97 protein-coding genes, 1 tRNA gene and 2 pseudogenes (1 of these 100 running past the window's edge) are annotated in these 115,343 nt (G+C 59.7%); 55 read left to right on the top strand and 45 right to left on the bottom strand.

All coding sequences use genetic code 11. The features are described 5' to 3' along the window. Positions 1-349 carry the 3' portion of an endonuclease III gene (nth, locus tag ACO54Z_RS01350; RefSeq protein WP_298079964.1) on the top strand. Its footprint begins 284 nt before the window's first position, so only the last 349 of its 633 coding nucleotides appear in the window; its start codon lies beyond the left edge, outside the window; its stop codon occupies positions 347-349. A gap of 33 nt (positions 350-382) precedes the next feature. Here nth and ACO54Z_RS01345 read toward each other — a convergent pair whose 3' ends face one another. The 3 genes from ACO54Z_RS01345 to ACO54Z_RS01335 all read right to left on the bottom strand — a co-directional run bounded on the left by ACO54Z_RS01345 (position 383) and on the right by ACO54Z_RS01335 (position 3,734). Further along, complete coding sequence (locus ACO54Z_RS01345; protein ID WP_298079963.1) at positions 383-916, bottom strand: TIGR00645 family protein; 534 nt, start codon at positions 914-916, stop codon at positions 383-385. A 97-nt stretch (positions 917-1,013) separates the two neighbouring features. Then, complete coding sequence (locus ACO54Z_RS01340) at positions 1,014-3,284, bottom strand: heavy metal translocating P-type ATPase (RefSeq protein ID WP_485995393.1); 2,271 nt, start codon at positions 3,282-3,284, stop codon at positions 1,014-1,016. Positions 3,285-3,524: 240 nt separating this feature from the next. Further along, positions 3,525-3,734: a heavy-metal-associated domain-containing protein gene (locus ACO54Z_RS01335; protein WP_298081228.1), complete on the bottom strand. Its 210-nt coding sequence runs from the start codon at positions 3,732-3,734 to the stop codon at positions 3,525-3,527. Between the two features lie 92 nt (positions 3,735-3,826). Here ACO54Z_RS01335 and cueR point away from each other — a divergent pair, with 92 nt between their 5' ends. From cueR to ACO54Z_RS01320, 3 genes are read left to right on the top strand one after another with little or no spacing between them, the layout of a single operon-like run. Beyond that, on the top strand, positions 3,827-4,213 hold the full coding sequence (gene cueR / locus ACO54Z_RS01330; protein WP_485995392.1) for a Cu(I)-responsive transcriptional regulator: 387 nt from the start codon (positions 3,827-3,829) through the stop codon (positions 4,211-4,213). Positions 4,214-4,215: 2 nt separating this feature from the next. Then, on the top strand, positions 4,216-4,722 hold the full coding sequence (locus ACO54Z_RS01325) for a hypothetical protein (RefSeq protein ID WP_485995391.1): 507 nt from the start codon (positions 4,216-4,218) through the stop codon (positions 4,720-4,722). A gap of 31 nt (positions 4,723-4,753) precedes the next feature. Then, the gene (locus ACO54Z_RS01320; RefSeq protein WP_485995390.1) at positions 4,754-5,500 is read left to right on the top strand and encodes a tetratricopeptide repeat protein; all 747 of its coding nucleotides are present in this window, start codon (positions 4,754-4,756) and stop codon (positions 5,498-5,500) included. A 48-nt stretch (positions 5,501-5,548) separates the two neighbouring features. On the opposite strand, the gene ACO54Z_RS01315 is transcribed toward ACO54Z_RS01320, so the two are convergent. The 5 genes from ACO54Z_RS01315 to oppB are packed head-to-tail and all read right to left on the bottom strand — an operon-like array spanning position 5,549 to position 10,061. Then, a complete protein-coding gene (locus ACO54Z_RS01315) occupies positions 5,549-6,352 on the bottom strand; it encodes an ABC transporter permease (RefSeq protein ID WP_485995389.1) in 804 nt (267 codons plus the stop codon). Next, positions 6,349-6,579: an exodeoxyribonuclease VII small subunit gene (locus ACO54Z_RS01310; RefSeq protein WP_298080503.1), complete on the bottom strand. Its 231-nt coding sequence runs from the start codon at positions 6,577-6,579 to the stop codon at positions 6,349-6,351. Before ACO54Z_RS01310 ends, ACO54Z_RS01315 begins: the two co-directional genes overlap by 4 nt. 16 nt (positions 6,580-6,595) lie before the next feature. Next, positions 6,596-8,209: an ABC transporter ATP-binding protein gene (locus ACO54Z_RS01305; protein ID WP_485995388.1), complete on the bottom strand. Its 1,614-nt coding sequence runs from the start codon at positions 8,207-8,209 to the stop codon at positions 6,596-6,598. 5 nt (positions 8,210-8,214) lie between these two features. Next, the gene (locus tag ACO54Z_RS01300; protein WP_298080500.1) at positions 8,215-9,102 is read right to left on the bottom strand and encodes an ABC transporter permease subunit; all 888 of its coding nucleotides are present in this window, start codon (positions 9,100-9,102) and stop codon (positions 8,215-8,217) included. Continuing rightward, entirely contained in the window at positions 9,099-10,061 is a 963-nt protein-coding gene (gene oppB, locus ACO54Z_RS01295; RefSeq protein ID WP_485995387.1) for an oligopeptide ABC transporter permease OppB, read from the bottom strand. The genes ACO54Z_RS01300 and oppB overlap by 4 nt, the downstream gene beginning before the upstream one ends. Positions 10,062-10,207: 146 nt before the next feature. Between oppB and ACO54Z_RS01290 the strand changes: the two genes are divergently transcribed. Both ACO54Z_RS01290 and dhaM read left to right on the top strand, forming a co-directional pair. Beyond that, a complete protein-coding gene (locus ACO54Z_RS01290) occupies positions 10,208-11,803 on the top strand; it encodes a peptide ABC transporter substrate-binding protein (protein WP_485995386.1) in 1,596 nt (531 codons plus the stop codon). Positions 11,804-11,939: 136 nt separating this feature from the next. Further along, on the top strand, positions 11,940-13,556 hold the full coding sequence (gene dhaM / locus ACO54Z_RS01285; protein WP_485995385.1) for a dihydroxyacetone kinase phosphoryl donor subunit DhaM: 1,617 nt from the start codon (positions 11,940-11,942) through the stop codon (positions 13,554-13,556). Positions 13,557-13,696: 140 nt separating this feature from the next. Here the strand turns inward: dhaM and ACO54Z_RS01280 are convergent, their stop codons facing one another. From ACO54Z_RS01280 to rlmE, 4 genes are read right to left on the bottom strand one after another with little or no spacing between them, the layout of a single operon-like run. Next, complete coding sequence (locus ACO54Z_RS01280) at positions 13,697-18,115, bottom strand: tetratricopeptide repeat protein (protein ID WP_485995384.1); 4,419 nt, start codon at positions 18,113-18,115, stop codon at positions 13,697-13,699. A gap of 21 nt (positions 18,116-18,136) precedes the next feature. Next, a complete protein-coding gene (gene folP, locus ACO54Z_RS01275) occupies positions 18,137-18,961 on the bottom strand; it encodes a dihydropteroate synthase (RefSeq protein WP_485995383.1) in 825 nt (274 codons plus the stop codon). Next, a complete protein-coding gene (gene ftsH / locus ACO54Z_RS01270; protein WP_485995382.1) occupies positions 18,961-20,874 on the bottom strand; it encodes an ATP-dependent zinc metalloprotease FtsH in 1,914 nt (637 codons plus the stop codon). Before ftsH ends, folP begins: the two co-directional genes overlap by 1 nt. Before the next feature lie 26 nt (positions 20,875-20,900). Then, a complete protein-coding gene (rlmE, locus tag ACO54Z_RS01265; RefSeq protein ID WP_298081425.1) occupies positions 20,901-21,527 on the bottom strand; it encodes a 23S rRNA (uridine(2552)-2'-O)-methyltransferase RlmE in 627 nt (208 codons plus the stop codon). A gap of 37 nt (positions 21,528-21,564) precedes the next feature. Between rlmE and yhbY the strand changes: the two genes are divergently transcribed. Beyond that, the gene (yhbY, locus tag ACO54Z_RS01260; RefSeq protein WP_485995381.1) at positions 21,565-21,861 is read left to right on the top strand and encodes a ribosome assembly RNA-binding protein YhbY; all 297 of its coding nucleotides are present in this window, start codon (positions 21,565-21,567) and stop codon (positions 21,859-21,861) included. A 61-nt stretch (positions 21,862-21,922) separates the two neighbouring features. On the opposite strand, the gene ACO54Z_RS01255 is transcribed toward yhbY, so the two are convergent. From ACO54Z_RS01255 to ACO54Z_RS01215, 9 genes are all read right to left on the bottom strand, one after another. Beyond that, entirely contained in the window at positions 21,923-23,116 is a 1,194-nt protein-coding gene (locus ACO54Z_RS01255; protein ID WP_485995380.1) for a transferrin-binding protein-like solute binding protein, read from the bottom strand. A 135-nt stretch (positions 23,117-23,251) separates the two neighbouring features. Next, a complete protein-coding gene (locus tag ACO54Z_RS01250; protein WP_485995379.1) occupies positions 23,252-24,139 on the bottom strand; it encodes a DUF808 domain-containing protein in 888 nt (295 codons plus the stop codon). Positions 24,140-24,141: 2 nt separating this feature from the next. Continuing rightward, positions 24,142-24,627: an rRNA maturation RNase YbeY gene (ybeY, locus tag ACO54Z_RS01245; protein WP_485995378.1), complete on the bottom strand. Its 486-nt coding sequence runs from the start codon at positions 24,625-24,627 to the stop codon at positions 24,142-24,144. Further along, entirely contained in the window at positions 24,624-25,610 is a 987-nt protein-coding gene (locus tag ACO54Z_RS01240) for a PhoH family protein (protein ID WP_485995377.1), read from the bottom strand. Before ACO54Z_RS01240 ends, ybeY begins: the two co-directional genes overlap by 4 nt. Before the next feature lie 4 nt (positions 25,611-25,614). Further along, the gene (gene miaB / locus ACO54Z_RS01235; protein WP_485995376.1) at positions 25,615-26,985 is read right to left on the bottom strand and encodes a tRNA (N6-isopentenyl adenosine(37)-C2)-methylthiotransferase MiaB; all 1,371 of its coding nucleotides are present in this window, start codon (positions 26,983-26,985) and stop codon (positions 25,615-25,617) included. Positions 26,986-27,015: 30 nt separating this feature from the next. After that, positions 27,016-27,849: a Cof-type HAD-IIB family hydrolase gene (locus ACO54Z_RS01230; protein ID WP_485995375.1), complete on the bottom strand. Its 834-nt coding sequence runs from the start codon at positions 27,847-27,849 to the stop codon at positions 27,016-27,018. 469 nt (positions 27,850-28,318) lie between these two features. Beyond that, on the bottom strand, positions 28,319-29,302 hold the full coding sequence (locus tag ACO54Z_RS01225) for a hypothetical protein (protein ID WP_485995374.1): 984 nt from the start codon (positions 29,300-29,302) through the stop codon (positions 28,319-28,321). 24 nt (positions 29,303-29,326) lie between these two features. Continuing rightward, complete coding sequence (locus ACO54Z_RS01220; protein ID WP_485995373.1) at positions 29,327-32,365, bottom strand: efflux RND transporter permease subunit; 3,039 nt, start codon at positions 32,363-32,365, stop codon at positions 29,327-29,329. A gap of 425 nt (positions 32,366-32,790) precedes the next feature. After that, positions 32,791-33,852 (bottom strand): efflux RND transporter periplasmic adaptor subunit, encoded by a 1,062-nt coding sequence (locus ACO54Z_RS01215; RefSeq protein WP_485995372.1) that lies wholly within the window; start codon positions 33,850-33,852, stop codon positions 32,791-32,793. A gap of 138 nt (positions 33,853-33,990) precedes the next feature. On the opposite strand from ACO54Z_RS01215, the gene ACO54Z_RS01210 reads away from it, so the two are divergent. The 7 genes from ACO54Z_RS01210 to ACO54Z_RS01180 all read left to right on the top strand — a co-directional run bounded on the left by ACO54Z_RS01210 (position 33,991) and on the right by ACO54Z_RS01180 (position 45,267). Further along, positions 33,991-34,878: a siderophore ABC transporter substrate-binding protein gene (locus ACO54Z_RS01210; RefSeq protein WP_485995371.1), complete on the top strand. Its 888-nt coding sequence runs from the start codon at positions 33,991-33,993 to the stop codon at positions 34,876-34,878. Between the two features lie 213 nt (positions 34,879-35,091). Further along, positions 35,092-35,313, top strand: a complete 222-nt coding sequence (locus ACO54Z_RS01205) for a hypothetical protein (RefSeq protein WP_485995370.1) — start codon at positions 35,092-35,094, stop codon at positions 35,311-35,313. Positions 35,314-35,474: 161 nt separating this feature from the next. Continuing rightward, the gene (locus ACO54Z_RS01200) at positions 35,475-35,678 is read left to right on the top strand and encodes a hypothetical protein (RefSeq protein ID WP_485995369.1); all 204 of its coding nucleotides are present in this window, start codon (positions 35,475-35,477) and stop codon (positions 35,676-35,678) included. Positions 35,679-35,809: 131 nt separating this feature from the next. Beyond that, positions 35,810-41,029, top strand: coding sequence for an alpha-2-macroglobulin family protein (locus ACO54Z_RS01195; protein WP_485995368.1), 5,220 nt, complete (start codon positions 35,810-35,812; stop codon positions 41,027-41,029). Between the two features lie 1,604 nt (positions 41,030-42,633). Next, positions 42,634-43,581, top strand: a complete 948-nt coding sequence (locus tag ACO54Z_RS01190) for an ABC transporter permease (protein ID WP_485995367.1) — start codon at positions 42,634-42,636, stop codon at positions 43,579-43,581. Continuing rightward, positions 43,571-44,515, top strand: a complete 945-nt coding sequence (locus ACO54Z_RS01185; protein ID WP_485995366.1) for an iron chelate uptake ABC transporter family permease subunit — start codon at positions 43,571-43,573, stop codon at positions 44,513-44,515. Before ACO54Z_RS01190 ends, ACO54Z_RS01185 begins: the two co-directional genes overlap by 11 nt. Next, positions 44,512-45,267 carry an iron ABC transporter ATP-binding protein gene (locus ACO54Z_RS01180; RefSeq protein ID WP_485995365.1) on the top strand — a complete coding sequence of 252 codons (756 nt, stop codon included), beginning with the start codon at positions 44,512-44,514 and terminating at the stop codon, positions 45,265-45,267. The genes ACO54Z_RS01185 and ACO54Z_RS01180 overlap by 4 nt, the downstream gene beginning before the upstream one ends. Positions 45,268-45,678: 411 nt before the next feature. On the opposite strand, the gene ACO54Z_RS01175 is transcribed toward ACO54Z_RS01180, so the two are convergent. The 4 genes from ACO54Z_RS01175 to ACO54Z_RS01160 all read right to left on the bottom strand — a co-directional run bounded on the left by ACO54Z_RS01175 (position 45,679) and on the right by ACO54Z_RS01160 (position 49,409). Continuing rightward, the gene (locus tag ACO54Z_RS01175; protein ID WP_485995364.1) at positions 45,679-47,010 is read right to left on the bottom strand and encodes an AIPR family protein; all 1,332 of its coding nucleotides are present in this window, start codon (positions 47,008-47,010) and stop codon (positions 45,679-45,681) included. 54 nt (positions 47,011-47,064) lie between these two features. After that, a complete protein-coding gene (locus tag ACO54Z_RS01170) occupies positions 47,065-48,489 on the bottom strand; it encodes a surface lipoprotein assembly modifier (RefSeq protein ID WP_485995363.1) in 1,425 nt (474 codons plus the stop codon). Positions 48,490-48,591: 102 nt separating this feature from the next. Then, positions 48,592-49,173, bottom strand: coding sequence for a GNAT family N-acetyltransferase (locus tag ACO54Z_RS01165; RefSeq protein ID WP_485995362.1), 582 nt, complete (start codon positions 49,171-49,173; stop codon positions 48,592-48,594). Positions 49,174-49,175: 2 nt separating this feature from the next. Beyond that, complete coding sequence (locus tag ACO54Z_RS01160; protein WP_485995361.1) at positions 49,176-49,409, bottom strand: DUF896 domain-containing protein; 234 nt, start codon at positions 49,407-49,409, stop codon at positions 49,176-49,178. 258 nt (positions 49,410-49,667) lie between these two features. Between ACO54Z_RS01160 and ACO54Z_RS01155 the strand changes: the two genes are divergently transcribed. The 9 genes from ACO54Z_RS01155 to ACO54Z_RS01115 all read left to right on the top strand — a co-directional run bounded on the left by ACO54Z_RS01155 (position 49,668) and on the right by ACO54Z_RS01115 (position 54,918). Beyond that, a complete protein-coding gene (locus tag ACO54Z_RS01155) occupies positions 49,668-50,648 on the top strand; it encodes a hypothetical protein (protein ID WP_485995360.1) in 981 nt (326 codons plus the stop codon). After that, positions 50,645-51,235 (top strand): 16S rRNA (guanine(966)-N(2))-methyltransferase RsmD, encoded by a 591-nt coding sequence (rsmD, locus tag ACO54Z_RS01150; RefSeq protein ID WP_485995359.1) that lies wholly within the window; start codon positions 50,645-50,647, stop codon positions 51,233-51,235. The genes ACO54Z_RS01155 and rsmD overlap by 4 nt, the downstream gene beginning before the upstream one ends. After that, on the top strand, positions 51,232-51,729 hold the full coding sequence (gene coaD, locus ACO54Z_RS01145; RefSeq protein WP_485995358.1) for a pantetheine-phosphate adenylyltransferase: 498 nt from the start codon (positions 51,232-51,234) through the stop codon (positions 51,727-51,729). The genes rsmD and coaD overlap by 4 nt, the downstream gene beginning before the upstream one ends. Positions 51,730-51,784: 55 nt before the next feature. Further along, positions 51,785-52,015 carry a hypothetical protein gene (locus tag ACO54Z_RS01140; protein WP_298078942.1) on the top strand — a complete coding sequence of 77 codons (231 nt, stop codon included), beginning with the start codon at positions 51,785-51,787 and terminating at the stop codon, positions 52,013-52,015. Between the two features lie 148 nt (positions 52,016-52,163). Beyond that, positions 52,164-52,412, top strand: coding sequence for a 30S ribosomal protein S16 (gene rpsP, locus ACO54Z_RS01135; RefSeq protein ID WP_298078941.1), 249 nt, complete (start codon positions 52,164-52,166; stop codon positions 52,410-52,412). Positions 52,413-52,416: 4 nt separating this feature from the next. Further along, positions 52,417-52,965, top strand: coding sequence for a ribosome maturation factor RimM (rimM, locus tag ACO54Z_RS01130; protein WP_485995357.1), 549 nt, complete (start codon positions 52,417-52,419; stop codon positions 52,963-52,965). 3 nt (positions 52,966-52,968) lie between these two features. Then, positions 52,969-53,724, top strand: a complete 756-nt coding sequence (gene trmD / locus ACO54Z_RS01125; protein ID WP_298078937.1) for a tRNA (guanosine(37)-N1)-methyltransferase TrmD — start codon at positions 52,969-52,971, stop codon at positions 53,722-53,724. Then, a complete protein-coding gene (rplS, locus tag ACO54Z_RS01120; RefSeq protein WP_004139248.1) occupies positions 53,721-54,083 on the top strand; it encodes a 50S ribosomal protein L19 in 363 nt (120 codons plus the stop codon). The genes trmD and rplS overlap by 4 nt, the downstream gene beginning before the upstream one ends. Further along, entirely contained in the window at positions 54,076-54,918 is an 843-nt protein-coding gene (locus ACO54Z_RS01115; protein ID WP_485995356.1) for a 3'(2'),5'-bisphosphate nucleotidase CysQ family protein, read from the top strand. The genes rplS and ACO54Z_RS01115 overlap by 8 nt, the downstream gene beginning before the upstream one ends. 34 nt (positions 54,919-54,952) lie before the next feature. Here the strand turns inward: ACO54Z_RS01115 and ACO54Z_RS01110 are convergent, their stop codons facing one another. After that, positions 54,953-56,416 carry an Rne/Rng family ribonuclease gene (locus ACO54Z_RS01110; RefSeq protein ID WP_485995355.1) on the bottom strand — a complete coding sequence of 488 codons (1,464 nt, stop codon included), beginning with the start codon at positions 56,414-56,416 and terminating at the stop codon, positions 54,953-54,955. A gap of 2 nt (positions 56,417-56,418) precedes the next feature. After that, positions 56,419-57,006, bottom strand: coding sequence for a Maf family protein (locus ACO54Z_RS01105; RefSeq protein WP_485995354.1), 588 nt, complete (start codon positions 57,004-57,006; stop codon positions 56,419-56,421). 277 nt (positions 57,007-57,283) lie between these two features. Here ACO54Z_RS01105 and ACO54Z_RS01100 point away from each other — a divergent pair, with 277 nt between their 5' ends. Beyond that, positions 57,284-57,580, top strand: coding sequence for a lipoprotein (locus tag ACO54Z_RS01100; RefSeq protein ID WP_298079371.1), 297 nt, complete (start codon positions 57,284-57,286; stop codon positions 57,578-57,580). Between the two features lie 93 nt (positions 57,581-57,673). Here ACO54Z_RS01100 and ACO54Z_RS01095 read toward each other — a convergent pair whose 3' ends face one another. Both ACO54Z_RS01095 and ACO54Z_RS01090 read right to left on the bottom strand, forming a co-directional pair. After that, complete coding sequence (locus ACO54Z_RS01095) at positions 57,674-58,015, bottom strand: winged helix-turn-helix transcriptional regulator (protein ID WP_298079372.1); 342 nt, start codon at positions 58,013-58,015, stop codon at positions 57,674-57,676. Between the two features lie 29 nt (positions 58,016-58,044). Further along, positions 58,045-58,497 (bottom strand): methyltransferase family protein, encoded by a 453-nt coding sequence (locus ACO54Z_RS01090; RefSeq protein WP_485995353.1) that lies wholly within the window; start codon positions 58,495-58,497, stop codon positions 58,045-58,047. Positions 58,498-58,675: 178 nt separating this feature from the next. Between ACO54Z_RS01090 and ACO54Z_RS01085 the strand changes: the two genes are divergently transcribed. After that, positions 58,676-59,689 carry a zinc-binding alcohol dehydrogenase family protein gene (locus tag ACO54Z_RS01085; protein ID WP_485995352.1) on the top strand — a complete coding sequence of 338 codons (1,014 nt, stop codon included), beginning with the start codon at positions 58,676-58,678 and terminating at the stop codon, positions 59,687-59,689. Positions 59,690-59,807: 118 nt separating this feature from the next. On the opposite strand, the gene ACO54Z_RS01080 is transcribed toward ACO54Z_RS01085, so the two are convergent. Further along, a complete protein-coding gene (locus ACO54Z_RS01080; RefSeq protein ID WP_485995351.1) occupies positions 59,808-60,338 on the bottom strand; it encodes an ABC transporter substrate-binding protein in 531 nt (176 codons plus the stop codon). 357 nt (positions 60,339-60,695) lie between these two features. On the opposite strand from ACO54Z_RS01080, the gene ACO54Z_RS01075 reads away from it, so the two are divergent. Beyond that, positions 60,696-61,247, top strand: a complete 552-nt coding sequence (locus tag ACO54Z_RS01075) for a hypothetical protein (RefSeq protein WP_485995350.1) — start codon at positions 60,696-60,698, stop codon at positions 61,245-61,247. Positions 61,248-61,658: 411 nt separating this feature from the next. Here the strand turns inward: ACO54Z_RS01075 and ACO54Z_RS01070 are convergent, their stop codons facing one another. After that, on the bottom strand, positions 61,659-63,134 hold the full coding sequence (locus tag ACO54Z_RS01070; RefSeq protein WP_485995349.1) for a UbiD family decarboxylase: 1,476 nt from the start codon (positions 63,132-63,134) through the stop codon (positions 61,659-61,661). A gap of 124 nt (positions 63,135-63,258) precedes the next feature. On the opposite strand from ACO54Z_RS01070, the gene ubiU reads away from it, so the two are divergent. From ubiU to lipA, 10 genes and pseudogenes are all read left to right on the top strand, one after another. Next, entirely contained in the window at positions 63,259-64,263 is a 1,005-nt protein-coding gene (gene ubiU / locus ACO54Z_RS01065; protein ID WP_485995348.1) for a ubiquinone anaerobic biosynthesis protein UbiU, read from the top strand. A gap of 131 nt (positions 64,264-64,394) precedes the next feature. Continuing rightward, positions 64,395-65,309, top strand: a pseudogene (locus tag ACO54Z_RS01060) (U32 family peptidase); the annotation flags it as partial. 174 nt (positions 65,310-65,483) lie between these two features. Beyond that, positions 65,484-66,071 (top strand): ubiquinone anaerobic biosynthesis accessory factor UbiT, encoded by a 588-nt coding sequence (gene ubiT, locus ACO54Z_RS01055; RefSeq protein ID WP_485995421.1) that lies wholly within the window; start codon positions 65,484-65,486, stop codon positions 66,069-66,071. 595 nt (positions 66,072-66,666) lie between these two features. Continuing rightward, positions 66,667-67,839: pseudogene (locus ACO54Z_RS01050) on the top strand (multidrug effflux MFS transporter). A gap of 78 nt (positions 67,840-67,917) precedes the next feature. Continuing rightward, positions 67,918-68,700: a 4,5-DOPA-extradiol-dioxygenase gene (ygiD, locus tag ACO54Z_RS01045; RefSeq protein ID WP_485995347.1), complete on the top strand. Its 783-nt coding sequence runs from the start codon at positions 67,918-67,920 to the stop codon at positions 68,698-68,700. Between the two features lie 162 nt (positions 68,701-68,862). Then, positions 68,863-69,135: a PTS sugar transporter subunit IIB gene (locus ACO54Z_RS01040; protein WP_485995346.1), complete on the top strand. Its 273-nt coding sequence runs from the start codon at positions 68,863-68,865 to the stop codon at positions 69,133-69,135. A gap of 9 nt (positions 69,136-69,144) precedes the next feature. Then, the gene (gene ulaA / locus ACO54Z_RS01035; protein WP_485995345.1) at positions 69,145-70,530 is read left to right on the top strand and encodes a PTS ascorbate transporter subunit IIC; all 1,386 of its coding nucleotides are present in this window, start codon (positions 69,145-69,147) and stop codon (positions 70,528-70,530) included. Positions 70,531-70,948: 418 nt separating this feature from the next. Beyond that, on the top strand, positions 70,949-71,470 hold the full coding sequence (scpB, locus tag ACO54Z_RS01030) for an SMC-Scp complex subunit ScpB (RefSeq protein WP_298081366.1): 522 nt from the start codon (positions 70,949-70,951) through the stop codon (positions 71,468-71,470). Beyond that, positions 71,463-72,248, top strand: coding sequence for a pseudouridine synthase (locus ACO54Z_RS01025; protein ID WP_298081365.1), 786 nt, complete (start codon positions 71,463-71,465; stop codon positions 72,246-72,248). Before scpB ends, ACO54Z_RS01025 begins: the two co-directional genes overlap by 8 nt. Positions 72,249-72,277: 29 nt before the next feature. Then, positions 72,278-73,261: a lipoyl synthase gene (gene lipA / locus ACO54Z_RS01020; RefSeq protein WP_485995344.1), complete on the top strand. Its 984-nt coding sequence runs from the start codon at positions 72,278-72,280 to the stop codon at positions 73,259-73,261. Positions 73,262-73,352: 91 nt separating this feature from the next. On the opposite strand, the gene ACO54Z_RS01015 is transcribed toward lipA, so the two are convergent. The 4 genes from ACO54Z_RS01015 to ACO54Z_RS01000 form a co-directional block, all read right to left on the bottom strand. Next, positions 73,353-77,855 (bottom strand): calcium-binding protein, encoded by a 4,503-nt coding sequence (locus tag ACO54Z_RS01015; RefSeq protein ID WP_485995343.1) that lies wholly within the window; start codon positions 77,853-77,855, stop codon positions 73,353-73,355. Between the two features lie 1,366 nt (positions 77,856-79,221). Continuing rightward, positions 79,222-80,178 carry a hypothetical protein gene (locus ACO54Z_RS01010; RefSeq protein ID WP_485995342.1) on the bottom strand — a complete coding sequence of 319 codons (957 nt, stop codon included), beginning with the start codon at positions 80,176-80,178 and terminating at the stop codon, positions 79,222-79,224. Then, positions 80,075-81,811 (bottom strand): hypothetical protein, encoded by a 1,737-nt coding sequence (locus ACO54Z_RS01005; RefSeq protein ID WP_485995341.1) that lies wholly within the window; start codon positions 81,809-81,811, stop codon positions 80,075-80,077. Before ACO54Z_RS01005 ends, ACO54Z_RS01010 begins: the two co-directional genes overlap by 104 nt. Before the next feature lie 56 nt (positions 81,812-81,867). Beyond that, positions 81,868-82,488, bottom strand: a complete 621-nt coding sequence (locus ACO54Z_RS01000) for a hypothetical protein (RefSeq protein ID WP_485995340.1) — start codon at positions 82,486-82,488, stop codon at positions 81,868-81,870. Between the two features lie 545 nt (positions 82,489-83,033). On the opposite strand from ACO54Z_RS01000, the gene ACO54Z_RS00995 reads away from it, so the two are divergent. The 17 genes from ACO54Z_RS00995 (at position 83,034) to ACO54Z_RS00915 (ending at position 99,735) form a co-directional block, all read left to right on the top strand. Next, positions 83,034-85,184, top strand: a complete 2,151-nt coding sequence (locus ACO54Z_RS00995) for a type I secretion system permease/ATPase (RefSeq protein ID WP_485995339.1) — start codon at positions 83,034-83,036, stop codon at positions 85,182-85,184. Between the two features lie 62 nt (positions 85,185-85,246). Then, positions 85,247-86,680 carry an HlyD family type I secretion periplasmic adaptor subunit gene (locus ACO54Z_RS00990; protein WP_485995338.1) on the top strand — a complete coding sequence of 478 codons (1,434 nt, stop codon included), beginning with the start codon at positions 85,247-85,249 and terminating at the stop codon, positions 86,678-86,680. A gap of 2 nt (positions 86,681-86,682) precedes the next feature. Further along, positions 86,683-88,041, top strand: a complete 1,359-nt coding sequence (locus tag ACO54Z_RS00985) for a TolC family outer membrane protein (protein ID WP_485995337.1) — start codon at positions 86,683-86,685, stop codon at positions 88,039-88,041. Positions 88,042-88,112: 71 nt separating this feature from the next. Beyond that, on the top strand, positions 88,113-88,823 hold the full coding sequence (locus ACO54Z_RS00980) for a methyltransferase domain-containing protein (RefSeq protein ID WP_485995336.1): 711 nt from the start codon (positions 88,113-88,115) through the stop codon (positions 88,821-88,823). 93 nt (positions 88,824-88,916) lie between these two features. Beyond that, positions 88,917-89,873: a tRNA 5-methoxyuridine(34)/uridine 5-oxyacetic acid(34) synthase CmoB gene (gene cmoB, locus ACO54Z_RS00975; RefSeq protein ID WP_485995335.1), complete on the top strand. Its 957-nt coding sequence runs from the start codon at positions 88,917-88,919 to the stop codon at positions 89,871-89,873. 102 nt (positions 89,874-89,975) lie between these two features. Further along, a complete protein-coding gene (locus ACO54Z_RS00970; RefSeq protein ID WP_298079447.1) occupies positions 89,976-90,377 on the top strand; it encodes a DUF350 domain-containing protein in 402 nt (133 codons plus the stop codon). 12 nt (positions 90,378-90,389) lie between these two features. Beyond that, positions 90,390-91,388: an SPFH domain-containing protein gene (locus ACO54Z_RS00965; protein WP_485995334.1), complete on the top strand. Its 999-nt coding sequence runs from the start codon at positions 90,390-90,392 to the stop codon at positions 91,386-91,388. Between the two features lie 58 nt (positions 91,389-91,446). After that, positions 91,447-92,868 carry a DUF4178 domain-containing protein gene (locus tag ACO54Z_RS00960; RefSeq protein ID WP_485995333.1) on the top strand — a complete coding sequence of 474 codons (1,422 nt, stop codon included), beginning with the start codon at positions 91,447-91,449 and terminating at the stop codon, positions 92,866-92,868. A 12-nt stretch (positions 92,869-92,880) separates the two neighbouring features. After that, positions 92,881-93,048 carry a hypothetical protein gene (locus ACO54Z_RS00955; RefSeq protein WP_485995332.1) on the top strand — a complete coding sequence of 56 codons (168 nt, stop codon included), beginning with the start codon at positions 92,881-92,883 and terminating at the stop codon, positions 93,046-93,048. A gap of 64 nt (positions 93,049-93,112) precedes the next feature. Beyond that, positions 93,113-93,472: an adenosylmethionine decarboxylase gene (gene speD / locus ACO54Z_RS00950; protein ID WP_485995331.1), complete on the top strand. Its 360-nt coding sequence runs from the start codon at positions 93,113-93,115 to the stop codon at positions 93,470-93,472. A gap of 121 nt (positions 93,473-93,593) precedes the next feature. After that, a complete protein-coding gene (locus tag ACO54Z_RS00945) occupies positions 93,594-94,475 on the top strand; it encodes a metal ABC transporter substrate-binding protein (protein ID WP_485995330.1) in 882 nt (293 codons plus the stop codon). Beyond that, positions 94,459-95,292: a metal ABC transporter ATP-binding protein gene (locus ACO54Z_RS00940; RefSeq protein WP_485995329.1), complete on the top strand. Its 834-nt coding sequence runs from the start codon at positions 94,459-94,461 to the stop codon at positions 95,290-95,292. The genes ACO54Z_RS00945 and ACO54Z_RS00940 overlap by 17 nt, the downstream gene beginning before the upstream one ends. Beyond that, on the top strand, positions 95,289-96,128 hold the full coding sequence (locus tag ACO54Z_RS00935; protein ID WP_485995328.1) for a metal ABC transporter permease: 840 nt from the start codon (positions 95,289-95,291) through the stop codon (positions 96,126-96,128). The genes ACO54Z_RS00940 and ACO54Z_RS00935 overlap by 4 nt, the downstream gene beginning before the upstream one ends. Next, positions 96,112-96,927: a metal ABC transporter permease gene (locus ACO54Z_RS00930; protein ID WP_485995327.1), complete on the top strand. Its 816-nt coding sequence runs from the start codon at positions 96,112-96,114 to the stop codon at positions 96,925-96,927. The genes ACO54Z_RS00935 and ACO54Z_RS00930 overlap by 17 nt, the downstream gene beginning before the upstream one ends. Before the next feature lie 88 nt (positions 96,928-97,015). Further along, positions 97,016-97,759 carry a transferrin-binding protein-like solute binding protein gene (locus tag ACO54Z_RS00925; protein WP_298081457.1) on the top strand — a complete coding sequence of 248 codons (744 nt, stop codon included), beginning with the start codon at positions 97,016-97,018 and terminating at the stop codon, positions 97,757-97,759. A gap of 161 nt (positions 97,760-97,920) precedes the next feature. After that, positions 97,921-98,814: a Slam-dependent surface lipoprotein gene (locus ACO54Z_RS00920; protein ID WP_485995326.1), complete on the top strand. Its 894-nt coding sequence runs from the start codon at positions 97,921-97,923 to the stop codon at positions 98,812-98,814. 147 nt (positions 98,815-98,961) lie between these two features. Further along, positions 98,962-99,735 carry a transferrin-binding protein-like solute binding protein gene (locus ACO54Z_RS00915; RefSeq protein ID WP_298081460.1) on the top strand — a complete coding sequence of 258 codons (774 nt, stop codon included), beginning with the start codon at positions 98,962-98,964 and terminating at the stop codon, positions 99,733-99,735. Positions 99,736-99,831: 96 nt separating this feature from the next. On the opposite strand, the gene ACO54Z_RS00910 is transcribed toward ACO54Z_RS00915, so the two are convergent. From ACO54Z_RS00910 to uvrD, 9 genes are all read right to left on the bottom strand, one after another. After that, a complete protein-coding gene (locus ACO54Z_RS00910; RefSeq protein ID WP_485995325.1) occupies positions 99,832-100,446 on the bottom strand; it encodes a superoxide dismutase in 615 nt (204 codons plus the stop codon). 105 nt (positions 100,447-100,551) lie between these two features. Next, positions 100,552-101,088 carry an oligoribonuclease gene (orn, locus tag ACO54Z_RS00905; RefSeq protein WP_485995324.1) on the bottom strand — a complete coding sequence of 179 codons (537 nt, stop codon included), beginning with the start codon at positions 101,086-101,088 and terminating at the stop codon, positions 100,552-100,554. 712 nt (positions 101,089-101,800) lie between these two features. Next, positions 101,801-101,995, bottom strand: a complete 195-nt coding sequence (locus tag ACO54Z_RS00900) for a type II toxin-antitoxin system Phd/YefM family antitoxin (RefSeq protein ID WP_485995323.1) — start codon at positions 101,993-101,995, stop codon at positions 101,801-101,803. A gap of 218 nt (positions 101,996-102,213) precedes the next feature. After that, complete coding sequence (locus ACO54Z_RS00895; protein ID WP_485995322.1) at positions 102,214-102,594, bottom strand: hypothetical protein; 381 nt, start codon at positions 102,592-102,594, stop codon at positions 102,214-102,216. 170 nt (positions 102,595-102,764) lie between these two features. Beyond that, entirely contained in the window at positions 102,765-105,359 is a 2,595-nt protein-coding gene (mutS, locus tag ACO54Z_RS00890; protein ID WP_485995321.1) for a DNA mismatch repair protein MutS, read from the bottom strand. 51 nt (positions 105,360-105,410) lie between these two features. Beyond that, a complete protein-coding gene (locus tag ACO54Z_RS00885) occupies positions 105,411-105,869 on the bottom strand; it encodes a chorismate--pyruvate lyase family protein (RefSeq protein ID WP_485995320.1) in 459 nt (152 codons plus the stop codon). Continuing rightward, positions 105,866-106,693 carry a DNA ligase gene (locus tag ACO54Z_RS00880; RefSeq protein WP_485995319.1) on the bottom strand — a complete coding sequence of 276 codons (828 nt, stop codon included), beginning with the start codon at positions 106,691-106,693 and terminating at the stop codon, positions 105,866-105,868. The genes ACO54Z_RS00885 and ACO54Z_RS00880 overlap by 4 nt, the downstream gene beginning before the upstream one ends. After that, entirely contained in the window at positions 106,690-111,945 is a 5,256-nt protein-coding gene (locus ACO54Z_RS00875; protein WP_485995318.1) for a RecQ family ATP-dependent DNA helicase, read from the bottom strand. The genes ACO54Z_RS00880 and ACO54Z_RS00875 overlap by 4 nt, the downstream gene beginning before the upstream one ends. 3 nt (positions 111,946-111,948) lie before the next feature. Next, positions 111,949-114,117, bottom strand: coding sequence for a DNA helicase II (gene uvrD / locus ACO54Z_RS00870; RefSeq protein ID WP_485995317.1), 2,169 nt, complete (start codon positions 114,115-114,117; stop codon positions 111,949-111,951). A 186-nt stretch (positions 114,118-114,303) separates the two neighbouring features. On the opposite strand from uvrD, the gene ACO54Z_RS00865 reads away from it, so the two are divergent. Both ACO54Z_RS00865 and ACO54Z_RS00860 read left to right on the top strand, forming a co-directional pair. Continuing rightward, positions 114,304-114,380, top strand: a tRNA-Met gene (locus ACO54Z_RS00865). Between the two features lie 113 nt (positions 114,381-114,493). Beyond that, positions 114,494-115,117, top strand: a complete 624-nt coding sequence (locus ACO54Z_RS00860; protein WP_298080658.1) for a YcbK family protein — start codon at positions 114,494-114,496, stop codon at positions 115,115-115,117. On the opposite strand, the gene ACO54Z_RS00855 is transcribed toward ACO54Z_RS00860, so the two are convergent. Beyond that, positions 115,111-115,343, bottom strand: a 233-nt coding sequence (locus ACO54Z_RS00855; RefSeq protein WP_485995316.1) for a hypothetical protein, incomplete at its 5' end; no start/stop codon positions are given. The two genes, ACO54Z_RS00860 and ACO54Z_RS00855, sit on opposite strands and share 7 nt — an antisense overlap.

Below are 115,343 nucleotides of genomic sequence, written 5' to 3'. Positions count from 1 at the left end.
CCTCATTGACGAACACGGCGGCGACGTTCCCGCCGACCGCGCCGCACTGGAGCGCCTCCCCGGCGTGGGGCGCAAAACCGCCAACGTTATCTTGAATACCGCCTTTCACCAGCCGGTGATGGCGGTTGATACCCACATCTTCCGCGTCGCCAACCGCACCGGCATCGCGCCGGGCAAAACCGTGCTTGCCGTCGAAAAAGGCCTGATGGCACGGGTGCCGCCCGAATACCTGCTCGACGCGCACCACTGGCTCATCCTGCACGGGCGCTACACCTGCATCGCACGCAAACCGCGCTGCGGTTCCTGCCTCATCTCCGACCTCTGCGACAACCCGCAGTTTGACGAATAGCGACCGCTTCGCCGCAACGACGGCGCAGTTGCGTCAATGCTCTTGGTGCGAGGTGCTGTAAAGGATGCGGTCGGTCAGCGCCATTGCCAGCGCGGAGGCGAGGAAGCCGAGATGCAGCAGCAGTTGCCACATCATCACCTTTTCCGGCAGTTGCGCGGCGTTGATGAAGGTTTGCAGCATATGGATGGAGGAGATGCTGATAATCGCCATTGACAGTTTGACTTTCAGCACCGAGGCATTGACGTGGTTCAGCCATTCCGGCTGGTCGGGGTGGTCTTCGGTGTTGAGCTTGGAGACGAAGGTTTCGTAACCGCCGATGATGACCATCAGCAGCAGGTTGGCAATCATCACCACGTCAATCAGGTTCAGCACGGCGAGCATGATGGCGCTGTCGGCGAGGGTGTCCATTTCGGTGAGCAGGTGCCACAGCCCTTTCATGAATTTGTAGGCGTAGATGAGCTGGACGACGATGAGGCCGAGGTAAATCGGCAGTTGCAGCCAGCGGCTGGCAAAGATGATGTTGGCAATGGCGTTGCGCGGGCGGGAATAGGGCGGGGGATTGGTCATGGGTTTGATATTCCGGGGAAAAAAGGGCGCGTAAGTTAGCGGTTTTCGCGGGCGGGCGCAATGAGGCAATGCAGGTCGGGCGTATGCCCGACATTTGTTATTCAATCTTCGCCCGTTTCAGCCGTAGCGCGTTGCCGAGAACGGAGATGGAGCTCATCGCCATTGCCGCGCCTGCGATTATCGGGTTGAGGTAGCCTGCGGCTGCGAGCGGGATGCCCAATATGTTGTAGATGAAGGCGAAGAAGAGATTTTGCCGGATGTTTTTCAGGGTGGCGCGGCTGATGAGCAGCGCATCGACCAGTTGGCTGACGCTGTGCTGCATCAGGGTGGCGGAGGCGGTGTGTTCGGCGACGTCCGCGCCGTCTTTCATGGCAAAGCTGACGTTGGCGGCGGCGAGTGCGGGCGCGTCGTTGATGCCGTCGCCGACCATCGCCACCACTTTGCCCGCCGCTTTAAGCGCGTCTATGGCGGCGGCCTTGTCGCGCGGGCTCATGTTGCCGCGTGCGTCGTCAATGCCCAGTTGTTGCGCAATCCAGGCGACGGTGCCGGGGTGGTCGCCGCTCATGATGTGTGCGCTGATGCCACGGGCGTGCAGGCGCTCAATGGCGGCGCGGCTGTCCGGCTTCAAAGCGTCGGCGAGGGCGAAGGCGCCGAGCGGGCGGTCGTCCACGGCGACGGCGACGATGCTGGCTATGTTCCAGACGTCGCCGAGGTTTTCCGGGAGCGCGAGGCCGCAGTAGTCGGGTTTGCCGACTTTGACGGTGCCGACGCCTGCGATGTCCGCACGGATGCCGGCGCCGCTGTCGGTTTTGGCGTTGGCGGTTTCCGGCAGGGCGATGCCACGAGCCAGGGCGGCTGCGACAATGGCGCGGGCGAGCGGGTGGGTGGCGTTTTGTTCGACGGCGGCGGCGAGGCGGTAGAGTTCGTCGGTTTTTTCTGAATTATCAGTGTTGTTTTGGCTGGTAGTGTCATCAATGAGGGAAGCATTTACTGCGGTAGCTTGCGACGTGCGCTCACCCCCACCCCGCCCCTCCCCCGCTGCGGGCTGCGCCCTGCGGGGGAGGGAGTCATTTTCCACCAGCCACACCGCCGCGATTTCCGGGCGGCCTTCAGTCAGCGTGCCGGTTTTGTCGAGGACGACGGTATCCACCCGCGCCGCTTCTTCCATCGCTGCCGCGTCCTTGTACCAGATGCCGTGCTGTACCGCCTTGCCCATACCGACCATGATGGCGGCGGGGGTGGCCAGTCCCAGCGCGCAGGGGCAGGCGATGACCAGCACGGCGACGGCGTGCATCAGCGCGGTGGTCCAGTCGCCTTTGACCGCCCAGGTGAGGGCGAAGGTGGCGGCGGCAATGGCGACCACCGTCGGCACGAAGATGGCGGCGGCGTGGTCGGCGATGCGCGCAATCGGCGCTTTGCTGCCTTGTGCTTCGGAGAGCGCCGCCATCATGTCGCCGAGCAGGGTTTCTTTGCCGAGCTGTTCGGCGCGATAGACGAGGCTGCCGTCGCTGACCAGCGCGCCCGCGAGCACGCGACTGCCGGGTTCTTTCGCCTCTGGCCGTGATTCACCGGTCAGGTGGCTTTCGTCCGCCCAGCCGCTGCCGCTCTCAACGATGCCGTCGGCGGCGATGCGTTCGCCGGGATTGGCGCGCAGCAGGTCGCCGATTTGTACTTGATCCAGCGGCACGGTTTGCCAAGCGCCGTCGCGCTGCACACTCACCTGGCGCGGCGTCAGTTTGAGCAAGAGGCCGAGGCTGTTCAGGCTGGTTTTTTTGCTGCGGTGCTCAAGGTATTTGCCGAGCGAGACGAAGCCGATGACCATTACCCCCGCTTCAAAGTAGATGTGGCCGTGGCCGTGCGGCGCGCTCATCATGTAGAGCGAGTAGAGGTAGATGGCGCTGGTGCCGAGGGCAACGAGCACGTCCATGTTGGCCAGCCCGCCCTTGATGCTCGCCCAGGCGCTTTGGTAGAAGGGGATGGCGAGCCAGAGCTGGACGATGCTGGCGAGCGCGAGTTGCGCCAGCGGTGGCAGCATCCAGTCGTGGCGACCAATCATCATGCCGACCATGCCGACGAGAAACGGCAGGTTGATGGCGAGCAGCAGCCACAGCCGCCAGCCGGGATGCGCCGGTTCGTCGGCGGGCGTGGTGTCGGCGGGCAGGCTGGCGCTGTAACCGGTTTTGGCGATGAGGGCAACGAGCGCCGCCGGGTCGGTCTGGCTGTCGTCGTAGGTGATTTGTGCCTCTTCGCTGGCGAAATTGACGCTGGCGGCGGCGATGAAGGGTTTTTTGTTGAGGACTTTTTCGATGCGGCTGGCGCAGGCCTGGCAGGTCATGCCGTCGATGTGGTAGCGGATTTTTTGCTGCATGGGGATTTGGGTAGTGCTGGAAATACCCCTCCCCCGGTGGGGGAGGGGGAAGGCATCCATGAAAAAGCAAGGCTTTTTTTATGGATGCCGGGGATGGGGTTACTGGCGGTGCGCTCCGTGTTTGGCTGGTGCTTTGTTACATATATGCCAATGGGTAGGTGCGATTTCCGCACGAACATCGAGGAATGCGGACAAACCCCACCCCCATCCCCTCCCCCACAGGGGGAGGGGTGTTTTCAATTACAACGACGCCTCATAGCCGCCGTCTTCTACCGCCTCAACCAGCGCGGCCGGGCTGGTCTTCGCCGGGTCAAACGACACCGTCGCGTTTTTGTTTTCCAGGCTAACCTCGGCGCTGGCGACACCATCAACGCCCTGCAAGATGCCGGTCACGCTCTTGACGCAGCCGCCGCAGTTCATACCTTCCACATTCAAAACAACCGTTTGCATAACATTCTCCCAAAGGGTGGAAACACGCAGCATTGCGAAACGCTGCACCGGGACGCACTATAAGCCTTCACCCACGGTCAAGGTCAAGCACGATGAACATCAGCGAAGCGGCGCGGCAGAGCGGCCTCACCGCCAAACAAATCCGCGATTATGAAAAGCAGGGGCTGCTTGCGCCCGCCGCGCGCTCGGAGGCGGGCTACCGCCGCTACGGCGCGGGCGATTTGGCGCGGCTGCACTTTATCCGCCACGCGCGCGAGGTTGGCTTTTCCCTGAAGCAAATCGCCACCCTGCTGCAATTGCAGGAAGACCCGGCGCGGCACGCGGGCGAGGTCAAGCGGCTGACCGCGCAGCACATCGCCGCGCTCAACGCGCAAACGGCGCGCCTGCAAAAGATGGTTGCCGAATTGCAACGCTGGCACGACGCCTGCCACGGCGAGCATCAGCCCGATTGCGCCATTTTGGACGGCTTGCAGGAATAATCATGGCGGACAACATCCATCTGTATCATGCGCCACAGTTGGGCAGTGGCTACGACGGTATAACGTTTGAGATGTCTATTGAAGCCGTGGCAAAGCGGCTGGATATTTGGCCATTTGCGCGCGTGCCAGCTGCCAAGCCACGAGCACTGGGCGAATGCTCTTACCATCAATACCATTTGGGCAAAGACGGCATTTTTGAAGATTTGGCGTGGCGGGGTGAGACGGTCGTGATGACTTTCAAGAATGGCGGATTGCGGCGGATTCTTTTGGGCGCAGGCTGGCAGGGAGAAATCTTCGGGCGGCGCATCGGCGGCTGGATTAGGGAACAGTGGGGCGGGATGAAAATCTGCTTTGATGAGGCGGAAGACGTGCTTTATCTGCAAGACTGCAATGGTGAAGACATTTTTGGGCTGGAGATATGGGCAAGCGGTTTGCCGTTTACCGAAGATGCCGTTCAGCAAATCCGCAATCTCTGTCTTTATGGCAGGGAGCGATATTTTTGCCAATAATTCCGCCTGCTACAACTACCGGAGTCCCCCCGTGAAAACCCGTTCTGCCCTCATCCTCCTCATCCTCGCGGCGGCCGCCCGCGCGGAAATCCGCTGGCAATCGCCGCAGGAAGCCTATCAATCCGGCTATTTCAACGATGCCTTCGACGAATACGGCGGGAAACTGTTCAGCGAAGCGCAAGCGGCGCCGAGACTGGTGGAATTGCTCGCCATTTTCGCCAGCGAAGCGGCAGCGCATCGCGCCCACTGGCAGGGTTGGGACGCGGCAGAGGCGCTTTACCGCGACGGCAAATACGCGGAGGCGCTGGCGGCGTTTCAGCGGCTGGCAGAAAACGGGAACCGCCTTGCCGCGTTGCGCGTTGCCGAGCAGTACCGCCAGGGCAAGGGCGTGGCGGAAAGTAACGAACAGTACCGCGTCTGGTTTGAACAGGCCGTTCCCGGTCTGCCGTATGGCGACTATCCGCGCTATGACCTCGCTGCGCGTCGTGAAGATGCCGAGACCCGCTACGCGGCCGCGCAGATGTATATTTATGGCGCGGGCGTGCGTGAGGATTACTTCACGGCCGCCCGCCTGTTGCAGCCGCTGGCAGAGGCAGGCGACGCGCGGGCAATGAGCGAACTGGGCGGTTTGTATCTGGAAGGCCTGGGCGTGGACGAAGACCGGGCGGCCGGTAAACGCTGGCTGGAAAAAGCGGCGCAGGCGGGCGATGCGGACGCGGCGGAAATATTGCAGATACTGGAACAGGCGGGAAAGCGCCCCGACGGCTTGCAGGAATAATGTGAAAAACCCCGGCGATGACCGGGGTTTTTGGCGGTATGGCGGGCGTTATTGTCGCCTCGTCACGTCAAACAGGCGGCGCAGCGGCTCCAGCAGGCCGTATTCGATGCCCATGATGATGCTGACGATGAGGACGACGTAGGCCATCACGTCCACGGTGTCGAGCATGGCGCGCGCACTCGCTATCGCGCTGCCGATGCCGTTGTCGCTGCCGAGCAGCTCCGCCATCACGGTGATTTTCAGCCCGGTGCCGACGGCGACGATGAGCGCGGGCAGGATTTGTCGCAGGATGTGCGGCAGGTAAAACGCCTTGAGGCGGCGGGCGAGCGGCACGCGGTAGCTGGAGAGCATCTCGGAAAGCGGCGTCGGCAGGGTGGCGACGCTCATTTGTGCGGCGGCGAAGACCAGCGGCAGGGTGGTGATGACCACGGTGAAGATGACGCTGGTGCTGCCCATGTTGTACCAAAAGATGGCGAGCACAATCCAGATGATGGGCGGCGTGCCGAGCAGGGTGGTGACGACAGGGCGGGCGAGCAGGGCGAGGGTGCGGCTGCTGCCGGCGATGAGGCCGGTGCCGATGCCGAGGGTGAGGGCGAGGCCGATGCCGATGGCGGCGCGCTGGAGCGTGAGCAGGACGTTTTGCCGTTCGGCGGCGTTGGCGAGGATGTCTGCGGCGCGGGCGAGGACGGTTTCCGGCGCCGGGATGAGCATCGCCCCCAGTCGCGCATGGCCGTATTGCCACAGCGCGATGGCGGTGAAGAGCGAGGCGAGCGCGGGGAAGATGCCCCAAAGGTAGTCGCTGATGCGCCAGGGAAGCGGGCGGCGCAGCGGTTTGCCGTCTTCGAGAATCATGGCAGGTCGTCGCCGGGGTCGGTGAAGGGGACGAGCGTTTCTTCGCCGTCGGCGTCGTGGCTGAGCATCTGGATGCGCTGTTCGGCGTGCTCCAGTTGTTGCTGGCAGGCGCGGACGAGGCCGATGCCCTGTTCGTAGGCGGCCAGCGTCTGGTCAAGGCTGAGGTCGCCGTTTTCCAGTTGTTTGATCAGCGCTTCGAGTTGTTGCAGTTGTTGTTCGTAGGTCATGGGATGCTCGCGCCGGTTACAGGTCAAACGCCGCCTTGATCAGCCGCTGCGTGTATGCGGTCTGCGGGTCGTTAAAGATTTGCATGGCGCTGCCGCGTTCGACGACTTCGCCCTGTTTCATCACCAGCACTTCGTCGCTCATCGCGCGCACCACCGAGAGGTCGTGGCTGATGAAGATGTAGGAGAGGCGGTATTTTTTTTGCAGCTCGCGCAGGAGTTCGACGACTTTCACCTGGATGGAGCGGTCGAGCGCCGAGGTGGGTTCGTCCAGCAGCACGAATTTGGGTTCGAGGATGACGGCGCGGGCAATGGCGATGCGCTGCCGTTGTCCGCCGGAAAATTCGTGCGGGTAGCGGTTGATCATCGCGGGCGACAGCGACACTTCTTCGAGCATCGCCGCCACTTTGTCGGTGCGTTGTTGGCGCGTCAGTTGCGGCTGGTGGACGAGCAACCCTTCGCCGATGATTTCGCCGATGGTCAGGCGTGGCGAGAGCGAGCCGTAGGGATCCTGAAAGACGATTTGCATGTCGGCTTTGAGTTTTTGCCGCGTTTTTTCGTTGATTTTGGCAAGATCCTGGCCTTCGAAGCGGATGTCGCCGCGATAAGGCAGCATGTGCATCAGCGCTTTGCCGAAGGTGGATTTGCCGGAGCCGGATTCGCCGACGACGCCGATGGTCTGCCCCTGATGCAGGGTGAGGTCTATTCCCTTGACGGCGTGGAAGTTTTTGCGCGGTTTGCCGAAGAAGCTGCGCTCCACGACAAATTCGACGTGGATGTTTTTCGCCTCCAGCAGCACGGCGGCGCCTTCAGGTGGCGGCGCTTTCAGCCCTTTGGGCGTGGCGTTGATAAGTTCGACGGTGTATTCGTGCTGCGGGTCGGCAAAGACTTGTTTGATGCCGCCTTTTTCGACGATTTGGCCGTGGCGCATGACGCAGACGTTTTCGGCGTAGTGTTTGGCGAGCGCCAAATCGTGGGTGATGAAGATAATCGCCATGCCCATGTTGCGCTGGAGTTCGTGCAGCAAATCAAGGATTTCCGCCTGGATGGTGACGTCCAGCGCGGTGGTCGGCTCGTCGGCAATGAGCAGGTCAGGCTCGTTGATGAGCGCCATCGCGATCATGATGCGCTGGAGCTGGCCGCCGGAGAATTCGTGCGGGTATTGTTTCAGGCGGCGCTCGGTTTCGTTGATGCCGACGCGCTCCAGCAGGGTTTTGCAGCGTGCGCGGATTTGTTCGGCAGGCGTTTTCGGGTGGTGCGCGCTGATGGCTTCGCCGAGTTGTTCGCCGATGCGCATGAAGGGGTTGAGCGAGGTCATCGGCTCCTGGAAGATCATGCCGATGCGGTTGCCGCGCAGTTGGCGCAGGGTTTCCGGCGGCGCGTCCAGCATGGAGACGCCTTCAAAGGCGATTTTGGAGTTTGCGCCGTATTCGGTCATGTTGTCCGGGTGCAGGCGGACGATGCTCATCGCGGTCACGGATTTGCCGGAGCCGGATTCGCCGACGAGCGCGAGGGTTTCGCCCTTGTTCAGGCTGAAGCTGACGCCGCGCACGGCGTGCACGGTTTCGCGGTCGAGACGGAATTTGACGTCGAGGTTGTCGATGGTGAGGAGAGGGGTATTGTTCGTGGTCATCGTGCTTACCGGTCTTTGGGGTCAAGGGCGTCGCGCAGGCCGTCGCCGACGAAGTTGAAGCAAAAGAGGATGGTGGCGAGGATAAAGGCCGGGAAGATGAGCATCCACGGCGCGGTTTCCATGCGGTCGGCGCCTTCGGAGATGAGGACGCCGAGGCTGGTCATCGGCTCTTGTACGCCGAGGCCGAGGAAGCTCAGGAAGCTTTCGGTAAGGATGACGGCGGGGATGGTCAGCGTCACATACACGATGACGGTGCCGAGGGTGTTCGGCACGATGTGGCGTTTGACGATGCTGCCGGTGGAGACGCCCAGCACTTCGGCGGCGGCGACAAATTCCTTGTGGCGCAGGCTCATCGCCTGGCCACGCACGATGCGCGCCATCGTCAGCCATTCAATCGCGCCAATGGCGGCAAACATCAGATAAATGTTCTTGCCGAAGAAGGTCATCAGCAAAATGACGAAGAACATGAACGGCATGGCATAAAGCACATCCACCACGCGCATCATGATGCTGTCGGTGCGACCGCCCATGTAGCCGGCAATCGCGCCATAGGCGACGCCGATTATCAGACTGACCGTGGTCGCGCACAGGCCGACCAGAAGCGAGATTCGGATGCCGAACATGGTGCGCACGAAAAGGTCGCGCCCGTTGCTGTCGGTGCCAAACCAGTGGCCGTTTTCAATACTCGGCGGCGAGGGAAAATCAATGTCCCAAAAGACCTCGTCCAGGGCAAAGGGGCGCAGGTGCGGGGTAATCAGCGCCGCGCCCGCCATCAGCAGCAGGATGACGATGGAGACCATCGCCGCCTTGTTTTTAACCAGACGGCGCCAGGCTTGTTGCCACAGGCTTTGCCCCTTTTGGGCGGTGGCGGGGGTGGTGACGGAATTGCTCATGAACGTAATCTCACTTTCGGGTCAAGGAAGGCATAGGCGAGGTCAACCAGCAGGTTGAACAACAAAATCAGCGCGCCGTAGAAGACAACCACGCCAAGCACCAGCGTGTAATCGCGGTTGAGCGCGCCATTGACGAAAAAGCGGCCGATGCCGGGAATATCAAAAATCTTCTCGATGATGACCGAACCCGTCATCACCGCCGCGCAGGCCGGACCGAGATAACTCACCACCGGCATCAGCGCCGGTTTCAGACAGTGGCGGAGAATCACCTTCCATTCCGGCAAGCCCTTGGCGCGGGCGGTGCGCACATGGTTGGTGTGCAGCACCTCAATCATCGAGCCGCGCATCATCCGCGAAATATAGGCAATCTGCGGCAGGGCGAGACACGCCACCGGCAGAATCGCCTGCGACAGCCCGTACTCGCCCCAACCGGCGGTACGCGGCAGCCAGTCGGCGTTCCAGCCATGCTCCTGCAACCACAGGCGCAACGACACCGCAATGCCCAATTTCAACAGCGCCGCCATGACAAAACTGGGGATGGTAATACCCACCATCGCAACCGCCATCACCGAATAATCCACGCGCGTGTTTTGCCGTATTGCCGCACAAATGCCCAAAAGCGAACCAATCACCACGGCAATAAAAATGGCGGTAATGCCCAGCTCCGCCGAAACCAAAAAACCGTCAGCGATCATCTCGTTGACGGTGCGGTCAGCGTACTGGAAAGACGGGCCAAAATCGCCCTGCGCCACATTGCCCATATAGCGGAAATACTGCTGATAAAGCGGCTCATCCAGATGATAAACGCGGTTCAGGTTCGCCTCAATTTCCGGCGGGATCTTGCGCTCCTGGTCGAACGGCCCGCCCGGTGCGGCGCGCACCATAAAAAACGCCAACGTAATGATGACAAACAACGTCGGAATCGCAACCAGCAGGCGGCGGAAAAGATACTGGAACATAAGCAACCCCTTTAACACATTAAAAATCATGATGATAAAAAAAAACTTGCGCCAAGGCGCATATGGATAATAACCCATGAATAGTTAATATGGTAGGCTGAAAAGCCCACCCACCCACAAAAATCCACAACACCGGAGAAAACGCCATGAAAAACCAAAAAAAACCGCTCATCCTCCTGCTCACCGCCGCCATTGCCACCCTCGCCCAGGCGGCGAATGCCGAAAGCGTGCTGCGCCGGGGCAACGGCAGCGAGCCGCACAGCATTGACCCGCAGACCGCAGAAGGCGTGCCGGAATCGAACATCCTGCGCGACCTCTTTGAAGGCCTCATCGGCGAAGACGCGAGCGGCAACCTCGTCCCCGGCGTCGCCGAAAAATGGGAAATCTCCGCAGACGGCAAAACCTACACCTTCCACCTGCGCCACAACGCCAAATGGAGCGACGGCACCCCGCTCACCGCACACGACTTCGTCTATGGCTGGCAGCGCGCCGTTGACCCCGCGACCGGCAGCCACTACAGCTTCCTCCTCTACCCCATCAAAAACGCGAAAAAAATCGCCGAAGGCGAGCTGAAAGACGCGACACAATTGGGCGTAAAAGCCACCGACGACCACACCCTCGTCGCCGAACTCGAAGGGCCGACGCCGTACTTCCTCGGCCTCCTGACCCACGCCACCGCCTACCCCGCGCCCAAAGCCGCCATCGAAAAACACGGCAAAAAATGGACGCGCCCGGAAAACCTCGTCAGCAACGGCCCGTTCAAACTCGACAACTGGCAGCCGAACGCCCAACTCACCGTCGCCAAATCCGACCAATACTGGGACAAAGAGGCCGTCAAACTGGATAAAGTCATCTACTACCCGACCGAAAACCAAACCAGCGACATGAACCGCTACCGCGCCGGCGAAGTCGATATGACCTACGAAATCCCCAACGACCAAATCAAAATGCTGCGGGAAAACTTCAAAGACGAACTCAAAATCAGCTCCTACCTCGGCACCTACTACTACGGCTTCAACCTCACCCGCCCGCCGTTCAAGGACAACCCGAAACTGCGCGAAGCGCTGACCCTCGCCATTGACCGCGACATCATCACCGACAAAGTCACCGGCGTTGGCGAAAAACCGGCATACAGCTTCGTCCCGCCCGGCATCAACGGCTACGACCACTACACCCCGGAATACGCCACCCTGGACAAAGCCGCGCGCATCGAAAAAGCGAAAAAACTCTACGAAGAAGCGGGCTACGGCAAAGACAAGCCGCTGAAAGTGGATCTCCTCTACAACACCAACGAGAACCACAAAAAAATCGCGGTCGCGGTTGCCGCCATGTGGAAACAAAACCTGGGCGTACAAACCAACCTGACCAACCAGGAATGGAAAGTCTTCCTCACCACCCGCACCGAGAAAAAACAAACCGAAGCCTTCCGCGCGGGCTGGATAGGTGACTACAACGACGCCTACAGCTTCCTCGAACTGTTCCAGTCCAAGAGCGGGCTGAACGACAGCGGCTACGCCAGCGAAAAATACGACGCGCTGCTCGCCCAGGCCGGACAGGAACAGGACATGGCCAAACGCGCTGCTATCCTGAAAGAGGCAGAAAAAATGCTGACCGACGACTACCCCGTCGCCCCAATCTACAGCTACGTCACCAAACGCCTGGTCAAGCCGTATGTCAAAGGCTACGCGGACGAAAACGTCATGGATCACCGCTCCTCCAAATATATGTGGATTGAAAAATAAGCGGGTGCGGGCGATATACATACAGAGGAGCGCTACCCTACATGTATATATAACCATCCGCCGCTTCCAATGACACAACAAAAACCGCTCTCCGGGGCGGTTTTTGCCATTCCAATCACACCAGCGAAAACCCCCTATGATTCACCTCATCCTCGTCTCGCACCACACCGACATCGCGCGCGGCATCGCCGCCCTCGCCGCACAAATGAGCGCCGCGCCCGACACCATCCACACCGCCGCCGGCATTGACGACGCCGACAACCCCGTCGGCACCGACGCGGTGCGCATCATGCAGGCCATCGAGGACGCCGCCAACCCGGACGGCATCCTCATCCTCGTTGACCTCGGCAGCGCCATTTTGAGCGCACAAACCGCGCTTGACCTGCTCGACGACCCCGCGCTGGCCGCCCGCTGCCGCATCAGCCCCGCACCGCTGGTGGAAGGCGCCATCAGCGCCGCCGTTGCCGCCAGCAGCGGTGCCGACCTTGCCACTGTCGCCCGCGAAGCAGAGCAGGCGCTCGTCGCCAAACAGGCGGCGTTGGGCGAAAACAGCGCTATCCCTGACGAAGCGGGCGGGAAAAATAACCCCCTCCCCTGCGAAGCGGGGGAGGGTTGGGGAGGGGGTGTGAAAACATCGCACAGCGACAACCTTCCGACGGGCGACACCGCCACCATCACCCTCACCAACCGCGACGGCCTGCACGCCCGCCCCGCCGCCCGCCTCGCCGCCGCGCTCGCGCCGTACCAATCCCGCCTCATCCTCACTTGCAGCGACAAACAGGCAGACGGCAAAAGCCTGAACCAGCTCGCGCTGCTGCAAGCGCGCTGCGGCGACCGCCTCACCCTGCACGCCGACGGCGACGATGCGGAAGCCGCGCTGCAAACCTTCCGCGCGCTCGCTGCCGCCAACTTCGGCGACCCGGCAGAGAGTGGCGACGGCAAACTGCTCGCCCGCGCGACCCCCGCCAACGCCGCCACCATCCGCGCCGCCGTCTGGCGCTGCGCGCCGCCGCAACACGATGGCAACGCGCTGCACGCCGACCGCGCCGCCTTTACTGAAGCCGTTGCCGCCGTCGCCACCCGCCTTGAGACGCTACAAAACCAAACCGCCGCCCGCCTCGGCGCGGCAGCAGGCGACATCTTCGCCGCGCACACACAACTGCTCGCCGAACTGGGTGATGCGACCCTGGAATGTGTTTCCCGTTTGAATCCGCCTCCCCTGCGAAGCGGGGGAGGGGAAGGGCACGCCGCGGAAAATGCGAATGCATTTTTCGCGGGAGCCCGGGGAGAGGGTGTGAAAAACCGCGTAGCGACCGCACCCGAAACGAATGACAAACATCCCCCCACACATGACGCCGCCAACTACGCCGCCGCTTGGCAACAAGAAACCGCAAACGCCGCCGCCGCCCTTGCCGCCTTGCCTGACCCCTACCTGCGCGCCCGCGCCGCCGACATTGCCGACCTCGCGCAACAAGTGCTGGCGCAGCTTGCTAACGCGCCCGAAGCTATCGCGCCGGGCAATGCGCCCTTTATCCTCGTCGCGCGCGATCTCTATCCCTCGCGCGCCGCGACCCTGCCCGCAAACTGCCTTGCCGTCGTCCTCGCCGATGGCGACCCGCGCAGCCACGCCGCGCTGCTGTGCCAGGCGGCACAACGCCCGTATTACCACGGCGCGGGCGACGCCGTCCTCGCCCTCGCCGACGGGCAAATTCTCGAAATCACGCGCGACAGCGGCGAGATTCGCCAGCCGTAGGGTGTGTGGCCGCGCAGCGGACACGCACGCATTGTTGCCGCAAAAAGCGCGTGATAGCGGTGATAAACGACGTCCACGGTGTCATCGCAAGTGGTGAAAAAAAGCCGGAGCAATCCGGTTTTTTGGTGGGTGAGCGGGTATCAGGGGCTTTGTGTCGCGTTGGCGGCGGAGGGCGCGTATCGTTTGGCGCGGTATTCGGTTTCGAGTAGTTGCAGGGCGGCGGCGGCTGCCACATCGCCCCGCTCGGCGGCGCGAGACAGCCAGCGGCGGGCATCAATGCGGTTGTCGTGTTCGAGGTAGATCATGCCCACCTGGTACTGTCTGGCGGCATCGCCTTTGGTGCCGGCTTTTTCCAGCCACGGCATCGTGGCAGTTTTGTGGTATTTGGCGGCCGCCAGGTTGTCGTAGTAGCGCAAGGCCAGGGCGATTTGCGCGTCTTCATGTTCTTGTTCGGCGGCACGCCGCAGCCAGTAGTCTGCCTCGGTCGGGTTTTGGGCGACGCCTTCGCCTTTGCGGTAGCGCAGGGCCAGTTGGTATTGCGCGCTGGCACTGCCTGCTTCTGCCGCCTGTCGTAGTGCGGCAGCGGGCGGGGTGGTTTCTGCTGTCAGGGCGTCAATGGCGCGCAGGACGGATGGCGCTTGCGGGTTGCCCTGCGCGGCGGCGCGTTGTAGCCAGTAGCGGGCGGTGGTGTATTCGCCGCTGCTAAAGTAGGTCATGCCGACTTGATAGCGGGTATCGCGTCCGCCCGCCGCTGCTGCTTTGTCCAGCCATTGGTGTGCGGTTTTGGGGTCTTTGGGGGAGCCACTGCTGCCGTGGTAGTAGTGCTGTCCCAGCCAGTATTGGGCGTCAAGGTCGCCGTTTTCTGCCGCCTGTTGCAGCCAGTAGTCTGCTTCCCGCCGGTTTTGGTGAACGCCTGCAAGGTGGCGCAGCGACAGGCGGTATTGGGCGGTGGCGTCGCCCGCTTTGGCTCTTTGGCGCAAGGTGTCAAAGGCTTCAAAGACGGGATAGATGTCTTTGAAGCATTGTCCGGTTTGGATCATGAGCAGGTCCGGCACGACGAAACTGCCGCCATCGGCGGCTTGTTGTAGCCAGTGTCGGGCGGCGGCGATGTCGCCGCTGTCGTAGTATTGTCGTCCCAGACGGGTTTGGGCGGTCGCGTCGCCCTGGGCCGCGTCGCATTGTCGCCGGTATTCGGCTCGTGCGCCGTTTGGCTCGGCGTAGTAGCAGGGCAGGAGGCCTTGCGCCCCGGTATCGCCCGCTTCGGCGTGTTGTCGCAGGGCGGTTTCGACGTCAACCGGCGGCGCCTGTTTTCGGTTTGTCAGGTGTTCGATGTTATTCAGCAAGTGGGCGGCGATGTCGGCGTGGATGTTGTCGCTGGCGGCGACGGGTTGCAGCCAGCGGCGGGCGTCGTCGTAGTCCTCATTGAAGTAGTAGCGCCAGCCGACATTAAACTGTATGTCCGGGTCGCCATGTGCAGCGGCTTTGTCCAGCCATACGTGTGCGGCTGTACGGTCTTTTTTGATGCCCATCCAGCCGTCGTAGTAGCGCTCGCCCAGCCAGTATTGGGCATCGGCGTCGCCGTTTCCTGCTGCCTGTTGTAACCAGCGGTTTGCCGTTTCCTGGTCTTGTTTGACGCCATCACCCAGGCTGTAGCGGAAGTAAAGCTGGTACTGCGCCCGGGCATCGCCTGTTTCGGCGCGCCGTTGCCATTCGGCGGCTTCGGCAGCAGGGTCGCGTGGTGGTTCGGCGATGGCATCACGCGGCGATGCGGCGGTATTGGCCGGGGCTGCCGGGCGCTTTTTGCCTTGCGCGCGGCCAATGGTATCCAGTAGGCTGACGGCCATGCTGGCGTAGTCGCTTTCACTGGTAACGACAGGCTGTAGCCAGCGGCGGGCATCGTCGTAGTCGCTCCCGAAAAAGTATTCCATGCCGATCAGGAATCGCATATCGCTGTCGCCTTGTGCTGCCGCTTTTTCCAACCATTCCCGCCCGATGCGTTTGTCCTGGCGGAATTCGGCAAAACATCCGTTGTAGTAACACACGCCCAACCGGTATTGGGCTTCAACATTGTCATTTTCTGCCGCCTGTTGCAGCCAGCGGTTTGCCGTTTCCTGATTTTTCTCAATGCCATAGCCATAGCGGGAACGCCAGAAAAGCTCGTATTGCGCTTGGGCGTCGCCACGCATCGCCGCTTGTTCCAGCCAGTAGGAGGCGCGCATTTGTGTGCCGTCGTCTGTGCCGCTTTTTTGGTAAAGCATTCCGAGGGCGGTCATGGCGTCGCGTTCGTGTGCGGCGGCTTTGGTGAGCCAGTAGTGCGCGATGATGTCGCTGCGCGGGACGCCGTCACCATAATGATAGAGGTGGGCGAGGTTGTAGCGGGCGTCGTTGTCGTTCAGGCGGGCGGCGGCGGTGTAGTACTGCGCGGCGCGTTGCGGGTTGCGGGCGACGCCTTCGCCGCTGTCGTAGAGGACGCCGAGGTTGTACAGGGTGTAGCTGTCCTGGCCATATGCGGTTTGGGATTTTCGCCACCAGTAGTGCGCCAGACGGGCGTCTTTTTTGCCGGTTTCGCCTTTGTACCAGGCGTCGCCGAGGGCAATCTGCGCCAGCCAGTCGCCTGCGAGTGCCCGTTTTTGGCGTTCTTTGAAGGTTTTGGCATGGGACGCAAGCGGGTTTTCGCCTTGCCAGAATTTGATGTTGTGCCGGGGCGGCCAGGGCGTGGCCGTGTTTTCGGCGAGGGCAGCGGCAGGCGCGGGCGGATGGTTGCCGACCGTTCCGGGCGGTGGCAGCGGCGTGGCCCTGCCGCGTTGCAGGTCGTTCATCATTTCCAGTACTGGCAGCACGGTGCGGTCGCCGTGGTCGGCGAGCTGCCGGAGCCAACGGCGGGCGTTGTGGTAGTCGTCATGCTCAAGGTAGGTCATGCCGGTTTGTTTTTGCAGGTCGCGATCGCCCCGCGTTGCGGCTTGTTCCAGCCAGTAGCGGGCGGTGGTTTCGTCTTGTGCGTTGTCTGCCGTGTCGTCGTAGTAATGGTTGCCCAGCCAGTATTGGGCGGCGGCATGGCCGTTTTGTGCCGCCTGCCGCAGCCAGTGGTTGGCGCTGTCGCGGTTTTGGGCGATGCCGTCGCCCGTGGCGTAGTGCCAGGAGAGCTGGTATTGGGCGGCCGCCGCGGTGGCGGCGATGCGTGCGGGGGGTGTCGCCCCCGGCGGTGCGGGGGCGGTTTCGAGCCAGGCGCGGGCGACGGGATGTCCCCAGTAAGCGGCTTCTTGCCAATGTTGGCGTACTTCGTTCGGCTGCGGGGGTTGGTAACCCGGCAGTTTGTGTTGTTCGATGAGGGCGGTCAGGTAGGCGGCATCGGCGCAGTAGTCGGCAGGCGGGTTTTCGTCTTCGTGGCAATGTTGCAGGAATCCGGAGAAGGCGTTGTGGGCGGCGTTGGGGTTTCCCGGTTCGCGCCAGTCGCTGTGGGATTTGCCGATGAGGTACTGCGCGACGGGGTCGCCTTTTTTGCCCGCGTGCCAGTATTTGCGCGCCGTGGTGTAATCCGGCGGGCGGGCGTCGGCGTAGATTTGGCCCAGTTCGCGGTAAGCGCTGCTGTCGCCTTTTTCGGCGGCGGCGAGGTACCAGTGTTCTGCCTGGGGGCGGTCGGCGGCGTCGCGGTAATGGCGGGCGAGCGCCTGCATCGCATCGGTGCTGCCCTGGGCGGCGGCAACCTGCCACCATTTCAGCGCAGCTTCCTCGTCGCGGGCGATGCCGTCGCCGTGGGCGTAATGGTTGGCGAGTGCGACCTGCGCCTGCGTATCGCCGTGCATCGCGGCCTGTTCGGTTTGTTCGATGGCGGTCAGGCCGCTGTTGTCGGTGTTTTCTGTGCCGGTTTGGGCGGTGGCTGCCGCCCGTTGCCATTTTGCTGCGATTGCCGGGTCACGGGCGACGCCTTCGCCACGCGCGTAGAGACCGGCGAGTTCGGCCTGCGCCTGCGGATGGCCGCGCATCGCCGCCTGTTCCAGCCAGTAGAAGGCGAGGGCGTGCTGGCCGTCGCCGCTGATGCCAAGTGAGCCCTGCTGGTACAGGCTGCCGAGGGCGTACATCGCGTCGCGGTCGCCCTGGGCGGCGGCTTTTTCCTGCCAGTCGCGCGCGATGTAGGCGTTTTGCGGCACGCCCTTGCCGTCGCGGTAGAGGTTGCCGAGGTTGTATTGGGCGGAGATGAAGCCCTGTTGGGCGGCTTTGCGGTACCACTGCGCGGCAAGGCGATAGTTCTGGCTGACGCCACGGCCTTCGTCGTAGAGCACGCCGAGGTTGTATTGGGCGATGCGCTGTCCCTGCGCCGCCGCTTTTTCCCACCAGTAGCGTGCTTGGTCGTAATTGACGGTGCCAGCACTGCCGTTGATCCAGGCAATGCCGAGGTTGAACTGGGCGTCGGCGTTGCCCGCTTCCGCCTGTTGGCGCAGCGGTCGCAGCGCGGGGTTTTGCGGATGCGACGTCGTCGTCAATGCTGGCGGGGGTAGCAGCGGGAGTTGGTCGGGCGGTGCGGCAAGACCGAGGAGCATAAGCAGGGCGGCGAAGTCCATGAGCGTCCTCCGGGATGGCGCTTAGCCGCGCAAGGCGTGGGTAATGCGCAGCGCGTCGCGGGTCGCGGCGACGTCGTGGACGCGCACGATGTCTGCGCCCTGCCAGGCGGCCAGCGCCGCCAGGGTGACGCTGCCGTGCAGGCGTTCGCCGACGGGCGCGTTGTGCAGGTAGTGGCCGATGGTGGATTTGCGCGAGACACCGAGCAGCAGCGGGTAGCGGTCATGTTTGAAGCGGCGGCATTCGCGCACCAGCGCCATGTTTTGCGCCGGGGTTTTGCCGAAGCCAAAGCCGGGGTCGAGGATGAGGCGGTCGGCGGCGATGCCCGCTTCGATGCAGGCGGCGACGCGCGCTTGCAGGTAGCTGTCCACTTCGGTGACGACGTCGGCGTAGTCGGTGTTGTCCTGCATGGTGTCGGGCATCCCGCGCATATGCATCAGGCAGATGGCAACGTCGGGGTAGCGCGCGAGCAGTTCGAGGGCGCCGTCGTCTTCCAGGCCGTGCACGTCGTTGATGAGGTCAACGCCAAGTTCGAGCATCGCCGCCATCACCGCCGTTTTTTTGGTGTCAATCGAAACGGGGCGCGTGCCGTCAGCGACCAGCGCTTGCACGATGGGCGTCAGGCGGGCGATTTCTTCCTCTGCTGGCACTTCGCGCGCACCGGGGCGGGTGGATTCGGCGCCGATGTCGATGATGTCCGCGCCGTCGGCAATCATCTGCCGCGCGTGGGCAAGGGCGCGGGCGGGGTTAAGCCAGGCGCCGCCGTCGGAAAATGAATCGGGCGTGCTGTTCAGCACGCCCATCAGGTTGGTGTGGCTCAGGTCGAGCGTGAAGCGACCGCAACGCATCAGTGTTGCTCCGCCGGTTTGTCGTGGCCACCGAGCGAGAAGTCGTCGTGGTGGCTTTGCGGCTTGTCGTCCGCCGGGCCGTCCCAGTCGGCAGGCTCGCGTACCGGGCGGCGCGCCATCAGGTCATCAATCTGGCCTTCGTCGATGGTTTCGTATTTGATGAGCGCTGCGGTCATGCTGTGCAGGATGTCCATGTTGTCTTTCAGGATTTTTTCGGCGCGCGCGTAGTTGCGGTCGATGATGCCCCGGATTTCGGTGTCGATGTTGTGCGCGGTTTCGTCGGAGACGTTTTTGTGCTGCGTCACCGAGCGGCCAAGGAAGACTTCGCCTTCTTCTTCACCGTAGGCGAGCGGCCCCAGTTTTTCCGACAGTCCCCAGCGGGTGACCATGCTGCGCGCGATGGCGGTGGCGCGTTCGATGTCGTTGGAGGCGCCGGTGGAAACCTGGTCTTCGCCGTAAATCAGCGCTTCGGCGATGCGGCCGCCGTAGAGGGTGGCAATCTGGCTTTCGAGGCGTTGTTTGGAGTAGCTGTAGCGGTCCTGTTCGGGCAGGAACATGGTGACGCCGAGGGCGCGGCCACGCGGGATGATGGTGACTTTATACACCGGGTCATGCTCCGGCACGATGCGACCGACGATGCAGTGTCCCGCTTCGTGGTAGGCGGTCATTTCTTTTTCTTTGTCGCTCATCACCATCGAGCGGCGTTCGGCGCCCATCATGATTTTGTCCTTGGCGTCTTCCATGTCCTGCATGGTGATTTTTTGCCGGTTGCGCCGTGCGGCAAAGAGCGCCGCTTCGTTGGTGAGGTTGGCGAGATCGGCGCCAGAGAAGCCGGGCGTGCCGCGCGCGATGTCAAACGGTTTGACGGCATCATCGAACGGCTTTTTGCGCATATGCACTTTGAGGATTTGTTCGCGCCCTTTGAGGTCGGGCAGGCCGACGACGACTTGGCGGTCAAAGCGACCGGGGCGCAGCAGCGCGGGGTCGAGGACGTCCGGGCGGTTGGTGGCGGCAATAACGATGACGCCTTCGTTGCCTTCAAAGCCGTCCATTTCCACGAGGAGCTGGTTCAGCGTCTGTTCGCGTTCGTCGTGTCCGCCGCCGAGACCGGCGCCGCGTTGGCGGCCAACGGCGTCAATTTCGTCAATAAAGATGATGCAGGGCGCGTGTTTTTTCGCTTCTTCAAACATATCGCGCACGCGCGAGGCACCAACGCCAACGAACATTTCGACGAAATCAGAGCCGGAGATGGTGAAGAACGGCACTTTTGCCTCACCGGCAATCGCACGCGCGAGGAGGGTTTTACCGGTGCCGGGCGGGCCGACCATGAGCAGGCCGCGCGGGATTTGTCCGCCCAAACGGCTGAATTTGCTCGGATCGCGCAGGAATTCGACCATCTCGACAACGTCCGCTTTCGCTTCGTCCGCGCCGGCGACATCGGCAAACGTTACCTTGATTTTGTCTTCCGGGATCAGACGGGCGCGGCTTTTGCCGAAGGAAAACGCGCCGCCTTTGCCGCCGCCCTGAATCTGGCGGGTAGTGAACATGAAGAGACCGATGAGCAGCAAAATCGGCAGCAAATTGACGAGGATGCGGGTAAAGAGGCTTTCTTTTTCCAGCGGTTCGCTGCTGATGTTTACCTTGTTGGCGCGCAGATCGCCGATGAGGGCGCGGGTATCGGTCGCCTCGGGGTTGTTGGTGGTGTAGCGCCCGCCACTGCGGTCGGTGAAGCTGATGCGCGCGTTTTGCAGGTCAATCGCCGCGCTTTGCACTTCGCCGTTGTCCACGCGGTCAAGGAACTGCGAATAGCTGACTTCGCGCGTGTTGCCGGAGGTGCCGAATTTGCCCATCTCGCCGACGAGCAGCAGGAACAGCAGGATCAAGCCGCCCCAGACCAGTAATGATTTCCGCATATCGTTCAAAATTTTATCCTCTCAATTCAAGACTTGCGGCCAAACCCGCGTGCCAGCAGGTAGGTTTCCTGACTGCGCGCGCGCGAGGCTTCGGGCTTGCGCGTCTGCACGGTCAAAAATTGGCTTTTCAAAGAGCGCAGTAGTGTATCAAACCCGGGGCCGTGGAAGATTTTTGTTAAGAAATCTCCACCCGGTGCGAGGCGGCTCTGCGCGAAATCCAGCGCCAGCTCGACCAGGTACATACTTTTCGCCTGATCAACGCTGCGCACGCCGCTAGTATTGGGGGCCATGTCGGAAATCACAAGGTTGACCGCGCTGTCGCCGAGTTCGGCATAGAGCGCGTCCAGCACCGCCTGTTCGCGGAAATCGCCCTGGATGAAGGTGACATCGGCCAGGGCGTCCATCGGCAAAATATCCAGCGCAATCATCCGTCCGCGCCCATTCAAGCATTGCGCCACATATTGCGACCAGCCGCCCGGTGCCGCGCCGAGTTCCACCACCACCATGCCGGGGCGGATGAGGCGGTCTTTTTCCTGAATTTCCATCAGTTTGTACACCGCGCGCGAGCGGTAGCCTTCCTGCTGCGCCTTTTGTACATAAATATCGTTGAAATGTTCTTTCAGCCAGCGCTGACTTGTTTTGCTGCGTGCCATTGTCTTACCATACGCGGAAATTCAACAGGATATAAAAATGTTAAGCAAAAACCAAATCCGTTTTTTGAAAGCGCAGGCGCATCATTTGCACCCGGTGGTATTGATTGGTGCCAATAGCGTGAGTGAAGGCGTGGACCGCGAAATTGACCGCGCGCTCGACAGCCATGAGCTGATTAAAGTGAAATTGGGCAATATTGAAGACGTCATTCAGGCGGAAATGATTGCCCATATTACAGAAACGCATCAGGCGGAATTTGTGCAGAAGATTGGTCATACCGCCGTTTTTTACCGGCACAATAAAGAAAAGGCCAAGATTGTTTTGCCTAAAGACTGAATGCGGAAGTTAATAAAAAAGGCGGGGGAATCCCGCCTTTTTTACGCAAGCGTTGGGGCAATTAACGTCTGCCACCAAAACCGCCAACGTAGTGGACTGCTTCGCCTTTGGCATCCTGACCGTGCAGACCGTAAACCCCGCCGATTTCTTCGGCAGCCGGGCCGTAGAAGCGACCTTTCATGTCACCGGAGAGACCGTTGGCAGCACGCATCGTGCCGTTGAAGTCGCCAGTGCCTTCTGCCCATGACGCTGAACCGTTCAGGTTAAGGTCGGGACGGTCTTCAATGACGTGACCGAAGGCGCCAAATTCGTGCAGGACAGAGGTATCAGTCGTTTCGTAGCTCAGGTTGCGTGCACCAAAATCAGCGTGGATTTTGTTGTGCGCGGTGACTTGTGCCGAGTTGTAATAGGCGTGGGTGATACCGGTGTAATCCGCGCCATCAGCGGTCGGCATTTCACTGCCTTTGGTCGGGCGACCAATGCTTTGATAGCCGAGGATAACGTCACGACGGTTTTTCAGGTAGCTGCCGTTGGCACCACCGAAGAAGTTACCAAAAGTTTGATAACTCCAGCCGGCAGCGGAAGGGCTGCGGAAATAGGAAGACAGGTATTGTTGTTTGTTTTGTACCAGTGTCGGGTTGGCAAACAGGAGTACTTCGTTGAATTCACGACCAATGGAACCACCGAAATCTTGCAGCTCGCCATTGACACGTTTGCGGGTAATCTTGCTGATACCGGCATCTTTCGGAATGTTGGCATTGCCGTCAATGGTGCCGGAAGCCAAAATGGAGTGATAAACGCCATTGATGTCCTGCATCATCACCGGATCCAGACCATTATCTTGCTGCTGATTCTGGTTGTTTTGGTTATTTTTGTTATTTTCTTTCGCCAATCCGCTGCATTTGCTCTTCGCGCAGATTTCACTAACGATACCCGGCTGGTCATAGGCGAGGCGGTCGGTGTTGTCAATCTTGCCGTTGCCGTTGTTATCGACGGAAACGACGGTCGGACTCAGTTGTTGGCCGATACCGTCCTGGCCATCGGTCAGGAATTTGTTCATGGCCGGATCATTTCTGTCAATCTGTTTCGGCGGCGTACCCTGTTTCTGTTGTTGATCAGCGTCCGAGCCTTTGGGCGGGGTGAGGAAGCCGATGTGATTGTCATGTCCGGCGATGGTGTCGCTGCCACAGGCGCTGAGCAAGGCGACGCTGAGGATGGACAGCATCCATTGCGGTTTCATCTTTTTCCGTTGCATAGGTATCTCCATAGCGGGTTGGTTAAAAGGGATTAACTTACGTTAAGGTGGATAATCATACATTATCGTAACCGAAAAGCAAGAACTTTAGCCCCGCAGGCGATGTGCTGTTGTGCGGCTGCGACAGCGTCCGCTTTAGCCTTTTGCGGGTCGGATTTTGGCAAGGATGGCGGTGGCGGCATAGAGCGCGAGGCCGACCACGCTGCCGACGCCGACGGAAAGGGCGGCATCCACCCACCACGCAGCGAATCCGCCCATGCCCGCCGTCCAGTGTTGTGCGAGGTGGTGCAGCGCGGCGATGTTTTCCACCCAAAGGTGGCCGCCGACGATGAACATTGCCGCCGTTCCCGCGACCGACAGCGCTTTCAGCAGTTTCGGCGCGAACCACAGCAGCGCCCGCCCCGCCGCTTGCAACAGCCGGGACGGTTTTCCGCGCCAGTAGAGGCCGAGGTCGTCGATTTTGACAATCAGCGCGACCACGCCATAGACGGCGGCGGTGAGAATGAGTGCGACGGCGGAGAGGCCGAGGATTTGCGTCCAAAGCGGCTGACCGACAAAACTCGCCAGCGCGATGACGACGATTTCCAGCGAGAGGATGAAGTCGGTGCGGATGGCGGCGCGGATTTTTTCTTGTTCGATCAGCGCCGGGTCGCGCGTGTCTTCGTGCGTGTCCGCGTGGGCATCGTCGTGATGCAGCAGGCGGTGCAGGATTTTTTCGACGCCTTCGTAGCAGAGGTAGGCGCCGCCAATCATCAACACCAGCGGCACGGCGGCAGGCAAAAAGGCGCTCAGGAGAAAGGCGGCGGGGACGATGATGGCTTTGTTGAGCAGCGAGCCTTTGCTCACCGCCCAAATAATCGGCAACTCACGGCTGGCGTGGAGACCGGTGAGCTGGTTGGCGTTGAGCGCGAGGTCATCGCCGAGTACGCCCGCCGTTTTTTTGGTGGCGATTTTGGTCATCGCCGCGACGTCATCGAGCAGTGAGGCGACGTCGTCCAAGAGCGCGAAGAATCCGCCCGCCATCGTCAGCCCTCCACCGGCGCGGGCGTTTCCGCGTAGGGGTCGGCGTAACCGAGTTTGGCGAGGATTTCGCGTTCGGTGTTTTCCATTTTTTCCGCTTCTTCGTCTTCGATGTGGTCGTAACCCAAAAGATGCAGAAATCCGTGGATGACGATGTGCGCCCAATGCGCTTCCATCGTTTTTTTCTGCTCTTTCGCTTCACGGTTGACGACGGCGGCGGCAATGACCACGTCGCCCAACAGGCGCGGTTCTTCCGGCAAATCCCAGTCGCAGGGGAAGGAGAGGACGTTGGTCGGGTAATCCTTGCCGCGATAGTCGCGGTTCAGCTCCTGCATTTCGTCGTTGTCAACGAGGCGGATGGTCAGCTCCAGCGCTTCTTCAATGGCGAGCGTTGCGCGTGCGGTTTCCAGCCAGCGTTGCAGGCGTTTTTCGCTGGGAAAGCGTTCATCGTTGCCGAGTTCTTCGGTTTGGTAGTCAATGGTCAGGCTCATGGTGTCGGTTTTTCGTCGGGTTGTTCGGCGGCGGCGTAGGCTTCGACGATGCGCTGCACCAGCGGGTGGCGCACCACGTCCTGCGCGGCAAAGCGGGTGAAGGAGATGCCGTCCACGCCGTCAAGGATGCGGGCGGCGTGTTTCAGGCCGCTGGTCACGCCTTTCGGCAGGTCGATTTGTGTCGCGTCTCCAGTAATCACGGCGGTCGAGCCGAAGCCGAGGCGGGTCAGAAACATTTTCATCTGCTCAACGGTGGTGTTTTGCGCCTCATCAAGGATGATGAAGGCATCGTTCAGGGTACGGCCGCGCATGAAGGCGAGCGGCGCGATTTCGATGACGCCGCGCTCCATCAGCTTGGCGACGCGCTCGCCGCCGAGCATATCGTTCAGCGCGTCGTAGAGCGGGCGCAGGTAGGGGTCAACTTTTTGCGTCATGTCGCCGGGAAGGAAGCCAAGGCGTTCGCCCGCTTCCACCGCCGGGCGCACCAGCACCAGTTTGCGCACTTTGTCTTCGGCGAGATAGGAAACGGCGGCGGCGACAGCGAGATAGGTCTTGCCCGTCCCCGCCGGGCCGATGCCGAAATTGACCGCATGCTCAAAGATGCGGCGCAGATAGCGGCGCTGGTTCGAGCCACGCCCGCTGATGGTGCCGCGCCGCGTTTCGATGCGGATGTCCTTGCCCTCGTCGCGCGCGGCAATTTCTCCGGCGAGCGTCGCCCCCGCATCGCGCAGGGCGAGGTGGACATCATCGGCGTTGAGCACGCCGCTGCCGGTCTGCGCGTAAAGGTTTTCGATGACGAAACGCGCCTGCGCGCAGCGCCCCTCGTCGCCTTCCACCTGAAAAAGATGGCCACGGTTGCCAATCTGCACGTGCAACTGTTCCTCAATCAGGCGCAAATGCGCGTTCAACTGCCCGACCAGCTCGCCCAGGCGGGTTTGGTCTTGCGGCGCAAGCTGAAACGCCAAAATATGCTTGTCACTCATAACATCAAGCGCTGTAACGCTGCGGGGCGCGCTGCCCTTCCGCCTCAATCAGGCGGCCGCGCAGCGAATTCTTGTAAGCAGCGGTAATCTGCACCTTGGCGAAGCGGCCGATGAGCGACTGCGGCGCCTGGAAATTGACGACGCGGTTGTTCTCGGTGCGGCCGCAAACCTCTTTCGCATTCTTCTTCGAGATGCCATCAACCAGCACCCACTGCTCGCTGCCGACCATATCGGCAGAAATCTGCGCCGCCATCTGCAAGATGCGCGCCTGCAAGCGGGCAAGCCGCGCTTTCTTCACCTCCATCGGAATGCGGTCGGGCATCGCCGCCGCCGGGGTACCGGGGCGCGGGCTGTAAATAAAGCTGAAGGAAGTGTCGTAAAACACGTCCTCAATCAACTGCATCGTCGCCTCAAAATCCGCGTCTTCCTCGCCGGGGAAACCGACGATGAAATCCGAAGAAAAGCTGATATTGGGGCGGATTTCGCGCAGCCGCGCCAGCTTCTCCTTGTACGCCGCCGCCTTGTGGCCGCGCTTCATCAGCGCCAGCACCTTGTCCGAACCGCTCTGCACCGGCAAATGCAGATGGCTGACGAGCTGCGGCACGCGGCGGTAAACCTCAATCAGGCTGTCGGTGAACTCCACCGGGTGCGACGTGGTAAAGCGGATGCGGTCAATGCCGTCAATGGCGGCGACATACTCAATCAGCAGCGCCAAATCGGCGGTGCCGCCGTCAAACAGCGCGCCGCGATAGGCATTGACGTTCTGGCCGAGCAGGTTGATTTCGCGCACGCCCTGCGCGGCAAGCGAGGCGCATTCGGCGATGACGTCGTCAAACGGGCGGCTGACCTCCTCGCCGCGCGTATAAGGCACGACGCAGAAGGTGCAATACTTGGAGCAGCCTTCCATGACCGAGACGAACGCGGTCGGCCCTTCGGCGCGCGGCTCCGGCAGATGGTCAAACTTCTCGATTTCCGGGAACGACACATCAACCACGCCGTCGCGCTTCTCCTGCGCCTCGCTGATGAGATTGGGCAGGCGGTGCAGCGTCTGCGGGCCGAAGACCACATCGACCGCCGGCGCGCGGCGGCGCAGCTCCTCGCCCTCCTGCGAGGCGACACAACCGCCGACGGCGATGATGACGTGCGGCTTGGCATCCTTGAGCGGCTTCCAGCGGCCAATCTGCGAAAACACCTTCTCCTGCGCCTTCTCGCGGATGGAGCAAGTGTTGAGCAGCAAAATATCGGCCTCCTCCGGCGTATCGACTGGGGTGATGCCATGCGAAACCTTGAGTACGGCGAGCATCTTGGACGAGTCGTACTCGTTCATCTGGCAGCCATGCGTTTCAATATAAACGTGTTTCAGTAGTTGCGACATGATTGATATAAGAATGAAAAACGGCGCGCATTATAGCGAGTTCGCCCCAGCCGCGCGCAAATCCCCCGCCGTCAGCACGCCCAAATCCAGCAACGCGCGGGCGATACCGTCCTCCTCCAGCGTGCCGGTAATGTGCGACGCGACCGCTTTCAGCGCGTCGCAGGCATCGCCCATCGCCACCGCGCAGCCGACTGCGGCGAACATCTCCACATCATTCAGACCGTCGCCGAATGCCATCGTCTCCTGTGGTGCAAAGCCGAGCGCGGCGCAGGCGTCCGCAATGCCGCGCGCCTTGCTGCCGTCCGCGTGCAGCAAATCCACCGCGCTGGCGTGGCTGCGCACGCTGCGGTAACGCCCGCCGTGGTCGGCGAGAATCGCCTGCAATGCCGCTTCCTCCTCAACAGGCGCCAGCACAATCATTTGATGCACCGCGTGTTCGCGGAAATAGTCGGGGGCGACGATGTAGCAGGGATAGCCGCGCAGGACGCGATGACTGCTGCCGCGCGAGCGCCCCGCCGCCATGTGGCGCTCGGAGACGAAGGTGTATTCCCAGTCGTGCGCGCGGAAAGCGCGGATGAGCGATTCAATATCGGCGACGGGCAGGGGATGCGCGGAGAGGACACGGTCGCCGAGGCGGTTGTACTGGCCGTTGCTGGAGACGACCAGCGCAATCTCGCCAGATGCCACCAGTTGCGCGATGCGTGGCGGCAGGGCGGCATAACCGCGCCCGGTGGCAATCGCCGGGACGATGCCGCGGGTGCGCAGCGCGGCGATGGCGGCGAGGGTGGAAGGCGGGACGAAATCGCTGCGGTGGTCGTAGAGGGTGCGGTCGATGTCGAAAAAGATGGCGCGGGGCGTGTTCATGGGAATCTCTCAAGGGTGGCAATGGATTTATAGCAATCCTCACAAAGCCCTGTACGGCGTTGCGCCGCCTCGCCGTACAAAAGCGTACTGTCTTCGGCGGCGCGCCTTGTACAGAACTTTGTGAGTATCGCTATATGGCGCGTACCGGCGGGCGGACATCAGGAATCGTCCGTCCGGCGGACAAGACGGGCGGTATTGTAAACACACCCTAACCCAACCTGCGTGGTCTGCACATAAAACAAAAATGGAATCGTAGGGTGTATGCCACAGGCACGCACGCGGTTTCCGATGCAAAATTCCCGCGTGCGTGTTGGCTGAGCCGCCACGCGCCCTACGCACAGAATCCGCCATAGGGTGCGCCTTGTACAGAGCGTTGTGAGTATCGCTGCGACAAGCAGCGCGGCGCAAGGGCAACCTCATGCACGGTAACTGCCCCATAGCGCATGAGCTGTCGGAGCGGACAGTAGCGTCAGCGGTTGCGGCGTATCAGGATGGCTGCAAGGAGCGCGACGAGGGCGGCGGCAAGCAGCGGCGGGATGAACACCTGTGCCGTCCACCAGCCACGCGAGCCGGACGGATGCCCAGGCGCGAGGAGAATTTCGCGGGGCGGCGCCTGATGCAGGCCGCCTGCCGTTCGCCAGTCCATCGGCAAATGGCTGCTGACGGGAAATTCGCGCCCGCTCCAGTCGCCGGTCGCCAGCACGGTGTACGGCGCCTGTTGCGGGATGACGCGCTCCGGCAGTTTCCGCGGGCTTTCCCAGATAATTTCTCCGGCCTGGCACGTCCAGCCCGTCCACAGCGCGACGCCATCGCGCGCGCATTGTACCTGGCGGGCGGTGCCGTGACCGCGCACTTCCGCTTCGATACCGCCGCCCTGCGAACCTGCAATGCGTTCCGCGATGCCAACCAGCGCCGCGACGAAGAACACGAGGGCAACGAGCGTGCCTGCTGTTACGGCTATCCGGGGTTCATTTTGTTTGGGCGCCTTTTTGCCGTGGGGTGACGCGGCTGCGTTTTGAAGTGCGTCCGCATCAAAACGGCATTCGACACGGTATTTGTGCTTCTGTTTATGGCCTGAATACAGGGTCACGACTTTTTTCAGCGCCTGTATGGCGTCTTCTCGCGGGACATTTTTGCCTGTCCCGGCATGGCGCAATTTCCATATGTACAGATAGCTGCCGTCTTCAAGAATTTGCCGCCCGTCCATGGAATTGCTATCGACAAATTCTATTATGAATGTGCAGCGATTATCTTCGGTAATCGCCGGGAATTGCAGATATACGCTGCGGGCGCAACTGCCCTCGGCAATTTCCATGACGTGCGGCGTTCTCACACAGGCAATGATATTGCGCGCCTTGTCCTCAAAGAAAAGATCCCTTTCCTGATCCAGACAGAATGTCTTTGCAATTTGTTGTGCGGCGGGTGTGTTGCCAGGGATTTCCCGGAATGCCATGTTTTTCTCCGCTCAGGTTGGCCCCTACGCTTTCCGCCGCCGCAGCAACCGCCCCAAATCGTCCATCAGCGTGTACACCACCGGGATGACGACGAGGCTCAACAAGGTGGAAGTAACAAGCCCGCTGACCACCGCTGCCGCCATCGGCTGCGGGAAGGTCGGGTCGCCCCGTCCCCAGCCGAGCAGCAGCGGCGTCATTCCCGCGCCCATCGCCACGCTGGTCATGATGATGGGGCGGGCGCGTTTGTGGCAGGCGTCAATTAGCGCATCGTAGCGGCTCATGCCGTCGCGGCGTTCGGCGAGGATGGCGTAATCGACCAACAGGATGGAGTTTTTGCTGGCGATGCCCATCAGCATGATGAAGCCGATCATCGACGCCATGTTGATGCCGTCGCCGAGGATGATGAGCCCGGCGAAGGCGCCGCCGATGGAGAGCGGCAATGCCATGAGGATGGTGAAGGGTTGCAGTACGCGGTGGAAGAGCAGGACGAGGATGGCGTAGATGCAGAAGATGCCGACGCCCATCGCCAGCACAAATCCGCCGAACAGTTCTTTCATCATTTCTGCCTGGCCGATGTCGCTGGCGCGCACCGCTGGCGGCAGGTGTTGCATGGTTGGGGTGTTCTGGATGGCATCGACCAGTTCGCCCAGCGCGCCGTGGCCGACTTGGGTGGTGATGCGGATTTCGCGGGCGCGGTCAAAGCGGGTGATTTGTGCCGGGCCGCCGCTGAAGGCGAGGCGGGCGACGTCGCCGACACGGGTGTCGCCGCTGCCGACGGTCAAATCTTCCAGCGTCGCCAAATCGGCGCGCGCCGCTTCGGGCAGGCGGACGATAATCGGCAGTTGGCGGCTGTCGAGGTTGAGTTTGGCGAGGCGCTGTTCGTAGTCGCCTTGGGTGGCGATGCGCAGGGTGTCCGCCAGTTGCAGGGTGGTGATGCCCCGGTCGGCCATTTTCAGCGGGTCGGGGTAGAGGCGCAGCTCTTCACGGGCGAGGCTTTTGGTGCTGGTGACGCTGCCGGCGTTGGGCAGGGCGCGGATGTCGCGCATCAGCGCCTGCGCGGTGTCGTCCAGCAGTTGCGGGTTGTCGCTGGTGAGCGAGAGGATGTAGCCCGGCGTGCCGCCGTTACTCAAGCCCACGGTAAAGCGCGCGCCGGCGACGCCTTGCAGCCGCGCTTCGATGTCGTGTTCGATGGCGCTTTTTGTGGGGCGGGTGCCGCGCGGCGCGAGGACGATTTCGAGGCTGGCGCGGTGGCGGCTTTTGCCGCCGTTGTTGCCGATGTCACCGGTGATGCGGCCCACGGCGCTGAAGACGTGGGCGACGCCGGGAACGTCGGCAATCGCCCGCCGCGCCGCTTCGCTGACGGCAAGGGTGTCATCAAGGGTTGCGTCCGGGGTGAGCTCAATGCTGATGCGGGTCTGGTCCATGTCGTCGTCCGGCATGAAGCCGCTCGGCAGGTGGCTGACCAGCGCCAGCGAGGCGATGAACAGGGCGATGGTGACGATGAGCGTCGTCCAGCGCCAGCGCAGGGTGAGGCCGACGAAGGCGAGGTAGGCGCGCATCAGCGCGCTGTCGCGGCGTACCGTCTCGCGCGTCTCCGCCTTGAGGGTGTAGGCCGCCATCATCGGCGTCACCAGACGGGCGACGGCGAGCGAGAAGAAGACCGCGATGGCCGCCGTCCAGCCAAACTGACGGAAAAACTGGCCGATGACGCCGCTCATGAAGGCGGTCGGCAGGAAGACGGCAATCAGGGTGAAAGTGGTGGCGATGACCGCGAGGCCAATCTCGTCTGCCGCCTCCATCGCCGCCTCATAAGGCGACTTGCCGCCGCGCAGGTGGCGGATGATGTTCTCAATCTCCACAATCGCGTCATCGACCAGCACGCCGATGACCAGCGACAGCGCCAACAGCGAGATGATATTCAGGCTGAAGCCGAGCAGCCACATCACCAGAAACGCCGGAATCACCGACAGCGGCAGGGCGACGGCGGCAAGCAGCGTCGCGCGCCAGTTGCGCAGAAAGACAAACACCACCGCCACCGCGAGAATGCCGCCCTCAACCAGCATATCGAGCGAGTTCTCATAATCCTCCTCGACCGGGGTGGCGCGGTCATACACCTTGGTGATGGTGAATTGCGGAAAATCCGCCTGCACCCGCGCCAGCTCCGCCTCCACCGCCGCGCGCACCGCCGTCTCGCTCGCGCCGCGACTGCGCACAATCTCAAAAGCGACCACCGTCTCGCCGTCAAACAGCGCCAGCGAATCCGCCTCCGCCGCGCCATCGCGGATAACGGCGAAATCGCCGAGACGCTGCGCCCCGCCCGCCGCCTGAATCCGCAAATCGGCGAGCGCCGCCGCCTGCGTTTCCGCGCCCAGCGCGCGCACCGACTGCTTGCCGCCGCCAATCTGCGCCTCGCCGCCGGACGCATCGCGCTGCAACGCCGCCACCTGCGCCGCCACCGCACCAATCGGCAAACCGAGCGCCTTCAGCCGCAGCGGGTCAGGCAACACCTCCACCGTGCGCGACAGCCCGCCGATGCGGCTGACACTGCCGACACCGGGCAGGGCGAGCAGGCGGCGCGACAGGCGGTCATCGACAAACCACGACAGCGCCAGCGTATCCATGCCGCGCGCCGACACCGAAAACGTGAGCAGCGGCATCCCGCTCGTCCCCACCTTGGAAATCACCGGATCGAGCGCATCGGCGGGCAAATCACTGCGAATCTCGCCGACGGCGGAGCGCACCTCATCGAGCGCCTCCTGCAAATCCTTCTCCAGCCGGAACTCAACCACCGTGGTGGACAGCCCGGTCTGCAAGGCGCTGCGAATCTTCTTCACCCCGTCGATGGACGCGACGCGGCTCTCCACCTTCTTCGCCACATCCGATTCGAGCTGCTGCGGCGAAGCGCCGGAAAGCGACACCGAGACAATCACCACCGGAAAATCCATATCGGGAAACTGCTGCACCCGCATCGCACGAAACCCGTGCCAGCCACCGAGGGCAAGCAGGGCGAACAACAACACCGCGACCAGCGGATTGCGGATAGACCAGGCTGAGACGTTCATGAAACTTCCTTCTGACAATGACAACAAAATACGCGGTGGGGCGGGCATTCCCCCTCCCCCGTGGGGGAGGGTTGGGGTGGGGGCAGCAGGCGACCCGCAGCGCGACAAAAGCAAAACATAATTCCGTCGCCACTCGCTCAAAGCCCCGCCGTTCTACCCCCCTCCCTCGCAGGGCGAAGCCCGCAGCGGGGGAGGGACGGGGTGGGGGTAGCGCCAGTGATTCCGGCACCGATGCAACATCGTTCAACAACCACAACCCATCCAACCACCGCTGCCCGCAGTACCGCCAAACAGCTCCCTCCCCGGTGGGGGACTGGAACAGCTCGCGCGTAGTGCGAGAAAGTTGGGGTGGGGTTACTGGCGGCACTCACGCTGTTTATGGCGGAACCATTTACATACACACCGGGCGCTCAAGTGTATGTAAATCACCCGCCGCCCGCCGCCGCAGGCGCACCATCCACCACCCGCACCACATCGCTGTCCTGCAAAAAACTGCCGCCGCGCAGCACAAACCGCGCGCCTTGCGGCAGCCCGTCCAGCACCACGACGCGGTCGCCGAGCCGTTCGCCGAGAGTGAGCGCCTGCCTGCGCACGCGGTTATCCGCCTCCACCAGCACCACAAAATCATGACCATCCTCGCGCACCAGCGCCGCCGCCGGAATCGTCCACACCTCCTCCTTGCCCAACAAAAACCGCCCGCGCAACAACAAATTGGCGCGCAAATCCGGATGACTGTCGAGCGCGACCCGCACCACCACCCGCCGCGACTGCGCGTCCGCATCCGGCACGAACAGCCGCACCCGGCCGCCGACCTCCGCCGTGCCGACCGTGACCCGCGCGGGCGTGCCAACCTTCAGCCGTTGCCCGTCCTCCGGCGACACCTGCGCCTGCCACTCCAGTGCGCCATCGACCTGCAACACAAACAGCGGCGCACCAATCCCCGCCGTCATCCCGACCTGCGCCGGACGGCTGACCATCACCCCAGCGACCGGCGCGCGCACCTCTGCATAACCGAGGCGCAACTGCGCCAGCTTGCGCGCCGCCACCGCGCCATCCAGCACCGCCTGCGCCTCGCGCTGCGCCGATGCCGACTGCTCCGAATCACTAACGCTGACCGCGCGCTCCTGCACCAGCTTGCCCGCCCGCGCCGCATTGCGCTTCGCCTGGGCAAGCGCCGCCTGCGCCCGCGCCTCCTGCGCCTGCGCCTGCGCCAATTCCTGCTTCAGCGTGGCGGTATCAAACAGCGCCAGCACCTGCCCTGCCTGCACCCGGTCGCCAACATCGGCGTTGAGCTTGGCGAGCGACACCCCCGCCACCTGCGCATTGACCGCCGCGAGCTCGCGCGCGGCAACCACACCATCGGCGGCGAGCGAGCGCTCATGCGCGACCCGCGTCGCCACACCGACCTCCACCGCCAGCGCCTGCCCCGCCTCCTGCGCGCGCGCGGCAGTACATACCCACAGCAAAATGATCAGCCAACGAACCATGACGCACTCCTTCATCAAATCAAGCGACTGTCGCAGTCTAACAAAAAGCCACGGACAAAAATTGCGCAGCCGTCGCTTGCCAACCGTACCTGTTCGGTTTAGGTTCGCGTTTCCCTTCACAACCAACAGGAGCAACCCATGTTGAAAAAACTGCTGGCCACCGCCGTGGCTTCCCTCGTTCTCGCCGCGCAGGCGACGCCGCTGAAAACCGCGCAGGGCGACGTCGAAATCGCCAAAGTGCCGGAGCGCATCGCCGTCTATGACATCGGCGCTCTGGACACGCTGGTGGCGCTCGGACTCGGCGACAAAATCGTCGGCATCCCCGGCGAAAAATTCGCCGCCGATTTCGCCACCCCGAACGCGAAAGAAGTCGGCACCCTGTTCGAGCCGGATTTGGAAGCGTTGAACGCCGCCAAGCCCGACCTCATCATCGTCGCCTCGCGCTCGGCGGGCAAACTGGATGAAGTCAAAGCCGTCGCGCAGGCGGTTGATTTGAGCGTGCCGGGCGACAACGCCTATCAAGAAGGCCTGGCGCGGCTGGAAAGTCTCGGCGCGGTTTTTGGCAAAGAAGCCGAGGCGAAAAAAAACGCCGACGAGCTGAACGCCTTGCGCGACGCAGTCAAAGCAGAATCTGCCGACAAGGGCAAAGTGCTGGCGCTTCTGGTCAATGGCCCGAAAATCGCGCTCTACGGCCCGGATTCGCGCGCGGGCTGGCTGCAAAAAGAGTTGGGACTGCAACTGGTGCATAACGAAAAAATGAGCGGCCGCCACGGCGACCCCGTTTCCTTTGAATACATCGCGCAGGAAAATCCGGACTGGATTTACGCGCTTGACCGCCTCGTCGCCATTGGCGAAGACGGCGCCAGCGCCAAACAAACGCTGGATAACGAACTCGTCCACGGCACCACTGCCTGGAAAAAAGGGCAGGTGATTTATCCGCAAACCAAAAACGTCTATATCGACATTGGCGGCCCGACCGCCTTGCGCGCAACGCTGGAAGAACTGAAAACCGCGTTTGCGAAATAATAAAGATCAATATGCAGGGAGTATTAGAAACTGTTTGCAATTTGAATCCCCCCTCCCCTGCGAGGCGGGGAAGGGTCGGGGAGGGGGTGTAGAAAAGCGCGTAGCAACTATATCCAAAACGAAATGTAAACAGCCTCAAGACCAGTTCTGCAATCTGATCTGCATCATAAAAGACGTCCGCTGGTGCGGGCGTCCTGCTTCAAGGAGAACGTCATGAAAAATAAAAAACCACCCCACTGGGTCGCTTTTTTAGCCGGATTTTCCGTATCGGTCATTTTTGATTTTTTCTGGGATTATATTTATCCCAAAATGGGCGTTGAATGGAATGTCTATACCCGATATGCCATCGAATTAACCTTCCTGTTTGTTGTCATTATTATTGTGGCACTCTTTTATAAAAAGAGAGAAAAACGGCAGGCAGAAGAAAGCCAATAACGCAGCGTGAGCATCTGCCCCGCTATCACCGCCGCTTTAACGATGAGCAAGCGCGCCCTGCATCCAACATTTTTTAACGCCGTCCATCAATGATAAACCTATGGGATTTGCCCCAATCTTCCCGTCCGCTGACAAGCGTATTTTGATTCAAGGAGACAGTAATGAAAAATGACGTATTTTCCCTGCTGACCGGTCTTCTGATCGGATTTTTGCTATCTGCTGCATTCCGTTTTTTCTGGAAGCATATTTATCCCCATATGGGCGTTGAATGGAATGTCTATACCCGATATGCCATCGAATTAACCTTCCTGTTTGTTGTCATCATCATGGTTGCCCTTTTCCATCAAAAAAGGCGGCAAAAGTAAGTCGACAAAAAGCGGTGCGCCACGGCGCACGTTATGGCGGCGGCGACAAACCCCGCTACCCGGCATTGCATATCGCCCGCCGGACGTTTTTGTTAAAATCCGCACATCGTTATCACCACATGGAGTTCGTTATGTTCCGCAAAGCCCTGCTCGCCGCCATGATTGGCGCCATTTCCCTCGCCCACGCCACCGCCCGCTGGAATGAGGAAACCCTCGCCGCCGCCCGTCAGCAGGCGGAAATGGAGTTGAACCAGTTTCTGAAGGACGGCAGCGGGCCGCTGGCCAAGCTGAATGGTTCCAATATTGAGCAGTGGTTGCAAAGTGCCATGTACGACAAGGACAAAAACTACAATCCGATTAAGGATTTTTCCCACCTGTACCATCGCAAGGAACTGCTTGACAAGTTCATTGTTAATTTTAATAAGAACGATGTGGACGACCCCTACCGGGAAATTGCGCTAAAGGCGTTGCGTGCCTCCTCGCTGGAAATCAGCCAGTCGCTGGCAGACTATTACAAAGATACCGTTGCCCTGTATGGCCGGATTATGGACAACGACAATGAGAGCGTACCGTTTGCGCTCAAGTCGCTGGAAGATTTTGAGAATACAATCGTCAAAGAAGCACTCGCCAAAGCGAAAGATATGCACAAGAAATATGGTCTGCCGCTGGATGAATCGCAAATCGTGGGTGATGGTCAAAAAAATGCCCAATATTTGCGCGATAAATATGCTTTCTACCTGCACGATGTAGAGGTCAATACAAAGCGCAACGACAAGCCACAAATTTGTCTTGTATTTCGCTATCCTGTGCTGCCTGAGCCGCAACAGGATTGGCGCAGCCTTATCAGTATTAAACCCGAAGATGAAGACAAGCCTGCCGGAATCAGTGAGCCGCGTTATGCGGGCAATAGTATTTGTTATGTGGCAGAGTGGGATAGCCACTATACCGTACATATAGATCCAACACTTGCCGCGGAAAATCATCTGGAAATTGGCGGTGAAGGAAAAAAAGAAGATGTTTATACCGGCAACCGTGATCCAATGGTGCAATTTGTTAATCGTGGCAAAACGCTGGTGTTCGATGCCGATGCAGCACTGACGCTGGAAAGCAGTAATGTTAAAGAAGTCAAACTTACCCTCTGGCAAATCCCGGATACCAATCTCATCAGCAAAATGCGTGAGCTTATTGATGCCCCGCCGGGACTTGGTGCCGAGGGATTGGAGCAATTCCGGCTTCCCGAAAATGCCAGCAAAATCTGGGAAGGCAGTTTTGCCCCGGCAAAAGCGGAGCCAAACGCGATTGTGCAGAGCCGCATTGCTTTTGCCGACATGGCGGGCAAGGATGCACGCACCGGGATGTATGTGTTAATTGCAGACGGTGAGGACGTGAATTACGGTGAAGAAGCCATTATGAGCTTCACCGTCACCGACCAGGGCTTTACCGCCTACCAGACGCGCGACGGCCTGCTCGCCGAGTTGCGCGATTTGCGCAGCAACCAGCCCGTTGCCGGGCAGAGCGTTACCCTCTACGCACAGAACAACCGCATCCTTGGCGAGGTCAAGACCGACCTGCAAGGCATCGCCCGCTTCAGCGCCGCGCAGATTAACGGCGGTGGTTCGGACGCGCCGAGCCACCTCATCAGCCAGCACGACGGCCATCTCGCCTATTTGCGCGTGACCGGGCAGGGCATTGACCTTTCCGACAAGGGGCTTTCCGGCGCGCCCGCCGCCAACGAGACGCTGCAACACTGGAGCTGGCACGACCGTGGCGTCTATCGCCCGCATGACACCTTCAACGCCTTGTGGCTGTTCAAAACGCCGGAGGGCAAGGCGTGGCACGACAGCCCGCTGTGGCTGGAAATCAGCCGCCCCGACGACGCACTCGTCCACAGTCAGTTACTGGAAGCCGATGACAGCGGCGCTTACCGCTACAGCCGCGCCATTGCCAACAATGCCCGCCTCGGCGACTGGCGCATCCGCCTCAGCCTCGGCAAGGGTGGCACGCTGCTGGTGGATGAAACCTACCGCGTGGACAGCGTCATCCCGCGGCAAATCGAAACCGCGCTGACGGTCAAGGCCGATGACAAACGCGCGCAGTTTGACCTTAAAGCTGACTGGCTCTACGGCGCGCCCGCGGCCAATATGCTGACCGATGGCGTCTGGCGCATCGTCCGGGGCGATTTCGCCAAAACGTATCCGGCGTGGACGGGCTGGCAGTTTGGCCGCCACGACGAAGCCATTGCCCGCAGCGCCGAGCAGCGCATCGCCGCCGCCAATACCGACGCCGACGGCAAGCGCCACATCGAAGTGCCGTTCGCGCGCCCCTTCGACACCCGCCCGCAGGCACTGTGGGCGATGACCACCCTCACCGCGCCGGATGGCAGCACCATCGGCGCCGAAAGCGAAACCCTGCTGCCGCGCAAGGCGCCCTACGTCGCGCTCAAGGAAGGCGATGCCAGCGTGCAGGCAGCACTGGTCAATGACCAGGGCGAGGCGCAAAGCGGCGAACTCCAGTGGACGCTCTACCGCGTTGAGCGCGACTGGTACTGGTATTGGTACGACAGCGACTGGCGTTACGAAAAAAACGACAGCCGCCACCCGGTGAAAAGCGGCAGCGTCAGCGCCGACGGCAAAACCCCGGCAAGCATCGAACTGCCGCTGGATTACGGCATCTACGTCGTCGAAGTACGGGGCAAAGACCGCGAAAGCGCCGCCAGCCTCGAAATTACCCGTGGTTGGTACGGCACCCCCGGCACGAACAACCCCTCCACCGTCACCCTCGCCAGCGACCAAAAAACCTACAAACCCGGCGACACCGCCACCCTCACCCTTGAAGCACCCTTTGACGGCAAAGGCAGCGTCAAAATCGCCAGCCGCGACCGCATCATCGCCAACCACGACATCACCCTGAAAAACGGCAAGGCACAACTGCAAATCCCGTGGCAGGAAGGCTGGGAGCAGGGCGTGTGGCTGCTCGCCAACGCCTGGAACGAAAAAAGCGACGACCACAACCGCCGCGCCGTCGGCCTGCATTGGCTTGGAGCCGACCTGACCGCGCTGCGTCTTGCGCCGCAAATCAAACTGCCGGACAACCCGCTGCCCGAACAGCCGCTTGACGTTGAAATCAGCGTACCGGGGGCAGGCGCGGACACCTGGGTGAACGTCGCCGTGGTTGATGACGGCCTCTACCAGCTCGCCGCGCCGAGCTTCAGCGACCCGCTCGCCGCCTTCTACGGCAAAAAAATCCTCAACCTCGAACTCTACGACACCTTCGGCAGCATCATCCGCCAGACCAGCGCCCGCCTCGCCGCCCTGCGCAGCGGTGCCGACAGCGACAAAGAAACCGCCAGCGAACGCGCCGCCATGGCAGGACTGCCCGACCTTGACCTCATCCTCGTCGCCAACTGGAGCGGGCCGCTCCAACTCGACGCCGACGGCAACGTGCACTACCGCGTGCCATTGCCGCATTACAACGGCCGCCTGCGCGTCATGACCGCCGCCTGGAACGCCGACAAAACCGGCAGCGGCGAACAAACCGCCACCGTCAAGGCACCCGTGGTCGCCGAGCTGCAAAGCCCGCGCTACCTGAGCCAGGACGACAGCGGCGTCTTCACCCTGCGCCTGCACAACACCACCGAACAGACCAAAAACCTCAACATCGCCCTCGAAACCGACAAACTCGACCTCAGCGACCAACCGCCCGCCGCGCATACCCTCGCCGCCAACGAAGCCATCACCCTGCGCTACCCCTACCGCAGCAACCAGGCGGGCGACGCGCACATCAAGGCAGTCATCAGCGGCGACTACAACGAAACCCTCGAACGCCGCATCCCGGTACGCCCGCCGACCCTGCCGCTGGTACGCAACCAGTTCCGCCGCCTAGCTGCGGGCGAAACCCTCGAATTTACCGACCTTGCCGACGCCCGCCTCGCGCTCAACAGCGGCATCCCCTACCACGCCGACCGTTACCAAAAACAACTGGCGGACTACCCGCTCGGCTGCAGCGAACAAACCACCGGCAAACTGTGGGGACTGATTGGTGCGGCAACGCCAGACCACGCCAGCATCCATGAAGCCGAAAACCGCCTCGCCAACCTCGCCCACTACGACGGTGCTTACAGCATCTGGGGCAACGGAGAACCCAACCTGTGGCTTGCCGCCTACGTCGGCGAAGCGCTCGTACAACTGCAACAGCGCGAACTGCTGCAAAACCCGGTGCAACTGACCCGGCTGCTACAAAACCTGCGCGCGAACACCAACCGCAGCTACAGCAGCGACAGCGCCCACGATGACAGCTACGCTTACTACACCCTCGCCTACGCCGGCGAACCCGTACGCGGCAACCTGCTGCACTACCACCGCGATGCGGGCGACAAACTCGACCGCAACGACAGCCTTGACATCGCCACCGCGCTGGCGCTGCTCGGCGAATACCAGGCGGCAAGCGAGCGCCTTGGCGGCATAACCGAAAAAGAAAACAGCGACAGCTACCCCTACAGCAGCCGCGTCAGCCTTGCCGCGCACAACCTCGTCCGCCTTACCCAACTGCAAACCCTGTGGCAAGACGTACAAAACGACCCGAACCACACCGCCGACACCATCGCCAAACAGTACGCGGAGGAACGCGAAGCGCTGACGCGGGCGCTGGCACATGACAGCTACCTCAGCACGCAGGAACTCGCCTGGCTGGTGCGCCTCGCCACTGTCGCGCCCAAACTCGCCGCCGACACCACCGTGACCGTCAATGGCAAAACCATCACCCTCGCCGAACTCGAAAAAAGCGACTACAACGGCGCGGTGCGCATTACCAACCCCGGCAAGCAGCCACTGTGGCTGGACGCGCAGGACTTCCACGCCCCGGCGGTGGACGAAGCGAGCAGCCACGGCTGGAACATCGAACTGCGCTACGAAACCGCGGACGGCAGCACCGTGCTTGACCCGGCGAAACTGCCGAACAACACCGACATCCGCATCACCGCGACCTTCACCCCGGCCAAGCTCGACCGCTACGCCAGCAGTAGCGACCTCGTCTATACCTACCGCCTGCCGGCAGGCATCACCCTGAGCGCGCTACGCGACGACCGCGACGACGGTGCGAAAACAGAAGACAACAACGACCGCCGCCGTGAAGAAGACGATGGCAAAATCCGCTATCAGTACCGGGAAAACCGCGACGACCGCCACATCGCCGCCTTCACCCTCCGTGGCGAACCCAGGGCGTTCAGCTACACCATCCTTGGCCGCACCACCCGTGCGGGCACATGGCACGCCCCCGGCGCGACCATCGAAAATATGTACCACCCGGAAGAACACGCCCGCCAGGCGGTGCAAACCGTGGTGGTGGTGGAATAAAACCAGACCGCAACACAAAAACCGCCCTCCGGGGCGGTTTTTATAGCCTGTTTATAGTCTGCGGGTAAAAGCGAAATTCCCCCCCTCCCCCGCAGGGCGCGCAGCGGGGGAGCTGGGGTGAGGGTGGTGTTTCAAGTGAGCGGTGCTGGCGAAAGATTCGGCAACGGTTCTGCTCCCTCCCCCGCAGCGAAGCGCAGCGGGGGAGGGACGGGGCTTCCCATGAAAAAGGCGTCCGCCTTTTTCATGGGTACCCGGGGTGGGGGTAGCGCCCGTGATACAACCGCCGATGTTCTGTAGTCATAGCCGCAGGTCGGCCATTTATGGCCGACAGCAAAAAACGTCGGGCATAAATGCCCGACCTACAAATTTATAGCCATCCACCGAAAGTTTCAGACAAGGCGTGTCGCCGAAGACAGTACGCAGTTGTACGGCGAGGCGACGCAACACCGTATGAGGCTTTCGGTGGATGGCAATAAATTGCAGGGTGGGTTTTGACCCATCACCAACCGCATGGCTATAACTGACGCAGATTGGCCATCAATGTCCGGGCTGCGCAGATGCCCTGTTTTGCATCGGTGGAGAAACAGGCGAACCCCACCCCGTCCCTCCCCCACAGGGGGAGGGGGACAAAACGGCGGTATTTTGCGCGGTAGTCGGAGTTTCAAGTGAGCGAGATTCGGCAATGGTTCTGCTCCCTCCCCCGCAGCGAAGCGCAGCGGGGGAGGGACGGGGCTTCCCATGAAAAAGGCGTCCGCCTTTTTCATGGGTACCCGGGGTGGGGGTAGCGCCCGCGATGCAACCGCCGATGTTCTGTAGTCATAGCCGCAGGTCGGCCATTTATGGCCGACAACAAAAAACGTCGGGCATAAATGCCCGATCTACAAGATTACAAGGCGCCCGGCGGCGGACGGAATGACCATCCCCGTTTACATACACTTGAGCGCTCGATGTGTATGTAACCACCAAATACCCCCTCCCCCGCAGCGAAGCGCAGCGGGGGAGGGTTGGGGTGGGGGTAGCGTTACAGGCAGCACGCCCGCGCCTGTTCAGCAATCCGTTTACATACACTTGAGCACTCGATGTGTATGTAAATGACAGGCAGCAGCGGAAATTCCGGCAATGGTTACTGCGACTGCCGCCGAACGGCTCCCTCTCCCGTGGGAGACTGGAACAGCTCGCGCGAATTGCGACAAGCATTTGCTCGCGCAGCGACAAGCATTGCTTGCGAAGCAAGAGAGAAATTTGGGGTGGGAGCAGCAAACGTGAAAATAGACTTTTGATTCATCAACAATATCGTCCACCCCCACCCCGTCCCTCCCCCGCTGCGGGCTTCGCCCTGCGGGGAGGGGGCATATCGGTGCGGGTTTCGGCGTTTGTTCCCGTATGACGGACGGTAAATCCGTAGGGGCGGTTAGCACGCAGTGCGTAACCGCCCGTCTTGTTTGGCGGGCGGTCTCTCGCTGCGCGAGCAAATGCTTGTCGGGCTTCGCCCTAGCCGCCCCTACGCGCTCGATGTGTATGTAAACAGGGCGCTACGCCCAAACGACGCGCCCCGCTTTTTCTGCAATAATAACGTCTCGCATTTAGAGAGATCTTCATCCGCCATGCCCCGTCATTTCCGTTTTTTCCTCGCCATCCTCGCCCTGCTCGCCGTGATGGCGGTCAGCACCGCCCTCGGTGCCAAGGTGATGGACTGGTCGCATCCCGACTGGCACCTCATCTGGGTCAGCCGCGTGCCGCGTACTTTTGCCATTGTCCTCGTCGGCGCCAGTCTTTCTGTCGCAGGTCTGGTGATGCAGCTTGCGGTGCATAACCGCTTTGTTGAACCGAATACTGCCGGCACGGCGCAGGGCGCGATGCTCGGTATTGTGACGACAACCCTGCTGGTGCCGCACTGGCCGCTGCTTGCCAATATGGCGGTCGCCGCAGGCTGTGCGTTCGCGTCCATGCTCGGTTTTCTCGCCATTGCCCGCCGCATTCCGCCGCAAGACCCGCTGCTGTTGCCGCTGGTCGGGCTGATTTACGGCAGCATCATCGGCTCGGCGGCTTTTTTCTTTGCCTATCAGTATGATGCGCTGCAACTGCTCACCACCTGGGTGTCTGGCGATTTTTCCGGGGTGCTGCGTGGTCGCTATGAGCTGCTCTGGCTCGGCGGCGCGATTGCCTGCCTCGTCTATTGGTTCGCCGACCGCCTCACCATCATCGGCATGGGCGAGCAGATGAGCAAGTCGCTCGGCCTGCCTTATCGCCAACTGGTGCTGCTGGCGATGGCGGCGGTGTCGCTGATGACGGCGCTGGTGGTGATTACCGTCGGCAGCATCGCCTTTTTGGGGCTGGTGATGCCGAACATCGTCCGCCGTTTCAGCGGCGACAATCTGCGCCGCAGTCTGCCGTGGGTCGCCTGGCTCGGCGCGCTGCTGTTGCTCGTCGCCGATGTTATCGCCCGCTGGGTGCGCTATCCGTATGAGGTGCCGGTCAGTACCGTCTTCGGCATCATCGGTGCGGCGCTGTTCTTTTATCTGTTGCTCAAACCGGTGCGCCATGCCGATTAACCGCCTTGTCTTCCTCGCCGCCCTTGTCGCCGTCGGCATCGTCCTTTATCTCACCACCGCCGTTCAGGGTGACTGGGGCTTCGTCCTCCTCCTGCGCGGCAAGAAATTGCTGGCGATGCTGCTCGTCGGCAGCGCCATTGCCAGCGCCACCGTCGTTTTCCAGACGCTCACCACCAACCGCATCCTCACCCCGTCCATCATCGGTCTCGATGCGCTCTATCTGCTCTCAAAAATGATGGTGATTTATTTCCTCGGCAGCGCCGCGCAACTGGCGCAACCACCGCAGTGGCAGTTTTACATCGACACCGCCCTGATGACCGCCACCGCCGCCGTGCTTTTCGCCACCTTCCTGCCGCTGCTCGCGCGCGACATCTACCGCCTGCTGCTCATCGGCATCATCTTCGGCGTCCTCTGCAACAAACTCACCGACCTGATGGCGCGGATGATTGACCCGACCGACTACACCCGCTTCCAGGCCATCGCCTACGCCCGCTTCGACAGCGCCCGCGCCGACCTCATCCTCCCCGCCGCGCTCATCATCGGCGCCTGCCTCGCCTGGCTCTGGCACAAACGTCATGTGCTGGATATTTTGGCGCTGGGCCGCGAACAGGCGATTAACCTCGGCATCAACTACCCGCGCGAACAACTGACGCTGATGCTCACCGTCGCGCTGCTGGTCGCCGTCTCTACCGCGCTGGTCGGGCCGACACTGTTCTTCGGCCTGCTGGTGAGCGCGCTCGCCTACCGCCTCTTTCCCGTGCCGTATCACGCCATCCACCTGCCCGCCGCCGCACTCATCGCCTGCGCCACCCTCGTCATCGGCCAGACCCTGTTTGAGCGCGTCTTCCACTACACCGCCACCCTGAGCATCCTCATCGAAGGCATCGGCGGCAGCGTCTTCCTCTACCTGCTCCTTGCCCGCAAACAGCCATGATTACTATCTCAAACCTCGACTACCGCATCGGCAACAAGCCCATCCTGCACAACATCAACCTCGAACTCGCGCCCGGCGGCATCATCGCCCTCATCGGCCCCAACGGCGCGGGCAAAAGCACCCTGCTGGCGCACATCGCCCGCCTCACCCCGATACAGCGCGGGCAAATCCAGGTGGATACCCTCGACATCGCCACCAGCGACAGCCACCACATCGCGCGCAAACTGGCGATATTGCAACAACAAACCCGCTTCATGAGCCGCCTCACCATCGAAGAACTGCTCACCTTCGCCCGCTACCCCTACCACCGTGGCCGCCCGCGCAGCCACGACCGCGACATCATCGAAAACACGCTCGCCTACTTCGACCTCGGCAAACTGCGCCACACCTACATCGACGCGCTCTCCGGCGGACAACGGCAACGCGCGCTGGTCGCCATGACCTTCGCCCAGGACACCGACTACATTTTGCTGGACGAACCGCTGAACAACCTCGATATGCACTACGCGCGCAACCTGATGGCGAACCTGCGGCAAGCGGTGGACGACTACGGCAAAACCATCCTCGTCGTCCTGCACGACATCAACTACGCCGCGCACTACGCCGACCACGTCGTCGCCATGCAGCACGGCCGCATCCGCCACAGCGGCGCGACCAACGAAGTCCTCACCGCCGACAACATCGGCACGCTCTACGACATGGAAGTGGAAATGCTGCAACACGACGGCCGGCGGGTGTGTTTGTATTTTTAATACGATAGTTAGATGATTTCTATATAGATAAATTTTGACAAGCATATATATCTAATTCTTTGCATTTTGTAGCATTTTTAAAGAACGTAGATAAAACATTTTCTGGGTAATTATTTTTTATAAAACACTCAATAACTTTTACGATCTCATCAACCTCTTTTGACAATTGGTTTTTTTCTATAGAGAAGTTTTTATCTTCTAAAGAATTTTGGATGTTTAATTTTTTATATAAAAAATATGATATTATCCTGTTGCCATGGATTAATATTCCATATACTTTCCCTTGTTTTTTACCTAAGTTATCAACTTTTTTGGATAATATTTTTTCTACTTCTCTGATAAAAATAACGACATTGTAAACATGGTATCCAGTAACAGAGTCATTGAATATTTTTTTATATATCCCCCCTTCTAAATTCTCAAAAAATTTACCAATAGCATTTTTGCCTGTACTACTAATGAGATATCTCCGCTAGCAACAGTTAAGGCAATGGTCGCATCTTGCAAGTTAAAAGCTTTTGGGGAAGGTTTAAAACCATCGGATCTCATTATACTATATTCAATATCTTCTAAAATGAGTTCGTTTTTTATACGCTGTTGTATAGGATCTTGCGATGCAAAATCCATGTTTTCAATTCTATTTTGGCGATTGTTTGCTCTAGTTATGGCCTTTGCTAGTTCTATATTTTCTGAGATCTCAATAATTCTTACATATACTTGAGTTTTATCTAAATTGCTATTTTCTATATTTCTGTCTTGATATCTCCCAATACTACTTACTGTTTGAGCGCCATTTATTATAGAAAAATCTGTTAATTTAAAATTTCCTATATTTCTTGCACTGCCTCCAGCTTTTGTTTTTTCGATTTTATCAGCAACAATTGTAATTCCATTATTAAAATACCAGAATAAACTAGGTTTTTCTTGGAGCGTCCTTTCTAGTTCATTATTAACATCCGTTTTTCCTAGTATTTTTCTAATATTTCTCTCAAAAGCTTTATCTCCAAATTCTTTCCACCAGCCCGCTATCTCACTAGCTTCAACCGTTCCATAATAAGCTTTTAAAGTAACGCCATCAAAATCTGTAGTAATCATTCCCCAATTATTTAATCCTAACTCCATGTTAATTTTATTATAGTTCATTTGCCTGAGAGACATATGAATATCGCTCTGATTTAGTCTAATAAAATTAACTAATGGTGCAGATTCCTCGCTGCCGTCATCGTTTAGTTCAGAAATAAACTTCATTATTTCTTTAGTGTTACTTTCTTCTAAATCTTGTTTTTCATGTGTATCTATCAATACCACTTCAAATTTTATATTAAAATCATTTATAATTGATATTATTAAATCTTTTCGCTTTTGTATTTTTTCATTAAACTCATCAAGCTCAAGATTAAATAATTTTCTTATTCCTGCGTGAAATTTTAGCAGATCGCCTTTAGAAGGTTCTCCTTTGCCTTTTTTACTCCATTTAGACTGAACAATAAATAATTTCCTTAACTCTTCTGAATAGTATATAGCATCTATCCCATTGTCATTACTCCCATCTACTACTGATAACGCGGCATCCTCGCTAGAGCAATCAGCTAAAGAATAAATAGCATACGCGGCAAGGCATCTAGATAAGATTTTTTCATCTCTTCCTCCTTTATCTTCTTTACCAACATCAGATAGATCTATTTTTGTTTCAAATAATTCTCTTATCTTTGTAGCGATCTGGTTAATATGTAGAGTGCTCATGTTTGTTACTCAATATTAGAAGTTAAAAGGCTGATTCTGCTATTGTTTAAATTCTTAAAAGGACTTGCTGAATTCCAGATAGACATCCGTGCCGTGGTTGTCGTAGTAGAAGTGGTTACTCTTGGTTTTGTCCCAGGAGAAAGTCAGGCGCGGGGTGATGCCCCAGAAGTAGAAGTTGCGGTTCCAGAGGCTGAGCGTCGCGCCGTATTCGTGGTCTTTGCGCTCAATGCCGAAGAAATCTTTGCCGTCGTATGTGCGATAGGCGATGTTGCCGCTCAGGCGGGTGGACATCCCCCAGCCCCATTCTTGTCCCCAACCGGCGCTGAGGCCGTAGCGTTTGAAGGCGTCCGAGCTGTCCAGCGCCTGGCTGCGCATCGCGTTCGCACCCGCAAACCAGTATTGGCGCGCGTTCGGCGCAAAGAGGAGGTTGAGGCTGCCGTAGTACTGGTTGCCATTGAGCCATTTGCGGCTGTCGTGGTGTTTGTGCATTCCCTGTACCGCGCTGCTGATGCGCCAGCGCGGGGTAATCCAGTAGGAGACGTTGCCGTCCACACCGAGGTTGGTGGAATAGCCTTTGCTGGCGTAGATGCGGCGCTGGATGAACGGGGTGAGGCTGATGTCCCAGCGCGAGTTTTGCCAGCCAACGCCCGCACCGGCGCGCAGGCGGAAGTCGTCGTATTTGTGCGCGTCCCAGAACCAGTCGGTGACGACGCCCGCTTCTACCTGGCCGTAAAAGCCGTTTTTGATGGGGATGCGGCGTTCGGCGGAGACGTCGAGATGCACGCCGTGCGCGTTTTTCGGCGCGGGGAAGGTCCATTTGCCGTTGCCGACTTGTCGCTCGCGTTGGCGCGGCGCGTCGTTGATGTTGCGGTCGTGGCGGTAGTAGCCGCTGGCGTTGAATGTCCAGCTGCGGCGTTCGCGCAGGGTTTCCAGCGCCTGGTTGACGATGTTGCGGATGTCTTCGGGCAGGTTGTCCGAGCGCAGTTTTTCGAGCTGGCCGCGTGCCGCTTCGTCCTGGTGGTCGGCGAGCAAGGCCATTGCCAGATGCAGGCGCACCGGTTGCAGGCTGGGGTCTTCGGCGATCATTTCGCGCAGGCGGGCGATGGCGAGGCTGAGGTCGCCGTCGGCGCGCGCTTTCATCGCTTCGCCAAAGCGCAGCAGCATTTTGTCCTGTTTGTCGGCGGGCAGTTTTTTGTAGATGGGCAGCAGCATGGCGACGGCATCGGCGTCGCCGTTGATGATGGCGCTGTCCAGGGCGTTGGCGAGCAGCGCCGGGTCAGCGAGCAGTTCGGCTTCGGTGACGTGCATGACTTGCGCCTGTTGTTTTTGTGCCTGGTTTTTGTCTTCGACGGCGTGTTCGGCGCTGTCGGGCAGGCGGGCGTCCGGGGTGGCAGTTTCGCGCACCGGCGCGGGCGGGATGTTTTGTGCGAGGGCGATGCCGTTGAAAAGGGTGAGGGAAATCAGGGTAATCAGTCGCATTGTTCAGTTCTCTTTGCGGGCAAAATTGGGGCGCAAGTATACACTTCCCGCTTGTATTTCAAACGGATTGTGAAAAAACCGCCCTTTGGGGGCGGCTTCTGTTCAATGTTTGCGATGATTCAATGTTTTCTGCATATGTTCGTAGCGATGCCCGCTTAGTTGCCGCGTGCCGACGGTCTGGTAGCCGAGGCGGCTGTAGAGGCGGCGCGCGCCGGGGTTGGTTTCGTCCACGTTGAGGCCGATGCGGTTTTTGCCGTTTGCCAGCGCCATTTCGGGCAGGGCGTGCAACAGCGCCGCGCCGATACCACGCCCGCGTTGTTGCGGTGCGACGGCGAGGGTATCGAGATACCACTCGTCCGGGAAGGCTTCGAGGTCGGTAAAGAGGCGGTGCGCCGGGTCAAGGCGGTGCTGTTGCAGCACGACGCTGAAGGGCTGGTCAATCTGCGCTTCGTCTTCGCTGGGGTAGCCGAAGGCGGCGCCGGTGATACGACCATCGCTGATGTGGACGATGCCGCGCGCGTAGCCGTAGCGGTAGCCGGGATGGGCGATGGCGCTGGCGAGCAGGGTGCGCGTGGTTTCCAGACCGTGACGGGCGAGGAAGGGCAGTTCCATCGCTTCCAGTACGGGCAGGATGATGGGGGCGAGGGCGGCGGCGTCTTCGGCGCGGGCGGGGCGGATGGGCATAATCAGTGCGGGTTGTGCTGCGCTTTCTGTGCCTCGCGCAGTTTTTGCGGGGTGACGTCGTTGCCGTCGCTATCGACGATGCGGGTGGCGAGCAGGTGCCCGTCCACCTGTCCGCGAATGGCGGCGAGGTATTCGCGCCGCAGCCGGTCGCGTTCGGCGGTTTCTTCGGCGGTGAGGGGGCGGCTTTTAGCGATGTGCGCCAGTTCGTTGATGCGGTTCAGGACGGGAATGGTCATCGGATGCTCCTTTATTAATGGAATGTAGCGGATATGGCGCTGACGGTCGCGGTTTCAAGGGTGGTTGTTGGCAGGGTGCAGCGGTGTGTATGTTCAGAATCCCATGCGGGTTGCGTCAACCCCGTCCGGAGCGGGGCAGCAGAATCCCGTTGGCGTTAATCTATTGAAATTCAAGATAATACTTTGCCGTTTGCAGAAAACGTATTTTCTGTAGCCGCCATGATAAGCTGCGCCGCGTGTTTTCCCCGGAGGAGAGTTATGAAAAAAGGCTTTTTCCTGCCGCTGCTTCTGCTCGCCGCAGCAGCGCAGACGGCGGATGATGACGCCCGGCGTTGTGATTTGGCGGGGGCGTCGTTTCTCGACCCGCAGCGTCCGCCAGCGGTGGCATTCCGCTATTTTCATTCGGTCTATGCAGATGTTGCGGCGGTAAACGCTGACGCCGAAGCGTGTCAGCGCGCTTATGACCAAAGCAAGGACCCGCGCTATTTGTATCAGGCGGGGAATGTGTATGCGGGGTATTTTGATGAGGGTTCTGTCCGTTTTGCGATCGGCAAGATGAAGGCGAATGGCGCGACCGCGCCGGATGTTCAGGTGCCGGATGCGTTGTCGCTGATGGGTGCGCAACAGTTCATGCGCGGTTATTTCAAACAGGCGGCGAATGCCGGTTATGCCGCCGCACGTTACGGGCAGGCTTGGGCGGTGCGGAACGAAGCGGACAGCAATAGCGATAATCACGCGGTGTTTGAGGGGCTGATGCCGGGGGCGCCGTTGCTGGCGCATTTGGGGTTGGCGGATTGGCATTTGCAGCAAATTGAATCTGATTCTGCGCGGGAAGCCGAACATCGCGCGGCGGCGGAGCGGCATTTCCGTGAGGCAGTCGCGCTCAATGCGGATGCGGCGGCGCTCGCCAGATTCCGGGACAAGGCGGAAAGGCGTGCGGTTTTGGAGGCTTCTGTTGCGCAGCATCCCAATCCGTTCAATCAGTCACGTTTGGCGGGGCTTTATTACGCCATTGGCGAGACGGAAAAGGGCAACGCGCTGTTTGCCACGTTGCAGGCGCAGGCGGCGGATAATCCTGATGCGCAGACGGCGGTTGATTATTTGCTGGGCTTGCGTCGGCTCAATGGCTGGGGTATGGCGGTGGACAAGACGGTCGCGCTGACAGCGATGAAAAAGGCGATGCAGGGCGGTTATCCTGACGCGGTCGGGCTGGTTTTCGGCATGGAGCGTGCACAATGAAGCCGTCTCTCCCCACCGCCGCACACAAAATCCGCATCATCGGCGGCAAGCATCGCGGGCGGCGCATCATGATTCCCGACCGCGACGGGCTGCGCCCCAGTCCCGACCGGGTGCGCGAGACGCTGTTCAACTGGTTGCAATTGGAAATTGCGGGCGCGCACGTGCTGGATGCTTTCGCCGGCAGCGGCGCGCTGGGGCTGGAAGCGTTGTCGCGCGGTGCGGCAAGTGTGTTGTTTGCCGACAATGACGCCGATGGCGTCGCACGCCTGCGCGCCCTGCTCGCCGAATGGCACGAGGCGCACGCGCGGGTGCAGTCGGGTGATGTGTTTCTGTTGTCGCCGTCCGCTGCGCGTTATGACCTGATTTTTCTCGATCCGCCGTTTGCCGCCGGGTTGCACGCGCAGGCGGTTGCGCATTTTGTTAATGACCGGTGGTTGAAGGAACAGGGCAAGGTGTATCTGGAAATGCCGTTCCCGCATGAGGATTTGCCGCTGCCGCCCGGCTGGGTTTGGCACCGGCAGGGCAGGGCAGGGCGCGTTTTCTTCGGCCTGCTGCGTCGCGATTATGCCGACGAGGCCGCCGCATGACGCGCATTGCCATTTATCCGGGGACGTTCGACCCGGTCACGCGCGGTCATGAGGACATCATCCGCCGCGCCGGGGCGCTGTGCGACCGCCTCTATGTCGCCGTCGCGCGCGGCCATCACAAGCAGACGCTGTTTGATATTGACGAGCGGCTGGCAATGGTGCGCATGGTCTGCGCCGATATTGTCAATGGCTGCGAGATTGTGCCGGTCGCCTTCGACGGCCTGTTGGTGGAGGCCTGCCGCCACTACGGTGCGACGATTATCGTGCGCGGCATCCGCAGCGTCGCCGATTATGAGTATGAACACCAGCTTTCCGGCATGAATCATCACCTGTTGCCACAGGCAGAAACGGTTTTCCTCATCACCGCCGATCGCTATTCCTTTGTATCCTCAAGCCTTATCCGCGAAACAGCGCGGCTCGGCGGCGATGTTGGCGCGTTGGTGCATCCCGGCGTTAAGAAAAATTTAACTACGAAGGTTTGTACGCAAAGTTAAAGTTTGTGTATATTAGCGCCTGTCATTTTTGACGCTAACAACTTTAGGAGTTCATATGAAATCTTTGAAATTTGCTTCCGTAGCTGCTGTTATGCTGATTGCTGCTGGTTGCGCTAGCCAACCGAAAGTTGACGAAAACGCTGAAATCGCCGCCCTGCGCGCCGACATCGCTGAAGTCAAATCCATCGCGATGCAAGCTAACGAAAATGCCATGCTGGCTCGTCAGCAAGCCCAGGAAAACAGCGAAAAAATCAACCGCTCTTTCCGTGGTAAACAATACAAGTAAGCAATTGCCGAACGTATTCCGAAAAAAGCACCGCAAGGTGCTTTTTTCTTGCCCGCCGTTTGCCAGCCGTACATTTCCGCTTCCCTTTTAACGTCAAATCCGTACAATACGCCGTCTTTTCACATCCCCAATTTTGAGAGGAAAAACCATGTTAGCCATTCGACTCGCCCGTGGCGGTTCAAAAAAACGTCCCTTCTATCACATCGTTGCCACCAACAGCCGCAACGCGCGTGACGGACGTTTCATTGAGCGCCTCGGCTTCTTTAACCCCATCGCCAAAGGACAGGAAGAAACGCTGCGCATCGCGCTTGACCGTTACAACTACTGGGTTGGCGTCGGCGGACAGGCCAGCGATCGCGTCAAAAGTCTGGTCAAACAATACCAGCAACAGGCCTGAATACATGGCCGACGGCAGCGCTGACATCATCGTCGGCCGGATCGTGGGCGTACACGGCATTCGCGGGCAGGTGAAAGTCCATTCGGACTGTCGCCCCCGTGAATCGCTTTTTCAGTACTGCCAATTCACCGCGCGCCAGCACGGACGTCCGGACATCGCGCTGCAACTGCTGCGCGGACAACATTCCGGCAAAGGCATGGTTGCCGCTTTCGCCGGTATCAACGACCGCGATCAGGCGCTGGCACTTGGCGGTTACACCCTCTGCATCAGCCGTGACCAACTGCCCGCAGCACGGGACGGCGAATACTACTGGACGGATCTCATCGGCCTGCGCGTCGAAAACCGGCAGGGCATAACCCTCGGGCACGTTGCCGAACTCTTTGAAACCGGTGCGAACGACATCCTTGTCATTCGGGCAGATAGTGGGCGCGAAGAAATCCTCATCCCCTTTGTCCAGCCGCGTTACGTTGAAGCGATTGACCTCGAAAACGGCGTGATGCGCGTGGACTGGGAAAGCGAATGGTCGCAGGTCAGCGCAGACGACCGCGAATAACCCGTGCGCATTGACATCATCAGCATCTTCCCCGATCTCGTGCGCCACTGGTTTGAACAGGGCGTGGTCGGGCGTGCGCTCGGCAAAGCCGACGCACCTGCCCGTTTGCACTACTGGAACCCACGCGACTACAGCGAAGACCGACACCAGCGCGTTGATGACCGCCCCTTTGGCGGCGGGCCCGGCATGGTAATGCAATACGAACCGCTGGTGCGCACCGCTGCCGCGGTCAATGCCGACGGCGACAAACCGCTGCACATCTACCTCAGTCCGCAAGGCGCGACCTTCAACCATGAACTCGCCGCCGAACTCGCGCGCAAACCGCGCATCGCCCTGTGGTGCGGCCGCTACGAAGGCATCGACCAGCGCTTCATTGACGAACACATTGACGCCGAAATCTCCATTGGCGACTTCGTCCTCTCCGGCGGCGAAATCGCCGCTGCCATCATCATCGACGCCGTGCTGCGGCTTATCCCCGGCATACTGGGCGATGTTGCCTCCGCAACGGAAGACTCGTTTCACCACCAACTGCTGGACCACCCGCACTATACACGCCCGGAAAATACTGCTAAAATTCGCGCCCCTGAAATTCTGCTCAGCGGCAATCACGCGCTTATCGAACGGTGGCGCATGAAACAGGCGTTGGGCAGAACTTTTTTGCATCGTCCCGACATTCTCAACCAACTTGAGCTCAGTGACGCGCAGCAAAAACTACTCAACGAATTTCTAACCGAACAGCATCTTGGAGAGCCGTCATGAGCAACATCATTGACACCCTGGAACAGGAACAATTCAAACAAAACCTGCCGAACTTCAACCCCGGCGACACCCTCGTCGTCCAGGTCAAAGTCCGCGAAGGCAACCGCGAACGCTTGCAGGCCTTTGAAGGCGTCTGCATCGCCAAGCGCAACCGCGGCATCGGCTCATCCTTCACCGTGCGCAAAATCTCCCACGGCGAAGGCGTAGAGCGCGTTTTCCAGACGCACAGCCCGCTGGTGGACTCCATCACCGTCAAGCGCCGTGGCGACGTGCGTCGCGCCAAACTCTACTACCTGCGCGGCCTCGAAGGCAAAGCAGCACGTATCACCGAAAAACTCGACACCAAAAAAAGTGCCTGACCGGCACCTGTTGAGCGCGGACGCGCAACAACTCATCAGCGCAATCGCTGCCCTCGGACAAAAAACCGGGGCAGCGATTTTGTCGTTTTACGGGCAGCCAGAGCGCTACCACATCCAGCAAAAAAGCAATCACACCCCGCTCACCGCCGCCGACCTCGCCGCGCATGAACTCCTCGTGCGCGAACTGCCGCGCATCGTTGATCTGCCCTGTCTGAGCGAAGAATCCGACGCCGCCGTGCACCACAACCCGCCGGACGATTACTGGCTGATTGACCCCATTGACGGCACACGCGAATTTATCGAAAACACCGGCCAGTTCTGCATCGCCATTGCCCGCATTCGGCAAGGGCGGCCAACGCTCGGCTTCATCTACGCCCCGGTCAGCGGCGACTACTGGTACGCCCTGCACGGACAGGGCGCCTACCAAACCGACGCGCGCGGCAACACCCACCGCCTGCAATGCCACCCCGCAGCGACGCCGCCGACCATCATCACCGCCCGCCCCGGACTGGGGCAACGGATGCGCGCGTACCTTAGCGACAATTTCGGCGACTACCGCCACATCTGCCGCGGCAGCGCCCTCAAATTCTGCGCTATTGCCGAAGGCGATGCCGACCTCTATCCCAAACTCACCCCGACTACCAGCCAATGGGACATTGCCGCCGGCGACATCCTCCTGCATGAATCGGGCGGCGGTCTGCGCCTGCTCGGCAACCATCTCGCGCAATACGGCGGCAGCGACACGCTCAACCCGCCCTTTCTCGCTTACGGCGCCGGTTTTGACGAAGCGGCGTTACAGCGCTATTTCACGGCGATGCAGGCGGTGCTCGCCTGATTCACCCAATGCCACGGATACGGCGATGGCGCGCCTACCCCAGCGCGATGTCGTACTGGCCGTGGCGGTAGGCGGAGTCCACCTGTAGCCGTATCGGGATTTTCAGCAGCGCCTGCAGGTCGGAGAAGGTCAGCGATTCTTCTTCGCGGATGAAGTCAATCAGCTCCAGCCCGGCGACGATAGTCATCGTCTTCGGCGAGAAGTCGCGCGCCTCGCGCATCAGGTCGCGGAAGAGTTCGTAGGTGATGGTTTCCACGGTTTTGACGTACCCCCGCCCCTGGCAGCACGGACAGGGTTCGCACATCAGCTGGCGCAGGCTTTCGCGCGTGCGTTTGCGCGTCATCTCGATGATGCCGAGCGGCGAGATGGGGCTGATGGTGTATTTGCTGCGGTCGCCGGCAAGGGCGGCGAGGAGCGCGTCCATCACGCCCTGCTGGTGCGCGGGGTCGTTCATGTCGATGAAGTCGAGCATGATGATGCCGCCGAGGTTGCGCAGGCGCAGCTGGCGGGCGATGGCGCGCGCCGCTTCGAGGTTGGTTTTGTAGATGGTGTCGTCTTGCGAGAGTTTGCCGACGAACGCGCCGGTATTGACGTCTATCGTCGTCATCGCCTCGGTCTGGTCGATGATGAGGTAGCCGCCGGATTTGAGCGCGACGTGCCGCTTCAGCGCCAGGCTGATTTCTTCTTCGATGCCGTAGCGCTCAAACAGGCTGCGGTCGCCGTTGTAAAACTCCAGCCGCGTCGCTTCCATGCCGACGAGGAAGTTGGCGGCAAACGCCTGCATTTCGCGGTGCGCGCCGGGGTGATCGACGACGACGCGGCGCACGCCGGGGGTGACGAAATCGCGCAGCACTTTCTGGTAGAGCGGCAGTTCACCATAGACCAGCGAACCCGGCCGAGCCCCGCGCTGTTGCTGCTGGATGGATTCCCAGACGCGCTGCAAATACTGCATATCGGCGCGCATCGCCCAGACGTCCGCCGATTCAATCGCGGTGCGCACGATGAAGCCGCCCTGCCGCCCCTGATGGAAACCGGCGACGGTATCGCGCAGCGTCTGCCGTTGCTCTTCCGAGGCAATTTTGATGGACACGCCGATTTCATCCGCCGTCGGCAAAAACACGAGAAAACGCGAGGGGATAGAAATCTCCATCGTCAGCCGCGCGCCCTTGCTGCCGATGGGATCTTTCAGCACCTGTACCAGAAGCGACTGCCCCTCGCGCAGCACATCGCTGATGCGCTCCGGCGGCTTGTCGCCACGCCGCACCACATTCTTCACGTGCAAAAACCCGGCGCGCTCCAGACCAATATCAATAAACGCCGCATCCATGCCGGGCAGCACCCGCTGCACCTTGCCCTTATAAATATTGCCGACGATGCCGCGCTTGCGCTCGCGCTCGACGAAAAAATCCTGCAACACACCGTCTTCCAGGAGCGCGACCCGTGTCTCATACGGCGTGTGATTGACCAGAACCTCCGTGCCCAGACCCGAACCGTCCATATTCAACTCCCCAGCGCGCGCAAAAATTCGCCGCTACAGCCCAACTCACAAAACCCCTGCCACAGCGCCTGCAACGGCAGCCCCATGACATTATAAAAATCGCCGGTAATGGACGACACCAGCACGCCGCCGCGCCCCTGAATGCCGTAAGCGCCCGCCTTGCCCATCGCCTCGCCGCTGGCGAGATAGGCGCGCAGGAGCGCGTCGGGATGCTCCGGCATGGTGACGCTACTGCTTTCCACATAAGTGAACAGCGCCTGCCGCCAGCGCAGCGCCAATCCGGTGAACACCTGATGCTGCCGCCCGGACAGCGCGCGCAACATCGAGAGTGCCTCGGCATTGTCCTGCGGTTTGCCGAGAATCGCGCCGTCGCAGGCGACGGTGGTGTCGGCGGCAATCAAGAGCGCATCGGGAAAATCCGGCTGCACCGCTGCCGCCTTGGCGCAGGCCAGCCGCAGCACCAACTCCGGCGCGGCCTCGCCCGCAAGCGGCGACTCATCCACATCCGGTTCGGCGGTGGTGAAATCAAAGCCGAGCATTTGCAGCAGCAGCGCGCGGCGGGGAGAGGCAGAGGCAAGGACGATTTGCATGGACGGATTCCAAAAAAAGGGATACAGGCATTATAAACCGCAGCCGCACGGGCGGCAGGGGAGGGCATTTATAGCCGTACAACCGCGTACGGTCTTCGGCGACACGTCTTGTACAGAATTTTGTGCGTATCGCTATAAAAGCTGCTGCGCCAAATAACCCATTAAAAACAAAGAGGATTAAAAAGTCTTCAGCAAACAGCGCATTGCCAGGCGCGGGCAAAGCGATTACATTGCCCCCGCATTTCGCAATGTATCAATCGAATAGACAGGAGATCTCATGAAAAAGAGTTTGCTCACCTTGGCCGCGCTGCTTGCCTTAAGTGCTTGTTCATCCAGCAAAAAGGAAGACGTGGCAGAAGCCGCACCGGTGACGGCCGCCGCGCCGGTGGAAACCGTCGCCCCCACGCCGATGGAGCCGCACTGGTCGCGTCCCAACACCAGCATCGCCGAGACCGCGCAGCAGGTCAGCCGCTGTGAATATGATGTTGGCATGAACACCGGCATTGCCGACAGCAAGCGCCACGATATGTTCGAGGCGTGTATGCAGAAAGAGGGGTATTCCTGGATTGAGTAATCCGCCGTCCCTGAATGAAAGGCAGCCGCAAGGCTGTCTTTTTTATGGCAGTTTTCCTGAAGACTCATACAGCGCTGTCTCGCTGTACTGTCTTCAGCGGCGTGCCTTGTGCCTGTCGCCCCAAGTCTTCAGCGCCGCCAGCACGGGCGCAAGCGTTTGCCCGTATGCGCTGAGGCGGTATTCCACGCGCGGCGGCACTTCGGCATAGACGGTGCGTTCGATGATGCCGTCGGCTTCCAGGGCGCGAAGCTGCGCGGTGAGCGTGCGCTGCGACACGGCGGGCAGGATGCGGCGGATTTCGTTGAACCGCAGCACGCCGTCGGTATGCAGGCGGTAGAGTATTGTGCCTTTCCATTTGCCGCCGATAACGGCCAGCGCGGCTTCCACCGAGCAGCCCTCGGCGCAGTCGAACGCGGTGTGTGCGGTTTTGCCCATATTTGTTCCTTTTGGGGTTGGCGGCTGCTTTATATCCAGCGCCGTGTCCGGCGGCAGTATGCGCGGTAGGCATCGCCGAATTTCCCGGTCAGAATGCGCTCTTCAGGGATGATTTGGAAACGGGTAATCCAGGCGGCAAAAACCGCCACGCCCGCCCAGGCGGCGGTCTGTGCCAGATGCAATGCCCATGCGGCCAGCAGCAGTGCCATGCCCAGATACATCGGGTTGCGGCTGAAGCGGTAGATGCCGTCTGCAACAATCAGACGGCTTTTGCCGGGCGTGTGCGGATTGGCGGTGGTGTGGTGGCGGCAGAATGCGGCCGAACCTGCGAGTATCGCGCCGACGCCCGTCGCTGCGACTGCCGCCGCAAACCACGGCATGGCGGGCAATGCGGCAGGCAGCCATGTCGCCAGTCTGGACATCAGCGCGGCACACAGCAGCATCACGGCAAGCGGCGGGATTTTCAGTTCCAATGCGTTCATGAGTTGTTCCTTTCAGACGACGTCTCTCGGTTTTGGCTTCGCAGAAGTCCATATATTCGCGTTCAGGCTGTCTTCGGCAGTATCCGATAAGTAACCTGCTGAAAAATAAGTGCCTTCTTAACAAGTTCGCGCCTTCATCTTATGATGCCCGCGTCTTTTTCACAACCGGAGAAACACCATGAAAGCCGTCGGATTCAACCGCCCGCTGCCCGTCAGCGACGAAAACAGCCTGCTCGACATCGAACTGCCCGCGCCCGAACCCAAGCCGCACGATTTGTTGGTGGAAGTGTATGCCGTGTCGGTCAATCCCGCCGACGTGAAAGTCCGCGCCGCGCACACGCCTGCCGAAGGGCAGTACCGCGTGTTGGGCTGGGACGCGGCGGGCGTGGTCAAAGCCGTCGGCAACGCAGTACGCGGCTTTGCGGCGGGCGACGAGGTGTATTACGCGGGCGCCATCAACCGTCAGGGCTCGTATGCCCAGTTGCAGGCGGTGGACAGCCGCATCGCCGCCAAAAAACCGCGCACGCTGGATTTTGCCCAGGCCGCCGCGCTGCCGCTGACCGCGCTCACCGCGTGGGAAACGCTGTTTGACCGCCTCGACGTGAGCAAACCCGTGGCAGGCGGCAGCCGCGCCCTGCTGCTGGTGGGCGGCGCGGGCGGGGTTGGTTCGATTACCGTGCAACTGCTCAAAACGCTTACCGACATTCAAATCATCGCCACCGCCTCCCGTCCCGAGAGCGAAGCATGGCTGCGCAGCCTCGGCGCGGATTTTGTGATTAACCATCACCACAGCCTGCCCGAACAGGTGGAAAAACTCGGCATCGGCGCACCCTCGTGGGCGTTTTCCACCAGCCATACCGAACATTACCTGCCGCAACTGGCGGAACTGCTCGCCCCGCAAGGCCGCATCGCGCTGATTGACGACCCTGCCGTGCTCGATGCCAATCCGCTGAAAGGCAAGAGTATTTCGCTGCATTGGGAATTCATGTTCACCCGCCCCCTGTACGAAACCGCCGACATCGCGCGGCAGGGCGAAATCCTTGCCAAAGTCGCGCAACTGGCGGACGAAGGCCGTCTGCAAACCACCGCCACGCACATTATCGACGGCATCAACGCCGCCAACCTGCGCCGCGCCCATCAGATGGTGGAACGCGGCGACATGGTGGGCAAAGTGGTGCTGGCGGGGTGGTGAACAGGCTCGGAGAGGCCGCCTGAAAGCCAAAAAAGCAGCCTGAAAGCATTAACACGGCTTTCAGGCTGCTTCTGTTTTGGCCGGGCAAGCTGCTGTTCAGGCGGTCTTGCCGTTTCGCTTATTCCCCGGCCGCTCCCCCAGCGCGCGGTCTTCTGCCGTGACCGAGGTCAGCCGCGCTGCTTTGGTCAATGTCGTCAATCAGCCGTGCGGCTTCGCTTTCTTTGTCAAAGAGTTTGCCAAAGGCGGTGATGCGCGCCTTGCCGCTCTCGCGGATGGCGGCATTGTCGATGGTCATGTCGATGGTCGGCCAATGCGCTGCCAGGCGGGGGAAGGCTTCCGCGCCGGGGCCGCCGGTGATAACGAGGTCGGGCTGGTAGCGGGCAAGCGCTTCGTAATCTGGCTCAAAGACGGTGCCGACGGTCTGCGCGCGGGCAAAGACGGGCGCGAGGTAGTCGATTTCCATTTTTGCCGTGGTCGCGCCAACGGGGACGCCGAGTTGTTCGAGGCTGTCGAGCGCCGCCCAGTCAAAGACGGCGATTTTTGCCGGCTGCGGCGGCACTTCTGCCACGCCGCGCGCGGTTTCGAGGAGGATGGCGGTCTGCGCCCAGGCAGCGCAGCAACAGAGGAGGAAGGGCAAGACACGCAACATGGTTGGCTCCGGGTGATGGTTCGTGCCTTACGATAGCAATGGCGCAGGCGAAGCTGCGGCAGATGTGGCGGTTTTTCCCGATGGCGCGGGATTTTTTCCGGATTGGGATGGTTTGTCTGGTTACATACACCTTGAGCGCTCAAGTGTATGTATAACTCACAGCCCGTAGGGGCGGGGTGGGGTGGAGACAGCAGACAACAGCTCGGCAGGTTTGGGATTTTGTCGGGTTGTCGTACAAGTTATGGTTTGGAAGGAAGTCTATTGATTGCAGCCCTCTCCCACAGGGAGAGAGCAGATCGGTGGCTTGCAAGCCCGTGTTACAATAAAAATCACAAACCCAACATGGAATACTGAAATATGAATAAATTTATTATTTTGCTGCTACTGGCGGCAAATACCGCATGGCTGTCAGCAGCCGCAGACTCCTTGCCGTCCCAAACGCTGAATGCGGGTGAAAAAACGGCTGAAACAAACGGGGCGCAGGCGATCCCACAGTCTTTGCGGGAAATTTTAAGAAATCCGGAAGGATGGGAAATGGATATCTATTCATTCCCTTACGAAATCGATACCTTCGTTCCGGTTTCCGCTGAAACACTGTATGCAAAAGGTTTGAATGTTAGCCATGCACACACATCGGACAAAGCGCTTGTCGGGGAGGTCTTCAGCATTTTGAACAACATGGAATTCAAGAATTATTACAATGAATTGCGAGAAACCAGATTTTTAATAAAATTAAAACACAGCCAGAAAGACATAGAAATCATCCTTTTGGATGAAGCCAATGCGCCCGATTTTATGATTTTCCAGATTGAAAAAATCGAAAATGGGAAAGTGGAAAAGTTCCCCACTGGAATCACTGTCCAGGCCGGAGCATTGAAGCAGCTGGCCAAAAGGGCAACAGGAAAGTAAGCGTTACGGCGGCTGGTTCGACCGGAAAGGGCAGCCTGAAAAACCGTTATGGCGGTTTTCAGGCTGCCTTTTGCTGTGGTGGGCGGCTGTTTGGGCGTCTTCGGGCGGCGCATCGGTGAGCAGCCCGTAGGGGCGGTTAGGGCGAAGCCCGACAAGCATTTGCTCGCGCAGCGAGAGACCGCCCGCCATCATCAACACGGGGTTACGCGCGTTCCCCGCTAACCGCCCCTACGCGGGTTGAATGGACAACGGTGGTGGCATGGATGCCTCTACCCCCTCCCCAACCCTCCTCCGGGCCCCACGCAAAATGCATCCGCATTTTGCGTGGGAACCCGCCCGCTGCGCTTCGCTGCGGGGGAGGGGGCGTTTGGTGGTTTACATACACCTTGAGCGCTCATGTGTATGTATAACTCACAGCCCCAATTCACCCCAAATACGGTCAATCTTCGCCACCGTCGCCGGGTCGGGCTGGATGGGGCGTCCCCAGTCGCGCGTGGTTTCGCCCGGCCATTTCGTGGTTGCGTCCAGCCCCATTTTGCCGCCGAGGCCGCTGGTGGGGCTGGCAAAGTCGAGGTAGTCAATCGGCGTGTTTTCGATGAGCAGGGTGTCGCGCACCGGGTCGGCGCGGGTGGTGAGCGCCCAGATGACGTCGCGCCAGTCGCGGCAGTTGATGTCGTCATCGACCACGATCAGGTATTTGGTGTAGCTGAACTGGCGCAGATAGCTCCAGCAGCCCAGCATGATGCGCCGCGCGTGCCCGGGGTATTCTTTTTTGATGCTGACCACGGCGATGCGGTAGGAGCAGCCTTCCGGCGGCAGGTAGAAATCGACGATTTCCGGAAATTGTTTTTGCAGCAAGGGGATATAGACTTCGTTCAGGGCGGCGGCGAGGATGGCGGGTTCGTCCGGCGGTTTGCCGAGGTAGGTGCTGTGGTAGATCGCGCCGTCGCGCAGGGTGGCGCGTTCGATGGTAAACACGGGAAATTCCGCCTGGCTGTTGTAGTAGCCGGTGTGGTCGCCGTAAGGGCCTTCAGTCGCCATGTCGCCGGGGTAGATGTGGCCTTCGAGGAGGATTTCCGCGCGTGCGGGCGCGTGTAGGCCGCTGGCAAGGCGCACGACTTCGCTACGCGCGCCGCGCAGGAGGCCGGCGAAGCGGTATTCGCTTAGGCTGTCCGGGATGGGGGCGACAGCGGCGAGCAGGGTTGCCGGGTCGCAGCCGATGGCGACGGCGACGGGAAAGGGGCGGCCGGGGTGCATCTCGCAATGGGCGCGGTAGTCGAGCGCGCCGCCGCGATGGGCGAGCCAGCGCATGATGACGCGGTTTTTGCCGACCGGCTGCTGGCGGTAGATGGCGACGTTTTGCCGGGGCAGGCGGGCGCTTTGGGTGATGACCAGTCCCCAGGTGATGAGCGGCGCGATGTCGTCCGGCCAGGCGTGCTGGATGGGCAGGCGGGCGAGGTCGATGTCGTCGCCGTGAATGACGGTGTGCGCGCAGGGCGGCGCGTCGTACACGCGCGGCGTCATGTCCCAGATGTTTTTCGCCAGCCGCACTTTGCCCAGCGCCTCGGCGAGATTGTCCGGCGGCGTGGGCTCTTTCAAATCCGCCAGTTGGCGGCCAATCGCGCGCAGCCGCGATGGCTCCGCGCCCATGCCCAGCGCCACCCGCTCGCGCGTGCCGAACAGGTTGGCAAGGACGGGATAACCGTAGCGGCTGCCGTCGGCGCGGACGGGGTTTTCAAAGAGCAGCGCCGGGCCGCCGTTGGCAAGAACGCGGCGCGCGATTTCGGTGATTTCCAGATGCGGCGAGACGGGATGATAGACGCGCTTCAGCGCGCCACGGCTTTCCAGCAGGGTGATGAAGTCGCGCAGGTCGGAACAGGGGAGCATGGTTGCCTCAAGGTTGTCATGTGCGCGCATTATGCGGTGATTTTTATCAACGAGATAGGTTACACAATAGAGTATTGTTCACGCATGGAATAAAATCCGCGAAACCCGCTCACAGGAGGCCATCATGCCGCGAAAAATCCCCGAACTGGTCTGCCCCGCCGGCAACCTGCCCGCCCTGAAAACCGCCATTGATAACGGCGCCGATACCGTCTATCTCGGCCTGAAAGACGCCACCAACGCGCGCAACTTCCCCGGCCTCAACTTCACCCGCGACAGCGTCGCCGAAGGCATTGCCTACGCCCACGCGCGCGGGCGGCAGGTGCTGATGGCCATCAACACCTTCGTCCAGGCCGGACAAATGGCGCGCTGGCAGCAGGCGGTCGATACCGCCGCCAGTCTCGGCGCCGATGCCGTTATCGTCGCCGACCCCGCCGTGCTCGCCTACGCCAGCGAAAAACACCCCGGCCTGCGCCTGCATATGTCGGTGCAAAGCTCGGCGACCAACTACGAAGCGATTAACCTGATGCAAGAGCTGTTCGGCATCCGCCGCGTCGTCCTGCCGCGCGTGCTCACCATTGAGCAGGTGCAGCACGTCATCGAAAACACCGACGTCGAAATCGAAGTCTTCGGCTTCGGCAGCCTCTGCGTCATGGTCGAAGGACGCTGCATCCTCTCCAGCTACGCCACCGGCGAATCGCCGAATATGCAGGGCGTCTGCTCGCCCGCGAAAGCCGTGCGCTGGGAAGAACACCCCGACCGCATGGACGTGCGCTTAAACGACGTCCTCATTGACCGCTACCGCCCGGACGAACCCGCCGGCTACCCGACCCTGTGCAAAGGCCGCTTTGACGTCGCGGGCGAAACCTACTACGCGCTGGAAGAACCGACCAGCCTTAACGTCATCGAAGTATTGCCCAAACTCATCGACATCGGCGTCGCCGCCATCAAAATCGAAGGCCGCCAGCGCAGCCAAATGTACAGCGCGCAAGTGACGCGCACCCTGCGCGCCGCCCTCGACGCCGCCGCCAAAGAAAACTACCGCGTCGCCCCGGCATGGCAGGCCGCACTCGGCAAAGTCTCCGAAGGCAGCCAATCGACGCTCGGCGCTTACAGCAGACCGTGGAAATAAAAAAACGCCCCTCTCCCTGTGGGGAACGTTCGCATACCTCGCAGCCGGATTGCCAAACTGCTAACCCCATTACCGCCATTTATACATACACCTGAGCGCTCAAAGTGTATGTAAACAAACAACAAGGAAACATCATGAGCCTCAAACTCTCCCTCGGAGCCATCCAGTACTACTGGCCGAAACAAACCGTCTTCGCCTGGTACGACCGCATCGCCGACACCGACGCCGACATCATCTACCTCGGCGAAACCGTCTGCGCGCGCCGCCACGAACTGCGCCTCGCCGACTGGCTCGCCATTGCCGACAACCTCGCCGCATCCGGCAAAGAAGTCCTGCTCGCCAGCCAGACCCTGCTCGAAAGCGAGAGCGACCTCAAACGCCTGCGCAAAATCGCCAAACAAGAGCGCTATCCCATCGAAGCCAACGACATGGGCGCGGTCAAACTGGCGCGCGACCACGGCCACCCCTTCGTCGCAGGCGCCAGCCTCAACCTCTACAACGAACACACCCTTGCCCTTGTCCGCCGCCTCGGCGCCTACCGCTGGCAGCCGCCCGCCGAACTCAGCCGCGACAAACTCGCCACCCTGCTTGCCGCCAGCGCCGACCCCGGCGAAACCGAACTCCTTGCCTGGGGCAAAATCCCGCTCGCCTACTCCTCGCGCTGCTTCACCGCGCGCCACTACAACCTCAACAAAGACAACTGCCAATTCCGCTGCCTCGAACACCCGCACGGCATGAGCATGGACACCCGCGAAAAAACGCCCTTCCTCACCATCAACGGCATCCAGACCATGTCGCACGGCAGCCAATGCCTGCTGGCGCACCACGCCGACATCGCCGCCCTCGGCGTCGGCATCCTCCGCCTCTCGCCGCAGCTTGAGCACATGGCGGAAATCATCGCCCTGCACCGGCAAACACTGGACGGTGCAATTCCCGCCGCCGACGCCCTGCGCGAACTGGCACCGCTTGCGCTCGGCGCGCTGGTGGACGGCTACTGGCACGGCAACCCCGGCATCGAAAAAATCAAAACCTACTACAGCGAAGCCAACGTCGGCCCCATCTACCAGCCGGAAGAAGTTGCCAGCATTGCCGTTCCAGAACCGCAAGACCCCTTGCCGTCCACCAATTTGCCCCCTCCCCCGCAGGACGCGCAGCGTTCGCAGCGGGACTGGAACAGCTCGTCCGAAGGACGAGAAAGGGCTGGGGTGGGGGTAGCGTCCATGAAATTACCGCCGATGCAAACCCGTCCTCTCCGAAACGGCGTACCTTTCAGCACATCTCCCGATTCCCAAAACCCGGCACCTTCTACCCCCACCCGCCTGCTCGCCAAACTGCGCCCCACCCAACCGCTGCCGGGCTGGCTCGCGCGCATAGGCCGCCACCTGCCCGCCCTGCCGCCGCGCCTCATCCTCGTGCAAACCCTGAACCAAATGCTGCGCCGCGGCCTCTTGCCCGCCGACATGACACAATTTGCCGGACGTCACTTCCAGCTTGACGTACTGGATCTGGGCATCAGCATCCGCTTCAGCGCCGACACACAGCGCTTCACCGCAGAGAATTACCCCGGCGCGCCCGACCTGCGCCTTGCCGCCAACAGCGCCGACTACCTGCGCATGATTTTGCGCGAAGAAGACCCCGACACCCTCTTCTTCAACCGCAAACTGCAAATCGAAGGCGACACCGCGCTGGGGCTCGCTACCAAAAACCTGCTCGACTGCGTGGACTGGCGCTGGCAACGCCTGCTGCCACAGCGCCTCACCGCCTGGCTGCAAACGCGCGGACACCGCTGGTACCCCGGCGCGGCATAGGGCATTTACATACATCTTCCCCGCTACCCTGTATGTATAGCCATCCACCGAAAGTTTCAGACAAGGCGCGCCGCTGAAGGCAGTACGCATTTGTACGGCGAAGCGGCGCAACACAGTATGAGGCTTTCGGTGGATGGCTATAAAACACCATCGTCGTAGGGTGGGGCTTGCCCCACCGCGCTGACGCGACTGCGGGAACAAATGCTGCGCTCTCTCCCCCGTTGCCTGCAAAAAGGGAACAAATGCCGAAAACTGCACCGTTCTGCCCCCTCCCCCTGCGGGGGAGGGCTGGGGTGGGGTTCGCCTGCATACCTCAATGCTCATGCAGCACTTCAAAGCCGGACATTTCATGATGGTGGGGCAAGCCCCACCCTACCGCCCGCGCAAATGTTTGCAGTGGAGAACACCTCATGAAGTGTATTTTGAAGAAGTGTTGCACTTGGGTTGACAATTCGCCCCCGTACCGGTTATGCCTTTCCCCCGCAGGCGGAAACCGCATTACCGCATTTTTTTCACAAGCCTGTGCGCGCGGTGGTGGCTAATCAGGCGGGGCGTTGCCCGCTATACTTGCCGTTTTTCGCAATCGGAGTGTTTGATGGCGACCAAGCGCAATACTTTGTTTTTTATGATGACTTTGAGCGCGCTGATGGCGCTTACCTCGCTTTCGACCGATATTTACCTGCCCGCACTGCCGCTGATGTCGCGCACGCTCGGCGGCGATGCGGCGCTGACCATCACCGGTTTTCTCATCGGTTTTGCCATCGCGCAGCTCGTCTGGGGGCCGGTGAGCGACCGCATCGGGCGCAGGTTGCCGCTGTTTCTGGGAATGCTGCTGTTTGTGGCAGGCTCGGTCGGTTGTGCGCTGGCGCAGTCGCTGCCCACGGTGGTGTTCTGGCGCGTGTTTCAGGCGCTGGGAGCGTGTGTCGGGCCGATGTTGTCGCGGGCGATGGTGCGGGATCTGTTCGGCACGACGCGCGCGGCGCAGGTGCTGTCCTCGCTGGCGATGATTATGGTGGTGGCGCCGCTGGTGGGGCCGCTCGTCGGCGGGTTGCTGCTGAAGGTCGCCAGTTGGCACGCGCATTTTTGGCTGCTCGCCGCGATTGGCGTGTTGATGTTTGTGGCGGTGTTGCGCCTGCCGGAGACGTTGCCGCCGCGCCGCCGGGCGGCGGGCTCGCTCTGGTCGGCGTTCGCCCGCTATCGCGAGTTGCTCGCTCACCGCGTCTTTATGCGTTATACCTTCTGCGTGACGTCTTTTTATGTCGCCGCCTACGCCTTTATTGCCGGTTCGCCTTTTGTTTATATTGATTATTTCGGCATCAATGAGGCGTACTACGGCTTCTGGTTTGGCGTGAATATTTTCGGCGTCTTCGCCCTGAGCGCGGCGAACCGCAGGCTGCTGCGCCATTTCGCCATTGACCGCCTGCTGCGCGCGGCGACGCGGTTTGCCGCCGTGTTCGCGCTGTTGCTGGTCGCGCTGGTGCTGGCCGGGGTCGGCGGCATTTGGGGCATCGCCCTGCCGATGTTCGCCGTGTTCAGCATGAACGGCATCATCGCTGCCTGCGCCAATGCGGCAGCGCTTGCCAGCGTTGATAAATCCGTCGGCGGGGCGGCTGCGGCGCTGCTCGGCGCGCTGTAATATGGCAGCGGCATTGTTTCTTCGCTGCTGCTTGCCGCTTTTGCTGATGGCACGCCACGGCCGATGGCGTGGCTGATTGCCGGGGCGGTCGTCCTGAGCGCGGTGATGGTCGTCCGCGTTAAGCCGCGCTAATGTACAGATGAAGCGGGCGACGCTGGGCGCACCGCAGCGCCCGCCCTACAATGCGCCGCTTTTCTACCGGAGCGTTTTATGTCCACACTTCCCGCCATTTTCCTCGGCCACGGCAGCCCGATGAATGCCATCAACGATAGCAGCCGTTTTAACCGGGGCTTTCTGGCCACCGCCGCCGCCATCGCCAAACCGGAGGCCATCCTGATGGTATCCGCGCACTGGTTCGGGCGCGAGCTGCGCGTGATGAGCGGCGCGCACAATCCCATCCTTTACGATTTCAGCGGCTTCCCCGCCGCGCTCTATCAGGCGCAATACCCGGCGCCGGGCGCGCCCGCACTTGCCGCGCGCGTCTGCGAACTGCTGGCGGCGGACGGCATCCAGCCCGATGCCAGCCGTGGTCTTGACCACGGTGCCTGGGCGGTGTTGCGCCATTTCTACCCCGCCGCCGACGTGCCGGTGGTGCAACTCAGCCTGAACCTGCTGCAACCGGCCGCCTGGCACTGGGCGCTCGCGGCGAAACTGCGGCCGCTACGCGACGAAGGCGTGCTGATTATGGGCAGCGGCAATATCGTCCACAATCTGCGCGCGCTCGATTTCGCCCGTGCCGACGAGGCCTTTGCCTACGACTGGGCGGACGCCTTTCGCCAGCGCATCAACCGCGCGATGGCAGCGGGCGACCGCGACACCCTGCTCAATCACCTCGCGCTTGACCCTGACCGTGCCGCCGTTCCCGCGCCGTTTGAACATTTCCTGCCGCTGCTGTACGTCCTCGCGCAGCGCGACCCCGGCGAACCGCTGCGGATTTTCAACGACGAAATCGTCGGCGGTGCGCTCTCGATGACCTCGGTGCAGGTGGGGTAGGGCGGAGCTGACGAACGCGACCGCCGCCCGCCAATGCTCAAAAAACCCCGCAATCGTGGGGTTTTTTCCGCTATGATATTCATAAATCCACACGGGATAACAACAAATACCCACGGGCGACCCGCCACCTTCCCGCTTTCTTAACTCAACCAGGAGAACTTTATGAAAATCATGGCAGTATGTGCTCACGGTCTCGGCAGCAGCTTCTTGATGGAGATGAACATCAAGAAGGCGCTGGCCAAGCTCAATATTGAAGCGGAAGTCGCCCACTCCGACCTCTCCGTCACCGCCTCCGGCGACGCCGACCTGTTCGTGATGGGCGCGGACATCGTGGACAGCTCCAGCATCGACCGCAGCAAGGTCATCGTCATCAACAATCTCGTCAGCGCCGACGAATTTGAGCAGAAGCTGGCGGTTTACTTCCACCACGACTAGGAGGGCGTCATGAAAGCGCTGCTCGACTTCATCGTTGATATTCTCAAGGTGCCGTCCGTGCTGGTTGGGGTTATCGCCCTTATCGGCTTGATTGCGCAGAAAAAATCCGCCGCTGATACCATCAAGGGCACCATCAAGACCATCCTCGGCTTCATCGTCCTCGGCGGCGGTGCCAGCGTACTGCTCGGCTCGCTGAACCCGCTGGGCGACATCTTCAAGCAGGCGTTTGACGTGCAGGGCGTGGTGCCGAACAACGAAGCCATCGTCTCCGCCGCCCTGCAACAATACGGCACGGCGACCGCGCTCATCATGGCATTCGGCATGGTGGCGAACATCGCCATCGCCCGCTTTACCCGCCTCAAATTCATCTTCCTTACCGGCCACCACACTTTCTACATGGCGTGCATGATTGCCGTCATCCTCGTCGTCGCCGGATTTGAAGGCGCGCAACTGGTGCTGGTCGGCGCGCTGACGCTCGGCCTCATCATGGCGTTCTTCCCGTTTATCGCCCAGCCGTTCATGCGCGACATCACCGGCAGCGACGAAGTCGGCTTCGGCCACTTCGGCACCGTCGGCTACGTGCTGGCGGGGCTAGTCGGGCGCAGCCTGCGCGGCAAATCGCGCTCCACCGAGGAGATGAATCTGCCGAAAAACCTGAGTTTTTTGCGCGACAGCTCCGTTTCCATCGCGCTGACGATGATGGTCATCTACCTCGTGCTGGTCATCGCCGCCGGACAGGACTTCGTGCAGCAGGAAAAATTCTCCAACGGGCAGAATTTCCTCGTTTGGGCGGTGATTCAGGCGATTACCTTCGCCGCCGGCGTCTTCATCATCCTGCAGGGTGTGCGCCTGATACTGGCCGAAATCGTCCCCGCCTTCACCGGCTTCTCGCAAAAGCTGGTGCCGAACGCGCGCCCGGCGCTGGACTGCCCCATCGTCTTCCCCTACGCGCCAAACGCGGTGCTGGTCGGCTTCCTCGCCAGCTTCGCCGGTGGCTTGGTCGGCCTCTTTATCCTCGGCCAACTGCACTGGGTGCTGATTCTGCCCGGCGTGGTGCCGCACTTCTTCTGCGGCGCGACTGCGGGCGTGTTTGGCAACGCCGTCGGCGGTCGCCTCGGCGCGAGCATCGGTGCCTTCCTCCACGGCATCCTCATCACCTTCCTCCCGGTGTGGCTGCTGCCGGTACTGGGCGACCTCGGCTTTGCCAACACCACCTTCTCCGACGCCGACTTCGGCGTGGTCGGCATTGCCCTCGGCTGGCTTGGCAGCCATGCCGGACGCTTTGCCATCACCGCCATCGTCATCGGCATCGTCGCCGCGCTGGTGGTCTATAACTATGCGGTGCCGGAAAAAGTGTCGCTGGACAAGCAGGCTGAAGAAAAAGCGAAGGGCTGAACTGCCTTGCCGCCATCGCAAAATCCGCCGTTTGGCGGGTTTTGGTTTGCTGTTTATTGGTCCGTAGGGTGGGGCTTGCCCCACCGCAGGCGAACTTTTTGCGCGCGCTGTCGCTGCCGATGTATGATTTTTCCCGGAAGGTGTCCTGAAATGTATGCTGATAACCAGCAGAGCTGGCAAAAACCAGCCGTTGCCAATATTCCGCCGGTTCGCCCCCTCCCCTGCAGGGCGAAGCCCGCAGCGGGGGAGGGTTGGGGAGGGGGTAGCATCCGTAACTTCACCGCCAATGCAATTCAGACACCCCTGAGACAGCATACATTTCAGGACACCATCTGATTTTTCCCGTCTGGTGATGGCGGCACCGCCAACGCCCCTAACATCCCCCGCCGGGGGACTTTTTTATTGGTGATGCTTTTTGATGACGACTTTATCCCGCCGTATTGAGGCGATTTTGTTTACCCGCGACGAGGCGGTGAGCGAGGCGCTGCTCGCACAAGCGCTGGATGTTTCCGAAGATGCCGTGCGCGAGGCGCTGGCCGAACTGGCCGCGCGCTACGAGGCGTCGGCGATGGAGCCGGTGCGGCTCGCAGGCGGCTGGCGCTTGCAGTTGCGCCCGGCGTATTTTCCCGCAGTCGCCGCCTTTACCGAGGCGCAGCCGGTGCGCTTTTCCCGTGCCTTTTGGGAGACGCTGGCGTTTATCGCGTATCATCAGCCCGTCACCCGCGCCGAGATTGACGCGGTGCGCGGCGTGACCACCAGCAGCGGCATTTACCGCCAGCTTTTTGACCTGGAATGGATCGAGGTGATCGGCACGAAGGAGGTGCCGGGGCGGCCGGAGTTGCTGGCGACGACGGCGCAGTTTTTGTCTGATTTTTCCGTGGCAAGTCTTGAAGACTTGCCCGCTTTGCCCGATGAGGGTTTTGGAGGCAGTAATGAGTAATGAATTGGAGCGCATCCAGAAATGGCTGGCGGCGCGCGGTTTGGGTTCGCGGCGCGAGATTGAGGGCTGGATTCGTGAGGGTCGCCTGCGCGTCAATGGCAAACCGGCCGAATTGGGGCAGCGCATCAGCGGTCACGAGCGCCTGAGTCTGGACGGCAAACCGCTGCGCGTCTCGCCGGAGCGCGAGGCACCCCGGCAAATCCTGATGTATCACAAGCCGCCGGGCGAAATCTGCACGCGCGACGACCCGGATGGGCGGCCAACGGTGTTCCGCCATCTGCCGAAATTGCGGCAGGGGCGCTGGGTCAGCGTCGGCAGGCTTGACCTCAATACCGCCGGGCTGTTGCTCTTCACCAATGACGGCGCGCTGGCCAACCGCCTGATGCATCCCAGCGCCGAAATCGAACGCGAATACTGGGTGCGGGTCGCGGGCGAGGTCAATGAGGATACCTTGCAGGCGCTGCGCAACGGCATCGAGCTGGAAGACGGCTTCGCCCGCTTCGACGACGTGCAGCCGTTGCAGGCCTTGCACGAAGACGATACCCAGTACAACCGCTACTTCAGCGTGGTACTGAAAGAAGGGCGCAACCGCGAAGTGCGCCGCCTGTGGGAAGCGGTCGGTTGCCAGGTCAGCCGCCTGAAACGCACCCGCTTTGGCAACCTCTGGCTACCGAAAAACCTTGCCGCCGGGCGCTGGCGGCCACTCACCGCCGGTGAGGCGAACGCGCTGCTGAACTTGCTGCAAGGCAAGCGGCGCGACGCAAAGACAGGACTATAATAAGCACACATTAACAATCAGGAATCGTCATGAGCGACCGAGAACAAGCCGCCCCCGTCCGCGTCAAGCCCAACGCGATGGGGGTGAAGAAAAAAGGGGCGGAGAAAATCCGCCAGGTCCCGGAAAACACCGGCCACGTCGGCGAAGAGCGGCTGCGCAAACCCAGCTGGATACGCGCACAATTCCCCGGCGGCGCAGAAGTGCAGCGGATGAAAGCCATCATGCGCGAGCAGAAACTGCACAGCGTCTGCGAAGAAGCCTCCTGCCCGAACATCGGCGAATGCTTCCGCCACAACACCGCCTCCTTCATGATCATGGGCGACATCTGCACCCGCCGCTGCCCCTTCTGCGACGTCGGCCATGGCCGCCCCAACCCGCTCGACCCGATGGAGCCGACGCATCTCGCCGAAACCGTGCGCAACATCGGCCTGCACCACGTCGTCATCACCTCGGTGGATCGCGACGATTTGCTTGACGGCGGTGCCGCGCACTTTGCCGCCTGCGTCCGCGAAATCCGCCGCCTCGCGCCGCGCATGACCGTGGAAATCCTCACCCCCGACTTCCGGGGCCGCATGGACAAAGCCATCGAAATCCTGCGCCACACCCCGCCGGACATCTTCAACCACAACATGGAAACCGTGGCGCGGATGTACGAAGAAGTGCGCCCCGGCGCGAACTACGAAAACTCGCTGGAGCTCCTGCGCGAATACAAAAAGGCGAGCAACAAGCCCGTCATTACCAAATCCGGGCTGATGGTCGGCCTCGGCGAAGAAGTGGACGAAATCCTCGGTGTGATGGAAGACCTGCGCCGCCACGACGTCAGTATGCTCACCGTTGGCCAGTACCTGCAACCGTCGGTACACCACCTGCCGGTCAAGCACTACTACACCCCGGACGAATTCCAGATATTTACCGACGAAGGCCTGAAAATGGGTTTCACCCACGTCGCCTCCGGGCCGATGGTGCGCTCCTCCTTCCACGCCGATATGTCGGCCAAGGCGGTGCTGGACTGAATGCGGGACGGGGCGCAGCCAGTCGCCGGTCATTCATGACCAGGACAAAAGCAAAGAAAAGCCGCCTGCAGGCGGCTCTTTCTTTGCGTTGTTATACCTGACTGGCAACCAGTTGCGGTTTCGGTTGCAGGTCGGGTGCGGCGAGCGCTGTTGGCGAAGCCGTCTGCCCTTGAGCCGCCATGGCAGAAAGCATCTGCTGCGACTGCCGTGCCGCGTTGGCATCCAGCGCACTTGCCGCTGCCGCCGTGGTACCTCCCGTTTTAAGCGCATCGGCGACCGCTGTGGCATTTTGCTGCGCCGTGGCCGGTGATGCTTTTTGCGATGCAGTTGCGGGTGAATCCCCTGATGCGCTGGCAGCTGCCGCTGGTGTCTGCTGCGTATCCGCAGCAACAGTCACAGGCTGGATTTTTGTACTGGCGGCGACCGGGACAAGCGCCGTTGCAGGCTTCGCGGTGATAGCTGCGCTTTTCACAGCGCTACCGGCAGCTTCGCTGTCCGCGGGTTGGGCAGTTTCGGCAGTCGTGCTCTCATCCGGAGCAACACCAGCATCGGCGTTCGCTTGCGGGGTATTGCCCGTAGTTTTAGCAATCACTTTTTGCGGGGCGGGGTGGGCGCGATCAACGACCACAATCGGCTTCTGCGCATTCGTTTCCGCTTGCTTGCTGTCGTCTGTTGTAGTGGAAGCCGTCGGCGCGCTGTTTTCAGGCAATGTGCCTTCTGCTGCGGAAGCGGCGGTTTGCGTCTTCGCATCCACCGGGGCTTTCAAGCCTTCCGTCGGCAAGTCTTTGCCGCGCAATTCCGCCGCCTTGAAAGTGGCATCGTCAAAGTGGAAGTCATAGCGAGCGAATCCTTCGCCATAGAAATAATCTTTGAGTGTTACCTGGTCATCGCCGCCATAAGCTTTAACAACGAGATCCCGTCCTTCACGGCTGAAGCGGGCTTTTTCTGCTTGTGCACCTTCAAAACGCAAGGTGTCTGCTTGTGCATCCCAAACGGCAAGCTCCCGAATCGTATCTTTGCCATGACCAACGCGGAAGATATAAGTGTCGCTTTCAAAGTCGCCACCTTCCAGGTGGTCATCACCGGCGCCGCCATCAAGCGTGTCATGACCGGCACGGCCAAAGAGGGTGTCATTGCCCGCATCGCCGTTGAGCGTGTCATCGCCGTCATCGCCACTGAGCGTGTCGTCGCCTTCCCCACCGTGCAGGGAATCATTGCCGTTGCCGCCGCCCAGGCTGTCGTTACCGGCATCACCGTAAACGGTGTCGTTGCCGTTATGCGCCCAAAGGGTGTCATTACCGGCGCCACCGTGCATGGTGTCGTCCGATTCCCAGCCTTCCATGTGGTCATCATTATCCGTTGCGCTGAAGTCAAAGGCTTTTTTGACGATGTCCTCGCGTCCCAGCTTGTTGTCTTCAAACTGGAAGTAATAGCGGTCACGGTGCCACTGGAAGAAATAATCCTTGAGCCTTACCTGATCGTTGCTGCTGCCGTAAGCCCTGACGATGAGATCGTAGCCTTCGCGGCTGAAGGCGGCATTGCCGGATTGTGCGCCTTCAAAGCGCAGGGTGTCAGTTTCCTCGTCCCGGTAGGCTAAATCAGCAACGGTATCTTTGCCATGACCGGCGCGGAAGATATAAGTGTCGCTTTCAAAGTCGCCACCTTCCAGGTGGTCATCACCGGCGCCGCCATCAAGCGTGTCATGACCGGCACGGCCAAAGAGGGTGTCATTGCCCGCATCGCCGTTGAGCGTGTCATCGCCGTCATCGCCACTGAGCGTGTCGTCGCCTTCCCCACCGTGCAGGGAATCATTGCCGTTGCCGCCGCCCAGGCTGTCGTTACCGGCATCACCGTAAACGGTGTCGTTGCCGTTATGCGCCCAAAGGGTGTCATTACCGGCGCCACCGTGCATGGTGTCGTCCGATTCCCAGCCTTCCATGTGGTCATCATTATCCGTTGCGCTGAAGTCAAAGGCTTTTTTGACGATGTCCTCGCGTCCCAGCTTGTTGTCTTCAAACTGGAAGTAATAGCGGTCACGGTGCCACTGGAAGAAATAATCCTTGAGCCTTACCTGATCGTTGCTGCTGCCGTAAGCCCTGACGATGAGATCGTAGCCTTCGCGGCTGAAGGCGGCATTGCCGGATTGTGCGCCTTCAAAGCGCAGGGTGTCAGTTTCCTCGTCCCGGTAGGCTAAATCAGCAACGGTATCTTTGCCATGACCGGCGCGGAAGATATAAGTGTCGCTTTCAAAGTCGCCACCTTCCAGGTGGTCATCACCGGCGCCGCCATCAAGCGTGTCATGACCGGCACGGCCAAAGAGGGTGTCATTGCCCGCATCGCCGTTGAGCGTGTCATCGCCGTCATCGCCACTGAGCGTGTCGTCGCCTTCCCCACCGTGCAGGGAATCATTGCCGTTGCCGCCGCCCAGGCTGTCGTTACCGGCATCACCGTAAACGGTGTCGTTGCCGTTATGCGCCCAAAGGGTGTCATTACCGGCGCCACCGTGCATGGTGTCGTCCGATTCCCAGCCTTCCATGTGGTCATCATTATCCGTTGCGCTGAAGTCAAAGGCTTTTTTGACGATGTCCTCGCGTCCCAGCTTGTTGTCTTCAAACTGGAAGTAATAGCGGTCACGGTGCCACTGGAAGAAATAATCCTTGAGCCTTACCTGATCGTTGCTGCTGCCGTAAGCCCTGACGATGAGATCGTAGCCTTCGCGGCTGAAGGCGGCATTGCCGGATTGTGCGCCTTCAAAGCGCAGGGTGTCAGTTTCCTCGTCCCGGTAGGCTAAATCAGCAACGGTATCTTTGCCATGACCAGCGCGGAAGATGTAAGTGTCGCTTTCAAAGTTGCCGCCTTCCATGTGGTCATCGCCAGCACCACCATCAAGCGTGTCATGACCGGCACCACCAAAGAGTGCGTCATTTCCGGCACCGCCATTAAGCGTGTCATCGCCGCCATAGCCTTCAAGTACATCGTTACCCTTGTTGCCAACCAGATAATTCGCGCCGTGATTGCCGCGCAGAGTATCGTCGTTGTCTGTGCCGATGCTGTGTCCCAAGGTGGCGAGTGCTTCTTTGCCAAGGGTATTGCTGTAGGCCTCAAAGGTGCCATTGTTACTCGCTTCCTGTGCGTACTGCACGAATTTCTCAGCAAGCGGTGCCATATCGGTATTTTTGCCGTCGGCGTTGCCTTTGGCGAGCAGTTCACCGAGGTCAGTGAATGCCTTGCCGGGGTTTTGCGCGTGGACTTCGTCAAAGAGGGCGGCGACGCCGCTGTAGTCCAGTTGCAGTTTGCCGTCCTCGCTCATGCCGAAGCGGATGGCATTGAGATAGGGCTTGAGGCGGGTCTGGAAGAGCAAGCCGTCGTAGAGGTTGTCGGCGAGGTTGGCGTAGGTTTTTTCGATGGTGTCGAGGGTGTGTTGTGCCTGTGCCTTGGTGCCGTAATAGAGGTGGGTGGAATCGGTGCCGGTGAAGGCGTCAAGAATGCCGATTTTTTCATGCAGAGCAGCTTTCTTTTTCTTATCTGGATCTTCAATACCGAGCAGCGACCAGATGCTGGGGCCCTGAATCGTACCCAATTCTTTGAGTTGTCCCGGAGTGAGCGGAATGGCATTACCTTTATTACCACTGGCTTGGGCAAACTTTTGTGTCGCTGCTGCCAATACACCTTCGGTGGTAAAGCGTTTATCGGTGCCAGCCCAGGCGCGCAGCAGCTGGTCGCGCAGTGCCAGTTGTTCTTCCTTGGTTTGCGCGTTGGCATAGGCTTGCAGGGCGGCGGCGACATCGGGCGATTGTGCCGCCGCTTCGCGCAGGTCGCGCACGCGACCGCTGCCGCGCAGGTTCGGCGCCTGCTGCTGTTCGTCGGTGAGTGACACGCTGTCACTGAAGCGGCTGTGGAAAGGGTCGGCGGCGAGATTGAGGTCGCCCATCTGTTTTTCGTTGCCGTCGCTGTCGGTGTAAGTGCCTTCTTCGGCGAGGCTGTTGCCGTTGCCCAAATCGCGGTCGGTATTCTTGTTGGCGAGGTTGAGCGCCTTGACCTTTGCCTCATTGAGGGTGAGCAGCTCGCCTTCTTGGCTGATGCCATCCTGGTTGAGGTCGCGCCAGACGCGCAGGTGGGCAAAGGCGCTATCGGCGGCATCTACTTTGCCATCGCCGTTATCATCAAGATCGGCCAATGCCTGATAGCCATTGGTGGCACGTTCGCCGTTTTTGAGCAGGGTGTTATCGCCGAAAAGCTCGCCGCCGTTATTGACGACGCCATCGCCATTGCGGTCATAAACGAGGAAACCATCATCCTTGCTGACCCAGCCGGTAGCGAAACGGATGCCGTTTTTGTCGTGATCAAAGAGCGCGCCTTTATGACCGTTGCTGGCAACGGTTTCGATGCCGTTGCCGTTCAGGTCGAGAGCGAGGGGGTCAAAGACAAAATAATAGCCATCACGATTAAGGGCATTCCAGTCAATATATTGGTCGTTATTCCATTCAGGATCAATAGGGGTTAGTAAACTCCAGTCAAAGTTGTTACCCCATGAAAATGAATACTCTTTCTCTTTGCCTAAATCATAGTTACCATTTTTAATCAATTCATCCATTTTTTGCAAGAAACCTGGAGGAATGAGTTCTTTTGGAACGTTTGGGAATAAAAAATCTCCTAACGCAGATAAGCTATCTTTGATTTTATTGCCAAAGAGACTATTCATAAAATTAGCGTAGTTATAAAAATTCTGCATTGCACTGCCACTTGGCATAAATTCACTAATGGCCTGATTTATCAAATCACCCAGTATGGATCTGTTTTGACCTTGATTGTATGCAACTGTATCAGCCGTGCTCAAGGTATTGTATGCTCCTACAGAAGCTGCAATGGCAGCAGCCAGGTCTTTATTTGATCTGGTTTTGAGGTATTGGGCAATTAGTCCAGCTGCAGTTTGAGTCTGCTTATAGCCTAGGTAATATAGCACTCCTGTTATAGCGATTTTTGTTATAGTTTGGTTGCCTATGTAATTCATTATTCTTGAAAAACTATCACCTCGCATACTCATATAATGCTGTACTTCAGTAACCATTGGTTTTCCATATTTATCAACAGCATCATCATATGCCTTGGAAAGACCATATTGATATTCTAAAGCATAACCAATCATACGAGAGGAGTAGCCTCTTGATAAATCGTTTCCTAAAGGAAATAACTTTTGTACTTTTCCAATGGCATCCTCTAATGATTGTGTTTCTTCCGTGCTTCTGGCTCCTGGGTTCGGAACGATATGGCGCATATATTCATCAATATCGTTTAATGCATTAGAGTGCTGTGCATTGCGCATGGCATCCATCACCATCTGAGCTCCCGCTTCAGGAGAAATGGGCATGTTCTTCCTTGCGAGTTCAGAGGTAGTTAACTCCTGCCCTTTTTTGACAATGTTCATCAACTGGCGATTGTCTTCAGACTTACCATCTCGCAGTTTTTCGTACCATTCCTCAGCAGCTTTATCACCATGAAGTCTGGCGTATATACTTACAGGGTCATCAAAAATGCCTTTTACGCCCCGAAAACCACTTTCGTTATGAGCGTAATCCTGAACTTCTTTGTGATCTTTATAGGATAAATCTTCCGTAGTTTGTCCGTGCCCTTTATTAACCTTTTTTCGAAGAATATCCAAGGTCTTATCAGCACTTAGACGATTTAACTCACTCGCAATTTTATTATCAAGATCTTTTCCTGTTTGGTTCTTAAAATTTAGGCTATTATCTGAACCATATGAGGTTTTATTATCGTACTGGTTAAGAGACCATCCAGCACTATGGTAGCCTTTGCTTTCCAGGTCCCGATAGAATCGCCAGATACCATCCTCACCTTTATCAAGCATATTGCTATAGCGTTCAATATCCGCCTGTGTGATGGGATCGCGTGAGTTTGTATTGTTTGCCATAACAGTTCACCTCTTTTGAGAATATACATACTTAATCTTTTGCCTGAAAATCCAGAACAAAATTTATAGTTTTATCCTGGATCTCCTTCCACAGGAAAAGATTTTGTCTTAGATACATCATAGAAATACGGATTTTCATAGGCGGGGGAAAATTAAAGTCATGTGTACAAGATGGAGATTTTATATTCCTATTTGAACATTCGATGATGGTTTGCACGTTTCCCTGTTCGTCCCTGAAGACAAACATATCTTTAGCACGCCAATGTTCTCGAAGTGGACGCTGTGTTTTAGGATCTGTTCCCCCATTTATGTAAAGGGCCAATCCATATATCTCCTTGCTAGTATTGACATATGGTATCGATGCCATTTTCGCTAAATGTAAGCTGCTATCAAAATAATCATCTAAAGCGTGCGGATTGGTTCCATAGCGGGAACCCGCGCTGATATTGATGGAAACCCAATCGTCTCCTCCCCGTCTGCGCTCAGAATCGTATTCCTGGCGTAAAGTGGGATCATTCCTGTCATAAAGCACAGAATCATGATTGCGGAAATCGAATCCCAAAGACTCAATAATGGATTGATAACTGCGTGTGGGCGGGTCGTAGGTACGCAATTTTTCCGGATCAAAACCGGGTGAATCATCGTATTCCACAAGCTCGACTATCGAAGGCGGCAAGTTAACCGGGACGCCGCCGAGGTTGCCAATGATGTAGGGTTGGCCGTATTTGTCCTTCGGCGCATCGTCAGGTTGTTGACTTGCCGCACCGTGCATGGCGCGGGCAAGGTTGCCCATGTCTTCGGCGGTGATATTCGGCATCCCGTCGGAAGCAGTGTTCTCCGCTTGTGTGACGCTTGCTGCTGCCTGCGCTGCGGGTTTTGCCGTTTTATCCGACTGCGGTTTGTCGCAAGCAACAAGCAGGGTAAAGAAGACAAGGCTCAGGGCGAAGAGCAGAGGTTTGCGGATAGTATCGGCGGGTTCGGCTGTCATGCGAAGCCCTTGAATGTTGATTATTTCGGTAAATCCACGTGTTGTTATGTGGGGTTTGTGTTGCATTTTGGGGAAACTGTACGCTTTTGTTACAGCCTTGTAAAGCGTTTAAGCGGTCTTTTTCGGCGTATTCGTGGCAAGGCTTGCCGGGCGTCATTGCTGTGTTTTCGTGGCGCAGCGTCAACTGCTCTTCTTTGGTAGCGGCGTTTTTGTATTGCTGCAATGCTTCCGCGAGTTCGGGTGATTGTGCCGCCGCTTCGCGCAGGTCGCGCACGCGACCGCTGCCGCGCAGGTTCGGCGCCTGCTGCTGTTCGTCGGTGAGTGACACGCTGTCACTGAAGCGGCTGTGGAAAGGGTCGGCGGCGAGATTGAGGTCGCCCATCTGTTTTTCGTTGCCGTCGCTGTCGGTGTAAGTGCCTTCTTCGGCGAGGCTGTTGCCGTTGCCCAAATCGCGGTCGGTATTCTTGTTGGCGAGGTTGAGCGCCTTGACCTTTGCCTCATTGAGGGTGAGCAGCTCGCCTTCTTGGCTGATGCCATCCTGGTTGAGGTCGCGCCAGACGCGCAGGTGGGCAAAGGCGCTATCGGCGGCATCTACTTTGCCATCGCCGTTATCATCAAGATCGGCCAATGCCTGATAGCCATTGGTGGCACGTTCGCCGTTTTTGAGCAGGGTGTTATCGCCGAAAAGCTCGCCGCCGTTATTGACGACGCCATCGCCATTGCGGTCATAAACGAGGAAACCATCATCCTTGCTGACCCAGCCGGTAGCGAAACGGATGCCGTTTTTGTCGTGATCAAAGAGCGCGCCTTTATGACCGTTGCTGGCAACGGTTTCGATACCGTCGCCATCAAGGTCTAAGGTGAGGGGGTCGTATTGGCGGATGAGCATGTCGCGGAAGAGGCCAAACCAGTCGCCACGAGCTGTGTTGAACCAGTTAATAGGATCTTTGAAGAATGGGGGAATTTTGTCCCAAAGTTGTGAAAACTTATCTCGATATTCACCAAATTTAGGATTGTCTTTTAAATCATTATATAGTTCTTCTATGGAATAATTATTGGGAAAATAAAATCTATTTATATATCTCCCGTGATAAAATATTCCTTTTGGGTCAGGATCTGTGAAATAATCCTCAACATAAATTGGTTTATTATGGTTGTTTTGTAGTTGCTCTAAGAAGTCTCCTGTATTCGCTATGCTTGCAGGAAAAGCTGAAGGAGTTCCTTGAAATTGTGTTTCTGCCATACCAGCGTGAGCTAGTGCTTGACCCACAAAATCAATACAACTATTGGAAGCAACATTGTAGTTTGGATGAAAATATTGAATATTCCCATTTGCGGCCAAATTTGGATATTCTCTCAACCTATCATATTGCTCTCTAGTTATCCTTGTAGTCATAGAAGTAATACGGTGAGCTTCATCAGGTATATAATTAACATTGTCATTATTGACCAAATTATTATCACCACCTTCTCCTTTAGTTGTTCCAGTAGACCAACCATGACTTTCATCAGGTTCACTAGGATTTGACGAATGTAATTCGTACCACATATGACCTGTACTTGAAGTACCGCCTCCTGCCAAGGCGGTTCCAATTGGAGCAAATTTAATAGTAACAGTATAATACTCGCTCATAAAACAACTCCTTCAAAATACTAAATTTAAAGCACACTCACCTTGTTATAAATAACTTAATGGATAAGTGTGTCCACGTGTATTCCGATAAAAGTTTCTATATCTCTAAACGTAGGTGTATACAAACTTTTATCTTCTATAATAAAATGATACTTTCCTCTAGGCAAAGTTAGATAGTCATAATTTGTTGAAAAAGCCAAATCATCAGGATTATTAACGTTACTACCATAAACCTCATAGACCCGACTTTTATTGCTATACTCCTTTTGAAAGAAAAGAATAGGTTCCCCCTTTTTATTGAACTTATAACCAAAAACCTTGAACCTATAAAATTCTCTATGATCTGCGCTAGTTAGACCAACAAATGCACGTTGAAAATTATTGTTCTCTTCATTAATCCTCCTATGTCCTTCTTTACTTCTGTTAAATAATTTTAAGTTTCCCTTGTTAAATTTTATGCGCATAGAAATATAATATTTATGCTCTACGTAATTTAAAAAATCTATTTCAACAATTCTGTTTTTTCCCAATGGAAAATCTACATATACCGGTCGCAAAAATGTCCCCAATATTGTTTTACGAGCAAACTCGCAGCTTGCCAAAAAAAACAATATTAAAATTGCAAGTAAGAACCAAACCATTGTTCTTTTAATCCAAAAAAATTTTATACTAGCCATCTTCAGCCCTAAAATTACAAACGCTCTACATAATTCCTCAATGTTAATTTCTTAGTATAGATTGAATCCAGAGCCATCTACCTAAATAATTAATTTACAGAAACATACTACAACCTTGCCACTAGAGTAACTCTCATCTATCCTCCATGCCGCTCAACACCTCCTTTCTTCACGCTCCAATCCGCCAAAATCCCTGCAACTATGCGGATTACGGAAAATTATGTCCATGCAGCAATCTTTGCGTTTTTTCACAATATTGTTCATCTTCCCGCTGCAAGCAGGTACACCAACCGTTATTCGGTGCATACCGTTTTTCAAGATAGTTCACCCTGCCGCTACCGAAAAAATACGCCATCCTCGAACTTATCCATACTGTAACCAATTCTATCAATCCTCAAAATCCCATTTGTTTACAGTAAAATATTCACCGAAACACCCCGCAACCCCGCCCACTTCCGCCTCCCGTCATTTGACTTCGCCGTCCGTCGCTGCAAGAATCCACTATATCTTAACTGTTTGTTTCTTTTCCTTCATCTTTCCTGCATATGGATACGTCCCCCGTTAGTGCTGCTGTTGCTTCTACCATTCCCTCTAATGCCCCGCTGGCATTGAATGCCTTGCTGATTATGGCGCACGTGCATGGGGTGGCAGCGAGTGGCGAGGATTTGTTGCACCGCTTTTCTGCCAATGGCAAGGATTTGAATCAGGAGGAGTGGTTATTGGCGGCGCGTTATCTTGGTTTGAAGGTGCGCGCCGTTTCCCGTTCTATATCCAGATTGCATTTGCTTTCTTTGCCTGCGGTGGTATGGCAGCCGGACGGGCAGCATTTTATTTTGGCGCGGGTGGATGACGGCCAGTTTTTGATTCAGGATTTGGCGGCGGGCAAGCCGCTTTTGTTGTCTTTGGCGGATTTTTCGGCGCGCTTTTCCGGGCAGTTGATTTTGGTCGCCTCACGCGCATCAATCTTAGGCTCTCTCGCCAAGTTTGATTTCACCTGGTTTATTCCGGCGGTGATTAAGTACCGCCGGATTTTTTTGGAGGTGTTGGCGGTATCGATTGTCTTGCAGTTGTTCGCGCTGATTACGCCGCTCTTTTTTCAGGTGGTGATGGACAAGGTGCTGGTGCATCGCGGCTTCAGTACGCTCGATGTGATTGCCGTCGCTTTTGTGGTGGTGACGTTGTTTGAGGTGGTACTGGGCGGGCTGCGTTCTTATGTGTTTGCGCATACCACCAGCCGCATTGATGTGGAGCTGGGCGCGCGGCTTTACCGCCATTTGTTGCAGTTGCCGATCAGTTATTTTGAGCAGCGCCGTGTCGGCGATACGGTGGCGCGGGTGCGCGAGCTGGAGCAGATTCGCAATTTTCTCACCGGGCAGGCGCTGACTTCGGTGCTGGATTTGCTCTTTTCGTTCATTTTTATTGCGGTGATGTGGTTTTACAGCGGCTGGCTGACGCTGATTGTGGTGGTGTCGCTGCCGGTGTATGCCGCCTGGTCGGCGCTGATTACGCCGGTGTTGCGCGCACGGCTGAACGAGAAGTTTGCCCGCTATGCGGATAATCAGTCTTTTTTGGTGGAGTCGGTGTCGGCGCTGGGGACGATCAAGTCAATGGCAGTTGAGCCGCAGATGACGCGGCGCTGGGACAAGCAGATGGCGAGTTATGTGCAGACGGGTTTCCGCGTGACCAAGCTCGCTACCATCGGCCAGCAGGGGATTCAGCTCATTCAAAAGTCGGTAACGATCGCTACTTTGTATTTTGGCGCGAAGCTGGTGATTGAAGGCAAGATGACGGTGGGACAGTTGATTGCTTTTAATATGTTGGCCGGGCAGGTAGCGGCTCCGGTGATACGCCTCGCGCAGTTGTGGCAGGATTTTCAGCAGGTCGGGATTTCGGTGGCACGGCTTGGTGATATTTTGAATACGCCGACGGAAAATCCTTCTTCCCGCCTTAATTTGCCGGAGATTCGTGGCGATATTGCTTTTGACCATGTGCAGTTCCGCTATCGCCCGGATGGGCAGTTGGTATTGCCGGATTTGAGTGTGCAGTTCCGCGCCGGTGAGGTGATTGGTATTGTCGGCCGTTCCGGTTCGGGCAAGAGTACGCTGACCAAGCTGGTGCAGCGGCTGTATGTGCCAGAGCAGGGACGGGTGTTGATTGACGGCAATGATTTGGCGCTGGCTGATCCGGCTTGGTTACGACGGCAGGTGGGGGTGGTGTTGCAGGAGAATGTGCTGATGAACGCCAGCGTGCGCGACAATATCGCCCTTTCTGATCCGGGGATGCCGCTGGAGCGGGTGATTCAGGCGGCGCAACTGGCCGGGGCGCATGATTTTATTATGGAGCTGCGCGAGGGTTATGACACTATGGTCGGTGAACAAGGCGCAGGGCTTTCCGGCGGGCAGCGGCAGCGTATTGCCATCGCCCGCGCGCTGGTAACGAATCCGCGTATTTTGATTTTGGATGAAGCGACGAGTGCGCTGGATTATGAGTCGGAACGCGCCATCATGGCGAACATGGATGCCATCTGCCGCGACCGCACCGTGTTGATTATCGCGCACCGCCTTTCTACTGTGCGCCGCGCGCATCGCATCATTGCGATGGATAAGGGACGAATCATCGAGGAAGGCACGCATGAGGAGCTGCTCAAACGCGAGCAGGGGTATTACCGCTATTTGTACCAGTTGCAGAATGGGTGATACATATATATATGTATCCCGCGTGAAGAAGCACAACGATAAACGAAACAGGAGCGTCATAAATGGGCATCCGCAAAGAAGCATGGAGCGACCTGCTCAAGCGTTACCTCACCGTGTGGCGTAACGTCTGGGCGGTGCGCAAGGAATTAGAACCACCCAAGCGCGACCGCCACGAGCGTGATTTTCTCCCCGCGCATCTTGAACTCACCGAAACCCCTGTCTCGCCGCTGCCCCAATGGACGGCGCGGCTGATTATGCTCTTTGCCGTACTCGCTTTAGTTTGGGCGTGGTTTGGCCAGCTCGATATCGTCGCTGTCGCCCAAGGCAAAACCGAGCCGGGCGGACAGAGCAAAGTGGTTCAGCCGCTGGAGACGGCGGAAGTGAAGGTCATCCATGTGCGCGACGGGCAACACGTTGAGGCGGGCGAAACCCTGCTCGAACTGCGAGCGGTCGGTAGCGATGCCGATGTAACCCAATCAGAAAAAGCGTTGCACGCGGCGCAACTCGCCAAATGGCGCAATGAAGCACTGCTTGCCGCACTCGACCACAACCGCCCGCCGCAGATGAACAAAGCCGCCGCCTTACAGGCGGGCATTGATGAAGCCGATTTCTTGCAGGCGCAGCTATTGGTGAGCAACCAGTATCAGGCATGGGCAGCGCAAGACCAGCAAATCCGCGCCCGCATCCGCCAGCATGAAGCCGAGGCGCGTGTGGTCAATGCCGAAATTGACAAACTCGCCAACCTCGGCAGCATCGAAAGCAAGCGCACCAGCGATCTGGGCAAACTGGTCAAACAAAATTTCATCTCCAACCACGCCTACCTTGAGCAAAAAAGCAAGCTGATCGAAAACCAGAACGACCTCAAGAGCAAACGCAACCAGCGCGAACAAATCAAGGCGGCGATAGACGAGGCGAAAGACAGCCGCGCCGTCAATACCCAGACCATCCGCCGCGACACATTGGACGCCCTGCGCCAGGCGGACGAACAAAGCGCACAACTGCGCGCCCAGCTGGACAAGGTGCAACAGCGGCAACGGCTGATGCGTCTCGCTGCCCCGGTCAGCGGCACCGTACAACAACTGGCGACGCATACCATCGGCGGCGTGGTAACTGCGGCGCAGCCGCTCTTGGTCATCGTCCCCGACGACTACCAGCTGAACGTCAAAGCGCTCATCCTCAACAAAGACATCGGCTTCGTCCGCCAGGGACAAGAAGCCGTTATCAAAATCGAAGCCTTCCCCTACACCCGCTATGGCTACCTCACCGGCAAAGTACAAACCATCAGCTACGACGCTATCGAAAACGAACAACTCGGCCTTGTCTATGCCGCGACCGTCGCCCTTGACCACGACACGCTGAACATCGAAGGCCAGCCGGTGCGCCTCTCCGCCGGGATGAACGTTACCGCCGAAATCAAAACCGGCAAGCGCCGCGTGCTGGATTACCTGTTAAGCCCGCTGCAAACCAAAATCGACGAAAGCCTGCGCCAACGCTGACCATGCCCCGCATCATCCCCGCCCTGCTCATATATATAAGTATCACCGCCAGCGCCTTCGACCTGAACGAAGCCTGGCTTGCTGCGCGCTACCATTCCGCTGAATACGACGCCGCACGCCATGCCCGCGACGCCGCGCAAGAGCCGCAACACCAGGCGAAAGCGCGGCTGCTGCCGCAAGTAAGCGCCAACGCCAACTACACCAACCGCGCCCAGGATAGCTACGACAAATACCGCAGCCACGGCTGGAACGCGCAAATCAGCCAGCCGCTGTTTGATGGCCCGCGCTGGCGGCAGTACCAGGCCGAACAAATCACCGCCCGCCTGGGCGACAGCCAACTGGACAACACCGCAAGCGAACTGATGCTCGAAACCGGCAAAGCCTATCTCGACATCCTTACCGCGCAGGACAAACTCACCGCCGTTGCCGCCGAAAAAACCGCCTACCGCGCGCAAATCGCGCAGGCAAAAGGCCTGTTTGACTCCGGTGAAGCAACCATCATCGACACCTACGAAGCCCAGGCCGGACTCGATGCCGCCAACGCCAAAGAAATCCGCCTGCGCACCGAACTTGTCACCGCGCAAAACCGCCTCGCCAACCTCACCGGGCTCGCCCCTGACCACGCCGAAGCCATCGCCGACCGTCCCTTGCCCGACCTTGCCGAACGGGAAGACGAAAAAAGCTGGATAAACAAAGCCATCGCCAACAGCGCCGCCGTGCAGAGCCGCCGCCTGCAAGTGGAGAAAAGCGAAGCCGACCGCGCCACCGCGCAAAGCGAACACTGGCCACAACTGAGCCTTAACGTCGGCTACCAGGACAACCGCAACAAAATCGCGCAACATGGCGGCAACCCGAACAGCAACCGCAACCGCGGCGCTTACGTCGGCGTACAATTCACCATCCCCATCTACAGCGGCGGCGAAATCCGCAGCAAAGAAAAACAAAGCCAAGAAATCCTCGCGCAGCGCCAAGCAGAACTCGAAGCCGAGACCGAGCAAATCCGCCTGCAAGTGCGGCAGACCCTCGCCACCCTCCACGGCGAACGGGCGCAAATCGCCGCGCAACAACAACTGCTGCACACCAACACCGCCAAACTCGAATCCACCCGCCTGGGGCGGGAAGTTGGCGTGCGCAACACCATCGACGAAATCAAGGCAGAACAAGAAAAAGCCCAAGCCGAAGAACAACTGGCGGAAGCCAAATACCGCTACATCGCCGCCTGCCTGCAATTGCTGCACCTGACCGGCGAACTGACGCAGGACAGCGGACGCGCCTTTGCGGCACAACTGTTCGCGCCGAGTGCCACAAAACCGGCGGTCAAGCCGAAAACCCCGGCAGTGAAGCGGAAGAAAAAACGCTAAGGGCTGTTTATAATTCGCCCGTCGCCATCAAGGCGACTCCGCCTTCTTGCCACCTTCCCGCTCCACGCCCCATGCCCTACCAACGCGACACCCTCTACGACACTCCGCAAGCCGTGGTCGATTTTCGCTTCGACGAACGCACCGCTGCCGTCTTCCCCGACATGATTCACCGCTCCGTGCCGGGCTACGCCACACTGCTGCAACTCTTCGCTGTCATCGGCGCGGGCTGCGTCCCAGAGCACGGTCACGTTTACGACCTCGGCTGCGCCTTGGGCGGCGCCAGCATCGCCCTGCAACACCACATCCCGAAGAGCGCCACCATTGACGCCATCGACAACGCCCAGGCGATGACCGACCGCCTTGCCGCCTACGTCGCAGGCGCAGGCATCAATAACATCCGCGTCCGGCAAGCCGACATCACCACCCTCGACTACCGCCCGGCGGACCTCATCATCATGGCATTCACCCTGCAATTCATCCCGCCGGAAGCGCGCGACGCGCTGCTCCTCCGCCTGCGCCAAACCCTGCGCCCCGGCGGTGCGCTACTGCTTGCGGAAAAAACCCGCCCGGATGACGACCGCCTGCGCCAGTGGCACGAAGCCTTCAAGGCGGCGCAAGGCTACTCGCAAATGGCGATTGCGCAAAAACGCGAATCGCTGGAGCGCGTCATGCAAACCGACCGCGCCGCTACCCTCGAACACCGCCTGCAACAGGCCGGATTTACCCGCATCGAACCTTGCTTTCGCGCCCTGCAATTCTGCGGCTGGGTAGCGAGCGTCTGAAAACCGCCCGTAGGGTGGTGCTTGCCCCACTGAAGAAAACCACTAATGATGAGGGTGGGTCAAGACCCACCTACAACCATGAGTTTCGCGACCATGCCCCACCTCGCCCCCGCTCTTGCCCAATGGCAACACGCCCTCGCTCTGAAACCCGCGCTGGCCGCGCAGGATGATGCGGTGCGCGCCGCTCTTGCCCGCGCCACCCCGCACGGCCATTTTGCCGACTGGCTCGCTACCGTCGCCGCGCTGCCGTCGTCTGAAACCCAACAGATTGATCTGCAAAGCGCTGCCGTGAGCGCAAGCGGCGACACGTTGCCCAATCTCGAAGCGGGATTGCGCGCATTGCAACCCTGGCGCAAAGGGCCGTTTGACCTCTACGGCGTCCACATCGACAGCGAATGGCGCAGCGACCTCAAGTTCGCGCGGCTGCTCGCCGCCGGGGTGGATTTCACCGGTAAACACGTGCTCGATGTTGGCTGCGGCAACGGCTACTACAGCTACCGCGCGCTTGGTGCGGGGGCAAAAATGGCGCTCGGCCTCGACCCCTCCTGGCATTACTTCGCGCAATTCCTCGCGCTGGAACGGCTGCTCGGCAGGCAGCGCTGCGCGTATCTGCCGCTGACGCTGGACGACTGCGCGCCGACGGCCTTTGATCTCGCGCTGTCGATGGGCGTGCTGTACCACCGCCGCGAGCCGCTGCAACATCTGGCGCAATTGCACGACACCCTGCGCGACGGTGGTCGCCTCGTGCTGGAAACGCTGGTGGTGGACGGCGACGCGCAAACGGTGCTGATGCCGCCCGACCGCTATGCGGGAATGCGCAACGTCTGGTTCCTGCCGAGTATCGCCGCGTTGCACCGCTGGTTGGCGCGCCTCGGCTTTACCGTTGAACACAGCGGCGCGCCAGTCGCGACCACTGTCGCAGAGCAGCGCGCCACCGACTGGATTGACCGCTTTTCGCTGGCCGATTTCATGAATGCTGATTTCAGCGCGACGGTGGAAGGACTGCCGCCGCCACAGCGCGTCATCATCGTCGCGCGCAAGGGGCGATAGCTATCCGTTTACATACATCTTCCCCGCCTGGATGTATGTAAAAACCTTCCGCCAGTCCTCCGTTATAATCCCCGCATCTTCATCGTTTGAAAGGAGCTTTCCATGCACATTTCTCCAGGTGAGTACTGGCTTTATTTGCAGTACATGGCGCTGGCGGTGGCGATGGTGTTCGTCTTCGCCGCCGTGTATTTGCACTGCACCCCGCCCGCCGAGTTGCGTCTCATCCGCCGCGAGGGCAATGTCGCCTGCGCCTTGTCCTTTGGCGGCGCGCTCATTGGTTTTTGTCTGGCGCTTGCCGCCAGCATCCGCCTGAGTGTCAGCCCGCCCGATTTTGTCCTCTGGGGCGTCATCGCGGCGGTCATCCAGATTTTGGTCTATTTCGTCGCCACCCGTTTTGTCAAAGACGCGGGCGGCGAGCTCGCGCGCAACAATGTTGCCGTCGGCGCGTTTTTGGGCGCGGTGTCGGTGTCGATTGGCCTGCTCAATGCGGCCTGTTTGAGTTAGTGGAGGTTTGTTATGTTCGGTTTTTTGCGCAAGCAGTTTATTGATGTCATCGAGTGGCCGAATCCGGGCGAGGACACGCTGATGTGGCGATTCCCCGCCCAGGATCAGGAAATTCAGTCGGGCGCGACGCTGGTCGTGCGCGAGTCGCAGCAGGCGCTGTTTGTTGATGAGGGCAAGACGGCCGATATGTTCGGCGCGGGTACGCATTTGCTGACCACGCAGACGCTGCCGCTGCTCACCAACCTCAAGAATTGGGACAAATTCTTCGCCTCGCCGTTCAAATCCGATGTGTATTTTTTCAATTTGCGCCAGCAACTGGGGCGGCGTTGGGGGACGGCGCAACCCGTGACGGTGCGCGACAGCGAGTTTGGCGCGGTGCAACTGCGCGCTTTCGGGATGTACGACTACCGCATCAGCGACCCCGCCAAGTTGTTCAGCGAAGTGACGGGCGTCGCCGCCGACTACAGCCGCGAGCAGCTCGACGAGCCGCTGCGCAACGTGGTGATGACGCGGCTTGCCAGCGTCTTCGGCTCATCCGGCATCGCCTTCCTCGACATGGCAGCGAACCAGGTATTGCTGTCGCAGAAAATGGCGGAGCTGCTCGCCCCCGATTTCGCCCGCCTCGGTCTTGCGCTGGAGCGCTTCAGCGTCGAAAGCGTCACCCTGCCGGAGGCGATTCAGAAGGCGCTGGACGAACGCATCTCGATGGGCGTCGTCGGCGATTTGAACCGCTACACCCAGTATCAGGCGGCGTCCGCCATCCCGCTTGCCGCACAGAACGAGGGCGGACTGGCCGGGGTCGGCGCGGGCGTCGGCGTCGGCGCGGCGATTGGCCAGGCAATGGCGGGCGCGATGACACCCGGCGCCAACAATGCCGCCGCCGCACCTGCGGCAGGCAACGACCCGCAGACGCGTCTCACCCAACTGAAAGCCTTGCTCGACCAGGGGCTGATAACCGCCGCCGATTACGACCAGGCGAAGGCGGAAGTGCTGAAACAACTGATGGGCTGACCACATGGCCGCGCTCTTTCACACCGACTGCCCCAGTTGCGGCGCCCCGGTGCGGAGCATGAGCGCCAGCGCGGTGACGCTGGTGTGCAGCTACTGCCACAGCCTGCTCATCCGCGACGGCGACACCCTCACCGACAGCGGCGAAGACAGCGCGCTGCTCGAAGACTTCAGCCCGCTACAAATCGGCACGGGCGGCGTGTACCACAAACAGCCGTTTACCCTTGTTGGCCGCTTGCAGGCGCGCTACGACGCGGGTGTCTGGAACGAATGGTACCTGCTCTTTGCCGACGGCAGCGACGGCTGGCTGTCCGAATCGGGCGACCAGTACGTGCTGACCCGCCCGGTCGCGCCGGAGCCGCCGCCCGCCTTTGCCAGCCTGCGTGCGGGCAGCAGCCGCTACAACTTCCGCAACAAGGCCTTTCTCGCCGCCGACGTGCGTAACATCACCCTCGACCGCGCCGCCGCCGAAGGCGAATTGCCCTACCGCTTCAGCGGTACCCGGCAAAACCGCGTCGCCGATTTTCGCTACGGCGGCGAATTCCTCACCATCGATTACGCCGACGAGCCGCCGGAAGTGTTCGCCGGCGAAGGCGTGGCGCTTGCCGACCTCAAACTGCAAAACACCCGCAGCGACGCACAAATCCTTGAAACCGCAGGCAAACTGAAAGGCAGCCGCGCGAGCGGCAACTGCCCGCATTGCGGCAGCCCGGTACAGTGGCTAAGCGGCCTGACCGACACCATCCTCTGCCCGTCCTGCGGCAGCGACCTCGCCAGCGACGGCAAAGGGCTGGCATTGCGGCAAAAAAGCGCGCGCCGCGTCATCAGCGAAGACCACACCCTGCCGCTCGGCGCGGAAGCGACCATCCACGGCACGCATTACACCCTCATCGGCGTGGTGCGCAAAATAGAGGTCGGCGAAGGCAGCGGCTGGAGCGAATACCTGCTTTACGCGCCACAGCAAGGCTTCGCCTGGCTGACCGAAACCGATGACGGCGAATGGACATTCGCGCAAACGCTGAACGAATGGCCGCTGCTCGACCGCAACGGCGACCCGCTCGGCAAGGCAAAACTTTACGACTACCAAAGCCGGGTGGAGAGCGCGGCGGGCGCGTTCTACTGGCACATCCAGCCGGGCGACACCCTGCAACATCGCGACTATGGCCGCGAAGACGACAAACTCTGCGCCGAACAGGGCGCAAGCGAACTCAGCTGGAGCCGCAACCTCGCCGTCAGCACCGACCAGGTCGGGCAATGGTTCGGGCGGAAAATCGACGACGGCGCGGCGGCGGGCAAAGGCTCGGTCTTCGCCGTGATGGTCGTCATCTACGTCATCTTCAACATTCCCGCCTGGCTGACGATGGACAGCGACAGCTTCGGCATATCCCTCTTTATCACCCTCGCCGCCATCGTCGGCCTCACCCGCCTCGGCAAACGGGGCGACTGGCACGACGTCCTCAAAGACGACGATGATGACGACTGAACGGAGCCCCGGATGAAACGCAACACCTACTACACCATCGTCGCCAGCGTGCTGATTTTCTGCACCATCATCAACTACGGCATGAGCAACCTCGAAAGCACTGGTGGCACACGCAGCCACAGCGGCGGCTTCTTCGGCAGCGGCGGCGGTGGCTACAGCAGCGGCAGTTGGCATAAATAACGCCACCGCTTTACCCGTTATACATACACAATAGTCGCTACCCTTAATGTAAATGGCTTTACCCATGACCTACGCCCCCGGCAATCACGCCCTGCTTGACCTCTACGGCTGCGATGCCGCCCTGCTTGCCGATACGTCCGCGTTGCAGGCATTGCTCCAGCGCGCGGCCGACGCCGCAGGCGCAACCACGCTCGCCGCGCATTTTCATCATTTCGGCGACGGCATGGGCGTCACCGGCGTGCTGCTGCTCGCCGAGTCGCATCTCAGCATTCACACCTGGCCGGAGCATGGTTTTGCCGCGCTGGATGTGTTTTTGTGTGGCGACGGGCAACTGGAACGCGCCCGCGTCCTTCTCTGCAATGGCTTGCGCGCGGAACGCGCCGATTGGCGGGAATTTCCGCGTGGAATCAGCGTGCCAGGATAATTTTCTGCGATACAGTATTTTACGCAAATAACAGACATTCTCATTTGAAAGCCGAAAACCGTCGGCGTATGATGCGCTCCGGGATCCCGCCAACCCTTTCACACACATTTTGAGGTAAATCATGAAAAATCTGCTCTTTTCCCTGCTTTTTTGTGTCGCTTCGCCGCTGTTCGCGGCAGACGGCAAGCCGTTCACGGTGGTGACGACGTTCACCGTTATCGCCGATATGGCGCAGAATGTCGCCGGTGATGACGCCACGGTACTCTCCATCACCAAGCCCGGCGCGGAAATCCACGACTATGAGCCGACGCCGCAGGATTTGGTCAAGGCGCAGCAGGCCGATTTGGTGCTCTGGAACGGGCTGAATCTGGAGCGTTGGTTTGAGCGTTTCTTCGCCAATGTGAAGGATGTGCCGTCCGTGGTCGTTACCGAAGGCGTCGAGCCGATGTCCATTCATGGCGGCGAGTACGATGGCAAGCCGAATCCGCACGCGTGGATGTCGGTCAGTAATGCCAAGATTTATGTGAAGAATATTGAGGCGGCGCTCGCCAAGCATGACCCGGCGCACGCCGACAATTATCACAAGAACGCCGCCGCTTATCTCGCCAAGCTGGAAGCGATGGATGCGAAGTTGAAGGAGGAAGTGGCGAAAATCCCGCCGGAGCAGCGCTGGCTGGTTTCGAGCGAGGGCGCGTTCAGTTATCTCGCCCGCGATTTGGGTTTCAAGGAAGCCTATTTGTGGCCGATTAATGCCGAGCAGCAAGGCACGCCGCAGCAGGTCAGCGCGCTGATTGAGACGGTGCGCGCCAACAAGATTCCGGTCGTTTTCAGCGAAAGCACGATTTCCGACAAACCGGCGAAGCAGGTGGCGAAGGAGAGTGGCGCGAAATACGGCGGCGTGCTTTATGTGGATTCGCTTTCTGCCGCCGACGGCCCGGTGCCGACGTATCTGGATTTGCTCAAAGTCACGACCGACACGGTGATCAATGGCTTCCAGCACTGACGCGATTACGCTTGACGTTGCGCACGTCAGCGTCACTTATCCGAACGGCCATCAGGCTATCCGCGATGTCAGTTTTTCCCTGCAAGGGCGCACCGTTTGCGCTCTTGTCGGCGTGAACGGCTCCGGCAAATCGACGCTGTTCAACACTATCATGGGCATCATCCGCCCGCAGTCCGGCAGCGTCCGCGTCAATGGCCTGCCGGTGGCGCAGGCGATGCGGCAGAACGGCATTGCCTATGTGCCGCAAAGCGAGAATATCGACTGGCATTTCCCGATTTTGGTGAAAGATGTGGTGATGCTGGGGCGCTACGGCCACATGGGAATGCTGCGCCGTCCGCAGGCGCCCGATCGCGAGGCGGTTGCCGCCGCGATGGAACGCCTCGGCATCAGCGATTTGGCGGCGCGGCAAATCGGCGCGCTTTCCGGCGGGCAGAAAAAGCGGGTATTCCTCGCCCGCGCGCTGGCGCAGCAAAGCCGCATTATCCTGCTCGATGAACCGTTTACCGGGGTCGATGCGAAGACGGAATTTGCGGTGATGGAGCTGCTGAAAACCCTGCGCGACGAGGGCTATCTGATTCTGGTCTCTACCCACAACCTCGGCGCGGTGCCGCAGTATTGCAACGAAGTGGTGCTGATTAACCGCGAACTGATCGCCCACGGCGACATTCATGACATCTACACCGTTGATAATCTGGAGCGCGCCTTCGGCAGCGTGCTGAAAAACATCGGCCTCGGCGAAGTCGCGCCACAAGTGCGCATCGTCAGCGACGACGAACACCCCGCCGTTTTCGTCGGCGACAGGAGCAGCCAGCCATGACCGCCCTGCTCGAACCCCTGCAATATGGTTTCATGGTCAAGGCGCTGATTAGCGCGGCGGCGGTCGGCGGCGTCTGCGCGCTGCTCTCCGTCTATCTCATGCTCAAGGGCTGGTCGCTGATAGGAGACGCGCTCTCGCACGCGGTCGTCCCCGGCGTCGCGCTCGCCTACCTGTGGAAACTACCCTACGCCCTCGGCGCCTTCACCACCGGCATCCTCGCAGCTAGCGCGATGCTCGTGCTGAAACGCCTGCCGATGCTGCGGCAAGACGCCATCATTGGCCTCGTCTTCACCACCTTCTTTGCCGCCGGGCTGTTCATCATTTCCCGCTACCCGACCGGCATCAACCTGCAAGCGGTCATCTACGGCAACATCCTCGGCATCGACGACCGCGACCTCTGGCAAATGCTCGCCATCTGCGCCGTCTCGCTCGCCATCCTCGCCGCCAAATGGCGCGACCTGATGCTCTACTTTTTCGATGACATCCAGGCTGTTACCGCAGGACTGCCCGTCGCCCGCCTGCGCTGGACATTCTTCCTGCTGGTCAGCGCTGCCGTCGTCGCAGCATTACAAACCGTCGGCGCGATACTGGTCATCGCCCTGCTGATTACCCCCGGCGCGACCGCCTTCCTCCTCTGCCGCAGCTTCGGCAAAGTGCTGATTACCGCCTTTATCATCGGCGTCAGTACCGCCGTCATCGGCACCTACGCCAGCTACTTTCTCGACAGCATCACCGGCGCGGTCATCGTCGTCCTGCAAGGCGGCCTGTTCCTCGCCGTCTTCGCCGTCCGCCGCCTGCAACACCTCGCCCACCTGCGCCATGAATCCCGTCCTTGAAGCCCTGCAATACCCCTTCATGCAGCAAGCGCTCGCCATCGCCCTGCTGCTCGCCGTCACCTGCGCCCTGCTCTCCTGCTACATCGTCCACAAAGGCTGGGCGCTGATGGGCGACGCCATCTCGCACGCCGTCCTCCCCGGCATCGTCATCGCCGACAGCCTCGGCCTGCCGCTCATCCTCGGCGCCTTCGCCGCAGGCCTCACCTGCACCCTCGTCACCGGCTGGCTGGAAGCGCGCAGCACCCTGAAAAGCGACACCCTGCTCGGCATCACCTTCGCCACCCTCTTTGCCGCAGGCTTCCTCCTCTACCAAAAAAGCGGCACCGACCAGCACCTCACCCACATCCTCTTTGGCAACCTGCTCGGCATGACGCCCGGCCAGCGCTGGCAAGTCATCGCCATCTGCGCCGCCGTGCTCGCCGTGCTTGCCGTCAAATGGCGCGACTACCTGCTCTACACCTTCGACGAAGCCCAAGCCCGCCTCGCCGGGCTGAACGTCCCCGTGCTGCGCACCAGCCTGCTGGTCATGCTGACCCTGACCGCCATCGGCGCGATGCAGGCGGTCGGCGTCATCCTTGTCGTTGCCATGCTCATCGCCCCCGGCGTCAGCGCGCAGCTTGTGACCCGCCGCTTCCACCATACCCTCATTGTCGCGGTAATACTGTCGGTGGCGGCCACCTGCGGCGGCGTCCTCTTAAGCTACCATCTGGATGCCTCGACTGGCGCCAGCATCGTCCTCTGCCAGTCCGCCGGGTTCGTGTTGATGCTGGCGCTGCGGGCGGTGCTGCGCGGGCGGTAATGCCGCAAATGTGGCAAAGCTGCTTCCCGCCCGGCATAATGCCTGCCGTCGCAACCATGCGACAACATTTCACAACATGGAGCATGACATGAAAACACACACCCTCGGACTTGGTATTGCAACCCTCATCCTGGTCAGCGCTTGCGGCGGTGGCGGTGGCAGTGATTCGCCGAGCGACCCGAAAGCCCCGGACAACCAGGTGACGGGCGCTTATCGCGGCAAGGCATTTGTCGTTGCCAGTGGCAGCCAGCCCGGCAGCATCAATGAAGCAAAAAACGTCGGCAGTGATGCCCTTGCCGTACTCAATGCCAACGGCAAACAGGTCGCGCTGCAAATCCCCGGCGTCATCGCGGGCAGCCTGACCCAGATTAACGGCAACCTCAACTACAACGGCAAGAGCTACAAACTGTTCTATGCCAGCGGCACCAACTACAGAAACAGCAAATTCGGCTATATCAACGACGGCAACGAAGACTACATCTTCAGCCAGGGGCTGCCGACGGCGAATATGCCGAGCAGCGGCAGCGTGCGCTACGCCGGTATCGCCGTGCTGGGCAAAGGCGGTGCGGTTGGCCCGGCACCGGCCAATTTCACCGCCGATTTCGGCCAGAAAACCCTGAGCGCGGACATCACCCCGCTGCAAAACAGCCGCGTCGCCTTCAACCCGATCAAGTTCAACGCGACCATCAACGGCAACAGCTTCAGCACCGGCGATGGCGCCGTACAAAGTACCGGCTACTTCTATGGCGACAATGCACGCGAACTGGGCGGCGTGCTGCACGACAGCTCACAAAGCCTCGGTGGCAGTTTTGGTGCCATCCGCGCCGAGTGAGAGGCCTTACCGAAAACACCATGCAAAGGTTGCGTTCGCGCAGCCTTTTTTATGCGCGGAGAACGCATTGAACAGACTTTCATGGATTTTCACCGCCCGCCCCGCCATAATGCCGCCGTTGTCGCGCTGCGACGACATCCGCATTCCAATGGAGACATCACATGAAAAAACACGCACTTGGACTGACCATCGCCACCCTGCTGCTCACCGCTTGCGGCGGCAGCGACAGCAACGACAATCCTGCCGTTGATCCGGGCAAGCCGAATAACGGCGGCAACAATCCGCCGACCGCCCCCGGCAAAAACGACAACACCCCGTCTGCGCCGAACGATTCCGGCAAAAACAACGACGGCAGCAGCCAGCTCATCCCGCCGCCGGTTAATCAGGGTGGCCAGCAGAACAAGGACAAAGCCGTCGGGCAGTTCCAGGGCAAGGCATTCGTTGTACCGCTGGGCAAACAGCCGAACGGTCTCGCTGACGCGCAAAGCGTTGGCAGCGACAAGCTCAACGTACTCAACATCAACGGCAAACAACTACCGCTGGAAATCGCCAACATCCGCGCCGGCAATATGCTCCGAATGCAAAACAGCACCGTTGATGGCAAAAGCTACAAACTGTTCGTCGTCAGCGGCACCATCTACCAAAACCAAAAATTCGGCTACATCAACGACGGCAACGAAGACTACATCTTCAGCCAGGGCGCACCGACGGCGAATATGCCGACAGCGGGCGTTGCTAAATACAGCGGCGCCGCAGCCGTTGGTCGTGCCGCCGTCGCTGATACCGCGCTGGCCAACTTCAGCGCCAATTTCGGCGAAAAAACGCTCACCGGCAGCATTACCAAAAACGCCAACGGCCAGATTGACTTTAACCCGATCAACATCGCGGCGGACATCAACGGCAACAGCTTCAGCACCAAGAGCAACACCGCCGTCCGCAGTACCGGCAGCTTCTACGGCGACAACGCCCGCGAACTCGGCGGTATCTTCCAGGACAGCACGCAAACACTCTCCGGCAGCTTTGGCGCAGTGCGCACCAGCACCAGCAGCAACTAAAAGCTGCGTTTGCCACACCAAGGGTCGCCTCGCGACCCTTTTTTCATAACCGTAATCCATCGCGCCATAAAACTTTCATGTTGCAAGCGGGATAATGACGCCGTTGTCGCAGCGCAACGACATTGCCAACTTATCAGGAGACGTCCCGTGAAAAAACAAACCGTTGCATTCGCCATGATTACCGCGTTGTTACTCACCGCCTGTGGTGGTGATGACAAAGACAAAGACCGCCTGCCGTCCGACCCGGACCGCGACACCCACCGCCGCGATGACCGCGATTACGATGCCCGTCGCAGTTACCACGGCGACAGTTACGTCGTCGCCAACAGTCGCAACCGCACCGACAGCCGCGACCTGCAAACGCTGAACAGCAACAACCTCGATACCCTGAACGTTGACGGCAAACGCCTGCCGTCGCGCCAAATCGGCATCGTCACCAGCGGCGTGCCGCACATCAAGGCGCGTAACGGCACGACGGTTAACGGCGTCAGCTACAAAAACTTCCTCGTCAGTGGCCACGGCTACCGTAACAGCCGCTTCGGTTACATTACCCACGGCGGCACCGACTACGTCTTCAGCCAGGGCGCGTTTACCGAAAATATGCCGACCAGCGGCAGCGCCCGCTACGACGGTGAAGCCGTTGTCGGTCGCGACGGCACAGCCGAAGTCGCCAATGCCGATTTCAACGTCAATTTCGGCAACCGTACCGTCAGCGGACGCATCAGCGCCGACCGCGACAGCGACATCCGCTTCGATCCGGTTTACATCGACGCCCGCATTCGCGGCAACCAGTTCTACAGCGACGGCACCGTCAGCAGCAGCGGCCACTTCTACGGTAACAACGCGCGCGAACTGGGCGGCGTTTTCCACGACAGCCGCCAGCAACTGCGCGGCAGCTTCGGCGCCAAACGCGACGACTGAGTCCACCACGACCAAAAAAAGGGCTGCAAATGCAGCCCTTTTTCGTGCCTGCGCCAACAGTGCATAAAAAAACCGCCTTGCGGCGGTTTTCTCGTATCAGGCTTTGGCCTGGCGGTAAAGGTCGGCGACATACGGCCAGTTCACCACGTTCCACCACGCTTCCAGATAATCCGGGCGTTTGTTCTGGTAGTGGAGGTAGTAGGCGTGCTCCCAGACGTCGCAGCCGAGAATCGGCGTGCCCTGCACGGCGGCGGTGTCCATCAGCGGGTTGTCCTGGTTCGGGGTGCTGGTAATCGCCAGTTTGCCGTCCTTGCCGACAATCAGCCATGCCCAGCCGGAGCCGAACTGTTTGATGCCCGCGTCCTTGAAGGCGGTTTTGAAGGCGTCAAAGCTGCCAAAGGCGGCGTTGATGGCGTCCAGCAGCTCGCCTTGCGGCGCGCCGCCGCCGTTCGGGCTCATCACGTTCCAGTAGAGATTGTGGTTGTAGTAGCCGCCGCCGTTGTTGCGCACCGCTGCCGGGTGTTTGCTGATATTCGCGAAGATGGCTTCCAGCGTTTCATTGGCAAGCGGGCTGTCCTTGATGGCAGCGGTGAAGTTGTCGAAATAGGCCTTGTGGTGGCGGCCGTGGTGGATTTCCATCGTGGTTTTGTCGATGACCGGCTCCAGTGCGTCTGCGGGGTAGGGCAGGGGGGCGAAGGTGTAGTTTGTCATGGTGGGGTTCTCCGTGTTTGTGGGGCGGCTATTATTGGCGCGCGCACGCGGGTTTTCAAGTTTTTCTGTTTGTTTTTTGTTTGATGTTTTGTTTTTCTGTTTGGTCTATGCGCGAAATATGGTTTGGCGGTAATGGCGCAGTTCGTTGATGGAGTCCTGGATGTCGGCAAGTGCCTGATGTGTCGTGTTTTTGACGAAGGTGTGCTGCGGGTACCAGCGGCGCACCAGCTCTTTCAGGGTGGAGACGTCAAGGTTGCGGTAGTGAAAGTAGTCTTCCAGTTCGGGCATGAGGCGTGCCATGAAACGGCGGTCCTGACAGATGCTGTTGCCGCAGAGCGGGGATTTTTTCGCCGGGACGTACTGGCGGATGAAGGCGAGGGTCGCCGCTTCTGCCTCTCGGGTGCCGATGGCACTCGCGCGGCAGCGCTCCAGCAGGCCGCTTTTGCCGTGGTGCTGGCGGTTCCAGTCGTCGAGGTTGTCGAGGATTTCTGCGCTCTGGTGGATGGCAATCACCGGGCCTTCGGCGAGGAGGTTGAGCTGCGCGTCGGTGACGAGGGTGGCGATTTCGAGGATGTGGTCGGTTTGCGGGTCGAGGCCGGTCATTTCGAGGTCAATCCAGACGAGGTTGTCGGGGTGTTGCATGGTGGGGTTCCTTGGGTTGGGGGGTAGGTTGGGTTATGGGCTGTTTACAATTGAAAAATCTCCCTCCCCTGCAGGGCGAAGCCCGCAGCGGGGGAGGGCCGGGGAGGGGGTGAGCGATATTATTGATAAGCCGAAATTCCGATTTTTCAATTGATTGTTGCCATCACCCCCAATCGCTCTGTGAGAGAGGGATTGGGGGTAAGGGCTAGGCGCTGTTCACAATTGGCCATAACATGATGACTTCATTCGCAGGTTTGGTTAAGGACTGTTTACCATTCAGCCGTAAACACGCCCAAACCAATGTGGTTGCGTGGCGACGATTTTGTGAGCTACATCATTAGTTTGTAGGGTGTGTGCCGCAGGCACGCACGCGTTTGCCGATGTCAAATTCCCGCGTGCGTGTCGGCTACGCCGCCACACACCCTACGCACGGAACCCGCCCGCTGCGGGTTTCGCCCTGCGGAGGAGGGGGATTTTTCAATTGTAAACAGCCCTTAGGCGCTGTTCACAATTGGCCATAACATGATGATTTCATTAGCAGGTTTGGTTAAAGCCTGTTTACCATTCAGCCGTAAACACGCCCAATCCAATGCGGTTGCGTGGCGACGATTTTGTGAGCTACATCATTAGATTGTAGGGTGTGTGCCGCAGGCACGCACGCGTTTGCCGATGTCAAATTCCCGCGTGCGTGTCGGCTACGCCGCCACACACCCTACGCACGTTCTGCGCGCATACCGACCCGCTCGGCATTGGTTTTGCCGTGCTGGCGCAATTGTTGGTATGACGCATAGCTCATCAGGATGTAGGTGGCTTCGTTCTGGCCGGTAATCAGGACAGGTTCGCGGTCTGCCAGTTGTTTGGCTTTGGCGAGGTTTTTCTGGAGGTCATGGCTGCTGATGGTGTTCATGTGGGTTGCTCCTGCGGGTGTCGGGTTTGTGTTGTTGTGCCGATGGCGGCTATGGCTATGAAACAGCGAGGTATGTGGGAAAACCCCACCCCAGCCCTCCCCCACAGGGGGAGGGGGCGGTTCGGCGGGATTTTCCCGGCTTGCAGTTGTTGTTTCCGCTTTCGTAGGTCGGGCATTTATGCCCGACGTTTTCACGATTTATTTCGTACTGTCCGTTGTTACAGGGATGATAATGCGTTTAGGCCGATAATTATGAATATTATTAAAAGGACGATTATGATGATTCCAATTGGAGATATTTCGCCACCCTTGTTAAAAATAACATAGCCGCAATTGGGGCAAAGATGTTGGCTTATTGCATATCGTCCTTGAGGAAAGAAAAAAGGTGATGCTTTATGGACAGAGGGGATTACTTTGTTATGGCAATTGGGGCATTCCACCGTATTCATATTGGGGAGGGAAGTTTCTGCCACTTTGTATTTTTGTTCCTGTTTTTCTTGTGCCAGTTCGGCATCGAGAAATTCGCCGCAATAGCGGCATTTTTTTGCTTCCGCGAGGATTTCTTCGGCGCAGTAGGGGCATTTCTTGTATTCCGGCATGGTGGACTCCTTTTGTTATGTTGGTTGGAGTGGTGCAGCGGTTGGATGGTCGCCGGGTTGTGCTGCGGGCAACCGGGACGGGGTGATGGTCGTAGGGCGGTTAGCACGCAGTGCGTAACCGCCCGTTTTGATGTTGGCGGGCGGTTACGCTCGTTCCTCGCTAACCGCCCCTACTTTTTCGGGTTTTGTAGTTGCTGTTTCCAGCGGTAGATGAGTTCGTGGGCGGCGCGCGGGGTGAGTTCGTCCGGGTTGGTGAGTTTGATTTCTTCGGCGAGCGCTTGCAGTTTGGGGTCGGGGGCGGCGGGTTGTGGCGCGGGTGGCTCCAGCGGCAGCAGTTCGTTTTGTTTGAGGCGCGGGCTGCCGTGGTCGCGCCGGGTTTCGAGTTGGCGCAGTTTGGCGGTGGCGGCGTGGATGGTGTCCAGCGGCACGCCCGCAAGCCGCGCCACTTGCAGGCCGTAGCTTTTGCTCGCCGCGCCTTCTTCGACGTGGTGCATGAAGATGATGTTGTCGTGGTGCTCTACCGCCGCGAGATGAACGTTTTTGATGTTTTTGTGGGTCTCGGCGAGTTCGGTCAGCTCGAAGTAGTGGGTGGCAAACAGGGTCAGCGCGTGGTTTTGGCTGGCGAGGCGTTCGGCGGCCGCCCAGGCGAGCGACAGGCCGTCGTAGGTGCCGGTGCCGCGTCCGACTTCGTCCATGATGACCAGGCTGTGCGCATCGGCGTTGTTGAGGATGTTCGCAGTTTCGGTCATTTCCACCATGAAGGTGGAACGGCCACCGGCGAGGTCGTCGCTGGCGCCGATGCGGGTGTAGATGCGGTGCAGGTCGCCGATGCGCGCGCTTTTTGCCGGGACGTAGCTGCCCGCGCAGGCGAGGATGAGGATGAGTGCTGCCTGGCGCATATAGGTGCTTTTGCCGCCCATGTTGGGGCCGGTGATGATGTGCAGTTGGCGGCGTTTGTTGAGTTCAAGGTCGTTGGCGATGAAGGGCTCGTCCAGGTGTTGTTCGACCACGGGGTGGCGGCCTTGTTCGATGTGCAGCAGGGGTTCGGCGTGTAGGGTCGGGCGCTGGTAGTGGTTTTTGTCGGCAAGGTGGGCGTAGGCGGCGAGGGTATCGGTTTCTGCCAGCGCGCGGGCGCAGCGGTAGAGGGCGTCGCGGTGCTGGTCAAGCGCGGCAAGGAGGGCGTCGTAGTGTTGTTTTTCGAGTGCCAAAGCCTGGTCGCGCGCGTTCAGTACTTGGTCTTCGAGGGTTTTGAGTTCGTCGGTGATGTAGCGTTCGCTGTTTTTCAGGGTTTGCCGGCGTATCCAGTGCGCAGGCGCTTGTTCGCTTTGGCTGCGCGGGATTTCGATGTAGTAGCCGTGGATGTTGTTGTAGCCCATTTTGAGGTTGTTGAGGCCGCTTTTTTGTTTTTCGGCGGTCTCCAGCTCGGCGAGGATGCTGTGGCTGTCGTGCGCAAGTTGGTTGAGGCGGTCGAGTTCGGCGTCGTAGCCGGGGGCGATGATACCGCCGTCTTTGGTGGTGAGCGGCGGGCTTTCGACCAGCGCGCGCGTCAGGTGTTCGGCGACGGGGGCAAGGGCGAGTAATGCCGGGTGATGCGCGGCGAGCAGGGCGGATTTTTGTGCGGCGGCGGCAAGCAGCGCGGCGATGTCGGGGCAGCGGTTCAGGGTGTCGCGCAGTTGCGCCAGTTCGCGCGGGCGGGCGCTGCCGAGGGCGATGCGGGTGGTGATGCGCTCGATGTCGGCGCTGTGGCGCAGTGATTCGCGCAGGGCGTCGCGCTCATTGCTGGCAAGCAGGGCGGCGACGGCGTCGTGGCGGGTGGCAATCGCGTCGTGGTCGCGCAGCGGGCGGTTTATCCAGCGTTTGAGGTTGCGGCTGCCCGCCGGGGTTTGGCAGTGGTTGATGCTGCCGATGAGGCTGCGTTTGGCGTCGCCGCCGAGGGTGTATTCGAGTTCGAGGTTGCGGCGGCTGGCGGCGTCGATGGTGAGGCTGTCGTCGCGGTTTTCGCGCTGCGGCGGCGCAAGCGGCGGCAGGGTTTGTTTGTGGGTGTCGTAGAGGTATTGCAAGAGGCAGCCGGCGGGGCGGATGGCGGGGTCGTCGTCGGCGATGCCGTAGCCGTTCAGGGTTTTCGTCTGGTAGTGCTGGAGGAGGAGGTTCAGGGCGCTGTCGGCGTCGAAGTACCAGTCGGGCTGGCGGCGCGGGCGTTTGTTGCTACCGAGGTCGGGCAGGCGGGCGCTGTCCGGGATGAGGATTTCCGCCGGGCGCAGGCGCTCGATTTCGCTTTTGAGCGCGTCCAGGGTCAGGGTTTCGCTGAGGTGGTAGCGCGCGCTGCTGATGTCCGCCCAGGCGAGGTGGTAGTGCTCACCAGTTGGCGCGAGGCAGAGGAGGATGTTGTCGCTCGCTTCATCGAGCAAGGCTTCGTCGGTGAGGGTGCCGGGGGTGATGATGCGGGTGACGGCGCGCTCAACCGGGCCTTTGGCGAGCGCCGGGTCGCCGATTTGTTCGCAGATGACGGCGGTTTGTCCTTGTTTGACGAGTTTGGCGATGTAGTTGTCGATGGCGTGTACGGGTACGCCCGCCATCGGGATAGGTTTGCCCGCGCTTTGGCCGCGCGTGGTAACGCTGATGCCGAGCAGTTCGCCGCCGCGCCGCGCGTCGTCAAAGAAGAGTTCGTAGAAGTCGCCCATGCGGTAGAAGACGAGGGTGTCCGGGTAGTCTTTTTTGATGCCGAGGTATTGTTGCATCATCGGGGTGTGCGCGGCGTGGTTCATGGTGTGTCGGGGCGATGGGGTAGGGCGGGAAGTGTAGCGGATTTGGCGGGTTCACGGCCAGGGAAAGGCGGCGAGGAAGAGTTCGGCGATGTGCAGCGGTTCGCCGTGAACCAGCAGCGTGGTTTTGCGTGCGTAAAGGCCTGTCGCCGGGTCGTGCCGCCAGTGTAGGCTGACGCGCTGCGGGTGTTGTGTGTAGAGCCAGTCGCCGATGGGGCGCGCGCCTGCGGTTTGTAGCGGGCGGGCGACGTGGCTGTCGCGCGGGATGCGGGTTTCGGCGTACAGCCAGCGGCTGCGGTTCACGGCAAGCCAGACGTCGCGCTGCCAGGCGGGCGGGTCGTCGTCGTTCCAGCTTTCTTTTTCGATGTGGACGGTGAGGGTGCCGTGCTGGCGCAGGCGGGCGGTGAGTGAGCCGCGGTGCAGCAGCCAGTCGCGCACGGCGGGCGGTGGCAAGGCGCTTTCGGGGCGCCAGTCGGGAGCGGCAAGGATGGCGTGGCAGGTGGCGGGGGTCATGGTGCGGGCGGGGTGTCGCTGCGCGGGCGCAGGTAGGTGGCGAAGCGCGGCGTGCCTTTGCGGGTAAAGCCGCGGTAGCGGTAGGTGATGGTGCTGCCGATGGCGGGCGGGTGGGCGCGTTCGGCGTTGGTAAAGCCGGAGCCGATGCGGAAGCGGCCATGTTCGTTTTCGCAGGTGATGGCGCCGAGGCGGCCCGCGTGTTTGTCTTTGCCGGGGTGGTGGGCGACGACGGTGCATTCGGCGTCCGGCGCGCTTTTGACTTTGAGCAGGTACGGGCTGCGGCCGCCGTGGTAGGGCCGGTTCGGCTCGCGCAGCATCAGTCCTTCGCCGCCCTGTTGTTCGATGGTTTTCAGCGTGCTGGTGATGTGTTCGCGGTTTTTGACCGGGGTTTGCGCGATGAGGCGGATGCGCGCCTGCGGGTGTTCGCGCAGCCAGGTTTCAAGGGTGGCGAGGCGCTGGTACAGGTCGCCCGTGGCTTGCGGGACGTCGAAGACGTGCAGGTTGATGCCGCGCCAGTCGCCGTCCACGGCGCGCACGGCGGCGGAGGTGGCTTCAAACTGGCCGCGGCCGCGATAGAGTTCGCCGTCCAGCGGCCACGGCGGGTAGTCGGCGAGGAATCCGGCGGGCGGGCGGAAGGGGTAGCCGGCACGGCTGAGGAGTTGCTGGCCGTCCCAGTAAGCGCGCACGCCGTCGAGTTTTTCGCTCATTGCCCAGCCGCGGACGTCCTGCCCCTGCCAGTTTTCGGCAAGGATGAGGTCGGGTGCGGCGAGGGCAGGGTGGAGAAGGAGGAGCGCGAGGAGGAGGGGGAGGGCGGCGGTTTTCATGTGGTGGGTTGGTGGCGGGGGTGTTGCGGGGTACCGGGGATGATGAGTTGCGGCACGACGACGGTCCATTTTTCGATTTTGTCGGGATAGCGGTAAAGGTATTGTTCGCTTTCTTCGGTTTTGTAGCGAACCACCAGTTCTGCCACGACGGCCTGTAATTCGCCTGGTGGCATGGTTTTTTTGGCGCTTTTTGAGGTGCGCGCCACGACGATGTCGTTATGGAGAAATTCCAGGATGCCATGATTGTCGCGGACTTGTAATGGCATTCCTACGTCAAGGCAGGCAATTGTCCGTAATTTTTCGTGGATATTTTTTAGTTGTGGTGTATTTTGACTATTCTTTTTTATATATTCATCCCATGCGGAAAAACCAAGATCTATTTCTTCCAGAGTCAAAGTTCTGTATTCGGTGTGCAGGGTTATGTCTTCGGCAAAGTGTTGTTCTGTTTTGTCTGTGTTTTCTTCGGGCAAGGCGGCAATGTAAGGATGCTGCGGGCAGGCCTGTATCAGGGTGAGTGTTTCTATGGCGCGGGTCATGCCGGCGTAGTAGAGGCGGCATTCTTCCGCGTTGTTTGTCCAGCCGCTGTCCGGCAGGAAGACGTGTTTGAATTCAAGGCCTTTGGCGGAATGGATGGTGCCGAGGTATATGCCGCTGCTGCGCAGTTTTTTGAGCTCGATCAGGTAGTCATCCAGCCATTTTTTCAGGTAATCGGGTTGGTACTGTGCCGGGCTGTTATCTTCTGTTGTGTCATGGCTCAGGTATTCGCCGTGTTCATCGCAGAAATCCTGAAACAGGGTATTGAGGTATTCGCGCCAGCGGGAATCTGTTTGTTGTTGTTCCAGCAGTGTTTTGATGTCCCGTGCGGCAAGTGGTTCTTTGCAGGCGATAATGGCTTCTTTCAGCCGTACGATTTGTCGCAGTTTGTGCAGGGCGGTTTGGCTGTTTTTGTAGCAACTGACGGAATAGGGGATTTTTTGGTTCTCGCATAATGTCTGCAAGGTTTTTAGCTGATCATTGTTTCGTACCAGTATGGCAATATTCTTCCATTCGATGGCAGGGTCTTTTTCCCGCAGGCGCTGGATTTCTGCCCAGATGGCTTGTGTTTGCCGGTTATGGTTGCTGCCATCGGGCAGGCGGATGATGCGCACTTTGCCTTGCCGTTCCGGGTCTTTTTCGCGCCAGTCGCCGCCGGGCGGGTCGTCCCGGCGTTCGTCGTTGATGGTGATGGGCTGGTTTTGTTTCAGGCGGTCGGGGAGGGTGGCGATGACGGCGTTGGCGGCGGCGATGATGTGCGCGCTGCTGCGGTAGTTTTGGGTGAGGTAGTCGGGGCGAGCGACGTGATAGTCGTTGCAGAAGCGCTCGATCCAGGTATTGCTGCTGCTGCCGTTCCAGCTGTAGATGTTTTGGTCGTCGTCGCCAACGGCAAGCAGGGTGAGTTTGTCGTTGTCGTCCTGGCGGCTGCGCCCGGCGAGGGCGCTGACGAGGTTGTAGTGGGTTTCGCTGATGTCCTGGTATTCGTCCACGAGGATGTGGCGGAAACCGGCGAGGAGTTTGTCGCGGGTGTCGTCCATGCCGGTTTCGGTGTCGTTGTCGCTGTTGTTGAGCATTGCGGTCGCTTCTTCGCACCATTGTTGGAATTGCGCTTTGGGCACGTCTTCTTTGCCGGTGATGCGGACGCCGAGCAGGCGCATCGCCATGCCGTCGTAGGTGAGGACAGTGATGGCGGCGGCGATGCCACCGATGAGGTCGTACAGTCTTTTTTTGATTTCGCGCGCGGCGTGGCGGTTGTAGGCGAGGACGATGATGCCCGCCGGGTCGCTGTGTCGCGCTCGCACCAGCCAGGCGACGCGATGGACGATGACACGGGTTTTGCCGGAGCCGGGGCCGGCGAGGATGAGGTGGTTGTGGTCGCTTTTGTCGGTGACGATGGCGTGCTGGACGGGGTTGAGTGCGCCGGTGATTTTTTTCAGGGTGGCGGGGGAGATGTCTTCTTTGAGTTCGGCTTCCCGCCCTTTGAACCATTTGTTGTAGAAGTCGCTTTCTTTGTCGTGGAAGTAGTCTTTGACGAGTTCGAGGCCGAGGGTGATTTTTTCGAGTGCTTTGACCGCGTATTCGCGCATGGCGTGGATTTGCAGGCGTTTGCTGATGTAGTAGCGCGCCAGCTGGGTAAAGTCGTTTTTGAGGTAATCCTTGTGCAGGTTGGTTTCGTTGAGGTGGATGGTCATCGCGTGGCGCAGGATGGTCATGCCGTGGTTCAAGCGGATGACGTCCTGTTTGTGCAGGTAGAGTAATGCCTGGTTGAGTAGTGCTTCGCGTTTTTCGGCAGGGATGGCGGCGGTGTTTTGGTTTTTGTTGAATTGTTCGAGGAGTTCGCCGTAGCTGGTTTCGGCCAGGGCGTCTTTGCTGCGCACTTTCCCGGCTTTCTGGATCAGGTATGGCACGATGTGGGTGCAGAGGGTGCACCGCAGTTCGCTGCGGGTGATGAGGTCGTCCCAGTCGTCTTTCGGGTTTTTGAAGCGCAGTTGTAGCAGGTCGTTGCCCATGTCGCGCAGGTCGAGGCTGCCGCCGGAGTGGTTGATGGCGTCTTTGTCCGCAGCGAGGCTGAACAGCAGTTTTTTCAGGTCGGCCGGGACGGGGGCGTCGGTTTTCCCTGTTTTGTTGTGTTCGTGGTCATCGCCGTCCAGGGTGTCTTTGAGTTGTTGGCATAGTGGCGACAGCGGCAGCCGTTGCCATTCGCCGAGGGCGGCGTCCGGGACGAGTTCTTGCAGTTTTTGCCAGAGTGCCTGTTCGCGCCGCAGCAGGCGTTCGAGGCGCACGCCGGCGTGGTCGCTGATGCCGACGCGCAGGATGACGGTGATGCGGGTGTCGTTGGTGAGGATGTCCAGTGCTTCAAGCGCCTTGAGGATGCCGTGGATTTCGGTGTAGGTGGCGCCGGTTTGTTTGATGAGTTCGTCGGTGCCAAGGGGTTTGTCGTCTTCGGCGCGATAGACGATTTCGGCGACGGTGCTGTAGAGGTCCTGTTTGCGCTGTGACAGGCCGCTGTCGTGCCGGATTTTGGCGAGTGCCTGTTCCAGCGTCAGTTTGCCGGAGCGCGAGGGGTAGATGCGGGTCTGGTTTTCGCTGCGCGCCAGCAGTTCGGCGCGCTCCAGCCAGGCGAGTGCGGTTTTGGTTTTGGTGTCCGCCGCGCGGTCGTCGTCATCGAAGCTCATGTAGCCGCTGCTGCCGCGCAGGAGTTCGCCGCTGGTGACGATGAGGTTGTGTCCGTCGCGGTGGCTGTTGTCCATGTTGCGCAGTTTTTTCCAGATGTGTTGCAGGTCGCGCCGCTCCAGCTGGTTGTGTTTGTTGAGGGTGAACTGGGTGTCAATGTCGTGCGGGTCGTAGAGGAGGATGCAGTGGGCGTGCTGCTGGTCGCGTCCGGCGCGTCCCGCCTCTTGCTGGTAGTTTTCGAGTGAGCCGGGGATTTCGGCGTGGATGACCGCGCGCACGTCTTTTTTGTCCACGCCCATGCCGAAGGCGTTGGTGGCGACGATGACGCGCAGCTCGCCGTCGATAAAGCGCTGCTGGATGTCGGCTTTTTCGTTGGCGCCCAGTCCGGCGTGGTAGTGCGCGCACGCCCAGTTTTGTTGTTTGAGGTATTCGCTGATGGTTTCGGCGCTTTTGCGGCGGGCGACGAAGACGACGGCGCCGCCGTCCTGGTGGCCGAGTTCGCGTTGCAGCAATTCGTGGATGCGGTGTTTTTTTTCGCCGTGGGCGGTTTGCAGGACTTCGTAGGCGAGGTTGTCGCGTTCGTGACCGCCGAGAAATTCGTGGAAGGTGATGCCGAGGGTCTCGGCGAAGTGGGTGCGGATTTCGTCCAGTACGTCCGGTTTGGCAGTGGCGGTGAAGCAGCTGATGGCGGGCAGGTTGCCGCTGTGGTGTTCTTTGATGTATTTGGCGGCGTAGCGGTAGTCGGGGCGGAAGTCGTGTCCCCATTTGGAGAGGCAGTGTGCTTCGTCGAAGACGAATCCGTTGATTTGCCGCTGTTTGATGGCGGTGAGGAAGCTGGTGTTGCGGAATTGTTCCGGGGCAACGAAGAGGATGCCGATGTCGCCCAGGGCGACACGGTCGAGGATGTCGGCGCGTTCGGTGATGCTGCGCATACCGTTCAGGGTATCGACGCCGCTGATGCCGTGGTCTTGCAGGTTTGTGACCTGGTCCATCATCAGCGATTGCAGCGGGCAGATGACGATGGTGAGGCCGCCGTTGCGGTGGTAGCGGTTGAGGGCGGGCAGCTGGAAGCAGATGGATTTGCCGCCGCCGGTCGCGAGGACGGTCAGCACGTTTTCGCCCGCCATGCCCGCGCGGACGATGGCTTCTTGTCCGCCTTCGATGTGTTCGATGGCGCGGAAGCGGTCGAAGCCAAAGTAGCGTTTGAGCTGGTGGCGCGGGTTGTGGGTGGTTTGGCAGTAGTGGCAGGCGGGGTCGCCGCAGTCGTGGTTGCGTAATGCGTCAATGTATTGGGCGCTCGCGGGAAATTGCTGCCGCACCCACGGCGCAAGGACGGAGTTGCCGCCGGAGACTTTCAGCCAGGAGAAGGTGTAGGCGAGCGGGATGTGGGTGCTGTTGTCCGGCAGGGTTTGTTGGAGCAGGGCGGTGAGCTGCATCTGGCAGACGCGCAGGCCGTCTTCGTCTTGCAGCAGGCGGGTAATGGCATCGGGCAGGTCGGCAGGCGGCAGGGCGTGCGCTTTGGCGAGTTGCAGGGTGCCGTTTTCGTGGTACGGCAGGGTGCCGAAGAGTTGGCGGTAGAGGGCAAAGGTTTCGGGGGCTTCTTGTCGCAGTTTGCTGAAGGCGGCGCTTTGGTCGTGAAAGAGCCTCAGGCAGGCTTCGCAGTCTGCCAGTGGTGAGTTTTTGCCCGTGCGGACGATTTTGTAGTCCTTGAGCAGGCGGTGATAGGGGTTTTGCGGGAATGCCAGCGGCGAGAGGCGCAGGGTGTCAATGACGGGCAGGTCATGCAGCGGCGAGGCGGGCGCGTATTGGTGCAACACGGGCAGGTCGTGCGCGAGGATGTTGTGCCCCATCAGGTATTGCGCGCCCGCGGCGAGGGCTTCCAGCGCGGCGATGGCGGTGGTGCGGGCGGTGTCGTCGTGCAGGATGGGGCTTTCGTAACGCGCGCCGTTGTCGCTGCGCAGCGCGCCGATTTGCAGCAGTGCGCCGCTGTCGCGGTCGGTTTCGAGATCGAAGATGAGGATGGCGGGGGACGTCGTGTCGTGCATGGTTCAGATTTTTTCCAGTTTGGCATAGGCCAGTACCAGCCATTTTTCGCCCGCGTCGCGGAAGTTGATGAGGGCGCGCAGGTGTTCGCCGTTGCCTTCGAGTGCCATCACGCAGCCTTCGCCGAATTTGCGGTGGCGGACGCTGTCGCCGAGGTTGTAGGGCAGGGCAGGGCTGTTAGCGCTGACGGCGGGGGTTTTGTGCCGCATTTTGTTGATGCCGTTATAGACCATCGGCCGCACAGCTTCGGTGAGCTCTTCCGGGATTTCGTGGATGAAGCGCGAGGGTTGCGGGTAGTTTTCTTGTCCCTGGAAGCGGCGGCGTTCGGCGAAGCAGAGGGTGAGTTCGCGTTCGGCACGGGTCATGCCGACGTAGGCGAGGCGCCGCTCTTCTTCGAGTTTGTCCGGGCTTTCGATAGCGCGTTGCGTCGGGAACAGGCCTTCTTCCATGCCGACGATATAGACGTTCGGAAATTCCAGGCCTTTGGCGCTGTGCAGGGTCATGAGCTGGATGCTGTCGCTACCTTCTTCGGCCTGGCCGTCGCCCGCGTCCAAGGCGGCATCGGCGAGGAAGTCCATGATGCGGTCGCTCGCCGGATCGGTGCTGAGGTCGATGTAGCTGCCGGCGTTGATGAGTTCGTCCAGGTTTTCGCGCCGCGCTTCGGCCTGTTCGCTGCCTTCTGTTTCGAGGGCGGCGTAGAGCCCCGTGTCGTGGACGACGGTTTCCAGCGCTTTTTTCAGCGAGGGTTCGGTGGCGAGTTTGGCGGCGATTTGTTCGATGAGCAGGGTAAATTCGCGCAGGGCGTTGCGCGCGCGGACGCTGAAGTGACGGGCGATTTGTGCGTCGTCGGTGAGGACGTGCCACAGCGGCACGCCCGCCTGTTGCGCGAGTTGGCGCAGGTCGGTCAGGGTTTTTTGGCCGATGCCGCGCGGCGGGGTGTTGATGATGCGCTCCACCGCGCCGTCGTCGTCGCGGTAGCGGACGAGGCGGAGGTAGGCGAGCGCGTCCTTGATTTCGGCGCGTTCAAAGAAGCGCAGGCCGCCATAGACGCGGTAGGGCAGGCGGTGTTGCAGCAGCATTTCTTCAAAGACGCGCGACTGGGCGTTGGAACGGTAGAGGATGGCGCTTTCGCTGTAGCGGCCACCGTCCGCGTGCCAGCGCTGGATTTGTTCGCAGATGTAGCGCGCTTCGTCCATTTCGTTGATGGCGGGGTAGATGCGCACCGCCGCGCCGCGGGCGCCGTCGCTCCACAGGGTTTTGCCGAGGCGGTTCTGGTTTTGCGCGATGACGGCGTTGGCGGCGTCAAGGATGGTTTGCGTCGAGCGGTAGTTTTGTTCGAGGCGGATGGTGGCGAGCGCCGGGAAGTCGCGTTCGAGTTGCAGGATGTTTTCCACGCGCGCGCCGCGCCAGCCGTAGATGGACTGGTCATCGTCACCAACAACGAACAGTTGCGCCCCGCCCGCGCAAAGCTGCTGCACCAGGCGGTATTGCAGCGCGTTGGTGTCCTGAAATTCGTCCACCAGCACGCTGTGGAAGCGCTGCTGGTAGTGTTGCAGCACGTCGGGGTGGTGGGTGAAGAGTTCGACGGTGAGCAGGAGCAGTTCAGCGAAGTCCATCGTGCCCTGCTGGCGGCAGAGTTTTTCGTAGTCGTGGTAGAACTCGCGCACGGCAAGCTCGCCCGGATGCGGCGTCGGCGGCACGGCTTCGGCGCGCAGGCCTTCTTCTTTGTAAGCATTGATTTGCCAGACCATGTTTTTCGGCTTCATCACCGCTTCGTCCCACTGCCGCGCGCGCATCATCCGCTTCACCAGCCGCAGCTGGTCGTCGCTGTCCATGATGATGAACTGCTCCGGCCACTGCATCAGCGGCGCGTGGCGGCGCAGGATGCGGTGGCAGATGCCGTGAAAGGTACCCATCCACAATTGCCCCATTGGCCGCTGCAACGCCGCTTCCAGCCGTTGCCGCATTTCGCGCGCCGCCTTGTTGGTGAAGGTCAGCGCGAGCAGGCCGTAGGGCGAGACGCCATCGACCGCCATCAGCCATTGCATCCGCTGCACCAGCACGCGCGTCTTGCCGCTGCCCGCCCCGGCAATCACCCGCAAGGCGCGCGCCGGATGGGTGACGGCTTCGCGCTGGCGTTCATTTAATCCCGCAAGGATTTCGCTGACATCCACAATGGTTCTCCGCTCATAAAAAAGGCGCGCATTATAACGCGGCGGTAATTTTGCCGCGCCGCTGTGGTAATGTTGCAACCCGATTGTCGCAATAGAACAACAATTCGCGCGCGCCATAAATTTATTCCGCGATTTGCTTGACAGTAATACATGGCGTCGGCATAATCGCGCGCCTCAAATTCCCGTGGCTACGTAGCTCAGTTGGTTAGAGCACATCACTCATAATGATGGGGTCCCCTGTTCGAGTCAGGGCGTAGCCACCACTATTTCTTTCTCTCCGTCATCAAAGATTTCCGCATTTCGCGTCGCGAAATATTGCATAAAGATTGCAATTCCGTTATATTTCGCACTTCAAACACGAAACCACGGACATTTTATGTTTTTCAAAAAACCTGAATCCGAACGGGCGGTCACGTTTGCCGATTTTGAACATGGCGTTGATTGCCCCTGCTGCACCCGCAACTCCCGTCGCACCTTCATCAAAACCGCTGCGATTGTGACTGCGGGTCTTTTGGCGCCTGTGGACTGGGCGCGCGCCGCCACCCGCCGCGAGCGCATGATCAAAATGTTCAATCCGCACACCGGTGAAAGCATCCGCGCGGTGTTCTGGACACCGGAATACGGCTACATCCAGCCGGCCATGGACGAAATCAGCAACTTCTTCCGCGACTTCCGCCAAAACCAAATCGTCACCGTTGATATCGACCTGCTCAACATCCTGCACTATATGCAAAGCAACGTCGGCAACAGCTCCACCATCGAACTGCATAGCGGCTACCGCTCACCGGCGACCAACTCCATGCTGGCGCGCCGCTCCAAAAACGTCGGCAAACAGAGCTATCACATGAAAGCGCAAGCGGCTGACATCTCCATTCAGGGCTATACCTCGCGCCAACTGCGCGCGATGGCACAACGCCTCAACGCGGGTGGCATCGGTCTGTATCGCGGCTCCAATTTCATTCACGTGGATTCCGGGCCAATTCGTACTTGGTACTACTGATTTTTCAAATGAAAAGCGGGCAGAAGCCCGCTTTTTTTGTTCAGCTTCAGGTGAGCCCCATCAGAAACATCAGCGCAAAAGCAAGCGCCATGCCCAGTGTAAAAAACGGCTAACGCTGCCGTAATGGTCGTGGCTGTCGGGTTGCATGGTGAATTCCTTAGAGCCTGCTCGAAATCTTGGAGAACCGCATTTTTCCGTATGCTTGTGTAGGAAACTGAAAACCGGG

It is taken from the genome of Cardiobacterium sp., from assembly GCF_057314735.1.
This window is presented reverse-complemented; position numbering and strand designations above follow the sequence as displayed.

Excerpts from the sequence above, each read along its gene's own strand:
- ACO54Z_RS01095 (WP_298079372.1), bottom strand. The coding sequence starts at position 58,015 with ATGGGCAAAACCGCACACACCGCGTTCGACTGCGCCGAGGGCTGCTCG.
- ACO54Z_RS01220 (WP_485995373.1), bottom strand. The coding sequence starts at position 32,365 with ATGAACGTCTCAGCCTGGTCTATCCGCAATCCGCTGGTCGCGGTGTTG.
- ACO54Z_RS01200 (WP_485995369.1), top strand. The coding sequence starts at position 35,475 with ATGAAAAATGACGTATTTTCCCTGCTGACCGGTCTTCTGATCGGATTT.
- ulaA (WP_485995345.1), top strand. The coding sequence starts at position 69,145 with ATGAAAGCGCTGCTCGACTTCATCGTTGATATTCTCAAGGTGCCGTCC.
- ACO54Z_RS01015 (WP_485995343.1), bottom strand. The coding sequence starts at position 77,855 with ATGGATGAATTGATTAAAAATGGTAACTATGATTTAGGCAAAGAGAAA.
- miaB (WP_485995376.1), bottom strand. The coding sequence starts at position 26,985 with ATGTCGCAACTACTGAAACACGTTTATATTGAAACGCATGGCTGCCAG.
- ACO54Z_RS00995 (WP_485995339.1), top strand. The coding sequence starts at position 83,034 with ATGGATACGTCCCCCGTTAGTGCTGCTGTTGCTTCTACCATTCCCTCT.
- ACO54Z_RS00945 (WP_485995330.1), top strand. The coding sequence starts at position 93,594 with ATGAAAAATCTGCTCTTTTCCCTGCTTTTTTGTGTCGCTTCGCCGCTG.
- ACO54Z_RS01185 (WP_485995366.1), top strand. The coding sequence starts at position 43,571 with ATGCCGATTAACCGCCTTGTCTTCCTCGCCGCCCTTGTCGCCGTCGGC.
- ubiU (WP_485995348.1), top strand. The coding sequence starts at position 63,259 with ATGCCGCGAAAAATCCCCGAACTGGTCTGCCCCGCCGGCAACCTGCCC.
- ACO54Z_RS01240 (WP_485995377.1), bottom strand. The coding sequence starts at position 25,610 with ATGAGTGACAAGCATATTTTGGCGTTTCAGCTTGCGCCGCAAGACCAA.
- ACO54Z_RS01075 (WP_485995350.1), top strand. The coding sequence starts at position 60,696 with ATGAATAAATTTATTATTTTGCTGCTACTGGCGGCAAATACCGCATGG.
- ftsH (WP_485995382.1), bottom strand. The coding sequence starts at position 20,874 with ATGCGGAAATCATTACTGGTCTGGGGCGGCTTGATCCTGCTGTTCCTG.
- ubiT (WP_485995421.1), top strand. The coding sequence starts at position 65,484 with ATGAAATTACCGCCGATGCAAACCCGTCCTCTCCGAAACGGCGTACCT.
- ACO54Z_RS00930 (WP_485995327.1), top strand. The coding sequence starts at position 96,112 with ATGAATCCCGTCCTTGAAGCCCTGCAATACCCCTTCATGCAGCAAGCG.
- ACO54Z_RS01280 (WP_485995384.1), bottom strand. The coding sequence starts at position 18,115 with ATGGACTTCGCCGCCCTGCTTATGCTCCTCGGTCTTGCCGCACCGCCC.
- ACO54Z_RS01290 (WP_485995386.1), top strand. The coding sequence starts at position 10,208 with ATGAAAAACCAAAAAAAACCGCTCATCCTCCTGCTCACCGCCGCCATT.
- ACO54Z_RS01340 (WP_485995393.1), bottom strand. The coding sequence starts at position 3,284 with ATGCAGCAAAAAATCCGCTACCACATCGACGGCATGACCTGCCAGGCC.
- rsmD (WP_485995359.1), top strand. The coding sequence starts at position 50,645 with ATGAAGCCGTCTCTCCCCACCGCCGCACACAAAATCCGCATCATCGGC.
- dhaM (WP_485995385.1), top strand. The coding sequence starts at position 11,940 with ATGATTCACCTCATCCTCGTCTCGCACCACACCGACATCGCGCGCGGC.
- ACO54Z_RS01315 (WP_485995389.1), bottom strand. The coding sequence starts at position 6,352 with ATGATTCTCGAAGACGGCAAACCGCTGCGCCGCCCGCTTCCCTGGCGC.
- ACO54Z_RS01210 (WP_485995371.1), top strand. The coding sequence starts at position 33,991 with ATGTTGAAAAAACTGCTGGCCACCGCCGTGGCTTCCCTCGTTCTCGCC.
- ACO54Z_RS01175 (WP_485995364.1), bottom strand. The coding sequence starts at position 47,010 with ATGAGCACTCTACATATTAACCAGATCGCTACAAAGATAAGAGAATTA.
- ACO54Z_RS01205 (WP_485995370.1), top strand. The coding sequence starts at position 35,092 with ATGAAAAATAAAAAACCACCCCACTGGGTCGCTTTTTTAGCCGGATTT.
- ACO54Z_RS00925 (WP_298081457.1), top strand. The coding sequence starts at position 97,016 with ATGAAAACACACACCCTCGGACTTGGTATTGCAACCCTCATCCTGGTC.
- ACO54Z_RS01000 (WP_485995340.1), bottom strand. The coding sequence starts at position 82,488 with ATGGCTAGTATAAAATTTTTTTGGATTAAAAGAACAATGGTTTGGTTC.
- ACO54Z_RS00935 (WP_485995328.1), top strand. The coding sequence starts at position 95,289 with ATGACCGCCCTGCTCGAACCCCTGCAATATGGTTTCATGGTCAAGGCG.
- ACO54Z_RS01310 (WP_298080503.1), bottom strand. The coding sequence starts at position 6,579 with ATGACCTACGAACAACAACTGCAACAACTCGAAGCGCTGATCAAACAA.
- coaD (WP_485995358.1), top strand. The coding sequence starts at position 51,232 with ATGACGCGCATTGCCATTTATCCGGGGACGTTCGACCCGGTCACGCGC.
- rpsP (WP_298078941.1), top strand. The coding sequence starts at position 52,164 with ATGTTAGCCATTCGACTCGCCCGTGGCGGTTCAAAAAAACGTCCCTTC.
- ACO54Z_RS00955 (WP_485995332.1), top strand. The coding sequence starts at position 92,881 with ATGAAACGCAACACCTACTACACCATCGTCGCCAGCGTGCTGATTTTC.
- ACO54Z_RS01140 (WP_298078942.1), top strand. The coding sequence starts at position 51,785 with ATGAAATCTTTGAAATTTGCTTCCGTAGCTGCTGTTATGCTGATTGCT.
- ACO54Z_RS01215 (WP_485995372.1), bottom strand. The coding sequence starts at position 33,852 with ATGGTTCGTTGGCTGATCATTTTGCTGTGGGTATGTACTGCCGCGCGC.
- ACO54Z_RS01005 (WP_485995341.1), bottom strand. The coding sequence starts at position 81,811 with ATGAGCGAGTATTATACTGTTACTATTAAATTTGCTCCAATTGGAACC.
- ACO54Z_RS00910 (WP_485995325.1), bottom strand. The coding sequence starts at position 100,446 with ATGACAAACTACACCTTCGCCCCCCTGCCCTACCCCGCAGACGCACTG.
- ACO54Z_RS01085 (WP_485995352.1), top strand. The coding sequence starts at position 58,676 with ATGAAAGCCGTCGGATTCAACCGCCCGCTGCCCGTCAGCGACGAAAAC.
- ACO54Z_RS00970 (WP_298079447.1), top strand. The coding sequence starts at position 89,976 with ATGCACATTTCTCCAGGTGAGTACTGGCTTTATTTGCAGTACATGGCG.
- ACO54Z_RS01225 (WP_485995374.1), bottom strand. The coding sequence starts at position 29,302 with ATGGCATTCCGGGAAATCCCTGGCAACACACCCGCCGCACAACAAATT.
- ACO54Z_RS00980 (WP_485995336.1), top strand. The coding sequence starts at position 88,113 with ATGCCCTACCAACGCGACACCCTCTACGACACTCCGCAAGCCGTGGTC.
- ACO54Z_RS01010 (WP_485995342.1), bottom strand. The coding sequence starts at position 80,178 with ATGACAGCCGAACCCGCCGATACTATCCGCAAACCTCTGCTCTTCGCC.
- ACO54Z_RS00940 (WP_485995329.1), top strand. The coding sequence starts at position 94,459 with ATGGCTTCCAGCACTGACGCGATTACGCTTGACGTTGCGCACGTCAGC.
- ACO54Z_RS00885 (WP_485995320.1), bottom strand. The coding sequence starts at position 105,869 with ATGACCCCCGCCACCTGCCACGCCATCCTTGCCGCTCCCGACTGGCGC.
- ACO54Z_RS01180 (WP_485995365.1), top strand. The coding sequence starts at position 44,512 with ATGATTACTATCTCAAACCTCGACTACCGCATCGGCAACAAGCCCATC.
- ACO54Z_RS01070 (WP_485995349.1), bottom strand. The coding sequence starts at position 63,134 with ATGCTCCCCTGTTCCGACCTGCGCGACTTCATCACCCTGCTGGAAAGC.
- scpB (WP_298081366.1), top strand. The coding sequence starts at position 70,949 with ATGACGACTTTATCCCGCCGTATTGAGGCGATTTTGTTTACCCGCGAC.
- ACO54Z_RS00880 (WP_485995319.1), bottom strand. The coding sequence starts at position 106,693 with ATGAAAACCGCCGCCCTCCCCCTCCTCCTCGCGCTCCTCCTTCTCCAC.
- ACO54Z_RS01250 (WP_485995379.1), bottom strand. The coding sequence starts at position 24,139 with ATGGCGGGCGGATTCTTCGCGCTCTTGGACGACGTCGCCTCACTGCTC.
- ACO54Z_RS01345 (WP_298079963.1), bottom strand. The coding sequence starts at position 916 with ATGACCAATCCCCCGCCCTATTCCCGCCCGCGCAACGCCATTGCCAAC.
- yhbY (WP_485995381.1), top strand. The coding sequence starts at position 21,565 with ATGTTAAGCAAAAACCAAATCCGTTTTTTGAAAGCGCAGGCGCATCAT.
- ACO54Z_RS01100 (WP_298079371.1), top strand. The coding sequence starts at position 57,284 with ATGAAAAAGAGTTTGCTCACCTTGGCCGCGCTGCTTGCCTTAAGTGCT.
- ACO54Z_RS00875 (WP_485995318.1), bottom strand. The coding sequence starts at position 111,945 with ATGCACGACACGACGTCCCCCGCCATCCTCATCTTCGATCTCGAAACC.
- ACO54Z_RS01110 (WP_485995355.1), bottom strand. The coding sequence starts at position 56,416 with ATGGACGGTTCGGGTCTGGGCACGGAGGTTCTGGTCAATCACACGCCG.
- ACO54Z_RS01195 (WP_485995368.1), top strand. The coding sequence starts at position 35,810 with ATGTTCCGCAAAGCCCTGCTCGCCGCCATGATTGGCGCCATTTCCCTC.
- ACO54Z_RS01230 (WP_485995375.1), bottom strand. The coding sequence starts at position 27,849 with ATGAACACGCCCCGCGCCATCTTTTTCGACATCGACCGCACCCTCTAC.
- mutS (WP_485995321.1), bottom strand. The coding sequence starts at position 105,359 with ATGAACCACGCCGCGCACACCCCGATGATGCAACAATACCTCGGCATC.
- ACO54Z_RS01080 (WP_485995351.1), bottom strand. The coding sequence starts at position 60,338 with ATGTTGCGTGTCTTGCCCTTCCTCCTCTGTTGCTGCGCTGCCTGGGCG.
- ACO54Z_RS01165 (WP_485995362.1), bottom strand. The coding sequence starts at position 49,173 with ATGCCCATCCGCCCCGCCCGCGCCGAAGACGCCGCCGCCCTCGCCCCC.
- cueR (WP_485995392.1), top strand. The coding sequence starts at position 3,827 with ATGAACATCAGCGAAGCGGCGCGGCAGAGCGGCCTCACCGCCAAACAA.
- ACO54Z_RS01155 (WP_485995360.1), top strand. The coding sequence starts at position 49,668 with ATGAAAAAAGGCTTTTTCCTGCCGCTGCTTCTGCTCGCCGCAGCAGCG.
- ACO54Z_RS00920 (WP_485995326.1), top strand. The coding sequence starts at position 97,921 with ATGAAAAAACACGCACTTGGACTGACCATCGCCACCCTGCTGCTCACC.
- ACO54Z_RS01105 (WP_485995354.1), bottom strand. The coding sequence starts at position 57,006 with ATGCAAATCGTCCTTGCCTCTGCCTCTCCCCGCCGCGCGCTGCTGCTG.
- ACO54Z_RS01025 (WP_298081365.1), top strand. The coding sequence starts at position 71,463 with ATGAGTAATGAATTGGAGCGCATCCAGAAATGGCTGGCGGCGCGCGGT.
- ACO54Z_RS00985 (WP_485995337.1), top strand. The coding sequence starts at position 86,683 with ATGCCCCGCATCATCCCCGCCCTGCTCATATATATAAGTATCACCGCC.
- oppB (WP_485995387.1), bottom strand. The coding sequence starts at position 10,061 with ATGTTCCAGTATCTTTTCCGCCGCCTGCTGGTTGCGATTCCGACGTTG.
- ACO54Z_RS00960 (WP_485995333.1), top strand. The coding sequence starts at position 91,447 with ATGAGCGCCAGCGCGGTGACGCTGGTGTGCAGCTACTGCCACAGCCTG.
- ACO54Z_RS01335 (WP_298081228.1), bottom strand. The coding sequence starts at position 3,734 with ATGCAAACGGTTGTTTTGAATGTGGAAGGTATGAACTGCGGCGGCTGC.
- folP (WP_485995383.1), bottom strand. The coding sequence starts at position 18,961 with ATGCGTTGCGGTCGCTTCACGCTCGACCTGAGCCACACCAACCTGATG.
- ACO54Z_RS01170 (WP_485995363.1), bottom strand. The coding sequence starts at position 48,489 with ATGCGACTGATTACCCTGATTTCCCTCACCCTTTTCAACGGCATCGCC.
- ACO54Z_RS01160 (WP_485995361.1), bottom strand. The coding sequence starts at position 49,409 with ATGACCATTCCCGTCCTGAACCGCATCAACGAACTGGCGCACATCGCT.
- ACO54Z_RS01040 (WP_485995346.1), top strand. The coding sequence starts at position 68,863 with ATGAAAATCATGGCAGTATGTGCTCACGGTCTCGGCAGCAGCTTCTTG.
- ACO54Z_RS00900 (WP_485995323.1), bottom strand. The coding sequence starts at position 101,995 with ATGAACACCATCAGCAGCCATGACCTCCAGAAAAACCTCGCCAAAGCC.
- ACO54Z_RS00860 (WP_298080658.1), top strand. The coding sequence starts at position 114,494 with ATGTTTTTCAAAAAACCTGAATCCGAACGGGCGGTCACGTTTGCCGAT.
- ACO54Z_RS01305 (WP_485995388.1), bottom strand. The coding sequence starts at position 8,209 with ATGACCACGAACAATACCCCTCTCCTCACCATCGACAACCTCGACGTC.
- ACO54Z_RS01300 (WP_298080500.1), bottom strand. The coding sequence starts at position 9,102 with ATGAGCAATTCCGTCACCACCCCCGCCACCGCCCAAAAGGGGCAAAGC.
- orn (WP_485995324.1), bottom strand. The coding sequence starts at position 101,088 with ATGCAACACCCCGACAACCTCGTCTGGATTGACCTCGAAATGACCGGC.
- ygiD (WP_485995347.1), top strand. The coding sequence starts at position 67,918 with ATGTCCACACTTCCCGCCATTTTCCTCGGCCACGGCAGCCCGATGAAT.
- ACO54Z_RS00990 (WP_485995338.1), top strand. The coding sequence starts at position 85,247 with ATGGGCATCCGCAAAGAAGCATGGAGCGACCTGCTCAAGCGTTACCTC.
- cmoB (WP_485995335.1), top strand. The coding sequence starts at position 88,917 with ATGCCCCACCTCGCCCCCGCTCTTGCCCAATGGCAACACGCCCTCGCT.
- ACO54Z_RS01255 (WP_485995380.1), bottom strand. The coding sequence starts at position 23,116 with ATGCAACGGAAAAAGATGAAACCGCAATGGATGCTGTCCATCCTCAGC.
- ybeY (WP_485995378.1), bottom strand. The coding sequence starts at position 24,627 with ATGAGCCTGACCATTGACTACCAAACCGAAGAACTCGGCAACGATGAA.
- rimM (WP_485995357.1), top strand. The coding sequence starts at position 52,417 with ATGGCCGACGGCAGCGCTGACATCATCGTCGGCCGGATCGTGGGCGTA.
- rplS (WP_004139248.1), top strand. The coding sequence starts at position 53,721 with ATGAGCAACATCATTGACACCCTGGAACAGGAACAATTCAAACAAAAC.
- ACO54Z_RS00895 (WP_485995322.1), bottom strand. The coding sequence starts at position 102,594 with ATGCCGGAATACAAGAAATGCCCCTACTGCGCCGAAGAAATCCTCGCG.
- ACO54Z_RS01325 (WP_485995391.1), top strand. The coding sequence starts at position 4,216 with ATGGCGGACAACATCCATCTGTATCATGCGCCACAGTTGGGCAGTGGC.
- rlmE (WP_298081425.1), bottom strand. The coding sequence starts at position 21,527 with ATGGCACGCAGCAAAACAAGTCAGCGCTGGCTGAAAGAACATTTCAAC.
- ACO54Z_RS00965 (WP_485995334.1), top strand. The coding sequence starts at position 90,390 with ATGTTCGGTTTTTTGCGCAAGCAGTTTATTGATGTCATCGAGTGGCCG.
- ACO54Z_RS01090 (WP_485995353.1), bottom strand. The coding sequence starts at position 58,497 with ATGAACGCATTGGAACTGAAAATCCCGCCGCTTGCCGTGATGCTGCTG.
- lipA (WP_485995344.1), top strand. The coding sequence starts at position 72,278 with ATGAGCGACCGAGAACAAGCCGCCCCCGTCCGCGTCAAGCCCAACGCG.
- ACO54Z_RS01190 (WP_485995367.1), top strand. The coding sequence starts at position 42,634 with ATGCCCCGTCATTTCCGTTTTTTCCTCGCCATCCTCGCCCTGCTCGCC.
- speD (WP_485995331.1), top strand. The coding sequence starts at position 93,113 with ATGACCTACGCCCCCGGCAATCACGCCCTGCTTGACCTCTACGGCTGC.